This is a genomic window from Saccharopolyspora mangrovi (assembly GCF_035320975.1).
GTDB classification, from domain to species: Bacteria; Actinomycetota; Actinomycetes; order Mycobacteriales; family Pseudonocardiaceae; genus Saccharopolyspora; species Saccharopolyspora mangrovi.
Map to the genome: position 1 here is coordinate 4,109 of NZ_JAWLNX010000004.1, position 114,069 is coordinate 118,177.

A 114,069-nucleotide genomic window follows, 5' to 3' on the forward strand; every position below is an offset into this window, starting at 1 on the left:
CCCCGCCATCGGCGGGCCCTGTCAGGCCCCCCCACCCGGGCAGCGAAATTCGAAAAAGCCTGGTCAGGGGAGGATGAGGAGCTTGCCGGTGGTGCGGCGGGCTTCGAGGTCCTCGTGGGCCTTGCGGGCTTCGTCGAGCGCGTAGGTGCCGCCGATGCTGAAGGTGATCGCGCCCGCGGCGATCCAGTTGAAGACCTCGCCCGCGCGCCAGTCGAGCTCCTCGCGGGTGAGGATGTGGTGGCCCAGCGACGGCCGGGTGAGGAACAGCGAACCGGCCGAGTTCAACCGCTGCGGGTCGAACGGCGGCACCGGACCGCTGGAAGCGCCGAACAGCGCCAGCGTGCCGCGCGGGCGCAAGCTCGCCAGGCTCGCCTCGAAGGTGCTCTTGCCGACCCCGTCGTAGACCACGTCCACGCCGCGCCCGTCGGTGAGGTCGCTGACCTCGGCGGCCACGTCGGCCTCGGTGTAGCGGATGATCTCGTCCGCCCCGGCCTCGCGCGCCAGCCGCTCCTTCTCAGCGGTGGACACGGTGCCGATGACGTTCGCGCCCTTGGACTTGATCAGCTGCGTCAGCAGCAGTCCCATGCCGCCCGCCGCCGCGTGCACCAGCGCTGTCTCACCGGTGGCGACCTCGTGGGTCGAGGTGACCAGGTAGTGCGCCGTCATGCCCTGCAGCATCGCGGCCGCAGCGGTCCTGTCGTCCACGCCGTCGGGGATCTTGACCGCCACGCTCGCCGGGACCAGCGCCTTCTCCGCGTAGCTGCCGGGAGCCATCGCCCAGGCGACCCGCTCGCCGACGGCGAACCCGTCGACGTCGGCGCCCACCGCGACGATCTCACCGGCGCCCTCGGAACCCGGGGTGAACGGCAGCTGCATCGAGTACAGGCCGCTGCGCTGGTAGGTGTCGATGAAGTTGACCCCGGCGGCGGCGACGTCGACCAGCAGGTGGCCGGGACCGGGTTCGGGAACCTCGACCTCGCTGAGCTCGAGGACCTCGGGACCACCGCTGGTCGCCACCCGAATCGCGCGCATCTGTTCTCTCCTTCGCAGGGCTTGCTTCTCGGCCGTCAGGAGCAACGCGACGGCCGACGTCGATCATCCCTCCCGGCACCGCCGGTTCCCATCTTCGGGTGCCCGCCGCCCGCGCGCCCGAGATCGAGTGTCGTGCGCAACGACCGGTTCTGCGGAGGGGTGAAACCTGTTTAGGATCCCCGCATGACAGCCGAGAAGGACACCGAGCAGAGCACCGCGCCCACCCCGAAGGCCCTGTCCGCGGCCAAGGCCTTCGTCGCCGACCACGGCGGGTCGGCGCGCGCGGTGGTGGAGAACATCGGCCGTGCCGGCGCCCGGGTGGTGCTCATCGGTGAGGACGGCCGCCTCGGCGACGTCATGGTCACCAGCCCCACCGTGGGCGAGGCCCTCGTGGAGGCCGTCGAGGGCCTGACCGCCAGCGAGTGGGACGCCGACACCACCGCCGCGCTCAAGATCGGCGCCGCGCACCGCCGCAAGATGGCCGGGCCGCGCGCCCGCTGACCTGGCTCTTCCGGACACGCCGCCGATCCAGGCTGGTCGAGACGTTCGCTGTGGTTTATGTTTTCAGCGGGAACTGAACTCGATCTGGACGGAGGCGGCGTGTCCGAGGAGTACCTGCAGCGCACTGACCGGCCCGCGATGTCGGAGTGGATCGAGCAGATGGCCGCCCACTTCGAAGCCACCGAGGGCATGCCGCTGATCGCCGGTCGCATCCTGGCGTTCCTGCTGATCTGCGACCCGCCGGAGCGCACCGCCAACGAGCTCTCGCACGCGCTGGCCGCCAGCACCGGCTCGATCAGCACCAACGTCCGGCTGCTGATGCGCCTCGGCGTGATCTCCAAGACCACCCGCCAGGGCCGCGAGGCCGCGCTCTACCAGGTGGAGGAGGACCGCTGGCCCGCGCTGGTCCGCCAGCGCATGGAGCGGGTCACCGATCTCGAAGAGCTCACCGCCACCGGCCTGCGGATGTTCAGCGGCCAAGGCGAACGAGCCCGCCGCCTGCGCACCGTCAACGAGTTCTACAAGTGGCTCTCCGGCGAGATGCCGGAGCTCTGGCGCCGCTGGGAGCGCGAGGGCAAGCCCAAGCTCCGCTTCTGAGCCGTCTGTTGTCGGTGGTTGTTTTGCGTGGCGGTGCGGGTAGCGGAAACCCCCGAACGGGAAAGCGCAGCGCCTTCGTGGACTCCGTGCGCCGCTACTTGAGTATTCGACTACGCGGCGTCCCGGCGTACTCGCCACGAAGGCGCTCAGAAATCCCCCGCAGGGGAGGGCACCGCGGTGCCAGCGCCTCAGGCGGGGCACTGGGAAAGCGACTTCGTCGCTTGCCTGACGGGCCTCGGCGTCAGACCGCGACGGATTCCTGCGGTTCGGCGACCTCCGGGTGGGGGAGCGGGCCGCGGTTGCGGGACTCCGTCCACAGGCCGGCCGTCGTGATGATCACGCAGGTCGCGGCGGCCACGTGCAGCACCACCAGGACCTCGGGAACGCCGAGGTAGTACTGGACCGAGCCGATCGCGCCCTGGACCAGGACCATCGCGCACGCCGAGATGTAGGCCTTGATCAGCGCCTTCGTCGGTCGGGCCGAGCGCAGCCAGACGCCGAAGACCGCCAGCAGCAGCACGTAGGCCATCACGAGCATCCCGTGCACCTGGACCAGGGTCGCGACCGGGAAGCCCAGGCGCGGCGTGTCCGGGTCACCGGCGTGCGGGCCGGCGGCGGTGACCAGGGTGCCCGCGACGAGCACGGCGGCGGTGACCACGACCAGCGCGACCAGCAGGCGGCGCATCGGGCGGGTGACGATGCCCAGCGGCGCGCGGTCGCCCTCGGTGGTGGCCTTGACCAGGAGCGCGGCCAGCCAGATCAGGATCGCCGAGGCCATGAAGTGCACCGAGACGCTCCACCAGGCCAGGTTCACCAGCACCGTCATGCCGCCGATGATCGCCTGCGCGACCACGCCCAGCGGCATGATCAGCGCCAGGCCCACCAGGCGCTTGCGGTGCGGGCGGCAGCGCCACGCGGCCAGGAAGCAGGCCAGCGCGATGAACCCGATGACACCGGTGAGCAGCCGGTTGCCGAACTCGATCGCCTGGTGCAGGGCGGCGACCTCCGCGTGCGGCATCGGGACCATGCTGCCCGGGAAGCACTGCGGCCAGGTCGGACATCCCAGCCCGGAGCCCGTCACGCGGACGGTCACCCCGGTCACCGAGATCAACGCCTGCGTCACCAGCACGGCGATCGCGAGGATCCGCACGGTGCGCGGTGACGGGCGGGAGATCCAAGTAGGTAGCGCCACAACTGAATGGTATTCGGCGCCTCGGATCGCCCCGCCCGCAGGTCACGCCTGTGCCGCTCCGGTCACTTGAACAGGCCCTTGGGGAGGGCTCCGGCCGCCAGGAGGGCCTTGCTGAACTTGCCGCCCTTGTCGATCAGGGCGGCGGTGCGGTCCTCGCCGAGGTGCTGCCACGGGGGCATGGCCATCTCGTCGGTGCGGACCTCGACGTCCTCGCGGAGCTGCTTGCCCTCGTCGGTGGTCTCGCCGTCAGCGGTCACCAGGCCGCGCTCGCGCAGCTGCTCGGTGGCCTCGGCCCACTCCTGCTCGGACCACTCGCGCAGCGTCCGCGCGGCCTCCGGGGTGAACCCGCCGCCCGCGCCGCTGTGCAGCACCAGCGACTGGATGCCGGAGATCCCGGCCTGCTGCAGGGCGGCGATGTGGCCGTCGCCGCGGAACTCGCGCAGCAGCGTGAGCGCGTGCCACAGCTTCAGGTGCGGGGTCTCCGGCCAGTCGAGGTCGGCGTGACCGGCGTAGAGCGGCTTGCCCTCGGGGCTGCAACCTTCGGAGGCGATGCGGGCCAGCTCGGCGGCCTCGGCGACGTCGTCGGAGGCCAGCACCTCGTCGCCGAGCAGCCGGTGCAGCGCCGCGTCCACGGCGTCCAGGCGCGCGTCGAGGACCTCGGCGGGGGAGGCGATGTCCCACGCGGCGGGGATCGACTTGGCGACGGAGACCGGGTTGAAGTTGTAGAAGGTCGCGGCCACGACCCCTGCGCCCACCGGCCCCATCGCAGCGGACCGGCCCGCGTAGTAGCTCATCCGGCCGGGCTTGAGACCCAGCTTGGTGAAGCGGTCCTCCGCCTCCGGGGCGAAGTAGATCATCGCGTGGAACAGTTCTAAGGAGGCCTTGGCATGCCGAGCGATCTTCGTCATGCAGGCCACCTTAGAAGGAAGAGCGGGTCTTTCGGCAGAGAGCACCTGCGGTGCTCGTCCGGGCCGCTCAGGTCAGCCGGGTCGTCCGCACCGCGGTCGCTCCGCACACCACGCCCCAGGCCAGCAGGACCAGGACCGGTTGGGCGCCGGGCAGTGCGCTGCGCACCAGCACCGCGTCGAGGGCTTCGGCCAGCGCGCCCGAGGGCAGGAACCCGGCGATGACTCCGAGCGGCCCCGGCAGGTCGTCGGCCGGCAGGGCGAGGCCACCGGCCAGCAGCAGGATGAACCAGACCGCGTTGGCCAGGGCCAGGACGATCTCCGGGCGCAGGGCCCCGCCGACCAGCACACCGGCCGCGCCGAACACGAGCGTGCCGAGCACCAGCAGGCCGATGCCGGGCAGCAGCCCGGACAGCGCCGGTGACCAGCCCAGCAGCAGTGCCGTCACGCTCAGCACCACGGCCTGCAGCGCGACCACCAGCAAGGTCGCCAGCACCCGGCCGGAGATCAGCGTCCAACGCGGCAAAGCGGTCGCCGACAGGCGTTTGAGCACGCCGTAGCGGCGGTCGAAGCCCAGCGCGATGGCCTGCCCGGTGAACGCCGTGGACATCACCGCCAGCGCCAGGATCCGCGGCATCACCGAGTTCACCCGCGGCTCGGGCAGGTCGCCGATGTGGATGGTGCTCATGCCGATGAGCAGGGCGATCGGGATGATCAGCGTCAGCAGCGCCTGCTCGCCGTGCCGGACGATCAGCAGCGTCTCGATGCGGGTCTGCGCGGCCAGCATCCGCAGCGGGCGGCCCCGGCCGGGAGCGGGCGTGAAGGTTCCGGCGTCGAACCGGTCACCGAGCTCGGCGGTCACGATCGAAGCTCCCGTCCGGTCAGATCCAGGAAGACGTCCTCCAGGCTGCGGCGGGTCACCCGCAGCTCCTGGGCCAGCACGCTGTGCTGGGCGCACCAGGCGGTCACCGTGGAGACCACCTGCGGGTTGATCTCGCCGCGCACCACGTAGTCGCCGGGGCGCAGCTCCTCGGCCTTGTAGCCCTCGGGCAGCGCGGCCAGCAGCAGGTCCAGGTCCAGGCCGGTCTGCGAGCGGAACCGCAGCTCCTGCTTGCCGTCGGCGGGCGCGGTGAGCTCCTCGGCGGTGCCGTCGGCGACCGCGCGGCCGTGGTCGACGATCACCACCCGGTCGGCCAGCGCCTCGGCCTCGTCCATCAGGTGCGTGGTCAGCAGCACGCTCACGCCGTCCCGGCGCAGCGCGGCGACCAGCTCCCACACCAGGCGGCGGGCCTGCGGGTCGAGCCCGGCGGTGGGTTCGTCGAGGAACACCAGCTCCGGTCGGCCGATCAGCGCGCAGGCCAGCGACAGCCGCTGCTGCTGACCACCGGAGAGCCGCTTGTAGGACGTCCGGCGCACCGACTCCAGGCCGAGCACCTCGAGCAGCCAGGCCGGGTCGAGCGGGTTGGCGGTGCACGCGGCGACGAGGTGGAGCATCTCCTCGGTGCGCACGCCCGGGTACGCGCCGCCGCCCTGCGGCATCACGCCGATGCGCGGGCGCAGCTGCTCGCCCTGGGTGTGCGGGTCGAGGCCGAGGACGCGGACCTCGCCGCGGTCCGGGCGCTGGAAGCCCTCGCAGATCTCCACCGTGGTGGTCTTGCCGGCGCCGTTGGGCCCCAGCAGTGCCAGCACACCGCCGCGCGGCAGGCACAGGTCGAGCCCGGCGACCGCGGTGGTGTCCCCGAAGCGCTTCTCCAGCCCGCGCAGCAGGACGGCCGGACTCTCGTTGCTCACGGATTCACAGCCTATTGCTTGACCTGGCGCACCCGGTCGAGGGTGGGCCACAGGACGGGCATCCGGTGCCTCACCAGCGCCACCGTGATCGCGAACGCGACGAGCGCGGCGATCACGGCGAGCGGGATCTGGTACGCGCGCAGCACGAATCCGGCGCCGGTCGGCGGGATCAGCAGGGACACGATCGCGCAGATCGCGGTCGCGGTCACGCGGAACCGGGAGTTGTTGGTCGACAGCGCCAGCGGCACCACCGACCACAGCAGGTACCAGGGCCACAGCACCGGAACCGCCAGCGCCAGCGTGAGGTACGTCGCGCCCATCGCGACCAGCGGGTGGATCCGGCCCCGGAACGACAGCCACAGCATCCACAGGCACACCCCGGCCACGATCAGGTAGCCGATGTTCTTGGTGATGATCAGCATCGCGTCGGTGTGGTTGCCCAGCCCGAGCAGCGTGGAGACCCCGCCGCCGGTCATGCCGAAGGCGCTCAGCGGGGCCATGAAGGTCTTGACCCGGTTGGGCACGTCGAAGGTGTCGATCCAGCCCAGGCCCCAGCCGCTACCCACCGTGATCACCGTCATGGTGGCCAGGAACACCGCGCCGAGCAGGCCGCCGACGCGGAACAGGTCGCGCCACCGGCCGCCGCGCAGCAGCACCAGGCAGATCCCGAAGAACCCGAGCGCGATCCAGCCGGGCGGTTTGATCGCGCCCGCGATGGTCAGGAGCGCACCGGCGGCGATGGTGCCGGGGACGGTCTGGAACCGCAGGCCCAGCTCGATGGCGGACAGCATGATGCCGACCATCAGGGCCTCGTTGTGCATGCCGCTGATCACGTGGAACAGCACGATCGGGTTGGCGACGCTGAGCCACATCGCGGCGGCCGGGTGCACGCCGCAGCGGCGGGCCAGCCGCGGGATGGCCCAGATCGCCAGCGCCAGGCCGCACAGCATCACCACGCGCCAGATCAGCACGCCGAAGATCACGTTGTCGCCGATGACCCGCGAGACGAGCTGCCCGAACATCAGGAACAGCGGCCCGTACGGGGACGGGGTGTCGCGCCAGATGTTGGGCACGTTGGTGGTGAACGGGTGGTCCACGCCCAGCCCGATGAGCGGGCTGACCAGGTACGGGTTGAGCCCGCGCGCGGCGACCTCGCTCTGCGCGAGGTAGCTGTACATGTCGGTGCTGAACAGCGGTGGGCACAGCGCCAGCGGCAGCGCCCACATGGCGGCGGTGCGGGCCAGCTGGCCGACGCTGAGGATGCGCTCGCGGCCCGGCCGGCACAGCAGTCCCAGCCACAGCCAGGCGGCGACGATCATGAGCATGCCCAGCCAGCAGATCGCCATCGCCACGGTGGGCATCCGGCTGAGCAGGCCCAGCAGGCGCGCGCCGTAGAGCGGGTTGATCACCGGGTTGGCCCCGGCGCCGAACGCCCCGGCGGCCAGGATCAGGGATCCGGTGGTGCCGAAGCGGCGGATGTGGTCGAGCTGCCTCCGTTCGGCGTGGTCGAGCGGCGCGGTGCTGGTCCGTTCGGATGCCTCCGACCCGGGGAGCAACGTCGCCTGGTCCGTCGTTTCGCCTGCAGCCACGGTTTCGCAGCGTAATGGGGTGAGTCAGATCACGTACCCGCCCCGTGCCCTGGTGTGTGCGATCGAAATAGGTAACATTCGTGTTGTGAAAAAGGTCGGGACGTCGCAGCCGACCGCAGCCGCCACCGAGACGGGGCCTGCGGGCCAGCCCGGCGCGGCTGCGCAAGGCGACGGCCGGACCCGTCACACGGTTGCGCGGTTGCTGCTGGAACGGGGGCCGATCACCGCTGCTGCGGTGGCCGAAGAACTCGGGGTCAGCCCCACCGCGGTGCGCCGGCACTTGGACGTGCTGGTCGCCGAGGGCGAGGCCTACACCCGGGAGTCCTCTCCGCGCGGCCGTCGAGGTCGTGGCCGACCCGCCAAGCTCTACCTGCTCACCGAGTCGGGCAGAGCGAGGTTCGGACACGCCTACGACGACCTGGCGGTGGCGGCGCTGCGGTTCATCGCCGAACACGAAGGGGAACAGGCGGTGCGCGAGTTCGCGGAACGGAGGATGGCCGCCCTGGTGGCCAACCACCGGGAAGCGCTCGTAGCCGCTCGGACCCCGGCCGAGCGCGCGGAGGTACTCGCCGACGCGCTCACCCGGGAGGGCTACGCTGCCTCGGCGCGCAGCGTCGGAAGCGGCGAGCAGCTCTGCCAACACCACTGCCCGGTGGCGCACGTGGCTGCGGACTTCCCGCAGCTGTGCGAAGCCGAGACGGCGGCGTTCGCCGAAGTACTCGGCACCCACGTGCAGCGGCTGGCCACGATCGCGAACGGTGATGCGGCCTGCACCACGCACGTACCAACCGCGCGGTTGACGGATCCGGGCTCAGGCCCGGACGCCGAACAGACCTCTGCCGGTTCGGTCCCGAAGGACCGGCAGAACACCGCCCCGATTCCTGCTGGAGGGGAGTCCGTATGACTGCCGCTGCGGAGCAGCGCAATCCCACCACCGCATCCGATGGTCAGCTCACCCAGGAAGAAACCCTGGCGACGCTGGGCAATTACGAATACGGCTGGGCTGACAACGACGTCGCGGGCGCGACCGCCAAGCGCGGTCTGTCCGAGGACGTCGTGCGCGACATCTCGGACAAGAAGAGCGAGCCCGAGTGGATGCTCGAGACGCGCATGAAGGCCCTGAAGCTGTTCGACCGCAAGCCCATGCCGAACTGGGGCGCGGACCTGTCGGGCATCGACTTCGACAACATCAAGTACTTCGTGCGCTCGACCGAGGAGCAGGCCCAGACCTGGGAAGACCTGCCCGAGGACATCAAGAACACCTACGACAAGCTGGGCATCCCCGAGGCGGAGAAGCAGCGGCTGGTCGCGGGTGTCGCCGCGCAGTACGAGTCCGAGGTCGTCTACCACCAGATCCGCGAGGACCTGGAGGCCCAGGGCGTGCTGTTCCTGGACACCGACACGGCCCTGCGCGAGCACCCGGAGATCTTCAAGGAGTACTTCGGCTCGGTCATCCCGGCCGGTGACAACAAGTTCTCCGCGCTGAACACCGCCGTGTGGTCGGGAGGCTCGTTCATCTACGTGCCGCCGGGCGTGCACGTAGACATCCCGCTGCAGGCCTACTTCCGGATCAACACCGAGAACATGGGCCAGTTCGAGCGGACGCTGATCATCGTCGACGAGGGCGCCTACGTGCACTACGTCGAGGGCTGCACGGCACCGATCTACTCCAGCGACTCGCTGCACTCGGCCGTGGTGGAGATCATCGTGAAGAAGGGCGGCCGCTGCCGCTACACGACGATCCAGAACTGGTCGAACAACGTGTACAACCTGGTGACCAAGCGCGCCAAGGCCGAAGAGGGCGCGACCATGGAGTGGGTCGACGGCAACCTCGGCTCCAAGGTCACCATGAAGTACCCGTCGGTGTTCCTGATGGGCGAGCACGCCAAGGGCGAGGTCCTGTCCGTCGCCTTCGCGGGCGAGGGCCAGCACCAGGACGCCGGCGCGAAGATGGAGCACCTGGCGCCGCACACCTCCTCGACGATCGTCTCCAAGTCGATCGCCCGCGGTGGTGGCCGCACGTCCTACCGGGGTCTGGTCAAGGTCGCCAAGCGCGCCCACCACTCCTCGTCGAACGTCAAGTGCGACGCGCTGCTGGTCGACACCATCAGCCGCTCCGACACCTACCCCTACGTGGACGTGCGCGTCGACGACGTGACCATGGGCCACGAGGCGACGGTGTCCAAGGTCAGCGATGACCAGCTGTTCTACCTGATGCAGCGCGGTCTGACCGAGGACGAGGCGATGGCGATGATCGTCCGCGGCTTCGTCGAGCCCATCGCGCGCGAGCTGCCGATGGAGTACGCGCTGGAACTGAACCGACTGATCGAACTGCAGATGGAAGGGGCCGTCGGCTAACGATGAGCACCACCGAAACCGACGCCCAGCAGCACGGGCTGACCGAGCACTCCCACGGGGGGTCTGTGATTCCGCAGGCCTCCCGCGGGGAGCGCTTCACCTCCTACGACGTCGAGGCCTTCGAGGTCCCCGGCGGCCGCGAGGAGGACTGGCGTTTCACGCCGATGAAGCGCCTCAAGGGTCTGCACGACGGATCGGCGACCGCCACCGGCAACCTCAAGATCGAGGTCACCGGTGAGGCCACCACCGAGACCGTGGGCCGCGACGACGCGCGCATCGGCCAGGGCGGCGTGCCCGCCGACCGCGTCGCCGCGCAGGCCTGGAGCTCGTTCGCCGAGGCCACCATCGTCACGGTGCCCAAGGAGACCAAGGTCGAAGGGCCGATCACCGTCACGGTGGACGGCCCCGGGGCCGGCGAGGTCGCCTACGGCCACCTGCAGATCCACGCCGAGCAGTTCGCCGAGGCGGTCGTCGTCATCGACTACCGCGGCTCCGGCACCATCGGCGACAACGTCGAGTTCGTCGTCGCCGACGGCGCGCAGCTGCGGGTCGTGTCCATCCACGACTTCGCCGACGACGCCACGCAGGTCAGCTCCGAGCACGCCACGCTCGGCCGCGACGCGGTGTTCCGCCACTTCGCCGTCACCCTCGGCGGTGACCTGGTGCGCGTGAACACCACCGTCAACTACGCGGACAAGGGCGGCGACGCCGAGCTGCTCGGCATCTACTTCGCCGACGCCGGCCAGCACCTCGAGCACCGCATGCTGGTCGACCACAGCGTGCCCAACTGCCGCAGCAACGTCCTCTACAAGGGCGCGCTGCAGGGCGACTCGGCGCACTCGGTGTGGATCGGCGACGTGCTGATCCAGGCCGCCGCCGAGGGCACCGACACCTACGAGCTCAACCGCAACCTGGTGCTGACGGAAGGTGCGCGGGCCGACTCGGTCCCGAACCTGGAGATCGAGACCGGCGAGATCGAGGGAGCCGGCCACGCCAGCGCCACCGGCCGGTTCGACGACGAGCAGCTGTTCTACCTGCAGGCCCGCGGCATCCCGCAGGACCAGGCCCGCCGCCTGGTCGTGCGCGGCTTCTTCGGCGAACTGCTGCAGAAGATCAACGTCCCCGAGGTGCGGGAGCGCCTCGAGGCCGAGATCGAGGAAGAGCTCGCCGTCGTCGGCGCCTGAGCGCCACGACCCGATTCCCAGACCTTCGGTACCACCACACCAGGAGATTCGAGTAAGAAATGGCCACCCTGGAGATCAAGGACCTGCACGGTTCGGTCCTCACCGAGGACGGCGCGAAGCCGATCCTCAAGGGCGTCAACCTGACCGTCGACACCGGTCAGATCCACGCCATCATGGGCCCCAACGGCTCCGGCAAGTCGACCCTGGCCTACGCGCTGGCCGGTCACCCCAAGTACCAGATCGACTCGGGCACGGTGCTGCTCGACGGCGAGGACGTCCTGGAGATGTCGGTCGACGAGCGCGCCCGCGCGGGCCTGTTCCTCGCGATGCAGTACCCGGTCGAGGTGCCGGGCGTGTCGATGTCGAACTTCCTGCGCACCGCCGCCACCGCCGTCCGCGGTGAGGCCCCGCAGATCCGGCACTGGGTCAAGGAGGTCAAGCAGGCGATGTCCGCCCTGGACATCGACCCGTCCTTCTCCGAGCGCAGCGTCAACGAGGGCTTCTCCGGCGGTGAGAAGAAGCGCCACGAGATCCTGCAGCTGGACCTGCTCAACCCGAAGTTCGCGGTGCTCGACGAGACCGACTCCGGTCTGGACGTCGACGCGCTGCGCGTCGTCTCCGACGGCGTCAACCGCTTCAAGGAGAAGGGTGACAAGGGCGTTCTGCTGATCACCCACTACACCCGGATCCTCAAGCACATCACCCCGGACCGCGTGCACGTGTTCTCCGACGGCAAGGTCGTCGAGTCCGGTGGCGCCGAACTCGCCGACGAGCTCGAGACCAGCGGTTACGTGCGGTTCACCGGCAAGAAGGAGGCGGCCGCCCAGTCATGACCCCACAGCCTCTTCGCACCACTGGTGCGAGCACCCCACTGGACGTGGCGGCCATCCGTGCGGACTTCCCGATCCTCGGGCGCACGATCCGCGACGGAAAACGCATGGTCTACCTCGATTCCGGGGCGACCTCGCAGCGGCCGCGCCAGGTGCTCGACGCGGAGCGCTCCTTCCTGGAGACCTCCAACGCCGCCGTGCACCGCGGCGCGCACCAGCTGGCCGAGGAGGCCACGGACGCCTATGAAGGCGCGCGAGAACGCATCGCGAACTTCATCGGCGTCGGGGATGACGAAGTGGTGTTCACCAAGAACGCCACCGAGGGCGTGAACCTCGTCGCCTACGCCATGAGCAACTCCGCGACGGCCGGGGCGGAAGCCGAGCGCTTCCGCCTCGGCCCCGGCGACGAGGTCGTGGTGACCGAAATGGAGCACCACGCCAACCTGGTGCCGTGGCAGCAGCTGTGCGAGCGCACCGGTGCCACGCTGCGCTGGTTCGGCGTCACCGACGAAGGCCGGCTCGACACCTCCGACGTCGCCTCGGTGATCTCCGAGCGCGCCAAGGTCGTGGCCTTCACCCACCAGTCCAACGTGCTCGGCACCGTCAACACCGGCGAGGAGATCGTCGAGCGCGCCCACCAGGTCGGCGCGCTGGTCGTGCTCGACGCCTGCCAGTCCGTGCCGCACGCGCCGGTGGACTTCAAGGCGATGGGCGTGGACTTCGCGGTGTTCTCCGGGCACAAGATGCTCGGCCCGTCCGGTGTCGGCGTGCTCTACGGGCGCCGCGAGCTGCTCGACGCGATGCCGCCGTTCATCAGCGGCGGTTCGATGATCGAGCTGGTGCACATGGAGCGCTCCACGTTCGCCCCGCCGCCGCAGCGGTTCGAGGCGGGCGTGCCGATGACCTCGCAGGTCGTCGGGCTCGGCGCTGCCGTGGACTACCTCAACGCGGTGGGCATGGACCGGGTCGCCGCGCACGAGCACGAGCTCACCGAGACCGCGCTGCGCGAGCTCGGCGCGATCGAGGGCGTGCGCATCATCGGCCCCACCAGCACCGACCACCGCGGTGGCGCCGTCTCCTTCGTGATCGACGGCGTGCACCCGCACGACGCCGGCCAGGTGCTCGACGACCAGGGAGTGGAGGTCCGGGTGGGCCACCACTGCGCGTGGCCGCTGCACCGGCGGATGGGAATTCCCGCGACCGTTCGCGCGTCGTTCTACCTGTACAACGAACTGGACGAGGTCAAGGCGCTGGTGGACGCGGTGCGCGAGGCGCAGCGCTTCTTCGGCGTCGCCTGAACCGCCGAGGACTGGCGCACATGCAGCTTGAGCAGATGTACCAGGAGATCATCCTGGACCACTACCGCAACCCGCACCGGCACGGGCTGCGGGAGCCCTTCGACGCCGAGTCCTTCCAGGTCAACCCGACCTGCGGGGACGAGGTGACGCTGCGGGTCCGGTTGACCGGCGAGGACGAGAACGCCATCGTCGAGGACGTCTCCTACGCGGGACAGGGCTGCTCGATCAGCCAGGCGGCGGTGTCGGTGCTCACCGACCTGGTCGTCGGCAAGCCGCTCAAGGAAGCACTCGAAACCGAGGCCGCGTTCAGCGAGCTGATGCACGGCCGAGGCAAGGTCGAACCCGACGAGGACGTGCTCGAAGACGCCATCGCCTTCGCCGGCGTGGCCAAGTACCCGATGCGGGTCAAGTGCGCGCTACTCGGCTGGATGGCCTTCAAGGACGCGGTCGCCCGCGCGTGAGTTCGGTGCCAACAGACTTTCAGGAGGCAATGTGAGCGACGAGACCCAAGTGCAGGACGACGTGGCGCGCACTGCCGACGCCCTGCCGGAGCAGGCCGCCCCGGCCGAGCTCGCCAAGCTGGAGGACGTCGAGGAGGCCCTCCGCGACGTGGTCGACCCCGAGCTGGGCATCAACGTCGTCGACCTGGGCCTGGTCTACGACGTCCGCGTCGAGCAGGACAACTCCGCCACCGTGGACATGACGCTGACGTCGGCGGCCTGCCCGCTGACCGACGTCATCGAGGACCAGGCCCGCGCCGCCCTGACCGGCGGCCCGGGCGGCGGCATCGTCTCGGACTTCCGGATCAACTGGGTCTGGATGCCCCCGTGGGGCCCCGAGAAGATCACCGAAGAAGGCCGCGAGCAGCTCCGAGCCCTCGGCTTCACGGTCTGATCCGCCGCGGCAAGGGGCAGGCCCAACCGGAACTGCCCGCTGACGTGAGGAAGGCCCTCGGCTTCGTGCCGGGGGCCTTCTTTCGCGCTCAGTACCTGTTGTGGTGCATCTGCTCCGGGTCCTGGGTGGGGAAGCCGTGCGGCGGTGACGGCGGTGGAGCCTGGGGCGGAGGCACCGGCGGAGGCGGGGTGCTCGCCAGCGGGGGTGCCTGGGGCGGCGGTGCCGCGGCGCCCTGGCCGCGCAGGACCTCGATGCGGTCCGAGCCGGGGCGCGACATGACCCAGCTGGAGCCGGTGAGCTGCTTGGCGTAGCTCTTGAGCGGGGCGAGCTTGCTGGAGGCCTCGTCGTAGTCGGAGACCGTCTGCGTGGTGCACACCAGCGTCGCCAGCGAGAGGGTGACCTCCACCTCGCCCGCGGTGCGGTGCGGGCCCAGCACCGAGTCGGCCAGCGTCACCAGGTCGTCGAGGTCGGAGACCAGCAGGAAGTCGTCGCCGCCCACGTGCCCGACCTGCACCGAGCTCAGCGCCGCGCCGGCGTCGGTGAGGCTGCGGCCGATCGAGCGGATCAGGTCGTCGCCCGCGGAGAAGCCGGCCGTGTCGTTGACCGTCTTGAACCCGTCGATGTCCAGCCAGCTCACCGCGAAGATCTCGCCGGCGGCGATGCGGCGGGCCACGTCGCGGGCGATGGCGTCGCTGCCCGGCAGGCGGGTCAGCGGGTTGAGCGCGGCGGCCTCCTCGACCTTCATCTCCGCCATGCCGCGGATCAGGTCACCGGCCCGGACCGCGCCCAGGCAGCGGCCGGCCTCGTCGACGACGATCGCGTCGTCGTACATCCGGTACTGGTCCGAGCGGGTGATCATGCTCAGCGCTTCCATCGCCGTGGTGCCGGTGTTGACCACGCGCGGCTCGTCGGCCAGTCGCGAGGCCGGGCGCTTGGCGTGCAGCGCGTGCCCGTAGGGGCCGGTGACGGCGAGCAGGAAGCGGTTGCGGTCGATCGTGTACTGCGGCCGGTTGTGCTCGTCGACCAGCACGACACCGCTGATCTCGGTGTGGTCGGCCAGCACCTCGCGGACCTTGTCGGCGGTGGCGTCGATGGACAGCATCGTCGCGGGGGAGAGGAACTCGGTGACGCGGGGGCCGCTGGCGATGGTGTTGATCGACGGCGCGTGCGGGTCGGTGACCTCGGCGGCCACCCCGGGCACGGTGCTCGTGGTGGGAGGCCTGCGCCCGGCCGGGGCCAGCAGGTTGCCCTGCACCAGGCGGACGCCGTTGCGGCGCAGCGAGTTGAGCTGGCGGTCGCTCTCCACGCCCTCGGCGACCAGCTGGCTCTCGGTCGCCTCGCACAGGTGGCGCACCGACTCGACGACGGCGACGCGCGCCGGATCGTCGGGCAGGCCCTGCACCACGGCCCGGTCGAGCTTGATGGTGGCGGGCCCGATGTCGCCGATCAGGGTCAGCGGGATGTCGCCTTCACCGACCCCGTCGAGCGCGATCTGGAAGCCGTCGGACCGCAGCTTGCCGACGCCGTCCAGCAGCTGGCCGGGGTCGATGCGGGCGAACGGCGGCCCGATCTCCAGGGTGACCTCGTGCTCGCGCCTGCCGACCTCGCGCAGCTTCTCGCGCAGCAGCTCCAGCCGCTCGTGGTCGTGCACGAGGGTGCCGCCGAACAGGTTGAGGTGCAGCGGGAGCAACGACTCGTGCTCCGCTGCGGATTGGACCGCCTTCACCGCCAAGTCCACATCGAGCTCGGTGAGCCGTCGCAGTCGCGCCGCTTCCCGGAACAGGTCCTGGACGTGCGCGCCCGCCGGCCGAGCCAACGCCTCGATCGCGACGATGGCACCGGTCTTGATGTTGATCAATGGCTGGAACGCGAAGCGCACTTCGTCCACCAGCGCGAGCACGGAGTCGATGTTGCCTCGGCTCATGCTTGTCCAGCGACCATGTTCACGATGTGTTCACCGACATCTCAGCTCCTCCTCGTCGGCGGAGCGCCGCCATTCCCGCCGACCAACTTAGCGTGCTTGACCAGCACCTAACATCAGTCGGACGAATGCGTGTGGCACGTGGCACGTCATTGCGAGTCTGCCTGGTCACCCTGCGTCGATAGCGGCCAAAGCCTATCGGGTAAAGCCCTGCACGCTGCGTGAACGTTCCGTGAATAGGCCGACTCGAAAAACAGCGTTGTGATTTGCGCTTCCCCACAGCGCTGAAGTGGACGCAATTCTTCTGCTTTCACAGCACCGAATTGCTCTAGATCAACTTCCGCCGAGCCCGTGCTTCGCGGGCGGATGCCCCAGCGACATCCCGCCCAGCACGAGCCTGCGGCGGATGCTCCACGGTACGCGGGCGAACAACGCCGACATCGCCCGCGCCGTGCCCGCCGAGGTGCCCTCACCGGCGAGGAACTCGATCCGGTGGGGTTCGGGCAGCGCGAAGAACGCCTCGAAGAACTCCGGCACCAGCTCCGGCGGCAACGACAGCAGGGCGCGCAGCGAGCGCTGCCGCAGCACGTGCGCGGTCACCGCCTCCGGCGGCCACAGCACCTGCCAGCCCGCCCGCGCGGCCGTGGCCGGCCCGGTGGTCAGGCCACCGCTGAGCGCCGCCGCCAGCCACGGCGCCCGCAGCAGCGCCCGCGCGACGCTGAAACCGCTGGCCGGGTGAACGAAACCGGCCGCGGCGCCGAACGGCACCACCCGGCCCGGCCGGGGCAGCGGATCGTCGACGGGGAAGCGCACCCGCTCCTCGTCCAGCCGCGCCTCCGGGTCGATCCCGGCGTCGGCCAGGCGTCCGGCGAGCCTGCGCCGCAGCAGCGCCAGCGGCAGCGCCGGGCGGCGCGCGAGGGAGGTCTCCTCCAGCAGCACCCGGTCCGGTCCCAGCCGCACCGCGTAGAGGAACGTCGGCCAGCCGCCCCGGGTGCGCGGCGCCGAGCGCCAGTCCATGAACACGCCCTCGCCGGGGCCGCAGAACGGCGCAGCGGTCGCGGAGTCGACGATCCAGCCGACCGCGGTCTGCTGCGCGGGCGGGTGCGCCGGTCGGCCGCCGCACAACGTCCGGGAGGGCCCGGTGGCGTCGACGACCACCCCGGCCGCGAGCCGCCTGCCGTCCTTGAGCACCACGGTGGAGCCGGTCGGACCGTGCTCGGCGGCGACCGCGCGCCCGGTCACCTCGGTGACGTCGGGGCGCCACAGGTGCTTCCACAGCGCGGTGTTGTCCAGCACCGCGTAGCGCCGCTGCCACACGTGATCGCTCGTGCCGTGCAGGCGGACGCGGTCCATCGTGGTCGACAGCTCGGCGACCTCGGGCGGCAGCTCGTCGGCCCAGGAGCCGAAGGTGCTCGCCCAGCCGCTGCGCGGCGCCGGATCCACCAGCGCCACGGTCAGACCGGCATCGCTGCAGGCCGAAGCGGCGGCTCGGCCAGCCGGTCCGCCACCCACCACCACGACATCAGCCACCCGATCATCACATCACGCCCGCCCGGGGCCGCGCGTGGTGGCTGGCCGATAACGTGACCGCTATGGAGGAAGTGCAACCACGCGCAGCCCGCCGCAGCGACCGGACCGGGCGCACGATGCCCGGTGACCTGGCCGCGAGCCCGTTCCGCGCCGACCGCGACCGGATCTCGGCTTCGGCCTTCTTCGCGCGGCTCGGCGGCGTCACCCAGGTCGTCAGCCCCTCGGGCTCGGGCCTGCTGCTGCACAACCGGCTCACCCACAGCCTCAAGGTCTCCCAGGTCGCCCGCGCCATCGCCGAACGGCTGCTGGCCGACCCGGTGACCAGCGCACAGCTCGACGGGCTGGGCGGCTGCGACCTGGACGTCGTCGAGGCCGCCGGGCTCGGCCACGACCTCGGGCACCCGCCGTTCGGGCATCTGGGGGAGAGCGTGCTGGACCGGCTGGCGCGCGAGCGCTTCGCGCTGCCCGACGGTTTCGAGGGCAACGCCCAGACCTACCGCGTGGTCACCCGCATCGACGTGCGCGGCGTGGAGGGCAACGGCCTGGACCTGACCGCCGCCGTGCGCTCGGCGCTGCTGAAGTACCCCTGGACCAGGCACTCACCGGTCCCGCGCCAGGCCGCCGAGCTGCCGCGCGGCGCCTCCGAGCCGGCCGGGATGCCCGGCAGCGGCGCGGCGAAGTTCTCCGCCTACTCCACCGAGCTCGACGACCTGCTCGACGCGCGCGCCCCGTTCGAGAAGCTGGTGCCGGAGTGGCAGCAGACCGTCGAGGCGTCGATCATGGACACCGCCGACGACATCGCCTACGCGATCCACGACCTGGAGGACTTCCACCGCGTCGGCATCCTGCAGTTCACCACCGTGCACCACGAGCTGCAGGAATGGCTCGGCCACAGCATGGAGTTCGCCGCCGAGGAGCACGTCGCGGCAGGTGACTCCCGGCCCGGCGCCTCGCTGGAGCTGCTGCGCCGCCGCATCCACGCCAAGGACGCCTGGATCGCCGACGACGAGGCCTTCGCCGACGCGGTGAAGAAGGTCCGCACCGACCTGGCGGTCAACCTGCTGGAGATGCCCTTCGACCGCTCCCAGCAGGCCGAGCAGGCGGTGGTGCGGTTCTCCGGCGACTGGACCCGGCGGCTGGTCGAGGGCATCCGCGTCGACGAGTCGGTCCAGCCCCGCTCCGCCCACGTGGCGCTGGCGCCCGAGCAGTGGCACGAGGTGCAGGTGCTCAAGTTCGTGCACCGCCACTTCGTGCTGCAACGCCCGGACCTCGCGCTGCACCAGCGCGGCCAGGACCGGTTGATCAGCAACCTGGTGGAGGCCCTCGACGAGTGGCTGATCGACGAGGTCGAGGTGGCCCCGCACCGGCTGCGCGACCTGTTCGACCTGGCCCGCCAGGAGTTCGACGAGCTGCCGACCGAGCTGCTGCCGCCCGGCGCGAACCTGGCCACCCTGGCCCGCGGCCGAGCGGTGATCGACTTCGTCGCCTCCCTCACCGACGACCAAGCAGCAGCCCTGCTGGAGGCCGTCTCCGGCCGCACCACCCAGCTCTGGAACGACACTTTCGTCCTATGAGCAGGGTTCGCGAGCTCGCGGGTGGGGGACGCGCGGTGGAGGTGGCGCCGGCCCGGGTCGCCGGGTGGTTCGAGCGCTTCGCCAGGAACCACGAGGGTGCGGCCACCACGCTGCTGGAACCGAGGAAGGTCCTGGTCACGGCCGTGGACGGTGCCACGGCCGCGGTGCGGGTGCCCTTCGGCGAGCTCCCGCCGCCGCACGGCGAGCGGTCCGGGCTGGCGGTGTCGTCGCTGGTCGAGCACGTCTCGGCGTCCCGGCGCATCGGGCTGGTGCTGGTGCGGCTCGGCGCGCACAGCGTCGGCGTGGCGGTGGACGGCGTCGTGGAGTCCTCCAGCACCGACCGGCACCTGGTGCACGGCCGCAACAAGGCGGGCGGCTGGTCGCAGCAGCGCTTCGCGCGTCGCCGCGAGGGCCAGTCGGCCCGCTCGCTGGCCTCGGCCGCCGACGCCGTCGCCAGGACGCTGCTGCCGGTGGCCGGTGAGCTCGACGGACTCGTCCTCGGCGGCGACCGCCAGGCCCTGCAGGCGCTGCGCGAGGACAACCGGCTGACCAGGCTGTTCGACCGCGCCGAGGAACGCGTGCTCGACGTGCCCGAACCCCGCCGCGCGGTCCTCGACGAGGCCGCCGGGCGCGCCATCGCCGTGGAGATCGAGATCCGCGACCCGAGGTGAGGTTCACCGCAACCGAAATTCGCTGGATCGCGCCCGGTACAGTTGAGACGTGGTCAGCAAGCGATTCCTGGTGCGTTCGCGCGCCACGCCGCGCGTCGATTAGTTCCGCGCCCCGCACGCCCACCGGCTCATCGCAGGTGGGCGCATCCATGCCACGCAGACCACCTATTACCCGGAGTTCTCCTTGATCTCAGCCACCGGCCTGGAACTGCGCGCCGGTTCCCGCATCCTGCTCTCCGACGCCACCCTGCGCGTCCAGCCCGGCGACCGGATCGGCCTGGTCGGCCGCAACGGCGCCGGCAAGACCACCACGCTCAAGGTCCTGGCGGGGGAGGGCCAGCCGCATGCCGGTGACGTCACGCGCCGCGGCGAGCTCGGCTACCTGCCGCAGGACCCGCGCGAAGGCGACCTGACCGTCAGCGCCAAGGACCGGGTGCTGTCCGCGCGCGGCCTCGACCAGCTGCTGCGCGACATGGAGAAGGCGCAGACCGCGATGGCCGAGCTCGTCGACGACAAGGAGCGCGACAAGGCCATCAACCGCTACGGCCGCCTGGAGGAGCGCTTCGGCGCCCGCGGCGGGTACGCCGCCGAGAGCGAGGCCGGGCGGATCTGCAGCAACCTCGGCCTGCCGGACCGGGTGCTCAACCAGCCGCTGAGCACGCTCTCCGGTGGTCAGCGCCGCCGCGTCGAGCTCGCCCGCATCCTGTTCGCCGCCTCCGAAGCCGGTCCCGGCGGCCGCTCGGCCACGACGCTGCTGCTGGACGAGCCGACGAACCACCTCGACGCCGACTCCATCAACTGGCTGCGCGACTTCCTGAAGAACCACGACGGCGGCCTGGTGGTCATCAGCCACGACGTCGACCTGCTGGCGGCCGTGGTCAACAAGGTGTGGTTCCTCGACGCCATCCGCGGCGAGGCCGACGTCTACAACATGGACTGGACCCGCTACCAGGACGCCCGCGCCGCCGACGAGAAGCGCCGCCGCCGCGAGCGCGCCAACGCCGAGAAGAAGGCCTCGGCGCTGATGACGCAGGCCGACAAGATGCGCGCCAAGGCCACCAAGGCCGTCGCCGCGCAGAACATGGCCAAGCGCGCCGAGAAGCTGCTGGCCTCGGCCGAGGCCGAGCAGGCGCAGGAGAAGGTCGCCAAGATCCGCTTCCCGGACCCGGCGCCCTGTGGCAAGACGCCGATGACCGCCGACGGCCTGTCCAAGTCCTACGGCTCGCTGGAGATCTTCAGCGGCGTGGACCTGGCCATCGACCGCGGTTCGAAGGTCGTCGTGCTGGGCCTCAACGGTGCCGGCAAGACCACGCTGCTGCGGTTGCTCGGCGGCCAGGAGAAGGCCGATTCGGGTGATGTCGTCGCAGGTCACGGCCTGCGCATCGGCTACTTCGCGCAGGAGCACGAAACCCTCGACCACGACGCCACGGTCTGGGAGAACGTCCGCACCGCCGCGCCGGACGCCCCCGAGCAGCAGCTGCGCAACCTGCTCGGCACGTTCCTGTTCCAGGGCGAGCAGCTGCAGCAACCGGCCGGCACCCTCTCCGGAGGTGAGAAGACCCGGCTCGCGCTGGCCGGGCTGGTCTCCAGCCAGGCCAACGTGCTGCTGCTCGACGAACCGACGAACAACCTCGACCCCGCCAGCCGCGAGCAGGTCCTCGACGCCCTGCGCAACTTCACCGGCGCGGTCGTGCTGGTCACGCACGATCCGGGCGCCGTGGAAGCGCTCGAGCCCGAACGGGTCATCCTGTTGCCGGATGGCACCGAGGACCACTGGTCAGCCGAATACCTGGAACTGGTCCAGTTGGCGTAGCGCTCCGTGTACCTCGCCGGTGGGCTACTACGGATGGATTAGTGCATTCCGGTGATCGCCGCGCGCACATCTCGACCGATGGCCGATCTTTTTTCCATGATCGCCTGGCGTTCGGGCCTTTCCTGTTCGATCATTGCGCTGACAGGGGTCGCGAGGCCCGACCTGCTCAGAGGGAAGGCGGGGACACCGTGGCTGAGCTGAAGAAGGGCGCGCGCATTACGGGAAGCGCGCGCGACAAGCTGGCCAGTGATCTGAGGAAGAAGTACGAGAAGGGGGCGAGCATCCGCGCACTGGCGGAGTCGACCGGTCGGTCCTACGGCTTCGTGCACCGGGTTCTGAGCGAATCAGGCGTGCAGTTGCGTGGCCGCGGGGGAGCGACCCGGTCCAAGAAGAAGTGAACTAGACGGCCGGTCGTTCCAGGCCGAGCCGTCAAAACTGGAGGTCCGCTTGGCGGAGTCGGTAGTGGACGCCGGCCTGTTGGATCGTGGCGGTGTGGGGCTCACGATCCACGGGCGGCGTGCCACCATCACGCTGGACCGCCCGGACAAGCTCAACGCGCAAACCCCGCACACCTGGCAGGCGCTGCGGGAGATCGGCCGATCGCTGGGTGCGGAGATCCAGGTCGTCGTGCTGCGCGGAGCCGGCCGGGCGTTCTCGGCCGGGCTGGACCGGAGGATGTTCAGCCCCGACGGGGTTGACGGTGCTCCGGGCTTGGTGGCGCTGGCCGAGCGCCCCACCGAGCAGTCCGACGCCGAGATCGCCGGCTACCAGCAGGCGTTCAGCTGGTTGCGGGAGCCGGACCGGGTGACGATCGCCGCCGTCCAAGGGCACGCGATCGGCGCCGGGTTCCAACTGGCGCTCGCCTGCGACCTGCGGGTGCTGGCCACCGACGCGCGGCTGCGGATGGCCGAGACCGGGCTCGGGCTGGTGCCCGACCTCGGCGGCACGCTGCCGCTGGTGCGCGCGGTCGGTTACGCGCGCGCCGTGGAGATCTGCGTGACCGGGCGGGAGGTCGCCGCGGACGAAGCGCTGCGGATCGGCCTGGCCAACCAGGTCGTCGAACCGGATGCGCTGGAATCGGCGGTGGACAGCCTGGTCGAGGCGGTGTCCGCGCCACCGCAAGGCGCGGTGCGCGAGACGCTGTCGCTGCTGGCGCTGGCCGACGAGGCCGTCGACCCGGAGCAGCAGCTGGCGGCCGAGCGCGCCGCGCAGCTGCGCCGCATCACCGAGCTCGCCCAGCAGCTCGGCGTCGTGCGGTGATCATCGGCTGCTGATCACCCGCTGCTAATAACGCCCGTGCGCAACATCCCCGCGTGCCCTAGCACCACTGCCGTGGTGGCGGGGATAGGATCTTGGTCAACTCGAGCGAGATCTAGGGGATGCATGACGCAGCGAGGAAACCGTCGGGAACTGCTCGCCGACGCCGCCATCGAGGTGCTCGCACGTGACGGCGGCCGCGGGCTGACCCATCGCGCGATCGACCGCGAGGCGCGGGTCCCGGAGGGCACCACCAAGAACTACTACCCGACGCGCAACGCCCTGTTCGAGGCGATCGCGCACTACCTCGCCGAACGGCACGTCGCCGCGCTCGAAGCGCTCTGCGACCACATTCCCGACGACATCGGCCCCGACGACGTCACCGCGCTGTACGCGGCGATGCTGCGCCGCATGTCGGGCAACGCCCGCGCCCAGTTCCTCGCGCTGTTCGAACTGCACCTCGAAGCCGTCCGCAACCCGGAGGTGCGCGCCCTGCTCGGCGAGATCAGCCGCGCCGGCGTCGACACCGCCGTCCAGCTGCACGCCGCCGTCGGCCGGCGGATCAGCAGGCGCGGTGCCGGACTCCTCGACGCCGGGATGCTCGGGGTCGCGCTGTCGGCGCTGAGCCTGCCGGGTGACCTCGTCGACGACCTCGGGCTCGACGACGCCGACGGGCTCACCCGCGCCCTGCTGACCCTGGGTGCCACCCGGGACGAGCACCAGCTGGAAGTGCTCAGCGACTGGGCCGGTTGATCGAGCCGAAGATCAACCGGATGCGCTGCGAGACCGCGAGATGACGCGCGGTAGCCTCAATGGGAACGAGCTGGGCTTGGGGCGCCCGCGCTGGTGCCCGTGATCGAAGTGGATGCAGGGAAGGCATGTCGAATCCAGCACAGGACGAGCCCGACCCGCACGCACCGCTGGAAGCGCCCGCGGTGGTTTTCGCGCGATTGACCGACGTGCCGGTCGATGCCCTGGACAAGCTGATCGAAGACACCCGCGCCGTCTACGACGACCTCAACAAGGTCCTCGGCCACCCGTACTGGGGTGATCTGGTCTACCACCAGGGCGCGGCGATGAAGGCGCTGACCGAGGCCCGGACCTGCCTGGAAGGTCTCAAGGCCGAGGCGATCGGCGCCCGCAACACCGAACTCGGCGTCACCGTCACCACCGCGGTCGTCGACGGCGAACGGCACTACGCCCAGAACGAGGACGACAAGGCCGAACTCGTCGACAAGCTGCTGCGCTCCACGAGTCCCGCCGCCGGGCACATCTACGTCTGGGACCGGCCGCACGCCGACCCCGACGCGCCCGGCCCGTACGAGCAGATCCGGATCGTCACCGACGCCGAGAACGAGCTCGGGGTCCTCAACTTCACCGAGGAGGACGCCGAGGGCGAGATGACGTCCTGGCACACCTGCAACCCGCAGCCGTCGCCGGACGCGCCCGCGCTGGCCTTCGACGCGGGCAGCACCCTGAAGTTCCCGCGCAACGCGGTGCTGCCGTTCCGCGAACTTCGCGCCGCCCTCGACGAGTTCACCCGGACGGGCGCCAAGCCGAAATGCGTCCAATGGCAACCAGCCCGCTGGGGCGACCTGTAGTTCCGTGGCCCCGGGTCACGGTTTCGTGCCCTCCTGCGACGCGAGATCGCGACAACCGGTGGTTAAGCATTGACTAACAGCAGCTGAAGGTGGTTCCTTCTTTCCATTCGCGCGAGGATGAAGGGGGCCACACGTGCGTAGACGACTCGTCGCGCTGGGGGCCGCGTTGCTGGTCGGCTTCCTGCTGCCCGCACCGGTGTCGGCACAGGAGAACGGGGACCGACCCGAGGGCGCCGCGCTGCGCGTCGGACTGCAGCAGCAGATCGACTCGCTCAACCCGTTCCTGGGTTACTCGCTGGCGGCCACGGACATCTTCCGGGCCATCTACCCGACGCTGACCACCTACAACGCCAACGACTTCGGGGTCGAACCGGAGCTCGCGGAGCGGTGGGAGTCCACACCGGACAAGCTCATCTGGACCTTCCACATCCGTCCCGGGGTCACCTGGTCCGACGGTCGGCCGGTGACCGCGCGCGACGCCGCCTACACCTACAACCGGATGATGACCGATCCGGCGGCGGCCACCGCCAACGGGAACTTCGTGGAGAACTTCGAGACCGTCTCCGCGCCGGACGACTCGACGCTGGTCATCCGCACCAAGACCCCGCAGGCCACGATGCTGGCCATCGACGCGCCGATCGTGCCCGAGCACGTGTGGTCCAAGGTCACCGACGTCGCCAACTTCGCCAACGACCAGATGCCGATCGTCGGCAGCGGGCCCTACGTGCTCACCGGATACCGGCCCGAGCAGGACGTCACGCTCACCGCCAACCCCGGGTTCTGGCGCGGCGCGCCGAAGGTCGCCGAGCTGCAGTTCATCCAGTTCAAGAACAGTGACGCCGCGGTGCAGGCGCTGCGGAAGGGCGACGTCGACGTCGTCCAGAAGCTCACGCCCGCGCAGTTCGACGCGCTCGAAGGCCAGGCCGACGTCAAGCAGGTCAAGGGCCAGGGCCGCCGGTTCTACGAGGTGATCCTCAACCCCGGTGCCACCAACAGCGAGAACCAGCCGATCGGCACCGGCCACCCCGCGCTCAAGGACCTCCGCGTCCGGCAGGCCATCGACTTGGGCGTGGACCGCGAGGCGCTCGTCGACCGGGTGCTCGGCGGGTACGGCCAGGTCGGCGGGGGATACCTGCCGCCGATCTTCGACGACTACCACTGGAACCCGCCGCAGCCGCGCACCTTCGACCCGGCCGCGGCGAACCGGATGCTCGACGAGGCCGGCTACACCCGGGGCCCCGACGGCATCCGCCGCACGCCGCAGGGCGAACCGCTGAACTTCGACTTCGTGCTGCACGGCGACGAGTCGATGGACTCGCAGGTCGGCGAGTTCGTCAAGCGCTGGCTCGCCGACCTCGGCATCAACGTCGAACTGCAACCGGTGTCGGACAACCAGCTCAACGACCGCACCACCGCGGGTGATTTCGACATGGTCATCAGCGGTTGGTCGGCCAACCCCGACCCGGACTACGTGCTGCGGCTGCAGACCTGCGGCGCCCGCCCGACGCCCGACGGCAACGGCACGCCGGACACCCTGCAGTGCGACCCGGTCTACGACGACCTGTACACCAAGCAGCTCGCCGAGTTCGACCCCGCCAAGCGGATCGACCTGGTCAAGCAGCTGCAGTCGCGGTTCTACGACCAGGCCACCGGACTGGTGCTGTTCTACGCGAACTCGCTGGAGGCCCACCGCACCGACCGGTACAGCGGGTTCACCCTGCAACCGGCCACCGAGGGCGTGATCACCGGCCAGCAGGGCTACTGGGGCTACTACGGCGCCGAGCCGACCGAGCAGGCGATCAAGGGCTCCGGCGGCACGAACTACGCCACCGTCGCCTGGGGCCTCGGCGGCCTGGTCGTGGTGATCGTGCTGGTGGGCGTGGTGGTCGTCGTCCGCCGCCGGGCCACCGCCGACGAGCGGGAGTGACCGCGTGTCCGACCTGCTGACCACTGTGGACGACCAGGAACCGGCCGCCGGCAACGGCGGTCGGCTCCTGCGCTTCGTCGGGGGCAAGATCGGCGGCGGGCTGGTGAGCCTGCTGCTGGTCGCCGTGCTCGGCTTCTTCCTGTTCCGGGTGATGCCCGGCGACCCGGTGCGCACCATGACCCGGGGCGCTCCGATGACCTCGCAGCAGATCGCCGACCTGCGCGAACGGCTCGGCCTCGACCAGCCGCTGTGGAAGCAGTTCCTGGACTTCCTGGGCAACCTCCTGCGCGGCGACCTCGGCACCTCCTACACCTACAGCCGCCCGGTCGGCGAGCTGATCGTGCAGCGCATCGGCCCGACCCTGCTGCTGGTCGGCACCGCCACGGTGCTGGCCATCGTGCTGGGGCTGTGGATGGGTTCGCGCGCGGCGTGGAAGCACGGCGGCGCGTTCGACAAGACCACCAGCTCGGTGGCGCTGGCGCTGTGGTCGGTGCCGACGTTCTGGCTGGGCCTGATCGTGCTGATGGCCTTCGGCGTCGGGGTCGGCCCGATCCCGGGGCTGTTCCCGGTCGGCGGCATCTCCGACCCGGACACGCCACCGGAGCTCCTGCCGCAGGTCCTGGACGTCGCCCACCACATGGTGCTGCCGGTGCTGACGATGCTCGCGGTGATCTACGCCGAATACCTGATGGTGATGCGCTCCTCGCTGCTGGAGGAGATGGGCGAGGACTACCTGACCACCGCGCGCGCCAAGGGACTTCGCGAGGACCTGGTGCGCAGCAGGCACGCCGTGCCCAACGCGCTGCTGCCCGCGGTGACGCTGATCTTCCTGCGGCTCGGGCTGGTGGTCGCCGGTGCCATCACGGTGGAAACGGTGTTCTCCTGGCCTGGTCTGGGGCTGCTGACCTTCGAAGCCCTGCGGGTGCCCGACCTTCCGCTGCTGCAGGGCATCTTCATCGTGCTGGCGGGGAGCGTGGTGGTGATGAACGTGCTGGCGGACCTGCTCTACCGGGTCATCGACCCCCGGGTGCGTGAATCATGACCGCCCCCACCGCTTCCCAGGTCGTGCGGGCGCGGCGCAAGCAGCGCCTGGCCGAGGGCTGGCGGATCTTCCGCGCCGACCGGGCCGGGCTGGCGGGCCTGGTGCTGCTGGTCGCGATCGTGCTGCTGGCGCTGCTGGCACCGCTGCTCACCGACTCCGCCGGGCTGGACGTCACCCGCGCGACCGGGGAGGCGCTGCAGGCGCCCAGCGCCGAACACCCGCTGGGCACCGATGAATCCGGGCGATCGGTGCTGCTGATGACGTGGTGGGGCGCGCGCGTCTCGCTCGTCGTCGGGTTGTCGGCGGCGGTCCTGTCGGTGCTCATCGGCGCGCTGGTCGGGGTCCTGGCGGCCCACTTCGGCGGCTGGACCTCGCGAATCCTGCTGCGGTTCACCGACTTCTTCCTGGTGCTGCCGTCGCTGGTGCTGGCCATCGCGCTGTCGACGGTGCTCGAACGCGGGCTGTGGACGATCGTGCTGGCCATCGGCGTGACCTCCTGGCCGCACACCGCGCGGGTGGTGCGCGCGCAGACGCTGACCATCGAGGCGCGGCCCTACATCGAACGGTCCCGCGCGCTCGGGGCCGGGCACGGGCACGTGATCGTCAAGCACGTGCTGCCCGCCGTGCTGCCGTTGGTGTTCGCCAACACCACGCTGGCGGTGGCCAGCTCGATCATCGCCGAATCCACGCTGTCCTTCCTCGGTCTGGGCGATCCCAGCCGGGTTTCCTGGGGAACGATGCTGAAATCGGCGATGGACACCGGTGCGGTCACCGGCGGCGCCTGGTGGTACCTGCTGCCTCCCGGCCTGGGAATCGTGTTGGTGGTGCTCGGTTTCACGCTCTGCGGCCGGGCGCTGGAAGCGGTGTTCAACCCGAGGCTGCGGGGGCGACGGTGAGTCCGATTCTGCAACTGCGCGACCTGTCGATCACCTACGGCGGCGCGCCCGAACCCGCGGTGTCCGGGGTGAACCTGAGCCTGGAACCGGGCGAAACGCTCGGCCTGGCGGGGGAGTCGGGCTGCGGCAAGACGAGCGTGGCGATGTCGGTGCTGCGGCTGCTGCCGCGCACCGCCCGCGTCGAGGGCGAGGTGCTGCTCGACGGCGAGGACGTCCGGGAGATGAGCTTCGGCCGGTTGCGCGCGGTCCGCTGGGCCGGTGCGTCGGTGGTGTTCCAGGGCGCGATGCACGCGCTGAACCCGGTGCGCACCATCGGCGAGCAGATCGCCGAGCCGATCCGGCTGCACGGCGGCAAGGGCGACCTGAGCGAGCGGGTCGCCGAGCTGCTGGCCCAGGTGGAGCTGCCCGCCGACCGGGCGGGCGCCTACCCGCACGAGCTCTCCGGCGGTCAGAAGCAGCGCGTCATGATCGCGATGGCGCTGGCCTGCGAGCCGCGCCTGGTCATCGCCGACGAACCCACCACCGCGCTGGACGTCGTGGTGCAGGCGCAGGTGCTGGAGCTGCTCAAGCGCCTGGTCGCCGAGCGCGGCATCGCCCTGGTGATGATCAGCCACGACCTCTCGGTGCTGTCGGCGACCTGCGAGCGGCTGGCGGTGATGTACCGGGGCGAGGTCGTCGAGCACGGCCCGACCGAGCAGGTGATGGGCCGTCCGCAGCACGAGCACAGCCGGGCGCTGGCCGATGCGTTCCCGACCGTGGGTGATGCGCGGTTCCGGCTCACCGGCGGAGGTTCGGCCGGCGAGCCGCTGCTGTCGGCCGAGGGCGTGGAGGTCACCTTCCGCGCCCGGTCCGGCAAGGCGGTGCGCGCGGTGCGCGGCGTCGACCTGGCGGTGGGCGGCAACGAGATCGTCGCGCTGGTCGGCCAATCCGGTTCGGGGAAGACGACGCTCGCGCGCACGCTGCTCGGACTGCAGCGGCCGACCGGGGGTTCGGTGCGCTTCGGCGGTGCGGTGCTGCCCACCGGGGCCGCGGCGCTGCGCGATTACCGCCGCAAGGTCCAGCTGGTGCTGCAGGACCCGACGGGCGCGCTCAACCCCCGGCACACGGTGTACGAGGCGGTGGCCGAGGGGCTGCGGATCCACGGCATCACCGACGACGAACCGGGCAGGGTGGCCGCGGCCCTGGAGGCGGCGGAGCTGAGGCCGGCCGAGGAGTTCTTCTCGCGCTTCCCGCAGGAGCTCTCCGGAGGTCAGCGGCAGCGGGTGGTGATCGCGGGGGCCCTGGTGCTGGAGCCGGAGGTGCTCGTCGCCGACGAGCCGGTCGCGTCGCTGGACGCCACGGTGCGCGGCGAGATCCTCTCGCTGCTGCTGGGCCTGCGCGTGGAACGGGGCCTGTCGACGCTGGTCATCACCCACGACCTCGGCCTCGCGTGGAACATCGCCGATCGCGTGGCGGTGATGTACCAGGGCGAGATCGTCGAGCTCGGCACGGTCGAGCAGGTCCTGCTCGATCCCCAGCACGACTACACCAAGACCCTCCTCGCGGCGGTCCCGAGCACCACCCGCCGGGTGGCGTAGCCGGTTCTGGTCCACATCGACCGGGCGAAGAGGACATCGACGTCAGCCGAAGCTGTCGATGACCGCGGGGCGGTCGGCGTGGTCGACGCGGACGACGAGGTCGGCCAGCGCGGTGGGGTCGACCTCCTCGGCGTAGCGCTTGAAGGCGGGCAACGTCCAGCGCTGGTCGTCGGGGGTGTTGCGGTGCAGCGCCGCGTTCGAGAGCCACAGGTGCACGACGAGGTCGAAGTCCAGGCCCACGCCCTGCAGCAGCGGGCCGTCCACGATCGCCACGCCCCGCTCCGGCAGCGTCACGCGGTTCAGCCGGGGGGAGCGGTCCGCCTCGGGGTCCCACAGCGCCGGCAGCACCTCGCCGGTGCCGTTCCCGGCGAGCGGTGTGAGCACCTCGCGCGCGAGGCCCGTGGTGTCGAACCAGGACAGGTAGTAGGAGTCCGGGTCGTGGTGGCCGTGCTCCAGCCGCACCGACGCCGGGCGCAGGTAGTCGGCCGCCCGCACCCGCACGGCTTCGCGGCCGAGCTCCCGCAGCGGGGAGACCAGCCGGTCTGCGAGCTCACCGGTCCCCGCGGCCGGGGCGCCGTCGACGGCCACCCGCAGCCACCGCCCCTGGAGGGCGTCGATGCGCACCACCACCTCGTTCACCAGGGCATCCGGGGAGATCGGCCGCACACGCACACCCCGAAGCTATCAACCCCGCACCCGGAGGAGTTCGCGCTGCGGCTCAGCGCAGCGCGGGCTGCAGGACCGTGAGGCGCTGGGCGTCGGCGTCGAGTTCGGCTGCCACGCCCAGCGGGATCGTGCGCTGGGCTTCGCAGTGGCCGAAGCCCAGGTCCCAGAGGATCGGCACGCCGAGGTCGCCGAGCAGGTTCTCCAGCATCGCGTAGACCTCGTCCGCCGGACCGCAGTCGGTCCACGAGCCCAGCGCGATCCCGGTGGCTCCCCGGAAGAAGCCCGCGCGGATCAGCTGGATCAGGAAGCGGTCGAGGCGGTAGGGCTCTTCGGTGACGTCCTCCAGCAGCGCGATGCCGCGCTCCGGTGGACGCGCCGCCAGGCCCGCGCCCAGCGAGCCCGCGAGCAGGCTCAGGTTGCCGCCGTAGGTGACGCCCAACCCGCGCCCGCGCACCATCGTCCCGGCGCTGCGGCCGGTCAGGATCGTCACGCCGTGCGGTTCGAACAGGGTGCGCCGCAGGTGGTCGCGGGCCTTGTCGTCGTGCGCGAACGCCTTGGTCGCCACCATCGGGCCGAAGATCGTGGCCAGCCCCAGCTCGGCGGCGAACACCTCGTGCAATGCGGTGACGTCGCTGGAGCCGACGAGCACCTTCGGCTTCGCCCGGGCGAGCTCGGCGAAGTCCAGGTGGTCGATCATGCGCAGGCAGCCGTAGCCGCCGCGCGCGCAGAGCACCGCCGAGACCTCCGGGTCGCACCAGGCCTGCTGCAGGTCGGCGGCCCGGTCGGCGTCGGTGCCCGCGAGGTAGTCCAGCCGCGGGTGGCGGTCCAGGACGTGCTTGCCGACGCGCACTTCCAGTCCCCAGCCGCGCAGCTGGGCGAGCCCGGCCTCCAGCAGCTCCTCGGGCACCGGCCCGGCCGGCGCCACCAGCGCCACCACGTCACCCGGGCGCAGCCTCGGCGGGCGGGTCAGTTCGCGCGTGCTCATCGGCGTGCTCCATCCCGATCGGTTCGAACACCGCTGATCTTGCCGCGAGCGTATCGGCAGTCAGCGTGCCGCGCCGGAGTTCACCAACAGCGAACACGGCGGGAACATCACGTCGTGCGGAGTGTTCGTCCCAGGTCACCGCGTTGCACGAGAAGGTGATGTACAAAACGGGGGCCAGCCGCGCACGGCGCGCGCTCGGTGGCCTAATGTCGGAGGGGTCATGGCTCGTGTCATCCACGTCTTCCGCCAACCCGACCGATTCGTCGCCGGAACGGTCGGGGAACCCGGCGAGCGCACCTTCTACCTGCAGGCGTCCGAGGACGTCCGCACGGTGAGCGTGCAATTGGAAAAGCAACAGGTCTCGGTCCTCGCCGAGCGGATCGGCGCGCTCCTGGACGAGGTGCAGCGCCGGTTCGACGCCGACCTGCCCGGCTCCACGCCCGAGGACCTCGTCGACACGGAACCGCTGGCGGTCCCGGTCGACGAGGAGTTCCGCGTCGGCACGATGGGCCTGGGCTGGGACGCCGACTCCGAGGCCGTCGTCGTCGAACTGCTCGCGGTCACCGAGGAGGAGATCGACGAGTCGGTCGTCCTCGACGACACCGAGGAGGGGCCGGACGCGCTGCGCGTGTTCCTCAGCCCGGTGCACGCCCGGGCCTTCGCCGAACGCGCCGAGCGGGTCATCAACGCTGGTCGCAAGCCCTGCCCGCTGTGCAGCGAGCCGCTGGACCCGGCCGGGCACATCTGCCCGCGCCAGAACGGCTACCGCCGCTCGGACGAGGTCTGAGCCCGGTGGCCGTCGAGGAGCCCGCGACCCGCGAGCTGCTGAGCAACGGTCGGCTGGAGATCCAGGGCCGCCTCGTGGAGGCGTCCAACGCCACGCTGTTCTGCTCGGTCGAACTCGACGGCCTCTCCGGCGAGTGCGTCTACAAGCCGGTGCGCGGCGAGCGCCCGCTGTGGGACTTCCCGGACGGCACGCTGGCCGGCCGTGAAGTCGCCGCGCACCTGATCTCGGAGGCCACCGGCTGGGGCCTGATCCCGCCGACGCTGCTGCGCAACGGTCCGTTCGGGCCCGGCATGGTGCAGCTGTGGATCGACGAGGTCGCCGACGAGGACGAGCAGCTGGTCGACATCACGCACCCCGGCGAGGTGCGCGAGGGCTGGCGGCAGGTGCTGCGCGCGCAGGACCCCGACGGCGATCCGGTGGTGCTGGCGCACGCCGACCACGAGCAGCTGCGGCGGCTCGCGGTGCTCGACATCGTGATCAACAACGCCGACCGCAAGGGCGGGCACATCCTGCGCGCCCCCGACGGCCGGGTGCTGGGCGTCGACCACGGCGTCAGTCTCAACACCGACGACAAGCTGCGCACGGTGCTGTGGGGCTGGATCGGCGAGCCGGTCGGCGAGGAGGAGCTGGAACGGCTCGGCGAGGTCCGCGCCCTCATGGAGGGCGACCTCGCCGAACAGCTGTCCGAGCACCTCACCATCAAGGAGGTGCAGGCCGTCAGCACCCGCATCGACCGGCTGCTCGACACCGGCGTCTTCCCGGAACCCTCAGGAGACTGGCCCGCCATCCCCTGGCCCGCGTTCTGACCCGCTCACGCCCGCGACCAAACTCGAATTTCGCGCGAAATTGGAAAGCCCCCCGCAGCCGGGCATGTCCCCGCAGGTCAGAGCCTGGTTCTGCGGGGAGGTTCGAATTTCGCGCGAAGTTTGAGGCTCGAAGTTCGAGGTCGAATTTCGCGCGAAATTCGAATCGGGTCGTCCGGGTGGCTGACGGGTTTCAGTCGACCAGGGCTTGGTAGACGAGTTGGTGGAGGTAGGGCCTGATCGGGTGGGTGCTGGAGGGCATCAGCTGGGTCAGGAACAGGACCGTGAGGTCTTCTGCCGGGTCGACCCAGAAGGCCGTGCTGGCCAGGCCGCCCCAGGCGAACTCGCCCGTCGAGCTGAGCACCTTGGCCGCCAGCGGGTCGTCGATCACCGAGAATCCCAGGCCGAAGCCCTTGCCCGCGTTGGCGACCTCGGAGAACGCGCCCATCGCCAGGGTCTCCAGGTCGGCGCCGCCGGGCAGGTGGTTGCGGGTCATGAAGTCCACCGTGCGGCTGCCGAGCAGCCGGACGCCGTCGAGCTCGCCGCGGCGCAGCAGCATCTGGGTGAAGCGGTGGTAGTCGCGGGCCGAGGAGAACAGCCCGCCTCCTCCGGACGGGGCCTTCGGCGGCTCGAACGCCGTGTCGTACATCTGCTCGTGCTTAGGGTGCAGCCGCGCCTTGCCCTGCGGGTCGGCCGCGTACAGCGACGCGAGCCGGTCGGCGTCGGCGGGATCGACCTGGAAGCCGGTGTCGGTCATGCCCAGCGGTTCCAGGATCCGGGTGCGGAAGAACTCGTCGAGCGTCTGCCCGGAGGCGACCTCCACGACCCGGCCCAGCACGTCGGTGGCCACCGAGTAGTTCCAGCGCGTGCCCGGGTCGAACAGCAGCGGGATCTCCGCCCAGGCGTCGCAGCAGGCGGCCAGGTCCAGGTCGGGCGCCATGCCGAACTCGAAGCCGGCCATGCGGTGCAGCTCGTCGAGCGGGTGCAGGTAGTTGAACGCGTAGGTCAGCCCGGCGGTGTGGGTGAGCAGGTGCCAGATCCGCATCGGCTCGGTGGCCGGCCGGGTCTGCGGGTTGCGGGCCGGTCCGCCGGTGTAGACGGTCAGGTCGGCGAACGAGGGGATGAAGTCGCTGACCGGGTCGGTGAGCTCGAACGCGCCTTCCTCGTGGAGCATCATGGCCGCGACCGAGGTGATCGGCTTGGTCATCGAGTAGATCCGGAACAGCGTGTCCGTCTCAACCGGTTTGCCGCTTTCGACGTCGCGCATGCCGTGCGTGGACAGGTGCGCGATCTTGCCCTGGCGGGCGACGAGCACCAGCCAGCCCGGCAACTTGCCCGTCGTGACGTAGTCCTCGAAGTGCCGATCGATCCGCTGCAACCGAGCCGCGTCGAATCCGACCTCTACGGGATCCACCTCGATTTCCAGAGCCACCCTGGCCTCCCACTGCGTTTCGCGAAATGAAGCTACCTGGAGCTTTCTACTCCTCGCGGCCACGATTCGAAATCCTGGCCGCAGTGGCGGCGTTTACGTTGACGCGGGAGTAGCGTCGTGGGCGTGACGATCCCGACTCCACCTCCAGGGTTGCCCCGAACCGCGGGCGAGCTGCGCAGCAGCGGCCACGAACCCCGCAGCACCAAGGCCGAGATGCGCGCGAACCTGCTGACCGCGCTGCGCTCCGGGCAGGCGCTGTGGCCCGGCATCGTCGGTTTCGAACGGACCGTGCTGCCCCAGCTGGAGCGCGCGCTGATCGCCGGGCACGACGTGGTGCTGCTCGGTGAGCGCGGCCAGGGCAAGACCCGCTTGCTGCGCGGGCTGAACGCGCTGCTGGACGAGTGGACCCCGGTCATCGAGGGTTCCGAGCTCGGCGAGCACCCGCTGCAGCCGATCACGCCCGTCTCGCTGCGCCGGGCCGCCGAGCTCGGCGACGAGCTGCCGGTGACCTGGCGGCACCGCAGCGACCGCTACGTCGAGAAGCTGGCCACGCCGGACACCTCGGTCGGCGACCTGGTCGGCGACGTCGACCCGGTCAAGGTCGCCGAAGGGCGTTCGCTCGGCGACCCCGAGACCATCCACTATGGACTCGTGCCGCGCGCGCACCGCGGCATCGTGACGATCAACGAACTCCCCGACCTGGCCGAGCGGATCCAGGTGGCGCTGCTGAACGTGATGGAGGAGCGCGACATCCAGATCCGCGGTTACAGCCTGCGGCTGCCGCTGGACGTGCTGCTGGTCGCCACCGCCAACCCCGAGGACTACACCAACCGCGGCCGCATCATCACCCCGCTCAAGGACCGCTTCGGCGCCGAGATCCGCACCCACTACCCGGCGGAGATCGACGACGAGGTGTCGTTGATGCGCCAGGAGGCGGAGCTGCCCGCCGAGGTCGGCGACCACCTGCTGGAGGTGCTGGCCCGCTTCGTGGACCACCTGCGCGAATCCAGCGCCGTCGACCAGCGGTCGGGCGTGTCGGCCCGGTTCGCCATCGCCGCCGCCGAGACCGTCGCCGCCGCCGCGCTGCACCGCTCGGCGCTGACCGGCGAGGAACCCGCGGTGGCTCGCCCGATCGACCTCGCCGCGGTGCCCGCGGTGCTGCGCGGCAAGGTCGAGTTCGAGGCCGGCGAGGAAGGCCGCGAGGACGAGCTGCTGAACTACCTGCTGCGGCGGTCGGTGGCCGACACCGCGCGCGGCCTGTTCGCCGGGCTGAACCTGCAGTCGTTGGCCGACGCCGTCGTCGACGGCCACCCGGTGGCCACCGGCGAGCAGATCGCGGGCAAGGACGTGCTCACCGCACTGCCCGAGCTGCCTGTGCTGCACCAGGTCGCCGAGCGCGCCGGGGTGCGCGCCGAGGACCCGCCGGGCCGCATCGCCAGCGCCGTGGAACTGGCCCTGGAGTCGTTGTACCTGGCCAAGAAGTTGGCCAAGGACTCCGACGACGACCGCTCGGTGTACAGCTGATGAGTCCCCGCTACCGGTACTCGGCGTGGCACGGCGGGCCGGACCCGCTGCAGCCACCGGTCGACCTGCGCGAGGCGCTGGACCAGATCGGCCGGGACGTCATGGAGGGCGCCTCCCCGCGCTCGGCGCTGGAGGAGCTGCTGCGCACCGGCACCCGCGACTCGTCGGGCCTGGACGAGCTCACCCGCCGGTTGTGGCAGCGGCGCAGCGAGCTGCAGCGCAGGCACCGGCTCGACGGCACGATCTCCGAGGTCCGCAGGCTGCTGGAGCGCGCCCTGGAGCAGGAGCGGCTGGCGCTGTCGGCCGACACCGGCGAGGACGCCCGGTTCCGCGAACTGCAGCTCAGCGCCCTGCCGCCGGACGTGGCCGGGCAGGTCAACGAGCTGGCCGAGTACGACTGGCGCTCCTCCGAGGCGCGGGAGACCTTCGAGGAGATCCGGCAGATGCTGGGCACCGAGGTCCTCGAGCAGCGCTTCCAGGGCATGAAGGAGGCCATGCAGCAGGTCTCGCCGGAGGACGTCGAGCGGGTCCGCGAGATGCTCGACGACCTGTCGAACCTGCTGGCCGCGCACGCCCGCGGCGACGACGACGTCCAGCAGAAGTTCGACGAGTTCATGGCCCGGCACGGCGAGTTCTTCCCGGAGAACCCCAGCGACGTCGACGAGCTCATCGACGCGCTGGCGGCCCGCTCGGCGGCCGCGCAGCGGATGCTCAACTCGATGAGCGAGCAGCAGCGCGACGAGCTGATGTCGTTGTCCCAGCAGGCCTTCGGCGACCCGCGCATCGCCCAGGCGCTGCAGCAGATCGACCGGCAGCTGCAGGGGTTGCGCCCGGGCGAGGACTGGAACGGGCGGGCTCGCTTCCGCGGCGACCAGCCGATGGGCATGGCCGAGGCGACCGCCGCGATGGCCGAGCTCGGCGAGATGGACCAGCTCGCCGAGCAGCTGAGCCAGTCCTACCCGGGTGCGAGCTTGGAGGACATCGACCTGGAGGCCCTGGAGCGCCAGCTCGGCCCGCAGGCCGTGGTCGACGCCCAGCGGCTGTCGGAGATCGAGCGGCAGCTGCGCGATCAGGGCCTGCTGCAGCGCGCGCCGGACGGCAGCCTGCGGCTGAGCCCGCGGGCGATGCGCCGGCTCGGCGAGAACGCCCTGCAGTCGGTGATCTCCCAGCTCAAGACCCGCAGGGGGGAGCGCGACACCGACCGCGCCGGCGCGGCCGGAGAACTGACCGGCACGAGCAGGCCGTGGACCTACGGCGACGCCGAGCCGTGGGACGCCGTCCGCACGGTCCGCAACGCGGTGCTGCGCCGGGCCGCCGAGGGCCCGGGGTCGCCGGTGCTCGACATCGCCGACCTGGAGGTCTCCGAGACCGAGCAGCGCTCCCGCTCGGCGGTGGTGCTGTGCGTGGACACCTCGTGGTCGATGGTGCAGGACGGCCGCTGGGTGCCGATGAAGCGCACTGCGCTGGCGCTGCACCACCTGGTCGCGACGCGGTTCCGCTCGGACGCCCTGCAGCTGGTCACCTTCGGCCGTTACGCGTCCACTGTGGACGTCGGTGAGCTGGCGGCGCTGGAAGGCGTGTGGGAGCAGGGCACGAACCTGCACCACGCGCTGCTGCTGGCGGGCCGGCACCTGCGCAAGCACCCCGACGCGCAGCCGGTCGTGCTGGTGATCACCGACGGCGAGCCGACGGCCCACCTGGAACCCGACGGCGAAGCTGTCTTCCAGTACCCGCCGAGCCCGCACACCCTCGGCGTCACCCTGTCCGAAGTGGACGCCCTGCGGCGGCTGGGCACCACGCTGAGCGTGTTCATGCTCGGCGAGGACCCCCGCCTGGAGCAGTTCGTCGACATCGTCGCCAGACGAGGCGGAGGCCGAGTCCTCGCCCCGGACTCCGACGGCCTGGGCGCAGCCGTGGTGGGCGACTACCTCCGCACCAAGCGCCACCGCTGACCACCGATGAGCGGGGGTGCGTCCAGGTGAACGCACCCCGCTCCGCGGATCCTCCGTCAGCCGGCGAAGGAGTTGATGACCTCCGGGTTGGCGTCGGCCCACTTCTTGGCCGCGGCCTGCTCCTGGCCCTTGGCAGCGCTGTTGATCTCGTTCTCCAAGCTCGCCAGCTGCTGGTCGGTCAGCCTGAACCGCTTGACCATCTCGGTGACCTCCGGGAAGTCCTGGCTGAACCCCTTGCGGCCGATGGCGTGGATCTGCTCCGCCGCGCCCATCGCGCCCATCGGGTCCTGCAGGTCCTTGATGGGGAACCGGGCGTAGGCCCAGTGCGGGTGCCACAGGGTCACCACGATGGGCTTGCGCTCATCGGTGGCCTTCTGCAGCGCCGCGAGCATCGCGGTGGTCGACGAGGTCTGCAGCTGGTACTCGCCCTGCAGCCCGTAGGCCGGGATCGCCTTGTCCTTGGTGGTCCGGCTCAGGCCCGCGCCGGGGTCGATGCCGGTGATGACCCCGCCCAGCTCGCCGCCCTTGCCCTTGAGGTCGGCGATCGAGTTGACGTCGGTCATGTAGTTCGGCACCGCGATGTTCAGCGTGGCCTGGTCGTACCAGATGCCCAGGTCCTCCAGCTGCGGTCCGTACTGCTTCCAGTAGTCCTCGTGCGTGGACGGCAGCCAGGCGTCCAGGAACAGGTCCGGGTTGCCCTGGGCGAGACCGGCGTAGATCGGACCGGCCTCCAGCTCGGTCGCGTTGACCTTGTAGCCGCGCCGTTCCAGCAGCTCCTTGTAGAGGTAGGTGACGGCGATGTCCTCGTCCCACGCGATGTAGCCGATGTTGATCTGCTTGGCTTCCTGACCGGTCTGCGCCTCCCTCCCGCCGCAGCCCGCGGCCAGGGAGAGCGTCGCGGCGAGTGCGGCCAACAGCGCCAGGAACCGCCTGGTCCTGCTGTGCGACATGTCAAACCTGCCCTTCTGGTCAAGGCCGGGACTCAGCCGGTCTTGGCCGCCTTGCGTTCCGCCCGCGCGACCGGCGAGCGGTCCGACAGCACGGCGGTGATCCGGTCCAGGTAGACCGCGAGGATCACCACCGCCAGCCCGGCCTCGAAACCCTGCCCGAGCTGCACCCGGGTGACGGCCTCGTAGATGTTGGTGCCCAGCCCGGGAGCGCCGACCATGCCGGCGATGACCACCATCGACAGCGACAGCATGATCACCTGGTTGATGCCGGCCATGATCGACGGCATCGCCAGCGGCAGCTGGATCCCGGTGAGGATCTGGCCGGTCCGGGCCCCGAAGGCCTCCCCGGCCTCGACCACCTCGGTGTCGACCTGCCGGATGCCGAGCTCGGTGAGCCGGACACCCGGCGGCAGCGAGAAGATCACCGTGGCGACGACACCGGGCACCACGCCGATGTTGAAGAACACGATCACCGGCACCAGGTACACGAACGCCGGCAGCGTCTGCATCAGGTCCAGCACCGGCCGCACCACGTGGCTGACCTTCTGGTTGCGCGCGGCCAGGATCCCGATCGGGATGCCGATCAGCACCGCCAGCACGCTGGAGACCAGCACCAGCCCGAGCGTCTCCATCGCCGGGTCGAACTCCTCGATGCTGGCGATCACCCCGAAGCCGATCAGGCTGAACAGGGCGAACCGCCAGCTGCGCAGCCACCACGCGAGCGCGGTGAACACCAGCACCATCACCAGGTCCGGCAGCCAGGTCAGCGCCGCGGTCAGGCCGGCGACCGCCCCGCTGACCACCAGCTCGATGAAGTCGAAGACCGGGCCGATGTTGTCGTTGAGCCACTCCACGACCGCCTGGAAGGCATCCCCGATGGGCACCCGGGGGAGCTGGGTGAGCAGGACTGGATCAAGCATCGGAGGTCTCCTCGGTCTCGGCCCGGTGGCTCAGCGCCGCGAACACCGCGCGCGGCGTGACCGCCCCCAGGACCTGCTGCCGCTCGTCGACCACCGGCAGCGCCTCGGCCCGCACGCTCATCAGCGCGAACAGGTCCTTCAACGGCGTCGAGGCGGGGACCGGGGCCGCGCCGTCGGCGGGCGCGGCGCTCGGGTCGGCGATGGTGGCCGCGGTGAGCACCCGGCTGCGGTCGACGTCCTGGACGAACCGGGCCACGTAGTCGTCGGCGGGTTCGCGCAGGATCTGCTCGGAGTCACCGATCTGCACGATCCGGCCCGCCCGCATCACCGCGATCCGGTCGCCGAGCCGCATCGCCTCGTTGAGGTCGTGGGTGATGAAGATGATCGTCTTGGCCAGCTGGGCGTTGAGGTCCAGCAGCTGGTCCTGCATCTCGCGCTTGATCAGCGGGTCCAGCGCGCTGAACGCCTCATCCATGAGCAGCACGTCGGTGTGCGTGGCCAAGGCGCGGGCGAGTCCGACGCGCTGGCGCATGCCGCCGGAGAGCTGCGCCGGGTAGCGCTGCTCCCAGCCGTCCAGCCCCACCATGCTCAGCGCCTCCCGGGCCCGCTCGGCGATCTCGCCCTCGCTCGCTCCGCGGACCTTGAGCCCGTACCCGGCGTTGTCGAGCACCGTGCGGTGCGGGAACAGCGCGAAGTGCTGGAAGACCATGCTCATCTTCTGCTGGCGCACGGCGCGCAGATCGCGCGGGGACATCGCGGTGATGTCGGTGTCGTCGACGAACACCTGCCCGGAGGTGGGCGTGAGCAGCCCGTTGAGCATCCGGATCAGCGTGGACTTGCCGGAGCCGGACAGGCCCATCACCACGAACGTCTCGCCCTCGGCGACGGTGAACGACGCGTCCACGACGGCGGCGGTCGCCCCCTCGGCCGCGAGGTCCGCCGGATCGGCGCCCTGCTCCAGGCGCCGGACCTTCTCGGCCGGTTGCGGCCCGAAAATCTTGTACAGCCGTTCCACGCGTACCGAATTCACCGATCGCCTCCAGCGCTTTCCGGCTCGGCGATAATCGTCGATACCGCACGATTTTCGCGAATGTTGTTCTGGCGCTCTCCTGTTGCTGGTGTGTCCTGGTTGGCCTGGGATCCCGGCTCTTTCCCGTAGGGATGATGCCACCATTCCGGCGGGGTGCGGAGAGCTGTTACCAAAGGGATTTCAAGAATCGTTCCAGCGGATCCGACAATTCCGGAAACGGGGGAAGGAAACCGAACGCCGGTATTTTCCGCCAAGATCTGCGCACCGGGGCGTTCCAGCATGTGATACGGGCGATGGTCCACATGGCGGCACCGGGTCGACGCGGACGTTTAAGGTCGGATGCATGCAACCCTGGTCATCGGTCTCCGTCCCCAAGGTGGAAGGCACCCCACGTCCACTCCAGCTGTTCGACACCTCCGCCGGTGAGGTCAGGCCCACCGAACCCGGGCCCGAGGCGAAGATGTACGTCTGCGGCATCACCCCGTACGACGCGACCCACCTCGGCCACGCCGCGACCTACCTGGCGTTCGACCTGATCCACCGGGTCTGGCTGGACAACGGTCACCAGGTCCACTACGTGCAGAACGTCACCGACATCGACGACCCGCTGCTGGAGCGGGCCGAGCGGGACAACGAGGACTGGGTGGTCCTCGCGATGCGCGAGACGGCGCTGTTCCGCGAGGACATGGAGGCGCTGCGGGTGCTGCCGCCCGCCGACTTCATCGGCGCGGTGGAGTCCATCCCGGAGATCGTCGAGGCCGTCGGCAAGCTGCTGGCCTCCGGTGCCGCCTACCGGGCCGACGACCCCGAGTACCCCGACGTCTACTTCAGGCACCAGGCCACCGGGCGGTTCGGCTCCGAGTCGAACTACGACGAGGCCACCATGAACACCTTCTTCGCCGAGCGCGGGGGAGACCCGGACCGCGCCGGCAAGGAGCACCCGCTGGACGCGCTGCTGTGGCGGATGGCCCGGCCGGGCGAGCCGTCCTGGGAGTCCGAGCTCGGCGCCGGGCGCCCCGGCTGGCACCTGGAGTGCTCGGTGATCGCGCTGAACCGCCTCGGGCTCGGCTTCGACGTGCAGGGCGGCGGCTCGGACCTGATCTTCCCGCACCACGAGTTCAGCGCCGCGCACGCCGAGGCGCTCTCCGGCGACTTCCCGTTCGCCAAGCACTACGTGCACTCCGGCATGATTGGGCTCGACGGCGAGAAGATGTCCAAGTCGCGCGGGAACCTGGTGTTCGTCTCGCGGCTGCGCGGCGACCGGGTGGATCCGATGGCGATCCGGTTGGCGCTGCTCGACGGGTACTACCGCGAGGACCGGTCCTGGACCGCCGACGCGCTCACCGCCGGCGCCGCCCGGCTCGCGCGCTGGCGGGAGGCGGTGGCGCTGACCTCCGGCCCCTCGGCGGCGGAGGCGATCGCGGGGTTGCGCGAGGCGCTGTCGAACGACCTGGACGCTCCGCGCGCGCTGCGCGCGATCGACGCGTGGGTGGAGTCGGCGCTGATCTCCGGCGGCGACGACGCCGGCGCGCCGGGCGCGATCCGCACGGCGGTGGACGCGCTGCTGGGCGTCGAGCTCTGACGCGCTGACGCCGACGACGAGGGGTGGCCGGGATGCCCGGTCACCCCTTCTTCATGCCCGCCTTCCCCGGCGGCAACTGCAGGTGACCAGCGGAGGAACGTCACGCTCCGCTTGATCAAAACGAGTTCCGCACCGCGTGGACACGCCCGAACGGGTCTGATTTGATCATCGCATCATCACTGGGGGCGACGACGTTCCTCCGGAACGTCACCACGGTTCCTCATGTCCGAATGCGGGGGCACTCGAAAGGTGGTCGGGGAGAGATGCGGAAGGTCCTGATCGTCGGGGCCGGGCAGTCGGGGCTGCAGCTGGCGCTCACGCTGCAGGCCGAGCAGTACGACGTCACGTTGGTCTCGGCGCAGACGCCCGAGCAGATCCGCAGCGGCCGCGTCCTGTCGACGCAGTCCATGTACTACGAAACGCTGGAGATCGAGAGACGGCACGGGCTCGGCCTGTGGGACGACACCGCGCCCAGGCTCACCGGCCTGCGCGTGTCGGTGGCCAGCCCGGAGGGCGAGCGGGTCGTCGACTGGATGGCGCCGCTGAAGGACTACGCGCTGTCGATCGACCAGCGGGTGAAGATGCCCGCGTGGCTGGAGCTGTTCACCGAACGCGGTGGCAAGGTCGACTACCGCGCGCTCACGGTGTCCGAACTGGACGAGCTGGCCGGTGACCACGACCTCGTGGTCGTCGCCGCGGGAAAGGGCGAGCTCGGGTCGCTGTTCGAGCGCGACGCGCAGCGCTCGCCCTACACCGAGCCGCAGCGCGCGCTTTCGGTGGCCTACGTGCGCGGCACCAAGCCCGCCACCGACCTCGACGATTCGGCCGCGGCGCGCTTCAACGCGCTCGCCGGCATCGGCGAGGTCATCAGCTACCCCGGCCGCACGCTGGACGGCGATTGCGAGATCGTGCTGGTGGAAGGCGTTCCCGGCGGTCCGTTCGACGCCTTCGGCGACCGGCCCGAGCCGCAGCAGCAGTGGGAGCGGATGCTCGGCCTGCTGCGCGAGCACTGCCCGTGGGAGCACGAGCGCTTCGCCGACGCCGAGCTCACCGACGACGGTGCCACGCTCGCGGGCGCGGTCACGCCGACGGTCAGCAAGCCGATCGGGCAGCTGCCCTCCGGCCGGCTCGTGCTCGGCATGGGCGACAGCGTGGTGCTCAACGACCCGGTCACCGGGCAGGGCTCCAACGCCGCCTGCCAGAGCGCGCAGGTCTACCTGGAGAGCATCCTCGAACGCGGCGGCGGCGAGTTCGACTGGGACTGGATGCAGCGCACCTTCGACCGCTACTGGGACTTCGCCCAGCACGTCACCTCGTGGGCCAACGCGGCGCTGCAGCCGCCGCCCCCGCACGTGCTCACCATCTTCGGCGCGGCCACGCAACTCCCGGCGGTCGGCGAGCGCTTCGCCGACGGCTTCGCCCACCCCGACGACATGACCTCCTGGTTCCTCGACCCCGGGGCGGCGGAAGCCTTCATCGCCGAGTGCAGCGCGGCCTGAAGCACCGCAGTGGGGCGCCGCCCCCGGGGCGGGCCCCCGCGGGCCGGCGCGGGAGGACCCCCCGCCCGGGGGGCCCGGCCCCCCGCCGCCCCCCGGGCGCAGGTCTGCGGGATCACCCCGGGCCGGGGCCCAGGGGGCCCTTTCCCCCTGGGCCCCGGCGGCGGAGGTAGCGCTCGAACTCGGCTGCGATGGCGTCGCCGCTGGCTTCGGTCAGCCGGACCTCCGCGTCGCCGCGTTCTTCGAGGGCTCGGACGTAGTTGCGCACGTCCTCGTCCTCCTCGGCCATCTCGCTGACCGTTTCCTCCCACTCCTCGGCCTGGTCGGGCAGGTTGCCCAGCGGCACCTCGACGTCCAGGGCCTCCTCGACGCGGTGCAGCAGCGCCAGCGTGGCCTTCGGCGACGGCGGCTGCGAGACGTAGTGCGGCACCGCGGCCCAGAACGAGATCGCCGGGATTCCGGCCTGCACGCACGCGTCCTGGAAGATCCCCACGATGCCCGTGGGGCCCTCGTAGCGGGTGCGCTCCAGGCCGAAGGTCTCCGCCGAGTCGGCGTCGTAGGCCGTGCCGCTGACCGGCACCGGACGCGTGTGCGGAGCATCCGCCAGCAGCGCCCCCAGCGTCACCACGGTGCGCGCCCCCAGCTTCTCGAGCCGGTCGACCAGCTCAGCGGAGAAGGCCCGCCACCGCATGTTCGGCTCGATGCCGTGCACCAGGACCACGTCGTGCTCGGTCCCCGGTGGGCGGCACACCGTCAGCCGCGTGGTCGGCCACGAGACCTGGCGGGTGATGCCGTCGACCAGCTTGACCGTCGGACGGGTGACCTGGAAGTCGTAGTACGGGTCCGGGTCGATCTCGCTGAGGGATTCGGCGTCCCAGATGAGCTGCAGGTGTTCGATCGCGGAGCTCGCTGCGTCCCCGGCGTCATTCCATCCTTCGAACGCGCAGACCACGATCGGGTCCGTCAACCGCGGCAGGTCGGCGTTCGGTTCGGGCGTCTGTTCGCGATCGGTCACCGCGTAAGCCTATCGCTTGGCGGTGACCGCGTCGCTCGCCTGACACCGGGTCGGTTTGACGGGTCCGTTTCGCGGTCCGAGGCTGGGCTGACCACGCAGTTCGGGGCAGGTGCCTGTGGAGCAGAACCGGTCGGAGTCGAGCGGGGGGACTGGAATCTCCCCGCGATCTCGATTGCGGTTGTCCATTGGTCGGCATCCCGGTGACCTGGGAAAACTCGGTCTGGTCGCTGGGCTGCTGGTGCTGAGCGCGCTGCTGGTGCTGGTTCCGGCGAACCCGGTCGAGGTAGCTGTTCACCAACAGCTGATCACGCTCCCGCGCGTGGCGGACCCCTTCTGGGTGGTGTTGACGTGGATCGGCTCGTGGGCGGGCATCGCGGGCGTGGTCGTCGTGACCTCCTACCTGGGGTGGATCCGGGTCGCGCTGCTGTGCGGCGGTTCGGGGGCGCTGACCTGGCTCGTCGCGCTGCTCATGCACCAGCTGCTGGGCAGGCCCGGTGGTCATCCCTTCCCGTCGGACGAGGTGGCGGTGGTGACGGTGCTGGCCGTCGTCGCCGCGCCGTACTTCGGGCGCGTCGCGCGCTACCTGGGTTGGGCGCTGGTGCTGTTGACCGGCGTGGCCGTGGTGCACCTCGACCTGCACCTGCCGCTGGGCGCCGTCGGCGGCGCGCTGCTCGGGTGGGGCGTCGGCCTGCTGTGCCACCTGGTGTGGGGCGCGCCGGGGCGGAAGGTCTCGCAGCTGGTCGTCTTCGACGAGCTGGAGCAGGCCGGGCTCGCACCGATCTCGATCACCGCGCTGCGGCACCGGCTGCTGCAGCCGCGCGAGTTCGCCGTGGAGACGGTGGACGGGCCACCGCTGCGGGTCAAGGTCGTGCGCAGGCTCAGCCGCCGCGCGGGCGGCTGGTACAAGCTCAAGCGCCTGATGATGCTGCTCGACGTGCAGGACGAGCCGAGCCTGTCCACCCCGCACCACGAGGTCGAGCACGAGGCCTACGCCGCGCTGCTCGCCGCCCGGGCGGGCGTGCGGACCCCCGAGGTGGTGCTGGCCTGCGACGTCTCCTACGCGCCCGCGCTGCTGGTGATGCGCCAGGTGCCCGGCAGGCGGCTCACCGAACTCGCCCCCGAGGAGATCGACGACGCGCTGCTGGCCGGGGTGTGGGAGCAGGTGGCGCTGCTGGCCGAGTCCCGCATCGCCCACCACGACCTGCGCGCGAAGAACATCCTGGTCGACGAGCGCGGGCGCCCGTGGCTGCTGTCGTTCACCTTCAGCCACCCCGGTGCCGACGACGCCCGCCGCGCCCAGGACCTCGCCGAAGCGCTGGTGTCGGTGGCCTCGCTCGTCGGCGTCGAACGGGCCGTGACCAGCGCGATCGACGCGCTGCCCGTCGAGTCGCTGGCCGGTGCGCTCAACAGCTTGGTGCCGCTGGCGCTGCCCCGCCGCATCCGCGCGCAGGCCCAGCGCGGCCGGTACTTCCTGGCCGAGCTGCGGGAAACCCTCGCCGACCGGCTCGGCCTGCCCATCCCGGGTTTCCGCTCGCCCGTGCGGCCGACCACCGTGCTCGGCCTGCTGCTCATCGGGGCCGCCGTCTACCTGCTGATCCCGGAGCTGTCCAACACGCGCGACCTGATCGGGGCGCTGCGCCACGCCCACTGGGGCTGGCTGGCGGTGGCGGTGGCCACCGGCTTCGCCGCCGTGGTGCTGTCGTCGATCTCGGTGCAGGGATCCAGCCGGATCCCGCTGCCGTTCTGGCCGACCCTGCAGGTCCAGATCGCCGCCGCGTTCACCGGCCGGACCACGCCCGGCGGTGCCGGGTTCTTCGGCATCAACGTCGTCTACCTCGAACGGCTCGGGCTGCGCCGGCCGCTGGCGGTGGGGGTGACGCTGCTCAACCAGGCCGGCACCGGTGCGGTGGCGGTCGTGGTGGCCGTGATCGGCGTGTTCGCGGTCGGGCTGTCGGGCACCTTCACCAACCTGTCGCTGCCCGGCTGGCAGCTGGTCGTCGCCTCGGCAGCGGTGCTGCTGGTGGCGGTGCTGGTGCTGCTCTCGCCGCCCGGGCGGCGACGGCTGCTGCCGTCGGTGCTGGAGGTCAGCCGGGAACTGCTCGACACCCTGCGGCACCCGGTGCGGGCGCTGCAGCTGTTCGGCGGGGGGCTGGGCTACCTGGTGGTCTCCGGGCTCGGGCTGGCCGCCTCGCTGGCCGCGCTGCACCCGCACTTCTCGTGGACCGCGGTGACCATCGTGTTCGTCATCGGCAACACCCTCGGTCACCTCGTGCCCTCGCCCGGCGGCCTCGGCGCGGTCGAAGCCGTCCTGCTCGCGGGCCTCGGGGCGATGGGCATCCCACCCACCGCCGCTGTGGCCGCGGTGCTGCTGTCGCGCCTGCTCACCTACTGGCTCCCGGTGCTGCCCGGCATCCTCATGTTCCGCTACCTGCAACACCGCAATGTGATCTAGCGAGGCTTCGGACACGTTGGCTGGGAATCGGTACAGAAGGAGTGTGTACTGGCAGGTGGTCCTTTCTTCCTCTTTGAACGGAGTGTTCCGCGTGGCTCAGCCCGCCGCCGTGCTGTTCGACATGGACGGCACGCTCGTCGATTCCGAGAAGCTCTGGACCATCGCGCTCGACGACTACGCAGCGCATCGGGGCGGCAGCCTCTCGCAGGAGACGCGCGAGGACATGGTCGGCTCCAACATGACCCGCAGCATGCGCCTGCTGCTCCTCGACCTCGGCCTGCCCGACGGGAACTCCGAGATCGCCGCCGCGGCCAGCTGGGTCGCGCGCCGGATGACCGAGCTGTTCGGCGAAGGACTGCCCTGGCGCCCGGGCGCGCAGGAAGCCCTGCGCAGCGCCAAGGAGCTGGGTCTGCGGACCGCGCTGGTGACCTCCACGATCCGGCCGCTGACCGACATGGCGCTGGACACGCTGGGCCACGACTCCTTCGACGTCACCGTGTGCGGCGACGAGGTCGACGGCAAGAACAAGCCCGAACCCGAGCCCTACCTCAAGGCGGCCCGGCTGCTCGGCGTCGACCCCGCCGACTGCGTGGCCATCGAGGACTCGCCCACCGGCGTCGCCTCCGCCGAGACCGCGGGCTGCGCGGTGCTGGCGATCCCGTGCGAGGTGCCGCTGGAGCCCGGCCCCCGTCGCACGCTGCGCGACTCGCTGGTCGAGGTCGACTTCGCCGCGCTCGGCGAGCTGTTCACCCCGGCGGCGTGAGCCCGATCCCGATCGTGCTGGCCGGCTGCGGGCCGGTCGGCCGCGCCTACGCCGAGCTGGTCGCCGAACGGGGCCTCCGGCACGGCCTGGACCTGCGGGTTGTGGCCGTCCGCGGCCGGGACCGGCAGCGCGAGGCGGGGGAGTGGGGTCCGCTCACCGACCTGCCCGAGCTGCTGGAACGCACCGGTGCGCGGGTGTTCGCCCAAGCCGTGCCCTCCGACGGCGACGGCCGCGCGGCGCGGGAAGCGCTGCAGGCGCTGAGCTCGGGCGCGCACGTGGTCACCGCGACCAAGTCGCACCTGCTCACGCACTGGGACGAGCTGGAAGCCGCGGCCGGGACGGCCGGTCGGTCGGTGCGGATCTCCGGCGCCACGGGTGCCGCGATGCCCGCGGGTGACCTGGCCCGATCGGTGCTGCGCGGCTTCGACGTCGAGGAGATCGCCGGGTGCGTGAACGGCACCGCGACCTTCGTCCTCGACCGCCTCGCCGACGGCGCGGACCTGGCCGGGGCGGTCGCCGAAGCGCAACGGGCCGGCATCGCCGAGGCCGACCCGGGCAACGACCTCTCCGGCGGTGACGCGGCGACCAAGTTCCGGCTGCTCAGCGCCCTGCTGTGGGGCTGGAACCCGGCGGAGACCCGGGCCGAGACCGAACCCATCACCGGGCTGCCGGACGTTCCCGCAGGCCATCGGCTGCGCCAGGTCGCGCGTGCGGCTCGCGACGAGCCCGGCGTGGTGCGGGTGGCGTTGACGGCCGAACCGGAGACCTCTGCGCTGGGCGGGCTGCGCGGCCCGGAGAAGGCGGTCCGCTACGACTGCGGTGAAGCCGGGCAGGTCACGGTTTCGGGAGGGCGCTCCAGCCCTCGCGGCGCAGCGCTTGCGATGATCAAGGACACGCTCGGCGCGGTGCTGGAAGCCACCACCGGCTTCCGCTGATCGGCCGTGATCGAGCCCGCAAACGGGCGGGTCCGGTGTGAACCCGTCCAGGACGGATGCAAGGATCGAGAACTGTGAAGACCTTCGACGAGTTGTTCGCCGAGCTGCAGGAACGTGCCCGGACCCGCCCAGAGGGTTCCTCGACGGTGGCCGCGCTCGACGCCGGTGTGCACGCCCAGGGCAAGAAGGTCCTGGAGGAGGCCGGTGAGGTCTGGCTGGCCGCCGAGCACGAGTCCGACGAGGAACTCGCCGAGGAGATCTCGCAGCTGCTCTACCGGCTGCAGGTCGTCATGCTGGGGCGCGGACTGTCCCTAGAGGACGTCTACCGCTACCTGTAGATCACCACTCAACCACGAGGAGAACAGGTTCCATGCTGCGCGTCGCCGTGCCCAACAAGGGCACTCTGGCTGGTCCCGCGTCGGAGATGCTCGCCGAGGCCGGGTACCGGCAGCGCCATGAGCAGCGGGACCTGACCGTGATCGACAACGCCAACGAGGTCGAGTTCTTCTTCCTCCGGCCCAAGGACATCGCGATCTACGTCGGCTCCGGTGAGCTCGACCTCGGCCTGACCGGCCGCGACCTGGCGCTGGACTCCGGCGCCCCGGTCGACGAGCGGCTGGCGCTGGGCTTCGGCGGCTCCACCTTCCGCTACGCCGCGCCCGCCGGGGCCGGTGAGTGGACCGTGGCCGACCTGCAGGGCAAGCGGATCGCCACCTCCTACCCCCGGCTGGTCTCCGACGACCTGGCCCGCTACGGCGTGACCGCCGAGGTCATCCGGCTCGACGGGGCGGTGGAGATCTCCATCCAGCTCGGCGTCGCCGACGCGATCGCCGACGTCGTGGGTTCCGGCCGCACGCTGCGCCAGCACGGGCTGGTGGCCTTCGGCGACCCGATCTGCAAGTCCGAGGCCGTGGTCATCGAGCGCCGGGACTCCGACCAGGAGCAGGCCAAGAGCCAGCTGATCGCGCGGCTGCAGGGCGTCGTGTTCGCCCAGCAGTACGTGATGCTGGACTACAACTGCCCCAAGGAACTGCTCGACGACGCCACCAAGATGACGCCGGGCCTGGAGTCGCCGACGATGTCGCCGCTGGCCGACGAGCGGTGGGTGGCCGTGCGCGCGATGGTCTCCCGCAAGGCCGCCCCGGCGATCATGGACAGCCTCGCGGCCGTGGGGGCCAAGGCGATCCTGTCCTCGGACATCCGCGCCTGCCGCCTCTGAGGAGTTCTGGGAGGACCGTCCGGGCGGAACGGACGTTGAGCATGGGCGGTTTCCACCAGAACTGATCTCGGCTGCTCCATTCGGGCGGAACCGCTGTCCCGTTCGTGCTCATCTCGCCCTCGGCGGAGGAGGCTGGGCGAGGTGGGCACGAGTGGGACCGGCGGCCCCCGGCTGTCGTACCCGGGGCGTATTTTCGGGTGCGACGATCTTGGACGGCGCCGATGGGGGTGGCAGCAATGGCAGTTGTGGTTCCGGGGAAAACACCGCCGCAGTGGCAGCTCTACGCAGGCATGCCCTGCTGGATCGAGCTGATCACCACGGACCTCGACAAGGCCCGCGAGTTCTACGCGAACCTCTTCGACTGGGAGTACGAGACGCATTCCGACCCGGTCTCCGGGGAGCACGTCATCGCGCTCCGCGAAGGGTTCCCGGTGGCCAGCCTGCGCGCGGCCTCCGGTGACCAGTCCACGTGGCGGCTGTACCTGGCCACCGACGACTGCGCGGAGAAGGTCGCCGAGGCCGAGGAGCACGGCGCGGTGCAGACCGTGCCGATCAACAGCGTTCCCAAGGTCGGCCGCAAGGCCGTGCTGATGGGCCCGTCGGACGCCGAGTTCGGGCTGCTCGAACCGGAGGAGGCCTGGGAGTTCGACGTCGGCCTGCCGGGCACGCTGATGTGGGCCGAGCTGGTGACCATCAAGGCGCAGACCGCCGACAACTTCTTCCAGGAGCTGTTCGGCTACACCGCCGAGCAGTTCGGCACCGAGCACCGCTCGGACTACTCGGTCTGGTACCTCGGGGAGGAGTCGGTCCTGGCGCGGGTCAGCATGATTCGCGACTTCATCACCGAGACGACCCACCCGCACTGGCTGCTGTACCTCGGCGTCGACGCCGAGATCGGCACCGACGAGCTGGTCCGCACCGCCATCGCCAACGGCGGCCGGGTCCGGGTCGACCCCTACGACTCCAGCATCGGCCGCATGGCCGTGCTGCGGGATCCCACCGGCGCCCGCTTCGCGGTCATCGACCAGACCCAAGCAGGCGAGTACGGCACGGCCGCCAACTTCGATCCTTATGAGGACTGATTGATCCGTGGTCGTGTTGCGTGGCGGTGCGGGTAGCGGAACCTGACACGCCTTCTGGCTCCGGGATCCGCGACTTGAGTATGTCGAATACGCGGCGCTGCGGCTGTCCTCCCCAGAAGACGTGTCAGAAACCGCGGCGGTGCCAGTTGCTCAGGTGGGGCGAAGAGGAAGCACCTCCGGTGCTTGCCTGACGCTCGTTCCGCAGTACGGCCAGGGAGCTTTCAGTCCGTGCGGTCCAGGATGGACTCTTCGTTGGTGGTGGGGTCTTCGGGCCAGCCCGGGTAGGGCGGCGGGGTGCCCCCGAAGGACGGGCACAGGGCCTTGTGGTCGCAGTAGTCGCAGAGCTTGCTGGGATTCGGCCGGAAGTCCCCGGTCTTGCCCGCGCGCAGGATCGCCTGCCAGATCGCTTCGAGGGTCCGCTCGAAGCGGCGCAGCTCGTCCTCGTCGGGGGAGTAGGCGAGCTTCTGCTTGTTCGCCAAGTACATCAGCAGCAGCTGGCGCGGGATCTCACCCCGCAACCGCCACAGCGCCAAGGCGTAGAACTTCATCTGGAACATCGCCTTGGCTTCGCCGATCTCGCCGGGCGCCCTGCCGGTCTTGTAGTCCACCAAGCGGATCTCACCGGTCGGCGCGACGTCGACCCGGTCGATGAACCCGCGCAGCAGCACCCCGGACGGCAGCTCGGTCTCCACCCGCAGCTCGCACGCCTCCGGCTGGAGCCGCTGCGGGTCCTCCATCTCGAAGTAGGCGTCGAGCAGGCCGCTCGCCGAGGACAGCCACTTCTCCAGCTCCGGGTCCTCCGGACCGTCGAAGAGCTCGCCCAGCTCCGGCTGCTCGGCGAGGATCTCCTCCCACGCCGGCGTCAGCAGCTCCCCGGCCTTGGACCGGTCGCGCTGCTCGGTCGGCAGCTCGTAGAGCCGCTCCAGCACCGAGTGCACGACGGTGCCCCGCACTTGCGCGCGCGTGGGCTTCTCCGGGATCCGGTCGACCGCGCGGAAGCGGTACAGCAGCGGGCACTGCTTGAAATCCCCAGCCCGTGACGGCGAGAGCGCTGGACGCCGACGGCTCGTCTCTTCCGGCTTGACCGGTTCCTGCGCGATCTCCGTCATGAGCACCGACCCTAACGAAGCCCACCGACAGCGATCACCCCACGTCAGGTGGCGAGCGGGTGAACCCGGTGCGCGCGGGCATCACAGCTCCCTCACCTCCGACGGACTACCCTTCGGCCATGTCGCCGACCGCTTCCTCGCCCGCCCCGCCCAAGCTCAACGACGGCGGGCTGCTGCTGTGCCGCGTGGCCGGGGTCCCGGTGCTGCTGTCCACCTCGTGGTGGCTCGGCGCCGCGCTCATCGTGCTGCTCTACACGCCGCTGGTCGGCCGCATCCTGCCGGGCGCCGGGATCTGGGAGAGCGCGGTGCTGGCGGCGGTGTTCACCGTGCTGCTGGCGATCTCGGTGCTGCTGCACGAACTCGGCCACTGCATCGTCGCCCTGCGGATGGGCCTGCCGGTGCGGCGGGTGCGGTTGTTCCTGCTGGGCGGGCTCTCCGAGATCTCCCGCACGCCCCCCAAGCCGGTGCAGGAGGGCCTGATCGCCGCGGCCGGCCCCGCGGTGTCGCTGGCGCTGGCCGGGGCGACGGGCCTGGCCTGGTACGCGATGACGCCCGGCGGGGCGATCTGGCTGCTGGTCGCTCAGACCTGCGTGGCCAACCTCGCCGTCGGCGTGTTCAACCTGCTCCCGGGCCTGCCGCTGGACGGCGGCCGGATGCTGCGGGCCCTGCTGTGGCGGATCACCGGGCGCCGCGTCGCGGGCACCACCGCCGGAGTGGTGGGCGCGGGCGCGGTCGCCGTCGCGCTGCTGGTCTACGCGCTGATCGGGCTGTTCACCGGCGCCGACGACCAGTGGCTGCGGCTGGGCGTGTGCGTGCTGATGGCCTGGTTCGTCGTCGCCGGGGCCAGCGCAGAGCACCAGGCCGAGCAGCGCCGCCAGTGGCCCAGCGGCCTGGAGCTCTCCGACCTGGTGCGACCGGTCCTGCAGCTGCCCGCCGAGAGCCCCGTCGGCGATGCGCTGCTGGCTGCCGCCGGGCGCGGCGTGGTGCTGGTGCGCGCCGACGGCATCGCGGTGGGCCTGCTCGACCAGACCGCCGCCGAGCGGTTGGCCACGCACGCGCCCCACGAGCCCGCCGAGCGCGCGGCCGAACCCGTCGACCCGGACACGATCCTGCTGGACAGCGAGTCGCCGGACGCCGTGCTGGAGCGCGTCCAGTCGGTCCTCGCCTGGCAGTTCCTGGTGATCGACGAGGAGGGCCGGCCCAGCGGAGTGCTCCGCCGCGAGGACCTCCGCTCGGCACTGCGCTCCCGCCGGGGGTGAAGGCCCCGCCATCTGCGACGATGGTTCGCCGTGCATCGAGCACGTCAGGCGAGCGTGGAGAAGGTAGGCAGCAGTTGAGCAGCACCGTCAGCGGTGAGTTCCAGCCCGGCGACCGGGTCCAGTTGACCGACCCCAAGGGGCGCAAGTACACGGTCGTGCTGGAGAAGGGGGGCGAGTACCACACGCACCGCGGCGCGCTCGCGCACGACGACCTGATCGGGCAGCCGGAGGGTTCGGTGGTGACCTCCGCCGGCGGCACCTCGTTCCTGGCGCTGCGCCCGCTGCTGGCCGACTACGTGCTGTCCATGCCGCGCGGCGCCCAGGTCATCTACCCCAAGGACGCCGCCCAGATCCTCATGTGGGGCGACATCCGGCCCGGCGCGAAGGTGCTGGAGGCCGGTGCCGGGTCCGGTGCGCTGAGCTGCTCGCTGCTGCGCGCGGTCGGCCCGGGGGGCAGCGTCACCTCCTACGAGGTGCGCGAGGACCACCACGAGCACGCCGAGCGCAACGTCAAGCGCTTCTTCGGCGAGATCCCGGAGAACTGGGACCTGCGGCTGGGCGACCTGCTGGAGTACGACGGCGAGCCCGTCGACCGCATCGTGCTGGACATGCTGGCCCCGTGGGACGTCCTGGACCTGGTCAAGGAGAAGCTCAACCCCGGCGGCGTGCTGATCGTCTACGTCGCCACCACGACCCAGCTGTCCCGGGTCACCGAGGCGATCCGCGAGCAGCAGAACTGGACCGAGCCGCAGGCGTGGGAGACGCTGCTGCGCCCCTGGCACGTGGTGGGCATGGCCGTCCGCCCCGAGCACCGCATGGTCGCCCACACGGCCTTCCTGCTCACCACCCGCCGCCTCGCCGACGGAGTCACCCCACCCCGAGTCCAACGCCGCCCCAGCAAGGGCTGACCGGCCCCGGAGGGTGAAACCGCAGTCGTCGACCGCCTGATCACTGCGGTATTCGGGTTCCTGATTACCGGAGTATTCCGTCTCCCGTCGTGAGAACGGCCCGCCCCGGACGTTGCGGAGCGGGCCGTTTGCGCTGTTCAGGGCGTTAGCAGATCTTCCACTCGCCGTTCTCGACGACCATCTTGAAGTCCTCGTCGAGCGGTGTCGGCGGCATCTGGCTGAGGTCCTGACCCATGATCTGACCGGTCATCCGCATCTCACCGGTGACCTTCGCGGTGGCGGTGTTGTCGCCGTTGTCGACGACCTCACCGAGGGTCATCTGGAAGGTCATCCCGTCGATGAACTTCTGGACGTCGGCGTCGGTGAGCCCGTACTTCTTGAGCTCGGCGACGTCGCCTCCCTTGCCCTCCATCGTGTCGACGACCTCCTGCAGGCCGGCCCGCTCCTTCTTGCAGCTGACCGACTGCAGCGCCGGGAAGTCCTTCGCGTTGATGCTGTCCACCGCGTCCTGCGCCACGGGCTTGGGATCGCCGGGGCCGCCGGTGAAGACGACGACCAGCGCGATGATCACGGCGATGACGACCACGCCGCCGACGCCGCCGAGGATCCACGGCAGCGGGGACTTCTTCTTCGGCGGCTGTCCGTAGCCGCCGTAGGGGTTCGGGTGCGCCTGCTGCGGGTAGCCCGCCTGCGGCTGCTGCGGGTAGCCGGGCTGCTGGAACGGCTGTCCGCCGGTCTGCGGGTACTGGCCGCCGGGCTGCTGCGGGTACGGCTGACCGCCGCTGGGCGGGTACTGGCCGCCGGGTTGCTGCCCCCATCCGCCCTGGCCGGGCGGCTGCTGCGGTGGGTACGTCACTGGTGTGTCCCCCTGGATCTCTTCTGTTGTGCCCCTTGAACGCGACCCGGCTACTGGCCGAGGTCGCAGACCTTCCACTCGCCGTCCTCGACGACCAGGCCCATCGTCTGGTCCACCGGCTGTGACGCTCCGTCGGCCTCGTAGGTTCCGGTCAGCTTCGCCGAGGCCTTGTCGCCGTTGCGGGTCACCTCGCCGAGCCGGACGTCGAACTTCCACTGGCTGAGCTGGCCCATCGCGGTGTCCAGCTGGTTCTTGTTGGACTGGCAGAACAGCGCTCCGACGGTGCCGAAGTCGCCCGCGTTGACCTTGGCCACGACTTCCTGGGCCACCGGGTGCGGTTCGCCCGGGCCGCTGCCGAACCAGAAGTAGCCGCCGACACCGGCTCCGGCCAGCACGAGCACGGCCGCGACGATCCCGAGGACCAGCGGCAGCTTCGACTTCTGCGGGGCCGGCGGTTCGACGTCGCCGAAGCCTTCGGGCTCCTTGAGCCACGAGCCGGGCCCGAACTCGCTGCCCCACTGCGGCGGCAGTGGCTGACCGGCCTGCGGCGGCTGCATCGGCTGCGGCTGACCGGGGTGCATCTGACCGGGTTGTCCCTGCTCCTGGCCCTGCTGGCCCCATCCGGTGTGCTGGTTGCCGTACCAGTTGGGCTGCTGCTGCGGGGTGCCCGATGGCTGAGGTGGGAATCCGTTCCCCGTGGGTTGCTGCCCCCACCCGCCCTGTCCAGGCTGCTGCGGCGGATAGGTCATGGACTCCTCCCAGGAGTGTTCTTGCGGCTGTCGACGCCGGGTTGTGCGCTAGCGGCGGTAAGTAGACCAGAGTCGTTCGTCCCGTGAGTGCGGAGTAGCCGGATTACAACCTCCGTCGAATCCCGCCCGGGCGGGCCCGGAATGTCCGGGCTCCCCAAGTTGTTCCAAATGATGGGAGAAGTGACGAGCCGCAGGAGCCAAATGCCACCCGGATGCCGGAGTCGTTAACCCGATTGATCGCAGAGCGCGCACGAACCCTGTGGCGCAACGGAAAAACCCGTGGTCGGAGCCATTCCGCGGGGGAGTCGGGAGGTTGTCCGGGAGTATCGAACGGACCATGATCGACAACCCACCGTATCCGTCCCGACCAGCCACGATGCAACGCGCCGGGAACAAACGTCTTTAGACCGTGTGTATTCGGGGAATTCTGTGGCACGCTGGGCGATCCGGCGGAACCTCACGACGCCGCCGTCGTCGGTGATCGCCGGTACCGTGGTGGTACGAGCACGGGAGGAGGGTGCCGATATGCAGCACGACCGTCCCGGCAGCCGGCCTGAGGAGGGCGACGGCGAGCAGGGTGCGGGCTCTGCGGAGCTCCGCAGCCAGATCCGTCTTCTCGAAGACGAGGTCGCATTGCTTCGCCGCAGGCTCAACGAGTCTCCTCAACAGGTTCGCCTGCTGGAAAAGCGGCTGGCCGAGGCATCCGAGAGAGTGAGCCAGCTCACCGAACGGAACGCCAAACTCACCGAAACCCTGAAGGAAGCGCGGGGCCAGCTGATGGCGCTGCGCGAGGAGGTCGACCGGCTCGCCCAGCCGCCGAGCGGCTACGGCGTGTTCCTGCACGGCTATGAGGACAGCACGGTCGACGTATTCACCTCCGGTCGCAAGATGCGGGTGGCGGTGTCACCGAACGTCGAGACCGCGGACCTGAGACTGGGTCAGTCGGTGCGCCTCAACGAGGCCCTGACGGTGGTCGAGGCGGGTGCGTTCGAGCAGACCGGTGAGGTGTGCACCTTCCGGGAGATCCTGTCCTACGCCGAGGGCGAGAGCCCGCGTGCCCTGGTCATGGGGCACACGGACGAGGAACGCGTCGTGTGGCTGACCGGGCCGCTGGCCGACTCCGGGCTGAAGGCCGGCGATTCGCTGCTGGTCGACAGCAAGGCCGGCTACGCCTACGACGTGGTGCCCAAGGCCGAGGTCGAGGATCTCACGCTCGAAGAGGTCCCGGACGTCGGCTACCGCGACATCGGTGGCCTCGCCGGGCAGATCGAGCAGATCCGCGACGCCGTGGAGCTGCCGTTCCTGCACTCCGACCTCTACGTGCAGTACCAGTTGCGCCCGCCCAAGGGCGTCCTGCTCTACGGGCCACCCGGCTGCGGGAAGACGCTCATCGCCAAGGCGGTGGCGAACTCCCTGGCCAAGAAGGTGGCCGCGGCGCGGGGTGACGACGATGGTCAGGCCAAGTCCTACTTCCTGAACATCAAGGGCCCCGAGCTGCTCAACAAGTTCGTCGGTGAAACCGAACGGCACATCCGGATGATCTTCCAGCGCGCCCGGGAGAAGGCCTCCGAGGGCACACCGGTGATCGTGTTCTTCGACGAGATGGACTCGATCTTCCGGACCCGCGGCAGCGGTGTGTCCTCCGACGTGGAGACCACCATCGTCCCGCAGCTGCTGAGCGAGATCGACGGTGTGGAAGGCCTGGAGAACGTCATCGTCATCGGTGCCTCCAACCGGGAGGACATGATCGACCCGGCGATCCTGCGGCCCGGCCGGCTCGACGTGAAGATCAAGATCGAGCGTCCGGACGCCGAATCGGCCAAGGACATCTTCTCCAAGTACCTCACCACCGAACTGCCGATCCACGAGGAGGACCTCAAGGAGTTCGGCGGCGACAACGCCGCGTGCCTGGACGCGATGATCCAGGCCACGGTGGAGCGGATGTACGCCGAAACCGACGAGAACCGGTTCCTGGAGGTCACCTACGCCAACGGTGACAAGGAAGTCCTGTACTTCAAGGACTTCAACTCCGGCGCCATGATCCAGAACATCGTGGACAGGGCCAAGAAGGCGGCGATCAAGTCGGTGCTGGAGACCAACCAGCCCGGACTGCGGGTGCAGCACCTGCAGGACGCGATCATCGACGAGTTCGCCGAGAACGAGGACCTGCCCAACACCACCAACCCGGACGACTGGGCCCGCATCTCCGGCAAGAAGGGCGAGCGGATCGTCTACATCCGCACCCTGGTCAGCGGGAAGAACCAGGAATCCGGCCGAGCGATCGACACGGCGACCAACACGGGCCAGTACCTGTAAGTCGACCGATCCGGGGCCGTCATCCCTCACTCCGGGATGGCGGCCCCTAGCTCGTGCGGGCGATCCCGGGACGGGATACGTTTCCCAGCATGATCCCCGCGCAGAACCCCGTGCAGCGGCTGGGACTCGGGCTGGCCGCGCTCGGCAGGCCCGCGTACATCAACGTCGGCCGCGCCGAGGCCCTGCCGCAGCAGCGCACCGCCCAGGCCATGAAGGAGCGCACCCGCGCCGTCCTGGACGCCGCCTACGCCCACGGCATCCGCTGGGTCGACACCGCCCGCTCCTACGGCAGCGCCGAGCAGTTCCTGGCCGACTGGCTGGGGGAGCGGGGCCACGAGGACGTCACCGTCTCCAGCAAGTGGGGCTACGCCTACGTCGCGCAGTGGCGCATCGAGACCGAGGTGCACGAGGTCAAGGAGCACTCGCTGGAGCGGCTGCGCGGCCAGTGGGCCGAGACCCGCACGCTGCTCGGCGACCGCATCGACCTCTACCAGGTGCACTCGCTGACCAGCACCAGCCCGCTGTTCGACGACCTGGAGCTGCAGCACGAGCTCGCGCGCATCCGCGACGCCGGAGTGCGGCTCGGCTTCTCCACCAGCGGCGCCGCGCAGGCTGAGAGCATCGAGCGGGCCTGGGAGCTGGAAATCGGCGGCAGGCAGCTGTTCAGCGCCGTGCAATCCACCTGGAACACCAGCGAGCCCTCGGTCGGCCGCGTCCTCAACGAGGTCCACACCGGCGGTTGGCGGGTGCTGCTGAAGGAGACGATGGCCAACGGCAGGCTCGCGCTGGACCCACCGGAGGAGTTCGCCGCCATCGCCCGGCGCCACGGGGTCGGTCCGGACGCCATCGCCGTCGCCCACGCGCTGTCCCAGCCGTGGGCCGACGTGGTGCTGCTCGGCCCGGCCAGCGTCGAACAGCTGGAGACCAACCTCGCCGCGCTGCGCGTCGAGCTCAGCGACCAGGACCTGGCGACCCTGAGCTCGCTCGCCCGCGACGCGGCCACCTACTGGGGGGAACGCGCCGAACTCCCGTGGCACTGAGGCCGCTCAGGTCGTCGCGGAGCCGTCGTCCAGCCACCGCTGCGCGAAGGCGCGGCCGTCGGGGACGCAGGGCCACTGCGGGTCGCTGAGGCGCTCGCGGAGCTCGGTGAGGGGCATCCACCAGCCCTCGGCGACTTCCTCCGGCTGGTGCACCACCGGTCCGTCCCAGCGGGCCTGGAACACGAAGCCGTGGTAGCGCACGGTGCCGTGCTCGAAGACCTCGCGGAACAGGAACTCCGGTTCGGCGCGGACGCCGAGCTCCTCGGCGAGCTCCCGGCGGGCCGCGTCGAACGGGTCTTCGCCCGCGGCGACCACGCCGCCGGCGGTGCAGTCGTGCAGGCCGGGGTAGACGTCCTTGGTGTCGGTGCGGCGGTGCACGTAGATGCGCTCGCCGTCGCCGGAGAGCAGCAGGACGGCGGTCGCGGCGTGCCACAGGCCCCTCTCGCGCATCTCGCGCCTCGGTGCTCGACCCACGACACGCCCGGCCGCGTCGTACAGCGCGACCTGCTCCTCACCCGCGTTCACGTGCTCGATCGTGTCATCCGCGGGTGGTGGGCGTCGTGCCTGGCGTGCTCGTCCATTTTCTTGAGAATTCGCACCCACCCCGTACTCTGCGAGGTATGCGGCGGATCATGGGAACCGAGGTGGAGTACGGCATCGTCGTACCGGGCGACTCCAGTGCCAACCCGGTGCTGACCTCCACCCACATCGTGCTGGCGTACGCGGCGGCGGCCGAGATCCCGCGGGCCAGACGGGCCAGGTGGGACTACGAGGTCGAATCGCCCCTGCGCGATGCGCGCGGGTTCGACCTGAGCTCGGCGGCTCAGCAGTCCAGCGGCTCGGACGGCGACGACCTCGGCGCGGCCAACGTCATCCTCACCAACGGCGCGCGCCTGTACGTCGACCACGCCCACCCCGAGTACTCCGCGCCGGAGGTGACCAACCCGCGCGACGCCGTCATCTGGGACAAGGCCGGTGAGCGGGTGATGGAGGAGGCCGCCATGCGCGCGGCCAGCGTGCCCGGCACCGCGCCCATACAGCTGTACAAGAACAACGTCGACGGCAAGGGCGCCAGCTACGGCACCCACGAGAACTACCTGATGGCCCGCAACACCCCGTTCACCTCGGTGATCGGCGGGCTGACGCCGTTCTTCGCCTCCCGGCAGGTGATGTGCGGGTCCGGCCGGGTCGGCATCGGCCAGGCCGGGGAGAAGGCCGGCTTCCAGCTGTCCCAGCGCTCGGACTACATCGAGGTCGAGGTCGGCCTGGAGACCACCCTCAAGCGGGGCATCATCAACACCCGCGACGAACCGCACGCCGACGCCGACAAGTACCGGCGGCTGCACGTCATCATCGGTGACGCCAACCTCGCCGAGACCTCGACCTACCTCAAGCTCGGCACCACGGCGCTGGTGCTGGACATGATCGAGAACGGGCTGCGGTTCGACGACCTCAAGCTGGCCGACCCGGTGCAGGCGGTGCACCTGATCAGCCACGATCCCGGCCTCAAGCAGTCCGTGGAGCTCGCTGACGGCCGCCGCTTCACCGGTCTGGACCTGCAGCGCGCCTACCACGAGCGGGCCGCCGAGTTCCTCGACGCCCACGGCGCCGAGCGCGCCTCCCGGGACGTGCTCAACACCTGGGGAGAGGTGCTCGACATGCTCGGCACCGACCCGATGTCCTGCGCCGACCGGCTGGACTGGCCCGCCAAGCTGCGGCTGATGGAGAGCTACCGCAGCCGCGACAGCCTCGGCTGGGCCTCGCCCCGGCTGCACATGGTCGACCTGCAGTACTCCGACGTGCGGCTGGACAAGGGCCTGTACAACCGGCTGGTCACCCGCGGCTCGATGAAGCGCCTGGTCAGCGAGGAAGAGGTGCAGGAGGCCGTCGCGGCGCCGCCGGAGGACACCCGCGCCTACTTCCGCGGCCGCTGCCTGGAGCGCTACCCGTCGGAGGTCGCCGCCGCGTCCTGGGACTCGGTCATCTTCGACCTGGGCAGGGAATCGCTGGTGCGCATCCCGACGTTGGAACCGCTGCGCGGCACCAAGGCCCACGTCGGTGCGCTGCTGGAGGCCAGCAACAGCGCCGAAGAGCTGGTCGATTCGCTGACGAAGGGGTGACGCGCCGCCGGCGACGAGCACGTTTCGCGCACGTCAGGTAGCGGGAAAGATCGTCAAAGACGCCCGGCTGGGCGTGGGCGAACGAGTGGTCGGATAGGTAGTGTTCAAGGCAGGACTCCCCCGATTCCGGGGGCGTCCGGGACTTCAACCCACCGGGAGGCGAGATGTCTCAGGAGAAGGCTCAGCGGCAGGGCAGCGGCGACGGCGAGGAAGAGAACGGACCGGAGGCCGCCGGTCAGGAACGTCGCGAAAAGCTCGGCGAAGACGTCGACGCCATCCTGGACGAGATCGACGACGTCCTGGAGGAGAACGCCGAGGACTTCGTGCGCGCCTACGTGCAGAAGGGCGGCCAGTAGGCCCCCTGCCGCCGGTGCGCCCAGGCGGTGATCCTGCGAGAACCGGTCACCGGACCGGAGAAACACCGGCCCGGTGACTCTCGCTGCGCACTCGATCATGACTAAAGTGCACCCTGTCGCAGGAGTCCTGTGAGAACGGAGACGATGTCGCTGATGGACCAGAGCTCGGCCCAGTTCCCCGGGCAGGCGCTTCCCGCCGCCTACTTGACCCCCGGATCCTCGTCGTTCACCGACTTCCTCCAAGCCACCGCTCCGGAACTGCTGCCGGGCGGGCGCAAGGCGCCCGAGGGCACGATCCAGGCGCCGCACGGCACCACGATCGTCGCGGTGACCTTCCGCGGCGGCGTGCTGCTGGCTGGTGACCGCCGGGCGACGATGGGCAACGTCATCGCGCAGCGGGACATGGAGAAGCTCTTCGTCACCGACGCGTACTCGGCGGTGGGCATCGCCGGAACGGCCGGTGTCGCGCAGGAACTCGTCAAGCTCTACGCGGTCGAGCTGGAGCACTACGAGAAGCTCGAGGGCATCTCGCTGTCGCTGGACGGCAAGTCCAACAAGCTCGCCACGATGCTGCGCGGCAACCTCTCCGCCGCGATGCAGGGCCTGGCGGTCGTGCCGCTGTTCGCCGGCTACGACACCGACGCCGAGGACCCCGACCGCGCGGGCCGGATCGTGTCCTACGACGTGGTCGGAGGTCGCTACAACGAGGCGGGCGGCTACCACGCGGTCGGTTCGGGTTCCCAGTTCGCCAAGTCGGCGCTGAAGAAGCGCTTCGACCCCGACGCCGACCTGGACACCGCGGCTCGCTCGGCGGTCGAGGCGCTCTACGACGCGGCCGACGACGACAGCGCCACCGGTGGTCCGGACGTGTCCCGGCGGATCTACCCGTCGGTCATCTCCATCACCGGAGCCGAGGGCGCGGTGCGGCTGACCGAGGAGCGGACCTCCGAGATCGCCACCGCCGTGGTCAACGGTCGCCTGGAGAACCCGGGCGGCTGACCAGCGCCGTCCCACGATCCCGCCTGCCACAGCGAGCAGATTCAGGAGTGCAGAAGCCGTGACGATGCCGTTCTACACCTCCCCCGAGCAGTTGATGCGGGAGCGTTCCGAGCTCGCCCGCAAGGGCATCGCCCGGGGCCGCAGCGTGGTGGTGCTCAAGTACGCCGGTGGGGTGCTGTTCGTCGCCGAGAACCCGTCTCCGACCTTGCACAAGGTCTCCGAGATCTACGACCGCATCGGTTTCGCCGCGGTGGGCCGCTACAGCGAGTTCGAGGCGCTGCGGGTCGCCGGTGTGCGCATCGCCGACGTGCGCGGGTACTCCTACGACCGCCGCGACGTGACCGGGCGGTCGCTGGCCAACACCTACGCCCAGCACCTGGGCGCGATCTTCACCGAGCAGATCAAGCCGTTCGAGGTGGAGATCTGCGTGGCGGAGGTCGGTGCGACCGCCGAGGCCGACCAGCTGTACCGGCTCACCTACGACGGATCCATCGTGGACGAACCGCAGTACGTGGTGATGGGCGGCCAGGCCGACACGATCACCAGCTCGTTGAAGGATTCCTTCAGCGACGGAATGGAATTGGGCGACGCCATCCGGGTCGCCGTCAAGGGACTTTCGTCCAGTGGGGACTCCGGACGGGAACTGGGCACCAAGGCCCTGGAGGTCGCGGTCCTCGACCGCGCCCGTCCGAACCGGACGTTCCGCCGCATCAAGGGGGCCGCGCTCACGGCCCTGCTGCCGGAGTCGACTGAGGACTCCGGCAAGTCCGAGGGCGGCGAGGAAACCTCCTCCGGCAAGTGACCTCGCGCTGACCGATCGCTCCCGCACCCGCCCCGGGTGCGGGAGCGACGTCGTCCCGGGTGGAAGATCCCGTCCACATCCCGGGAAGTCGTACGGATGTACGGCGATTTCGGCTGCTCCGTGCGGGTGCGTGCGCGAGCGGGGGTGTGACGGGCTGCGACTGAAAAACGGGGAACCAGATTCGACAGTTGCCCGAACGGCGGACCGCCGCGAGGGCGGTTTTGCGCCTAGTGTGGAGACATGCAGCGGCGGATCTTCGGCATCGAAACCGAGTTCGGGGTCACCTGCACGTTCCACGGGCAGCGCAGACTGTCCCCGGACGAGGTGGCCAGGTACCTGTTCCGACGGGTCGTGTCGTGGGGAAGGTCGTCGAACGTCTTCCTGCGCAACGGGGCCCGCCTCTACCTCGACGTGGGCTCCCACCCCGAGTACGCCACGGCCGAGTGCGACGACCTCACGCAGCTGGTCACGCACGACAAGGCCGGTGAGCGGATCCTGGAGGACCTGCTCATAGATGCCGAGCGCCGGCTCGCCGACGAGGGCATCGGCGGTGACATCTTCCTGTTCAAGAACAACACCGACTCGGCGGGCAACTCCTACGGCTGCCACGAGAACTACCTGGTCGGACGGTCCGGCGAGTTCTCCCGCATCGCCGACGTGCTGCTGCCGTTCCTGGTCACGCGCCAGCTCATCTGCGGTGCGGGCAAGGTCCTGCAGACCCCGCGCGGCGCGGTGTACTGCCTGTCGCAGCGCGCCGAGCACATCTGGGAGGGCGTCTCCAGCGCCACCACGCGCTCCCGCCCCATCATCAACACCCGCGACGAGCCGCACGCCGACGCCGAGCGCTACCGGCGGCTGCACGTGATCGTCGGCGACTCCAACATGTCCGAGGTGACCACCCTGCTCAAGGTGGGGGCGGCCAACCTGGTGCTGGAGATGGTCGAGCAGGGCGTGCAGTTCCGGGACTTCAGCCTGGACAACCCCATCCGCGCCATCCGCGAGATCAGCCACGACCTCACCGGGCGCCGCACCGTGCGGCTGGCGGGCGGCCGGGAGGCGTCGGCGCTGGACATCCAGCGCGAGTACCACAGCCGGGCCGTGGACCACGTCGCGCGGCGCGGTTCGGACCCGATGTCCGAGCGGATCCTGGAGCTGTGGGGCCGCGCGCTCGACGCCGTCGAGCAGGAGGACTACTCGCTGATCGACCGGGAGATCGATTGGGCCATCAAGCTGCGGCTGCTCGAGCGCTACCGGAGCAAGCACGGGCTGGAGCTGTCCAGCCCGCGCATCGCCCAGCTCGACCTCGCCTACCACGACATCCGTCGCGGGCGCGGGCTGTTCGACATGCTGCAGCGCAAGGACCTGGTCGACCGGGCCACCGAGGACGGGGAGATCGAGGCCGCCAAGGACACGCCCCCGCAGAGCACCCGGGCGAAGCTGCGCGGCGACTTCATCGCCGCCGCGCAGGCCGCCGGGCGCGACTTCACGGTGGACTGGGTGCACCTCAAGCTCAACGACCAGGCCCAGCGGACCGTGCTGTGCAAGGACCCGTTCCGGGCCGTCGACGAGCGGGTCGAGCGGTTGATCAACTCGCTGTAGCCGGGCTCCGCGCGTCCCGCTCCTCGGGGAGCGGGACGCGCGCGCTCAGCTCTGCGGCGCCTGGCCGGTCGGGCGGATCGTCAGCTCGTTGACGTCGACCGTCTTGGGCTGGCTCAAGGCGTAGAGGATGCCCCGGGCGATGTCGTCGGCGTGGAGTTTGGGGACGTCGTTGCGGTCGGCGGTCATGTCGGTCTCGACCATGCCGGGCTGCACCAGGGTGACCCGGACGCCGGTGCCCACGCACTCGGCGCGGATGTTCTGGGCCATCCCGGTCACCGCCCACTTGGTGGCGGAGTAGAGGTTGCCCGGGCGGATGCCGCGGCCTGCGTTGGACCCGGTCAGCACGAGGTGCCCGCCGCTGCGGACCAGGGCGGGCAGGGCGGCCCTGGCGGTGATGGCCGCGCCGTAGACGTTGGTGAGGACCATGTCCCGCCACTGGTCGGGTTCGGCGCCCTCGTTGCCCAGGAACGAGGTGGGCACGCTCGTGCCCGCGTTGGCCAGGACCGTGTCGAGCGAGCCGTAGCGCTGTTCGGTGCTGGTCACGGCCTCGGTCAGGCTCGTGTAGTCGGTGACGTCGCAGGGCAGCGCGATGGCCTTGTCCGAGCCGAGCTCGTCGACCAGGCCGGACAGGGCGTCGGTGTCGCGGGCCAGCACGGCCAGTCGGTATCCCTCGGCGGCGGCGAGGCGGGCGGTTGCGGCGCCGATGCCGCGCGAGGCACCGGTGATCATCAACACGGGCATGCCCCTCAGCGTAGGCACCCGAACGCACCGTGAACGACTTCCGCACCAACGATGACTTCAGCGCCGACCGAAACCAATGGGCGAGAACCACCTGCGCGAAAACTGCGGCGCCCGCCCAGGAGGAGCGCTAGCGTGGTCGTATTCGAATGGGTGTTCTGGCGACGACACGCCGGTACCCGAACTCATGATCGAATGCCTTGGGGCTAGAGTTTCGGAGTGGCCACTGTGCGTGCTGAACGCTTGGTGAACTTGGTGCTCTGCCTGCTGTCGACCCGCCAGTACCTCACCGCAGAGCGGATCCGGCATATCGTCGCGGGCTACGCCGACGCGCCCTCGGACGAGGCGTTCTTCCGGACCTTCGAGCGCGACAAGGCCGAACTGCGAGACCTGGGGATCCCACTCGAGACCGGCCGCAACTCGGCCTTCGACAGCGCGGACGGGTACCGCATCGCCCGGCGCGACTACGAGCTCGGCGACATCGACCTGGAGCCCGACGAGGCCGCCGCCGTGGCGCTCGCGGTGCGGCTGTGGGACTCGCCGGAGTTCACCTCCGCCGCCCAGGGCGCGCTGCTCAAGCTGCGCGCCGCCGGAGTCGACGTGGACGAGCGCGCCTCGGCGGCCGTGGAGCCCAAGGTGCGCACCAGCGAACCCGCCTTCGGAGTCCTGCACTCGGCGGTGCAGGACGGGCGCGTCGTGGAGTTCGACTACCGGCGACCCAGCAGCGCCGAGGTCCGGCACCGCACCGTCGAACCCTGGGGGGTGGTGTCGTGGCGCGGGCGCTGGTACGTCGTCGGCCACGACCGCGACCGGCAGGCTCCGCGCTGCTTCCGGCTCTCCCGCATCCAGGGGCAGGTCGAGGTGGTCGGCAAGAGCGGCGTAGTGCAGCGCCCGCCGGAGGTGGACCTGCTGAGGATGGTCGCGGGCGAGCAGCGCGACCCGCCGCCACCCACCCCGTCGCGGGTGTGGGTCGCCGACGGGCGCGCGCACGGCGTGCGCCGCTTCGGCAAGAGCGTCGAGCGCATGGAGCTCGACGGCGATCCCGGCGAGGTGCTGGAGCTGGACGTGAAGTACCCGGAGTCGGCGGCGAGCTGGCTGGCCGGCTACGGACCCGACGTCGCCGTGCTGCAGCCCGACACGCTGCGCAAGGCCGTCAACGAGATCCACCTGGACGCGGCGGGGGAGGAGCAGCGATGACCAGCGCGACGCAACGCCTGCCGCGGCTGCTGGCCCTGGTGCCCTACCTGCTCAGCCGGCCCGGCATCCCCATCGCCGACGCCGCCGCCGACTTCGGCGTCACGCCGCAGCAGCTGCGCAAGGACCTGGAGCTGCTGTGGATGTGCGGGCTGCCCGGCTACGGGCCCGGCGACCTGATCGACCTGTCCTTCGACAGCGACTCGATCACCGTCACCTACGACGCCGGGATGCGCCGCCCGCTGCGGCTGACCGCCTCCGAGGCGACCTCGCTGCTGGTGGCGCTGCGGGCGCTGGCGGAGACGCCGGGCGTGCCCGACTCCGACGCGGTGCAGCGCACGCTGGCCAAGGTGGAGAACGCGGTCGGCAAGGCCCGCCCGTCGGGCGTGGTGATCGGCCTCGGCGCTGAGGAAGCGGTCGATCCCGACGTCCGCCGGTCGGTCCAATCCGCTGCGACCGGCGGCAAAGCGTTGCGGATCCGTTACTACACCGCCTCGCGCGACGAGATCAGCGAGCGCACGGTCGACCCGATGCGGTTGTTGCTGGTCGACGGCCGCAGCTACCTGGAGGCGTGGTGCCGCAGCGCGCGCGGCGTGCGGATGTTCCGGCTGGACCGCATCGACGACGCGCGGCAGCTCGACGAACCCGCGCAGCCGCCCTCGGAAGCCGAACCCACCGACGTTTCCGCAGGTCTGTTCCAGCCCGCCCCCGACCAGCGGGTGGCCGAGCTGGAGCTGGAGCCCGACGTGCGCTGGGTCGCCGAGTACTACCAGGTCGACGAGGTCACCGAGCTTCCCGGCGGACGCGCGCGGGTGCGGATGCGCTACGCCGACCACGCGTGGATGGCCAGGCTGCTGCTCGGCCTCGGCGGGCAGGCGACGGTGCTCAGCCCGGCGGAGCTGGGGAGTGACGTGCGTCAAAGAGCCAACGCCGCGTTGAGGCGGACCCGTCACCTTCCGTCAACCTGAGCCCGATACGGTGAACCACGTGCCGTTCGTCTGGACTCTCGTGCTGCTGGCTGCAGGCCTCGTCCTGCTGGTGTTCCTGCTGATCAGGGCCCTGTTGGAGGTACGCCGCTTTCAGCGCGTGCAGCGGAGCGCGGCCCACGATCTCGCCGATCGCCGCGGAATGGTCAAGGCGCGGGTGGCAGGCCTGAAGGTGGCGATCTCGCAGCGCCGCCGCGGTTGACGAGAAGGCGAAACGGCCCTATTTGCCGACCCCTGCCCCGCGTACCATTGGCGCCTAGCAGGGACATCACGAAAGGTTGTGTACGGATGGGTTTGCCAGGTGGCTGGGAGCTGATCCTCATCGTCTTGGTTCTGGTGCTGCTGTTCGGCGCCACCAAGCTCCCGCAGATGGCCCGTTCTCTGGGACAGTCCGCTCGGGTGTTCAAGGCTGAGGCGCGCGGCATGAAGGCCGACGAGGAAGCTGCGAAGAAGGCTCAGTCCGAGAAGGAGCAGAAGCCCGAGCTGACGGCGGGTGAGCCGAGTGCTCCGCCGGCGACCTCGCCCGTCGAGGACAAGCAGCAGAACGAACAGAAGAACTGACTGAGGACGGGGCTAACGAAGTGGGTGCCAGTCCACTGCGTCGCCTGAACCCGTTCCGGGATGATCGCCGTCGGTGGGGACGCAGGCACAACCCCGACGGCACCATGACGATCATCGACCACCTCTTCGAGCTGCGCTACCGGCTCGGGGTGGCCGTGACGTTCGTGATCATCGGGGCCATCCTCGGGTTCATCTGGTTTTCCAGCGCGCCGTTCGGGTGGCCGACGCTCGGTGACGTGCTGCTCGGGCCCTACTGCGCGCTGCCGGTGGAGCAGCGCCTGAGCCCGAACGGCACCTGCCAGCTGCTGCAGACCGAGCCGTTCGAGATCTTCATGCTGCGCATGAAGGTCGGCCTGTCCGTCGGTGCGATCCTCTTCAGCCCGGTGTGGCTGTACCAGCTGTGGGCGTTCATCACGCCCGGGCTCTACGCCAAGGAGCGCAAGTTCGCCCGCACCTTCGTGTTCTTCGCGACGATCCTGTTCGTCGCGGGCGCGGTGCTGGCCTACTACATCGTCCCCGAGGCGCTGAGCTTCATGGCGGGCTTCGGTGGCGAGGCGTTCTTCACCGCGCTCACCGGTGGCAAGTACATCAACTTCATGTTGCTGCTGCTGGTGATCTTCGGTGTGAGCTTCGAGCTGCCGCTGATCCTGGTGATGCTCAACCGCGCGGGCGTCGTCACCTACGAGAAGCTCCGCCAGTGGTGGCGGGGGCTGGTGTTCGCGCTGTTCGTGTTCGCCGCGATCGCCACGCCCGGTCAGGACCCGTTCTCGATGCTGGCGCTGTCGGCGGCCCTGTCGCTGCTGTTCCTGCTGGCGGCGCTGATCTGCCGCTCGCACGACCGGCGCAAGGCCAAGAAGCTGGCCGCGGAGGGGCTGACCGGTGTCGGGCTCGACGAGGCCTCGGAGATCGACCCGCTGGCATCGAAGCTGGACACGACCCCGTCGGCGCCGCCGAAGCACGACGGCATCACCTGACGATCGGCTCTGGCCAAGCGGGCTGCACGTGGGCTTAGATGCATCCTCATGCGTTGCGTCCTGGTGATCAATCCCGCGGCCGGTGGTGGTCTTTCCGCGAAGGTGGTCGGTGAGCTCACCGACCACCTTCGCGCTGTGTGCGAGGTGCGGACGGTGATCGCCACCGACCCGGCCGGCACCGAGTCCGCCGTGCGGCGCGCGGTGGAGGACCACGCCGACGTGCTGGCCGTGGTCGGCGGCGACGGCATCGCGCACCTGGCCGTGCAGGCCTGCGCGGAGTCGGCGACCGCGCTGGCGATCATCCCGGCCGGTACCGGCAACGACCTGGCCCGGAGCCTGGGGATCCCGCGCGAGCCGGTGGCCGCCGCGCTAGCCGCGGCCAAGGCCATCTCCACCGGCGCCAGGCGCCACGTCGACCTGGGCAAGGTCGCGGGCACCGGCTGGTTCGCGACGGTGCTGTGCGCGGGTTTCGACGCGAAGGTCAACGCCCGGGCCAACCGGATGCGCTGGCCGCGTGGGCAGCGCCGCTACGACATCGCGCTGGTCAGGGAGTTGATCGGGCTGCGGAGCCGGTCGGTGCGGCTGGAGACCGAGCACGGTGTGCTCGACACCGAGGCCACGCTGATCGCGGTCGGCAACACCCGCTGGTACGGCGGTGGGGTCCCGATCTGCCCGGACGCGCTCGACGACGACGGCCTGTTCGACGTGACCGTGGTCGGCCGGGTGCCGCGCCGGGAGCTGCTGCGGATCCTGCCGAGGCTGCGCACCGGGCGGCACGTGGACCACCCCGCGGTGACCACGCTGCGCGCCAAGTCGGTGCGGCTCGGGGGTGACAACGGGTGGCTGGCTTACGCCGACGGCGAACCCCAGGCCAGGTTGCCCCTGACGATCCGCTGCACGCCAGGCGCACTGAGCGTGGCCTGCACACCAACACACGGGTGAGAGCGGTTCGGCTGAGACACCGGTCGGTGGGATGTGAAAACCTTGGGGTGTGGCTGCCAGCCGTTCCAACCCGACCAAGCTCTCGCCGGCCGATGCGTACGCGGCGCACTCCCGCCGCAGCGCCCATCCGAAACTGGCCGAGTTCATCGCGGAGCTGTCCTTCGAACTAGACCCCTTCCAGCTGACCGGATGCCAGGCGCTGGAAGCCGGCAGAGGTGTGCTGGTGTGCGCGCCCACCGGTGCGGGCAAGACCGTGGTGGGCGAGTTCGCCGTGCACCTGGCGCTGTCGGAGGGGCGCCGCTGCTTCTACACGACGCCGATCAAGGCGCTGTCCAACCAGAAGTTCGCCGACCTGTGCCAGCGGTACGGCGATGACGCGGTCGGGCTGCTGACCGGCGACACCTCGATCAACGGCGACGCCCAGGTGGTCGTGATGACCACCGAGGTGCTGCGCAACATGCTCTACGCCGGTTCGCGCGGGCTCGACCACCTCGGGTACGTGGTGATGGACGAGGTCCACTACCTGGCGGACCGGTTCCGGGGCGCGGTGTGGGAGGAAGTGATCCTGCACCTGCCGGACTACGTGCAGGTCGCGAGCCTGTCGGCGACGGTCAGCAACGCCGAGGAGTTCGGCGAGTGGCTGCAGGAGGTGCGCGGCGACACCACGATCGTGGTCGACGAGCACCGGCCGGTGCCGTTGTGGCAGCACATGCAGGTCGGGCCCCGGATGTTCGACCTGTTCGGCGGTGAGACCGACGACCACGAGCTGAGCATCAACCCGCAGCTGCTGCGGCACACCCAGCAGCTGGCCCGCACCCACCTGCCCTACGGGGGCCGGCGCGGTGGGCCGCCGCAGAAGCGCAAGGGGCCGCGTCCGCCGCGGTTCGCCCCGCCGTCCCGGCTGGAGATGCTGACCAGCCTCGACGCGGCCGGGCTGCTGCCGGCGATCGTGTTCATCTTCAGCCGCAACGGCTGCGACCAGGCGGTGGCGCAGTGCGTGCGGGCCGGGCTGCGGCTGACCACCGAGTCCGAGGTCGAGGAGATCCGCGAGGTCATCGACGAGCGCACCGCCAACCTGCCTGATTCCGACCTCGGGGTGCTCGGGTTCTGGGAGTGGCGGGAGGCGCTGGAGCGGGGTCTGGCCGCGCACCACGCCGGGCTGCTGCCCGCGTTCAAGGAGACCGTCGAGGAGCTGTTCGTGCGCGGCCTGGTCAAGGCCGTGTTCGCCACCGAGACGCTGGCGCTGGGCATCAACATGCCTGCGCGCACGGTGGTGCTGGAGCGGCTGGTGAAGTTCAACGGCGAGTCGCACGTGGACCTCAGCCCCGGCGAGTACACGCAGCTCACCGGCCGCGCCGGGCGGCGCGGCATCGACATCGAGGGCCACGCGGTCGTGGTGTGGCAGCCGGGTGTGGACCCCAAGCAGGTCGCCGGTCTGGCCTCGACCCGCACCTACCCGCTGCGCTCGTCGTTCCGGCCCGGCTACAACATGGCGGTCAACCTGGTGCAGCGCGTCGGCCAGGACGCCGCGCGGGACCTGCTGGAGCAGTCCTTCGCGCAGTTCCAGGCCGACCGGTCGGTGGTGGGGCTCTCGCGCCGGGTGGAGCGCAACGCCGAGGCGCTGGCGGGCTACACCGAGGCGATGGAGTGCCACCTGGGCGACTTCGCCGAGTACTTCGACCTGCGGCGCCGCATCTCCGAGCGGGAGAAGGCGCTGGCCAGGCAGAACCGGCAGTCGCGTCGGGCGGAGGCGGCCAAGTCGCTGGAGAAGCTGCGCAAGGGCGACGTGATCGCGGTGCCCGCGGGGCGGCGGTCCGGGCTGGCGGTGGTGATCGACCCGGGCCTGGAGCCGATGGGCGAACCGCGTCCGCTGGTGGTGACCGAGGACCGCTGGTCGGGGCGCCTGTCGGTCGCCGACTTCACCTCGCCGGTGGAGGCGCTGGGCAAGATCAAGCTGCCCAAGCACGTCGACACCCGCTCGCCGAAGTCGCGCCGGGACCTGGCGTCCTCGCTGCGCAACACCGGGTTGAGCTCGTCGGGCGGGCGCGGGCGCAAGCGCTCGGACGCCAGCGACGACGCCGAGCTGGCGAGCCTGCGGCGGGCGTTGAAGGCGCACCCCTGCCACGGCTGCGACGAGCGGGAGGCGCACGCGCGCTGGGCGGAGCGCTACGAGCGGCTGCGCGGCGAGAACGAGAACCTGCGGCGCAAGGTCAGCAGCACCACGCACTCGCTGGCCCGCTCGTTCGACCGGATCGTGGCGCTGCTGACCGAGCGCGACTACCTGCCCGCGCCGGGCGGCAAGCCCGGTGACGAGGCGCCGGACGAGGCCGAGACGCAGGCCGGGCAGGTCACCGAGCACGGGCGGCGGTTGTCCCGGCTCTACAGCGAGTCCGACCTGTTGGCCGCCGAGTGCCTGCGGGTGGGGACCTGGAAGGGCCTCGGTGCGGCTGAGCTCGCGGCGGTGGTGTCCTCGCTGGTCTACGAGTCGCGCCGGGAAGGTCCGGCGCCGCAGGTGCCAGCCGGGCCGATCACCGAGGCGCTGACCTCCACCTGGCAGTTGTGGGCGGAGCTGGAGGACGACGAGCGGCGGCACAAGCTCAACCGCACCCGCGAGCCCGATGCCGGGTTCGCCTGGCCGGTGTTCCGGTGGGCGCGCGGCGAGTCGCTGGAGAAGGTGCTGACCGCGGCCGAGTCCGCGGGCAACGAGCTCTCGGCCGGTGATTTCGTGCGCTGGTGCCGTCAGGTGATCGACCTGCTGGACCAGATCCGGGACGTGATGGGCACCAAGGACCAGGTCGGGTCGGCGGCGGCGAAGGCCGTCACCGCGATCCGCCGCGGTGTGGTGGCCGCCGGTGGGGTGTGACCCGGTTGTGGTTGGATCACTGAAAGTCGGCCGCGCCAGCTGAATTCATCCGGAGGTGTAGATGTCGTCCCCCTACGGCCCGCCAGGGGGTTACCCCCAGTGGGGGCAGCAGCCCCAGGGGCCGGGGTATCCGCAGCCGGGTGGTCACCAGCAGCCGCTCGCCCCGCAGCAGATCCCGCCGCAGCCGATCCGGCAGCCGGTGCAGCAGCAGCCGATCCAGCAGCCCCAGTACGGCCAGCAGCCCTCCGGCTACGGCCAGCCGCAGCCGTACTACCCGTCGCCGGGCGGTTTCGGGTTCCCGGCGGCTCCGCAGCGGCGGACCCGTTCGAAGCTGCCGTGGATCCTCGCCGGCTCGGGCGTGCTGGTGGTGCTCGCCGTGGTGCTGGTGCTCGGTTTCGCGGCCCCAGGGTTCTTCGTGCGCCCGGTGTTCGACGCCGCCAGCGTCGAGAAGGGCGTCGCGCAAACGCTCAAGGGCTCCTACAACATCGCCGGTGTCGGCCCGGTGACCTGCCCGGACGGGCAGCCGGTCGAGGTCCGGCACCGCTTCGACTGCCAGGTGCAGATCAACGGCGCGAGCAAGGTCGTCACCGTCACGGTCAAGAACGACGAGGGCGTCTACGAGGTCGGCCACCCGAAGTGACCTCGTGGACCGGGCGCTCCGACGCCGGGCAACCGCCCGCTGCGGAGGGGTGGGCCCGGCTCTCGCCTCGGCAGGACTCGTGGTCCTAGCCCGTGAGGGCGGTGATGAGGCGGTCGATGCTGGCGCCGAGGCCCCACCGGGACTGCAGGTCGCGCAGCCGGTCGAGGTCGGGTTCGGCGGGCAGGGCGTCGGATTCGCGGTCCATGACCACCGGGGCGTCCCGGACGACGTTGACCACCGACGGGGCCGCCGCCAGGTACTCGGCGGACTCGGCGAGCTTGGTGCGGATCCGCGAGGTCAGGCGGGCATCGCCGTCGGCGGCGGCGCGCAGCAGCGCCTCCAGCGAGCCGAACTGGGTGATCAGCTTGGCCGCGGTCTTCTCGCCGATGCCGGCCACGCCGGGCAGCCCGTCGGACGGGTCGCCGCGCAGCACCGCCATCTCCGCGTAGTCGGCGCCCGCCCGCTGCGGGCTCAGCGCGTACTTCTCCGCCAGCTCCTCCGGGCCGCAGTCCTGCGCCTTGGCCAGGCCCGCGCCGATGTAGATCACCCGCACCTGCGGCTCGGCGCGCACCAGCTGGAACAGGTCGCGGTCGCCGGTGACGACCTCCACCGGGTCGGTGCGCTCGCGGTCGGCCAGCGCGCCGATGACGTCGTCGGCCTCGAACCCCTCGGCCTCGGCGGTGGTGATCCTGGCGGCGTTGAGCACCTCGAGGATCACCGGGATCTGCGGTGACAGCGTGTCGGGCACGTCCTCGGCGTCCGGGTCCGCTGGGTCCGCGGCCTCGACGGCGACGCGGTGCGTCTTGTAGGACGGCAGGGCGTCCACCCGGAACTGCGGGCGCCAGTCGTTGTCCAAGCACGCCACCAGTCGCGACGGCCGACGATCGGTGATCAGCTTCGCGAGCATGTCGCAGAAGCCGCGCACCGAGTTCACCGGCGTGCCATCAGGAGCGGTCAGCGAGTCGGGCAGCGCGTAGAACGAGCGAAACCACAACCCGGCCGAATCGACGAGCATCAGAGGTCCGGTCACGGGTCCAGCTTGACACGTCCTGATCGGACCACGCGCCCGACCTGCCGATCCGATCAACCGTCCAGGGCGGCTCGGGCGCGGTCGCGGGCCTGCGCGGCGCCGGGGGCGGTCACGGCCTGCTGGGCGGCCCGCTGCCAGTCGGCCAGCGAGTGCTCGGCCAGCGCCGCACCGACGGCGGGCAGCGCCGCCGAGGTCATCGACAGGCTGCTCACGCCCAGACCGACGAGGACTCCGGCCAGCAGCGGGTCGGCGGCGGCCTCACCGCACACGCCCACCGGCTTGCCCAGCGTGCCGGACGCTTCGCCCAGCAGCGCGATCAGCCGGAGCAGCGCGGGTTGCCACGGGTCGTTGAGGGCGGCCAGCGCACCGGTCATCCGGTCGGCGGCGCAGGTGTACTGCGCCAGGTCGTTGGTGCCGATGCTGGCGAAGTCCACTTCGGCCAGCAGCTGCTCGGCGCACAGCGCGGCGGCGGGGGTTTCGACCATGACCCCGACGCGGTCAGCTCCGGCGGCGCGGGCGCGCTCGGCGAACCACGCGGCCTCGGCCGGGGTCGCGACCATCGGGGCCATCACCGACACCTCGGCTCCGGTGTCCCCGGCCGCCGCGACGATGGCGGCCAGCTGCCGGTCCAGCAGCTCCGGCCGGTCGAAGGCGACCCGGAGGCCGCGCACGCCCAGCGCGGGGTTGGGTTCGGCGGAGATGTCCAGGAACGGCAGCGGTTTGTCCGCTCCGGCGTCGAGAGTGCGCACCACGACGGGCTTTCCGGCGAAGGGGCGCAGCACCGCGGCGTAGGACTCGCGCTGCTGGGCTTCGGAGGGTTCGGTCGTGGCGTCCAGAAAGCAGAACTCGGTGCGGAACAACCCCGAGCCCTGGGCTCCCGCTTCGAGGGCCTTCGCGGCGTCGGTGGCGGAGCCGACGTTGGCGAGCAGCTTCACCGCGTGCCCGTCCGCGGTCGTCCCGGTGCCGTGCCAGCGGTTCTCGGCGTGAGCTGCCGCAGCGGGCTCGATGCTCTCCGCGAGGAGTTCGACCGTGCCCGTCGAGCCGTCGACCCGGGCTCCGGCCGCCCCGGCGGCCAGCGCGCCGCGCGCGGCGACCACGGCGGGGATGCCCAGGGCCCTGGCCAGGATCGCGGTGTGGCTGGTCGGGCCGCCCTCCTCGGTGACCAGCGCGAGCACCATCTCGGGGTCGAGGTCGGCGGTGTCGGCCGGTGCCAGGTCGCGGGAGATCAGCACGCTCGGCGTGGTCGTGGTGGGAACGCCGACGGCTGCGAGGCCGGAGAGCTCGGCGATGATCCGGTCGCGCACGTCCTCGACGTCGCGGACGCGTTCGGCCAGGTAGCCGCCCGCTGCGGCCAGCGCGTCGGCGAACTGGGCGGCGGACTCGAACACCGCGCGGGCAGCGGGCAGCCGCCGGTCGACGACGGCCTTCTCGGCCGCCGAGAGCAGAGCCGGATCGGTGGCCATCGCTGCGGTGACCTCGAGGACGGCCCGGGCCTCGCCGCTCGCGTTCGCGGCGCGGTCGCGCAGGTGCCGGGCGACCTCCTGCGCGGCCGGGTGGATCCGCGCGGACTCGGCCACCGGGTCGGCGGGCTCGGGCTCGCGAGCGGGCTCGGGCAACCGGTCATGAACCAACATGACCGGGCCGGCCGCTCGGCCAGGACTGACACCGACTCCTCGTAGCGTTGACATGCACCGCTCCCTACCGCGCCGAACTTCTTCCTCGTGTTGCCGAGGCCTTGACAATATGACAACAAGGGGCACAATCAGGCAACACCAAACAGCAACCGGAGGAAAACGGGCATGTACGGGGCGGAGCGCCAGCAGCTGCTGGCGCAGCGGGCACGGCAGGACGGGCGCATCGACGTCACCGCCGCCGCGGCCGAGTTCGAGGTGGCACCCGAGACGATCCGCCGCGACCTCGCCGCGCTGGAACGGCAAGGGCTGCTGCGACGCGTCTACGGGGGAGCCATCGCCGTGGAGCGGCACGACTTCGAGCCCGGCGTCCCGCTGCGCGACCAGACCAACGCCGAGGAGAAGGAACGCATCGCCAAGGCCGCGTTGGACCAGGTCCCGGCCCGGGGCACCGTGCTGCTCGACGGCGGGACCACCACCGCCAAGCTCGCCGCGCTGCTGCCCACCGACCGGGAACTGACCGTGGTCACCAACTCGCTGCCCGCGGCGAACCAGCTGGCCGCCCGCAACAACGCCAACGTGCACCTGCTCGGTGGCCGGGTGCGCGGCACGACGCTGGCCACCGTCGACTCCTGGGCGCTGGACGTGCTGCGGCTGCTGACCGTGGACGTCGGGTTCTTCGGCACCAACGGCTTCTCCGCCGCGCGCGGCTGCACCACGCCCGATCCCGCCGAGTCGGCGGTGAAGTCGGCGATGATCGCCGCGTGCCGCAAGCGCGTGCTGCTGGCCGACCACAGCAAGTACGGCGACGACCAGTTCAGCCGGTTCGCCGAGCTGTCCGAGATCGACCAGGTGATCACCGACGACGGCCTCGACCAGGCCGCGGTCGACGAGCTCGAGCGGATCGAGGCGGAGGTGGTGCTGGCGTGATCGTGACCGTGACGCCCAACCCCAGCCTGGACCGCACCGTCCAGGTCGACCAGGTCAGCCCCGGCGAGGTGCACCGGGCCAAGCGGGTCCAGCTCGATCCGGGCGGCAAGGGCGTGAACGTCGCCCGTGCGTTGGCAGCAGCGGGCGTGCCCACCTTGGCCGTGCTGCCCTCCGGAGGCGCCGAAGGCGCGCGGCTGGCCGAACTGCTGGCCCCCGAAGCGGTCCCGGTGGTCGAGGTCCCGGTGCACGCCCCGACCCGCAGCAACATCGCGGTCGTGGAGTCCGACGGCACCACCAGCAAGTTCAACGAACCCGGGCCGCGGCTCAGCGAGGCCGAGGTGGCCGCGCTGGAGACCGCGGTGATCGAGCTCGCCGGGCGCGCCAAATGGCTGGTGACCTGCGGCAGCCTGCCCGACGGGTGCCCGCCGGACCTGCACGCCCGGCTCGTCGGCGCGGCCCGCGCCGCGGGCACCCGGGTCGCGGTGGACGCCTCCGGCCAGCCGCTGGCGCTGGCGTGCCGGGCGGCACCCGACCTGATCAAACCGAACCTCGCCGAACTCGCCGAACTGGCGGGCGGCCCGCTGCGCGACCTCGGGGACGTGCTCGACGTCGCCCACGGGCTGCGGGCAGGAGGTGTGGGCACCGTGCTGGTCAGCCTCGGCAGGCTGGGCGCGGTGCTGGTGAGCGCGACCGGTGAGCGCTTCGCGACGAGCACCGCCACCGAGGTGCGCAGCACCGTCGGAGCCGGTGACGCGATGCTCGCCGGATTCCTGCGCGAAAGCGCGGCCGAGGAGGCGGCGTTGCGCAGCGCCGTCGCGTACGGAACGGCCGCGGTCGGGCTCGCGGGAAGCCGCATGCCCGGCCTGAGCGACGTCCACCCGCAGCGAGTTCGGGTGGACGCAGTGGACAGAACAGTGAGCCTCAGCGGAGTGGCTGCATGACTACCGAACTGATCACCCGGGACCTCGTCGAGCTGGACCTGCCCGGAACCGACCGCACCACTGCGGTCCGCGCGCTGGCGACACGGCTCGTGGACGCCGGGCGCGTCACCGACCTGGAGACCTTCCTGGCCGACGTCGACGCCCGCGAAGCCCAGATGCCCACCGGCCTGGAGGGCGGGATCGGCATCCCGCACTGCCGCTCCACCGCGGTGACCGCGCCGTCGCTGGCCTTCGGCCGCAGCAGCGCGGGCGTCGACTTCGGAGCCGAGGACGGCCCCGCCAAGCTGATCTTCCTGATCGCCGCGCCGGAAGGCGGCGGCGAGGAGCACATGACCGTGCTGGCCGCCCTCGCACGCCGACTGGTGCGCGCGGAGTTCAAGAAGACCCTGGCCGAGACCACCGACCCGGCGGCGCTGGCCGCCTACATCAGCGAGGAGGTCGCGTCGTGAAGTACGTGGCCATTACCGCCTGCCCGACCGGCATCGCGCACACCTACATGGCCGCCGAAGCCCTGGAGCAGGCGGCCCAGGACGCCGGCGAGGAGCTGAAGGTCGAAACCCAGGGCTCGGCCGGCTCGACCCCGCTGTCCGATGAGGACATCCGCAGCGCCGACGCGGTGATCTTCGCCGTCGACGTCGGCGTGCGGGACCGGGAGCGCTTCGCGGGCAAGCCGATCGTCGAAGCGCCCGTCAAGCAGGCCATCAACGACGCCGCCGGGCTCCTCCAGCGCGCGGCCGAGGCCGCCCGGCAGCCCGTCGCGGACGCCGGTGACGCAGCGGCGGAGACCGCGGAACCCGCGCTGGCCAGCAAGGTCACCGCAGGTGCCGGGTTCGGCAATCGGCTGCGGCAGTGGCTGATGACCGGCGTGAGCTACATGATCCCGTTCGTCGCGGCGGGCGGTCTGCTGATCGCGCTGAGCTTCGCGCTCGGCGGGTACCAGATCACCGACGCGCCACCGGTCACCGAGCAGTTCGACGCGGCCAGCCTGGTCTCCTGGGCGGCGCTGGCCAACCAGATCGGATCGGCGGCCTTCGAGTTCCTGGTGCCGGTGCTGGCCGGGTTCATCGCGTTCGCCATCGCCGACCGGCCCGCGATCGCACCCGGGTTCGTCGGCGGGGCCATCGCCGTGACCGTCGGTGCGGGCTTCCTCGGCGGACTCGTCGCGGGCCTGCTGGCCGGTGCGGTCATCGCCGGGCTCAAGACGGTCAAGGTCCCGCGCGGCATCGCCGGGATCATGCCGGTGGTGGTGCTGCCGCTGCTGGGCACGCTCGTGGTCGGGGCGTTGATGTTCGTGGTCGTCGGCAAGCCGATCGCGCTGGCCATGACCGCGCTCACCGACTGGCTGACCGGGCTCTCCGGTGCCAACGCGGCCCTGCTCGGCGCGCTGCTGGGCGCGATGATCGCCTTCGACATGGGCGGGCCGATCAACAAGGTCGCCTACACCTTCGCCGTCGGCGGCCTGAGCATCGGCAGCACGACCTCGCTGGAGATCATGGCCGCGGTGATGGCCGCGGGCATGGTGCCGCCGCTGGCGCTGGCCCTGGCCTCCGCCGTGCGCGGCAGGCTGTTCACCCCGGCCGAGCGGGCCAACGGCCGCACCGCGTGGCTGCTCGGCGCCTCGTTCATCACCGAGGGCGCCATCCCGTTCGCCGCCGCCGATCCGCTGCGGATCATCCCGTCCACGGTGATCGGCGCGGCCACCACGGGTGCGCTGTCGATGAGCTTCGGCGCCACGCTGCGCGCCCCGCACGGCGGCATCTTCGTGACCCCGCTGGTGGGCAACCCGCTGCCGTACCTGGCGGCGATCGTGATCGGCGTCGTCGTGTCCGCCGCCGCGGTGCTGGTGGCCAAGCAGATCGGCCGGCCCGCGGGCGAACCCGCCGCCGAGCAGACCGCCGAGCGCACCGCCGCCGTCGCCGCCTGATCCCGCGAGAACCACCGCACCACAACGACTCCCGAGAGGAACCCGCATGCAACGCCGCGTCCGCATCGCCGCCTCCGTCGGCCTGCACGCCCGCCCCGCCGCCCTGTTCGCCCAGGCCGCGGCCGCCAAGCCCGAGCCCGTCACGATCGCGAAGGTCGTCGACGGAGTGGCGGGTGAACCGGTCGACGCGGCCAGCGTCCTCGGCGTGATGGGCCTCGGCGCGCACCACGACGAGGAGGTCGAGCTGACCTGCACCGACCAGGCCGCGCTCGACGAACTGGCGGCACTGCTGGAGCAGGACCTGGACAAGACCCCGGCCTGACCGGAACCGGGCGCGCACCAACGACTTCCGCCACCGCGCCAACGACGTCGGGGTGGCGGAAGCTGCCTGCCGGCAGCACTCGAAGGCAACGGAAACTGGAGCGAAGGAGCACCAGTGCGATCACGAACCGACCTTCCCGACCTGCCACGACGCCGATTCCTCATCAGCACCGGAGCCCTGCTCGGCCTGGGCGCGCTCGGTGGCCTGACCACGCCCGGCCGGGCCATCGCGGGCGAAACACCGCACTGGCGTCCGGCCGTGCGCTTCGCCCCCGAGCGCAACTGGATCAACGACCCCAACGGCCTGGTCTTCTTCGACGGCGAGTACCACCTGTTCTGCCAGCACAACCCGTCCGGTGACCAGTGGGGCAACATGTCCTGGCTGCACGCGGTGAGCACCGACCTCGTGCGCTGGCAGGAACTCCCGGTCGCGCTGGAACCCGACGAGCTCGGCGCGATCTTCTCCGGCAGCGCCGTCGTCGACCACCACGACACCAGCGGGTTCTTCGGCGGGAAGCCCGGGCTGGTGGCGCTCTACACCAGCGCGGGCGACAGCCAGCAGCAGAGCCTCGCCCACAGCAGCGACCGCGGCCGCACCTGGACCAAGTACGACGGCAACCCGGTGATCCCGAACCCCGGGATCGCGGACTTCCGCGACCCCAAGGTCTTCTGGCACGAGCCGACCGGCCGCTGGGTGCTGCTCCTCGCCGCGGGCGACCGCATCCAGATCTACGGTTCGCCGAACCTGCGGGACTGGGAGCAGCTCAGCGAGTTCGGCGCCGAACGCGGCGCGCACGGCGGCGTGTGGGAATGCCCCGACCTGTTCGAACTGCCCGTTGACGGTGATCCCGCCCGCACGCGGTGGGTGATGATCGTGAGCATCAACCCGGGCGGTCCTGCGGGCGGTTCCGCGACCCAGTACTTCATCGGTGACTTCGACGGCACGACCTTCACCGCCGAGGGGCCCGCCGACGAGGTCCGGTGGGCCGACCGGGGTGCCGACTTCTACGCCCCGCAGTCGTTCTCCGACGTGCCCGACGGCCGACGGCTGTGGCTGGGGTGGACCAGCAACTGGGACTACGCCGCGGCGATCCCCACCTCGCCGTGGCGGGGCATGATGAGCACACCGCGCGAGCTGGGCCTCACCGACGCCGCGGGTGGGGTGCAACTCGTGCAACGGCCGGTGGCGGAGCTGTCTGATGTCCGGGCCAACCGGCGGGCCTGGGGCGGGGTGCTCACCGACGGCTCCGACGTGGAGTTCCGGGGTAGCGCCGTCGACGTGGTCGCCACCTTCCGGCTCGGCACCGCCCCGGTGGTCGGGGTGGACGTGTTCGCCGGGCCCGGTGGGCGGACCCGCGTCGGCTACGACGTCGCGGCGGGGGAACTGTTCGTCGATCGCACCGACTCCGGTGAGGCCCAGGTCAGCCAGCAGTTCCCGGCCCGCCACGGCACCCCGCTGGCCGTCGACGGCGGTGTGCTCGCCCTGCGCGTGGTCGCCGACCGCAGCTGCGTCGAGGTGTTCGCCCAGGACGGGCGCGCGGTCCTGACCGACCTGGTGTTCCCGGACTCCGGCAGCGACCGGATCGCACCGTTCGCCGCAGGTGGGCGCGCGGAGGCCGAGCTGGAGGTCTTCGATCTCACCCCGTGAGCGGACCCGGAGGAGCCGGCGGGCAGCGCTCGGCGGCTCCTCCGGCGCGCCGCGCCCGGACCGCGCGATCGGCGTGGAACCCGGGCGGGATTAGGCTTGGACCATGGCCACTGTCTCGTTGAAGCAGGACCCCGCCGTGCTCGCCGCGCGCCTGACCCGTGCCGCGGAAACCGCTGCCGCCTCCGACCTGGACGCGCTGCTGATCACGCCCGGCTCCGACCTTCGCTACCTGCTGGGCGCCGGTGGTGAGTCCCACGAGCGGCTCACCTGCCTGGTGCTGCCCGCCGACGGCCGGCCCGCGCTGGTGGTGCCGAAGCTGGAGGCGCCCGGATACGCCGACGTGCCGCTGGCCGAGCTCGGCATCGAGGTCGTGACCTGGGTCGACGGGCAGGACTCGCACGGGATGGTGGCCGACCTGCTGGGCAAGCCCTCGCGGATCGCGCTCGCCGACGCGATGCCCGCGCTGCACACCCTCCCGCTGCGCGGCAAGCTGCCCGGCGCCGAGCAGGTCCTGGCCTCGCCGGTGCTGCGCGAGCTGCGGATGCGCAAGGACGCCACCGAACTGCAGGCGCTGCGCGACGCCGGTGCTGCGATCGACCGGGTGCACGCGCGGATGGCCGAGTTCCTCAAGCCCGGTCGCACCGAAGCCGAGGTGGGCGCCGACATCGGTGAGGCGATCATCGCCGAGGGCCACACCGAGGCCGCGTTCATCATCGTCGGTTCCGGCCCGAACGGCGCCAGCCCGCACCACTCGGTGTCCGACCGGGTCATCGAGCGCGGCGACGTCGTGGTCATCGACATCGGCGGCCCGATCGCCAGCGGCTACAACTCCGACTGCACCCGCACCTACGCCATCGGCGAGCCCGCCCAGGCCGACGTGCGCGAGACCTACGCGGTGCTGCAAGCCGCCCAGCGCGCCGCCGTCGACGCCGTCCGGCCCGGGGCCACCGCGGAGTCCATCGACGCCGCCGCCCGCGAACCGATCGCCGCCGCCGGGTTCGGCGAGAACTTCGTGCACCGCACCGGTCACGGCATCGGCCTCGACGTGCACGAGGAGCCCTACATCGTCGGCGGCAACGAGCTCGTGCTCGAAGCCGGCATGGCCTTCAGCGTCGAGCCCGGCATCTACCAGCAGGGCCACTGGGGCGCGCGGATCGAGGACATCGTGATCGTCACCGACGACGGCGTGGAGAGCGTGAACAACCAGCCGCACGAGCTGGTGGTGCTGCCGGCGTGAGCGAACGGACCACCGGCCCGGGCGCTCTGGAAGCCACCGACCGGGCGATCCTGCGCGAACTCGCGCGTGACGGCAGATGCAGCTTCACCGAACTGGCCGAGCGCGTCGGTCTCAGCGTGTCCGCCGTGCACCAGCGCGTCCGGCGGCTGGAGCAGCGCGGCGCGCTGCAGGGTTACACGGCCAAAGTGGACGGTGAGCAGATCGGTCTGCCGCTGACCGCGTTCATCTCGCTGACGCCGATCGACCCGGCGGCCCCGGACGACTACCCGCAGCGGCTGCAGCACCTGCCGGAGATCGAGTCCTGCTACTCGGTGGCCGGCGACGAGTCCTACATCCTCCAGGTGCGGGTCGCCTCGCCGCTCGGGCTGGAGGAGCTGCTCCGCCAGATCCGCGAGGCGGCCAAGGTCTCCACCCGAACCACGGTCGTGCTCTCCACCCCGTTCGAGAACCGCCCGCCCGCGATCTGAGCCGTCAGCGGTGGGCGTCGGAGAGCGGGACCGCGGTGAGGTTCCCGCGCTCGTCCGGTAGGCAGGCCGCGCCCGGTTCGGCGGCGGCCATGAACTCGCCGAGGCAGCGGGCCAGCTGGGCGTGCCCGGTGGCGTTGGCGTGGAAGGACTCCTGCATCGCGTGCGGGGCGCGCTGCTCGTCCTTCAGCGCCTCCCAGTCCACTGTGAGCCGTGTGAACCACTCGCCGTTGGCCGTCTTCGGGTCCCCGGTGCAGGCCTCGTGGCCGGTGCCCGCGCGGGACAGGTCCAGGAACCGCGCGTCCGCGTCGCGGGCGACCTCGCGCAACCCGTCGGAGAGCTGCGGCACGCCGACGTCGCGGAGCCACGCCAGGTCGCTGGTGAGGAACGGGCAGCCGGACAAGCCCTGCAGCTCCGGGCGCACCTCCGGGCCCACCGGGGACGCGTAGGACTGCATGATCAGCTGGTAGCTGCTGGGCGTGTACCCGGCGCTGTCCATCGCCTCGCGGATGTCGCGCACCGCCGCCAGCGCCTTGGGCTGCATCTGGTCGATGCGCTCCTGCCACCGGCCTTCCAGCTGCGCCGAGCAGCCCACCGGGGCCCGGCGAGCCCACGCCTCCACGCACTGGTTGACCACTGCGAGGAAGCCGGGATCGTCGTTGGCGCCGATCTGCACCACCACGTCGGTGATCCGGTAGCGCTGGGCCAGTTCGGCCAGCTGCGCCGCCTGCGACTTCTCGGCGCCGACGTACTCCTGGTCGGTGCGCAGCGACTCGGTGCGGGCTCCCGAGCAGGCCAGGTTGATGCGCGTCACCTCAGGGGGCAGGCGCAGCTGGTTGACCGGTGCGGCGGGGGAGCGGTGGCACCAGTTGTCGCCCTCGCCGTTGGTGCCCGCCACGTAGTTGCCGCCGCCTTCACCGGACAGCGTCGAGTCACCGACCGTCACCACGGCGGCCGGCAGTTGCTTGGGCTGCAGCGGCAGACCCGGCAGGTACTGATCGCTGATCAAGACCGCGAGCGCCAGCAGGCTGCCCGCGAGCAGGAGGATGAGCGATTTCGACTTGTGCGCCCGCATCACAGGGGAGTCTACGAAGTGGTCGCCGAACTCGGCGGTGCAGGTAGCGGAACGTGGTGCACCGCCTGGACGCGGTGTGCCACATCTCATGCTCGGAGCCCTGGTGCGAGGTTCGTCGCAATCGCCGCGGTCGGTTTGGGAGAATTCCGGGTCTCCCGTTCGTTGTGCGGGTGGAAGGCTTCACAACTGGAGGTCCTGGGTGCCGATCCTCGTGCTGCTCCTCATCGCCGGGGTCGCCGAACTCGCCGTGCTGGTCGCGCTGGGTCAGGCGATCGGGCTGCTGCCCACCATCGGCCTGCTGGTGCTGGCCGCAGTCCTGGGCAGCTGGCTGCTGCGTCGGGAAGGCCGCCGCACCCTCGGCGAGTTCCGCGAGGCCGCGCGGCTGCGCAGGCCCGCCGACCGGGAGATCTCCGACGGAATGCTCATCGCCGCCGGCGGTCTGCTGATCGTGCTGCCCGGCTTCCTCAGCGACATCGCCGGTCTCCTGCTGCTCCTGCCGCCGACCAGGGCGCTGGTGCGCAAGCGCATGATGCGCGCCGCCGAGAAGCGGGCCAAGCAGATGCAGGACCAGGTGTGGCTGCACCAGCAGCGGTTCAACCGCGCAGGTGGGCGCCCGGGTGACTTCATCGACGGCGAGGTCGTCGACGAGACCGACGACGCCCCGAACTCGGGCAGCACGCCGATCATCCTGCCGCCGCAGTCGGTGCGCGCCGAACGCCTCGACGAGCCGCCGCAGCGCTGACGAGGCCGAACCGCTCGGCCGGTGGAGGTGCGCCCGAGCTTCGCGTTCGCGGTAGAGACCACAGGTTCAAGCCTGTGCGCTCAGTGCGGGTAAGCTCGTCAGAACGATCGTTGCCGGGGCGGATCGGGGGCTGAGTTCGATCACGGATCGGGCGCCTTGAGCCGCCCGGCGAGAGCGAACTGCGCAGTTGAACCCCGGAACGCGGAAAGCACGAAGGACATGCCCGAGACCACGTTGTTGCTCGGCGGCCGAATCCACTCGCCCGCCGACGCCGGCGCCACCGCGATGGCCGTCACCGACGGCGTCATCTCGTGGCTCGGCGCCGACGAGGTCGGCCGTGCGCTGAACCCCGAAGCCGAGGTCATCGACCTCGAAGGCGCGTTCGTCGCACCCGCCTTCGTCGACGCCCACGTGCACGCCACCTCCACCGGGCTGCTGCTGCGCGGCCTCGACCTGACCGGCTGCGCCTCGCTGACGGAGTTCCTGCACGCGCTGCGCGATCACGTGGCCGAATACCCGGGCGCGCTGGTGTGGGGTCACGGCTGGGACGAGACCTGGTGGCCCGAGCGCAGGCCTCCCACGCGCGAGGAGATCGACACCGCCTCCGGTGGTGCACCGGTGTACCTCTCGCGCATCGACGTGCACTCCGCGCTCGTGTCGACCGAGCTGGTGAACCTCGCCCCGCTGGCGCGCAGCGCCGAGGGCTGGAGCGAGGACGGTCCGCTGACCCGCGTCGCCCACCACCACGTGCGCCGGGCGGCCCGCGACGCCCTGGGCTCGGGACAGCGCAAGGAAGCGCAGCTGGCGTTCCTGCAGCAGGCCGCCGCCCGGGGCGTGGCCTGCGTCCACGAGTGCGCCGGCCCGGACATCTCCGGTGCCGAAGACCTGGTCGAGCTGCTGGCGCTGTCCGAGCAGGGCGGGGTGCCGGAGGTCGTCGGGTACTGGGGCGAGCTCGGTGCCCTCGAGCGCGCCCGCGAGCTCGGTGCGCGGGGGCTGGCCGGTGATCTGTTCGTCGACGGTGCCGTGGGGTCCCGGACCGCCGCGCTGCGCGAGCCCTACACCGACGACCCGAGCACGGCCGGGGTCCTCTACCTCGACGCCGATGCGGTCGCCGAACACCTGGTGGCCTGCACGCGAGCAGGCCTGCAGGCCGGGTTCCACGTCATAGGGGACGCCGGGGTGGCCGAGGTGTGCGCCGGGTTCCGCAAGGCCGCCGAGGTGGTCGGCACACCGGCTCTGGCCAGCATGCGGCACCGCCTGGAACACCTGGAGATGATCGACGAGGAGCAGGCCGCCGAGCTGGGCTCCTTCGGCGTGGTCGCCTCCGTGCAGCCTGGTTTCGACGCCTCCTGGGGCGGCACCGACGACATGTACGCCCGCAGGCTCGGACTGCCCCGCGGCGCCCGGCTGAACCCGTTCTCCCAGCTGGCCGCCAACGGCGTGCTGCTGGCGCTGGGTTCCGACGCGCCGGTGACACCGGTCGACCCGTGGCGCTCGGTGCAGGCCGCGGTCAACCACCGCACCGACGGCTTCGGCATCTCGCCGCGGGCCGCGTTCACCGCCCACACCCGCGGCGGCTGGCGGGCCGCCGGAGTCGACGACGGCGTGACCGGAACCCTGGTCCCCGGGGCGCCTGCCACCTACGCGGTGTGGGACGCCGGTGAACTCGTGGTGGCCGGTAGCGATTCGCGGGTGCAGCGCTGGTCGACCGACCCGCGCTCGGGCGTCCCGCCGCTGCCGGACCTCTCCCCGCAGGCACCGATGCCGCGCTGCCTGCGCACCGTCCTGCGCGGCCAGACGATCTTCAAGCACAACCCCGAAGACGACGAACTCGTCTGATCTCCGGGCCCGCGCATGGAGTTCCCCGATCTCCCGGTACGGCCGGTGCTGGGCGAGGTCACCTCGGCGCTGACCGGGCACGGCACCGCCGTTCTCGTCGCCCCGCCCGGAACCGGCAAGACCACGCTGGTGCCCTTGGCGCTGGCCGAGGCCGGGTTGCGGGTGGTGGTCGCCGAACCGCGCAGGCTGGCAACCCGTGCCGCAGCGGCTCGGATGGCCGAGCTGCTGGGTGAGCGGGTGGGGAAGCGGGTCGGCTACTCGGTGCGCGGCGAGCGCGAGCGCGGCCGGGACACCGTGGTCGAGGTGGTGACCTCGGGCCTGCTGGTGCGCCGGTTGCAGGCGGACCCGGAGCTGTCCGGTGTGGACGTCGTGGTGCTCGACGAGTGCCACGAGCGTCACCTGGACGCCGACCTGCTGCTCGCGCTGCTGCTGGACGCCCGCGAGGGGCTGCGCCCGGACCTGAAGGTGCTGGCCACCTCGGCGACCGTGGCCGCCGAGCGCATCGCCGACCTGCTGGACGGTGCCTCGGTGCTGCACGCCCACGCGCGCACGCACCCGGTCCGCGTTGAGCACCTGGCACCGCAGCGCGGTGAGCGCACCGAGTCGGCGGTGGCCCGCGCGACCCGCACCGCGCTGTCCGAACAGGATGGTGATGTGCTCGTCTTCCTGCCGGGCGCGGGTGAGATCCGGCGCGTTTCCGAGCACCTGGCCGATCTGGCCGATGTGGACGTCCTGCCGCTGCACGGCAGGCTCGCCCACGCCCAGCAGGACAGCGCGTTGCGGCAGGGCGACCGGCGGCGGGTCGTGCTCGCCACCGCCGTCGCGGAGTCCAGCCTGACCGTGCCCGGCGTGCGGGCCGTGGTCGATTCCGGGCTCGCCAGGGTCTCGCGGGTGGACACCCGGCGCGGCTTGGCGGGGCTGGCCACGGTGCGCGTGTCCGCCGCCGTCGCCGAGCAGCGCGCCGGCCGCGCGGGCAGGCAGGGCCCCGGCGTGGTGTACCGGTGCTGGCCCGAGCACGAGCACTCGACGTTGCCGGCCTACCCCGAACCGGAGATCCGCACGGCCGAGCTCACCCGGCTGGCGCTGGAGCTGGCCTGCTGGGGCACTCCCGACGGCTCGGCGCTGTCGTGGTGGGACGTGCCGCCGAGCGGGGCCCTGGCCGCCGGGCGCGAGGTGCTGCGCGGTCTCGGCGCTCTCGACGACTCCGGCGGCGTCACCGAACGGGGCCGCAGGATGGCCGGCTTCGGCCTGCACCCGCGACTGGCGCGAGCCCTGCTCGACGGTGCTGACAGCGCGGGTGCCGAGCTCGCGGCCGAGGTGGTCGCGCTGCTCGACAACGACAACCTCACCAGCGAGGTGGACGTGACCAGCGCGCTGTCCCGGCTCCGCGCCGGTGGTCCCGGTGCGAAGCGGTGGCGGGAGGAAGCGCGCAGGCTCGCCTCGCAGGTGCCCGGCGCACCTCGCGGGGACGGGGACGAGGCGCTCGTGGTGGCGCTGGCACAACCGGAGCGCCTGGCCCGGCGGCGCGGCGAGGACTCGGCCACCTACCTGATGGCCTCGGGCACGGCCGTGGAACTGCAGGCCGGTTCGGGGCTGCGCGGCTCGGAGTGGCTGGCCGTGGCCATCGCCGACCGCGCGCCCGGGCGCTCCGCGGGCGTCGTCCGGCTGGCCGCACCCGCCGACGAGGAGCTCGCCCGCCGCGCCGCACCCGCGTTGCTGAGCAGCGAGGACGAGATCGCCTGGGTGGACGGGGACGTGCGCGCCGTCCGCGTGGAACGGCTCGGCGCGATCGCGCTGGCCACCCGCCTGCTGCGCGATCCCGATCCGCTGCGCGTCCGCCAGGCCCTGCTCGACGGGCTGCGCGCCGAGTCGCTGGAACTGCTGCGGTGGAACGACGACGCCCGCCGGTTGCGGCAGCGCCTCGCCTTCCTGCACCGGGTGCTCGGCGAGCCCTGGCCCGCCACCGATGACGAGTCGCTGCTCGCAGCCGCCGACCAGTGGCTGGAACCCGAGCTGTCGCAGGCCCGTCGCCGAGCGGACCTGCGGGTGCCCGCTGGCGAGCTGCTGCGGCGGCTGGTCCCGTGGTCGCAGGCGGGGCGCCTGGACGAACTGGCTCCTGACCGCATCGAAGTGCCCACCGGGTCGCAGATCCGAGTGGACTACGGCGCCGACCAACCCGCGTTGCCGGTGAAGCTGCAGGAGGTGTTCGGTTGGCGGAGCGTCCCGCGCATCGCCGACGGGCAGGTGCCGGTGGTGCTGCACCTGCTGTCGCCCGCGGGACGCCCCGCCGCCGTCACCGGCGACCTCGAATCGTTCTGGCGCAACGGGTATCAGCAGGTCCGCGCGGAGCTCCGGGGCCGCTACCCGAAGCACCCGTGGCCCGAAGACCCCGCCGACGCCACGCCGACCCGAGGCACCCACCGCCGCCGGTGATCCCGGCGCGAGCGGCGGTTCCTCGGCGTTTGAGTTGTCAAGGAGCAGGTTCATGTCGAACTGGTGTGCCCATTGTGCCCCAAGTCGGATGTCGGCGGCGACCGGAAACCACCGCACGATCCGGTGATCTCAGTCGTGACTCGGTGAAACCGCCCGGAGGACAACACCATCAAGTGACCACGGTGGATGAATCCACAGCTCGCGCGCACCTTCGCGTCCGGTTTGCCGGAAACCCCGACAGTCACCCGAAATTCCGAACCAGAGCAGCCCGTAGATCGTTAGCATGAGAATCGAGCCCGGCTCAGTGAATCGCACGCTGTGGGAAGCCCGTCGGCACACCGATCCTGGAGAGCTCGATGGAGAGCACCGCGACACCGGCACGTCCCCGGCGCACCGCGCTCCTCGCCGGAATGGCTTCCTTCCTCGATTCCAGCGCCCTGGTGTCGGCCGGAATCGTCGTGGGCACCCTCTACGCCGAGCCGATGGGCTTGTCGGATGCCCACATCGGGCTGGTCCTGGGCTCGCAGACGAGCGGCCACCGCTGCTGATGGGCGTGCTGGCCACGGCGCTGTACTACGCGATGTGGAACGTCGGGGCGAACACGATGGGCCAGTTCGGTTCCTTCCTCTACGTCAACGTCGGCGGCGGCGAAGTGGCGACGTACTCGCTGGTGAGCACCATCGGACTCGGTGCCGGACTGCTCGCCGGGTTGGTGTTCATGCGGTTCGTCGACACCCGGGCGCGACGTCACCTGTTCGCCGCGGGATCGCTGGTCATCGTGCTGGCCTGGGTGTGGCCGCTGGTGGTGGGCTTCGGCGAGTTCTCGCTGCTGGCGACCCTGCTGCTGTCCGGGTTGGGCAGCTCCTTCGCCGGCGAGACCATCTACAAGGTGTGGTCGCAGGAGCTGTTCCCGACGCTGCTGCGCGGAACCGCGCAGGGTGCCACGATCGCCTTCGGCCGCGTGGTGGCCGCGCTGATCGTTTCGCCACTCCGGCGCCGGTCTCACCTTCACCGGTGTCGCGGTGCTGGCGGTCCTCGCCGGTGGCATCGGCCTGTTCTGGATACCGAGGCTTCCGGGTGCGCGGCAGCTCGCGGCGGCCGACGAGAGCGCATGGTGAAAGGATGTCGTGGAATCGCAAGCCCTCGACGGAATCGACCGGTCCGCGTCCTGGATCGGCAGGTGGACGGACCCGGCCCACCGCGTCCTGCGCTCGATCGACTCCGATGAGATCGCCTGGATCGGCCCGGGGGAGGCGCTGGGCCAGGCCTTCACCGCGCCGGGGAGGTTCACCGCGGTGTGCGTGGACCTGGTCTGCGAGGGCGAGCCGCTCGGCAGGCTGGAGCTGCGTGATCCCACCGGTGTCGTGGCCAGCACCGTCATCGAGGTCGGCGGGTTCCGGTGGGACCGGTTCGCGCACTACCTCGAGCTCGCCGAGCCGGCCGGGCCGGGGGAGTACCAGGTCGAGCTGAGCCTCGACAGCGGGCGCGTCGGCTGGCGCACCCGCACGGCACCGGCGAGCCCTGCCGTCGACGACGGGGTGTCCCCTCGCCCGATCGACGGCGTCGCCTCGCGCGACGGGGTGGCCGAACCGGGAACGCGCGCCATCGGCGTGGAGACGGTGCCCGCGCCGAACCCGGTGTTCCGCAAGGACTTCGAGGTGATCGGGGGTGTGCGTGAGGCCAGGCTGACCGCGGTGGGGCTGGGCTACGGCGTGTTCCGGATCAACGGGCGCGAGGTGACCGAGGACGTCCTCGAACCCGCCCAAACCGCCTACGACCGCACGATCCTGCACCGCAGCTACGACGTCACGCCGCTGCTGGAAACCGGGCGTAACACCATCACCGCCGAACTGGGCCGGGGCTTCTACGCTGCTCGCGGGGCCAACACGTGGGGCTGGAACCTGGCGCCGTGGCACCGGGAACCGGTGATGCTCGCGCACCTGGAGCACCTCGACGACGCGGGCGTCCGGCACGTGGTCGCCTCCGGGCCGGACTGGCAGGCCGCGGCCGGGCCGACCACCGAAGACCTGCTCTACACCGGCGAAACCGCGGACGCGAGAACCGAAAAGCGCTGGGAGCAGGCCATCGTCGTCCCGCCACCCGGCGGGGTCTTGCGGGAGGCCACCGCTCCGCCCGTCCGGCGCACCGAAGTCCTGGCCGCGCAGCGGGAAACGGTCGTCGGGGACACCACCGTCCACGACTTCGGCACGATCCTGGCCGGTCGCGTGCGCTGCACCATCAGCGGCGAGCCCGGCGCCGAGGTGGTCGTGCGCCACGCCGAGCAGTTCGCCGAGGACGGCACCGTTCGCTGCGACAACGCCCTCGCCGCAGGGGAGTCCCAGGTGGACCGCTTCGTGCTGGGACCAGAGCCGGTCACCTGGGAACCGCAGTTCTCCTACAAGGGCTTCCGCTACGCGAGCGTGCAGGTCCGCGGGCGGGCCGAGGTGAGCGAGGTGCGGGCGGTGCGGCTGGCCACCACCGTCGCGGAGGCCGGGTCCTTCGTCTGCGAGGACGAGACGCTGAGCTGGATCGACGCGGCCACCGCGCGCACCTTCCTGAACAACCTGCACGGCGTGCCGACCGACACCCCGGTGTACGAGAAGAACGGCTGGACCGCCGACGCCCACCTGGGCACCGACGCCGCGCTGCACCACTTCGACCTGCGGGAATCGCTGGTCAAGTGGCTCGACGACCACGTCGACGCGCGGGACGCGACCGGGATGGTGCCGATGATCGTGCCGACCCCGGGCTGGGGTCGTGAGCCCGACCCGGCGTGGAGCGCCTCGATGGTGCTCATCCCGTGGAACCTGTACTGGGAGTACGGCGATCGCGCCCTGCTGGAGCGCTACGCCGACCCGGTCCGCGGCTACACCGACCGGCTGCTGGAACTGGCCGACGGCGGGCTGTGGCGCGGGGACAGCTGGGGCGACTGGCTCTCGCCGGGGCACTGGCACGCGCCCGAAGGACCGGAACCGACCGCGACGATGATGCTCTACCGGGTCACCGCGCGCACCGCCGAGATCTGCCAGGTCCTCGGCATGGGCGGAGAGGCCGAGCGCTACCGCGATGCCGGGCGCACCATCGCCGCCGCCTACCACGCGAAGTACTTCGACGAACGCAGCGCCACCTACCGCTCGCCCGAAGCCGGCTACCGGCAGTCGATGAACGTGCTGCCGCTGGCCTTCGGCGCCGTGCCGACCTACGTCGCGGGGGCCGTGGGAGCCGGTCTCGTCGACGACGTCGAAGAACGCGCCAAGGGACACCTCGACTGCGGGGCGGTGGCGGCCAAGCACCTGCTGCCGGTTCTGGCCGACGTGGGCCGCGCCGACCTCGCCGTCACCGTGGCGACCCGCCCCGACCGGCCGGGGTGGGGCATCTGGCGGCGGCTGGGGATGGAAACGCTGATGGAGTCCTGGGACGACACCGCCCGCTCGCACAACCACTACTTCCTGGGCGCCGCCTCGGCGTGGATCCAGCAGCGCATCGGCGGGTTGCGCGCGACGAGCCCCGGCTGGCGGACCTTCGACATCGCCCCCGTGCACGACGATCGCGTCACCTGGGCCGACGTCCGCCACACCACCCCCGAGGGGCACGCCGGGGTGGCCTGGCGGCGGCGCGACGACACCTGGGAGTTCGAGGTCGAGGTGCCCGAGGGCAGCGTGGCGACGGTGCGGTTGCCGGGGCAGCCCCCGGCCCGGCTTCCCGGCGGCAGGCACGGTCTCAGCCGGCCGGCCACACCCGGGGCGGGTCAGTAGGCGGGCAGGCGTGCGCCTGGGTGACGGCGTCGGTGCGCCCGGCGCGCCGGAACACCTTGCGCAGCAACGACACCAGCGAGTAGAGCGTCAGGTCCCGGGTCCGGCAGGCCACCCACGGCACGCCCTTGATCAGCAGCCAGCGGACGTGGTCGAGCCGCGTCACCGGAACACCGCCCGAGCAGGTCAGCGACACCTCCGACGGCACGGCCAGGCCTTGACCGGCCAGACCGGCCGCGAACGCCGCCGCCAGCATCCGGTGGCCCAGCTCGGAGGGGTGCAGCCGGTCCACGCTCCAGGCCGCGCGGTGGTAGGCACCTGGCAGCCGGTCGAGGTCCACGACCGCCGCGCCGTGGGCGTCGGCCACCGAGGTGAGGACGCGGTTGAGCGCGTCGATGCGCCGGTTCAGCAACCGCCGCAGCGGTCCCGGCAGCCGGAACACCCGGGCGTGGTCGTGGTACTGGACGGTCACCACGGCCGCGCCCGCACCGACCAGCGAGCACACCACGTGGTCGAGCTGCTGCCGCAGCAGCCGGGTGTCGAAGTCCGAGCGCATCGTGTCGTTCATGCCGACCATCACCACGGCCGCGTCCGGTTCGACGCGCAGCGCGGCGGGCAGCTGGTCGTGCCGGACCTCGGTGACCCGCGCGCCGCTGGTCGCCAGGTTCGTGAAGTGGGCAGGACGGACCGCGTCGGCGAGCAGCGGCGCGAAACCGCGCCACCGGCCGCCGGGCACGGGGTCGCCCATGCCGGCGGCGACGGAGTCACCGAGGACCGCGAGGCTGCGTACTCTTCGCGAGCCGGGAAGCCCGGCTGTCATCGCGTCTTGCACCTGATCATCGTGAGCCCGGAAGCTCCAGGCGGGGTGAGGCGAGGGTGAAGCCGGAACGACTCTTCGGCGAAACTCCGGTGCGCGCTTCGTGATCAGCGGTTTCGCGCCGCCTCGGCCAGGCCGAGGACGAGGCGTTCGAGGATGGGGCGCGGCGTGGCGAAGTTGAGCCGCGCGTGGCCGCGGCCCTCCTCACCGCACGCGGGCCCGTCGGTGAGCACGATGCCGGCGCGGTCGCGGAAGAACTCGCCGGGGTGGTCGCCGAGGTCGAGCGCGCGGAAGTCGAGCCACGCGAGGTAGGTGCCCTCGGGTTGCCGGTAGCCGACCTCCGGCAGGTGCTCGGCCAGCAGCGACGTCAGTGCGCGCCGGTTGCCGTCGAGGTAGTCCAGCACCTCGTCGAGCCACGGCTGCCCGGAGGTGTAGGCGGCGGTGTTGGCGATGATGCCGAGGTTGGACGCGCCTTCGGTGACGTGCTCGCCCAGCGCGCGCAGGGCGTCCGCGTCGGCGTCGTTGGAGAGGATCAGCTGCGCGCACTTGAGGCCGGGCAGGTTCCAGGCCTTCGACGCCGAGGTCGCGGTGATCGTGTGACCGGCGGCGGTGTCCGACAGCGACGCGTAGGGAACGTGCCGGTGTCCTGGGTGGACCAGCGGAGCGTGGATCTCGTCGGAGAACACCCGGCCGCCGTTGCGGTCGACGACCTCGCAGACCGCTGCCAGTTCGTCCGGGGTGAACACGCGGCCCAGCGGGTTGTACGGGTTGCACAGGACCAGCAGGCCGCCGCCGGCCTTGAACGCCGCGTCGATGCCGTCCAGGTCGAAGGCGGACCGGGAGCCGTCGTCGGCCATCGGAACCGTGATCAGCTCGCGGCCCATCCCGCCCGGGACCTTCAGGAACGGCATGTAGGCGGGCGTGGGCAGGACGACCTTGCTGCCGGGCTCGCTGAAGTGCTCGATGGTGAGCTTCAGCGCCCGGATGACGTCGGGGATCGGCACGACGCGCTCCGGCGCGACCGGCCAGTCGTGCTTGGCCTGGAAGTCGGCGCAGGCCTGGGACATCTCGGTGACCAGGCGGGGCGGCACGTAGCCGAAGTTCAGCGAGTCGACCCCGGTGTGCAGGGCCTCCAGCACGGCCGGTGCGGTGCCGAAGTCCATCTCCGCGACGAAGGCGCCGATCGCGTCCCCGTGCAGCGTCCACTTGAGACCCCCGCGCGCACGCAGGTCCTCGACGGTCACGGCGTCGAAAGCGTTGCCCACCGCTCATCCTCTCCGCAAGGTCTTCTCGAACCAGTGTGAAGCGTACGGAGCGGTGTTGTAAGCCGGGATTTCGACGTAACCGCGCTTGGCGTACAGCCCACGAGCTTCCACCAGATCGGACCGGGTGTCGAGCCGGATCGCGTGATATCCGAGGGCGGTGACGTGCTCCTCGACCTCCTCGAGGAGCACACCACCCAGCCCGCGTCCCCGGGCGCCGGGCCGGACGTACATCCGCTTCAGCTCGGCGATCCCGGGTCCCAGCTCGCGCACGCCCGCGCACCCGACCGCATCGGGTCCGTCGCGAGCGACCAGGAAGCCCCCCGCCGGCGGGTGCAACCCGTCGTTGGGGTCTTCGGCGATCGCCTCGTCCACCTCGGCCCGGGTGGCCGGGCGGCCGTAGTACCGGCTCGCCATCTCGTCGGTGTACTCGCGCAGCAGAGCGAGGGCGAGCGGGGCGTCGACCGCCTCGGGGACGACCTTCCATCCGGTGTGCACGCGACGATTGTCACCGCCACGTCCAGCGATTTCTCAACGTTGCGGAACTGAGCGCGAGCGGCGCAGCTGCGAGACGTGTGGGCCACGTTCGCAGCTGGCACCGCCGCGGGTTCTGAGACGTAGTCCGGGGAAGACGCCGCGACGCCGTGCATTGGCATGCATCAGGAGTGGCGTCCGGACCCAGGCGGCGTCTCAGGTTCCGCTACCTGCACCGCCACGCAAGATGAGCTCGGAGATCCGCAAGCTCAGCCGAACTCGATTCCGAAGACGTTGAGCAGGCTGTAGATGCCGAGCAGGGTGATGGCGATGCTGCTGACCAGGAGCACGACGTTGAACCAGCGCCCGCCGTGCAGTTCCGGGTCGACCTGGGTCTTGCGCAGGTACAAGGTCGCGATGACCACCGCGGGCAGGAAGATGCCGGTCGCGACACCGCCGATCTGCACCATCACCACCGGCGAGGAGATCGACAGGTACGTCGCGCCCCACAGGATCGGGAGCACCACGATGCACCCGCGGATCCACTTCTCCCGGACCGCCGCGTTGTTCCAGTCCAGCACGCCGAGCGTGGCCAGCACGTTGGTGTACATCCGCGACCAGCTCGGGATGGAGGCCCACAGCGTGGAACCGAGCACCGCGATCGCGCCGATCAGGAAGCCGATGGCCGCCCACTCGCCGATCACGTCGGTGTACATCTGCGACAGCGTGGTGATCATCTCGTTGCCCTCGAGCACCAGGCCCTGCGGGTTGAGCACCGCCGCACCCATGATGAAGAACGCCAGCGTGCCGACCGTGTAGATGATCCAGGAGACGAAGACGTCCTTGTACATCACGCGGATCCAGCCCTGCGCGCGCGCCTTCCACTCCGGGCTGCCGTCGTTGGGGCCGACCCAGCGGGCGTAGCCCTTCTCCACGCACCAGTAGGTGTAGAAGGTGATCTCGTCGGCGCCCACACCGGTGATGCCGAACATCGCCACCGCCGCGCCGATGGCACCGGCCGGGATGGTGAAGGTCAGGCCGCTGAGCACGTCACCGGCGCCGTAGCTGAACGGCGTGAACGGCAGGCCCAGCGCGATCACCACCGTCGCGATGGAGAACACCACGACCAGCGCGAACGCGCCGCGTTCGATCAGGTTGTAGCTGTTGGAGTACAGCAGCGCGATGCTGCCGGCGACGACGATGACCGTCCACACGCCCAGCGAGGTGGCGCTGAGCGGTTCACCGCCCACCGGGATGAGCACGCTCAGGGCTGAGGCGGTGCCGCCGACGATGCCGCCGATCTGCAGGAACTTCGACAGCGCCATCAGGATCCACAGCACGTTGATCCAGCCGATGCGGCCGATCTTGGGCGGTACCTCGTTGAAGCCGGTCAGGGCGGGTTTGCCGGTGAGGATCGTCCAGCGGGCCAGTTCGGCCTGCACGGCGACCTTCACGGCGGTGGACAGGATGACCATCCACAGCAGGACGAAACCCACCTTCGCGCCCAGGGCGGTGGTGGCGATGAGTTCGCCGGAGCCGACGATCGAGGCGCTGACGATCAGGCCGGGGCCGAGGTAGCGCAGGCTGCCTGCCCAGCCGGTGGGTGGTTCCTTGATGCCGTCTGCGGTGAGGAGGTAGGGATCCGCGTTGGCGGTCGCGACCTTGGTTCCCATCGGGCACTCCCTTGTGCCTAGAGGTTGTGCGGGAGACGTGCGAGTTTCACGGTTGTGAAAGTTTCGTACGGTCGTGAAAAGCTACCCACGCGAACAGGGGCGGTCAATCGATCTGGGGAGCCGGGGAATTTTCCTGCCGCGAATCGGGTTGATCACCTGTCGCAACGCGTGTTTCGACCGCTGCCGGTGTCGGTCCGGACGGATAGGGTTTTTCGCATGGTGGGTTCACTTCTGGGGACTGAAGTTCAGCGGGTTGAAGATCCCGACCTGCTCCGGGGCAGGGGCACCTACATCGGCAACCTCGCCGTCGAGGGCATGCTGCACATCGGGTTCGTGCGCTCCCACGTGGCGCACGCCGAGATCGCCGGGATCGACACCTCCGCCGCCGCGCACGCGCCCGGCATCGTCGGCGCCTACACCGCCGCCGACCTGGACCTGCCGGTGCCGGCGCCGTTCGTCGAGGTCAACCCCGAGGTCATCCGACCGCCGCTGGCCACCGACCGGGTGCGCTTCGTCGGCGAACCCGTCGCGGTCGTCGTCGGCGAGTCCGCAGCGGCCGTCACCGACGCCGTCGAGCTCGTCGACGTCGACTACCGCGAACTGCCGGCCGTCACCGACCCCGAGCGGGCGCTCGACGACGACGCCGAACGGCAGTTCCCGGAGCTCGGCTCGAACATCGCCGCCGGATACCGCGACCGCGCAGGCGATTCCGCGCTCGAGGGCGCGGACGTGGTGGTGCGGGCCCGCATCGAGAACCAGCGCGTCGCGGTCGTCCCGCTGGAGGGCAACGCCGTCGCGGTCGAGCCGGGCGGGCCGGACCAGGACCACGACATCACCGTGCACGTCTCGACCCAGATGCCGCACGGCGTGCGCGCGGGCCTGGCCGGGGCGTTCGGTTTCGACAGCGACCGGGTGCGGGTGATCTCGCCGCACGTCGGCGGTGGTTTCGGCGGCAAGGCCGGGGCGATCTCCGAGCACGTGGTGGCGGTCGGGCTCGCGCTGGAGCTGGGCCGCCCGGTGCGCTGGGTCGAGGGGCGCTCGGAGAACATGCAGGGCATGCCGCACGGTCGCGGCCAGGTGCAGTACGCCGAGCTGGGGCTGCGCCGCGACGGCAAGATCGTCGGGATGCGCTGCCGGGTCATCGGCGACTGCGGTGCCTACGCCGGGTTCGGCGGATCGCTGGCGCTGGGCCCGACCCGGACGATGGCGCAGGCCGTCTACGACATCCCGAAGATCAGCTACGACGGCATCGCCGCGCTGACCAACACCACGCCCGTCGGCGCCTTCCGCGGCGCGGGACGTCCCGAGGCGGCGGCGATGGTGGAGCGGATGATGGACCTCGCCGCCGCCGAGCTGGGCGTGGACCCGGTCGCGTTGCGGCGCGAGAACTTCCTGGTCCCGGAGAGCTTCCCGCACAAGACGCTGACCGGCGCCACCTACGACAGCGGCGAGTACGCGGTGCCGTTCGACGAGGCGCTGCGGCTGGCCGGCTACGAGGAGCTGCGCGCCGAGCAGGCCCGCCGCATCGAGGCCGGTGAGCACAAGCTGCTGGGCATCGGGGTCAGCGCCTACGTCGAGATCACCGGCGGTGGCGCGGGCGAGTACGCCGAGGTCGAGGTGCACTCCGAGGGCGCCCGCATCCGGGTCGGGACCTCCGCGCACGGCCAGGGGCACGCCACCGCGTTCGCGATGATCGTCAACGACGCGCTCGGCATCCCGGTGGAGGCGATCGAGTTCGTCCAGTCCGACACCGCCGAGGTGCCGCGCGGCGGCGGCACCGGTGGTTCCCGCTCGCTGCAGATCGGCGGCAGCGCCGTGCGCGAGGCGGGGGAGAAGGTGTTGCAGCGCGCCAAGGAGATCGCGGCGTCCCGGCTGGAGGCCAACGTCGACGACATCGAGGTCACCGACGGCGGTGAACTGGGCGTGGCCGGTGTTCCGAGCGCGACCGTGGCCTGGGCCGACCTGGTCGAGGTCGCGGCGGGGCGGGGCGAGCGGCTGGCGGCCGACGTCGACTTCGCGCCCGGTGGCGCGACCTTCCCGTTCGGCGCGCACGTCTCGGTCGTGGAGGTCGACGTCGAGACCGGCTACGTCGAGCCGTTGCGGCACATCGCGGTCGACGACTGCGGCCGGGTGCTCAACCCGATGCTGGTGCGCGGCCAGCAGCACGGCGGCGCCGCGCAGGGCATCGCCCAAGCGCTGTGGGAGCAGGTCACCTTCGACGCCGACGGCAACCCGGAGACCGCGACCCTGGCCGACTACACGATCCCGTCGGCCGCCGACCTGCCGTCCTTCGAGGTGTCCAACACCGAGACGCCGACGCCGCTGAACCCGTTGGGCGCCAAGGGGATCGGCGAGTCGGCGACGGTCGGCTCCACGCCTGCGGTGCAGAACGCGGTCGTGGACGCGCTCAAGCACCTGGGCGTGCGCCACATCGACATGCCCACCACGCCGGAACGCGTCTGGCAGGCCGCCCGCGACGGAGCCTCGGCGACCTGCTGGCAGGAGCCCCCGGCCGCCTTCGCGACCCTCCCGGCCCGCGCCGAGGACACCCCGGACGAGGAGGAAGCGGTGGTCTGACGGCCTCTCCTCGACCGGGATTCGAACTTCGCGCGAAATTCGAGTGGGAACTTCGGCGCTCGAATTTCGCGCGAAATTCGAATCCGCGGGCCGCGAGGGCGAGTTCGCACGCACCACGGAGGTTGGCATGGAGTGGGAGTTGGCCGAGGTCTACGAGTCCCCGCACGGGAAGGTGCGGTGGGACAGCTTCGGGGAGGGGGAGGCCGTCGTCCTGAACCACGGGACGCCGTTCTCCTCCTTCGTGTGGCGGGACGTGGCGAACGCGCTGAGCGCCCGCTACCGGGTCTACCTGTGGGACATGCCCGGCTACGGCACCTCGGAGAAGTTCGAGGGGCAGGACGTGTCGCTGGCCGCGCAGCAGGAGGTGTTCACCGGGTGGCTGCGGCACTGCGGGCTCAACGAGCCCTCGGTGGTCGCCCACGACTTCGGCGGTGCGGTGTCGCTGCGCAGCGCCCTGCTGGACGGGGTGAAGTACCGGCGGCTCGCGCTGCTGGACGCGGTCAGCATCCGGCCCTGGGGCTCGGAGTTCTTCAACCTCGTCAACGTCCACGCCGAGGTCTTCGCCGCGTTGCCACCGGCGCTGCACGAGTCGCTGGTGCGCGGCTACCTGGCCACCGCCGCGCACCGCGAGATCCGGTCCGACGTGCTGGACCGGCTGGTGGCGCCGTGGCTCGGCGAGGAAGGGCGGCCCGCGTTCTACCGCCAGATCGCCCAGGCCGACGAGCGCTACACGCGCGAGGTCGAGGACCGCTACGGCGACCTGGACTGCCCGGTGCTCATCGGCTGGGGCGAGGAGGACACGTGGATCCCGCCGGACCGGGGGCGGGAGTTGGCCCACCGCATCCCGCACGCCCGGCTGGAGTGGATCCCACGGGCCGGACATCTCGTCCAGGAGGACAACCCGGCGCGGGTGACCGCGCTGATCACGGAGTTCCTCACCTCCTGAGAGTCCAGCATGCGGGAACCCCGTCTCGGGACGTGGTCGCCGACGGTTTAGAGTGTCGTTCGTCCGTTCGTGTGAATCAGGAGGTTCGGCGCTATGGCTGTCGGCCACACCTCGACACCGGAGGTGCGAGGTTCCGGGGAATCGGGGTCCCAAGCCCCACGCAACTCGACCCGACAGGTCGTGCTCGCCAGCCTCGTAGGAACCTCGATCGAGTTCTACGACTTCTACGTCTACGCCACGGCCGCCGTGCTGATCTTCCCGAAGCTGTTCTTCCCGGCGGGGGACGAGACGGCGGCGACGCTGAACTCGCTGGCGACCTTCGGCATCGCCTTCGTCGCCCGGCCGGTCGGCTCGGCGCTGTTCGGCCACTTCGGTGACCGCATCGGCCGCAAGGCCACGCTGGTGGCATCGCTGCTGACGATGGGCATCTCGACGGTGGTCATCGGCCTGCTGCCGGGCTACGCGCAGATCGGCATCGTCGCTCCGCTGCTGCTGGCGCTGTGCCGGTTCGGGCAGGGCCTGGGCCTGGGTGGCGAGTGGGGCGGTGCCGCGCTGCTGGCCACCGAGAACGCCCCGCCGCGCAAGCGGGCGCTGTTCGGCACGTTCCCGCAGCTGGGTGCGCCGATCGGGTTCTTCTTCGCCAACGGCCTGTTCCTGATCCTCTCCGGCGTCATGTCCGACGCCGCGTTCGCGTCGTGGGGCTGGCGGATCCCGTTCCTGGTGTCGGCGGTGCTGGTGGTCGTCGGCCTGTGGGTGCGGCTGAGCCTGAACGAGACCCCGGCGTTCGCGAAGGTGCTGGAGAACAACGAGCGGGCGAAGGTGCCGTTCGTGCAGGTCTTCCGCACCGACTTCAAGGCGCTGGTGCTGGGCACGTTCATCATGCTGGCGACCTACGTGCTGTTCTACCTGATGACGGTGTTCTCGCTGTCCTACGGCACGGCCCAGTCCGGGCTGGGCTACGAGCGCTCGACGTTCCTGGTGATGCTGCTGGTCGGCGTGGTCTTCTTCGGCCTGACCGTGCCGGTCGCGGGCCTGCTCGCCGACCGCTACGGCCGTCGTCCCACGCTGGTGGTCACCACCATCGCGATCATCGTGTTCGGCCTGCTCATGGGCCCGTGGTTCGGTGCTCACTCGACCGTGGCGACCGTGCTGTTCCTGGTGGTCGGCCTGGGCCTGATGGGCATGACCTTCGGCCCGATGGGCGCGCTGCTGCCCGAGCTGTTCCCGACCGCAGTGCGCTACACCGGCGCTTCGGTGTCCTACAACCTGGCCAGTCTGCTGGGTGCCTCGGTCGCGCCCTACATCGCCACCTGGTTGGCCGGTTCCTACGGACTGGGCTGGGTCGGCGTCTACCTGGCGGTCGCCGGCGCGATCACCCTGCTGGCGCTCCTCGCCAGCCGGGAGACGCGGGAGACGTCGCTGGACGGGTGAGTTTCGGCTCGTGGGCCCCGTCCGGATCTTCCGGGCGGGGCCCTGGTCCTTTGAGAACGGTCCCGGAAACCGGACACGGATTACCGCCGTAATCGGGGGGCGGATTACCGGAGTAATCCGGGTTTCGCGGCGGGGCCAGCGGGGTTGCCGGGGGTGAAGGTGGAATGTCGCGACTCGGGGTCATGGGGTGTCGAGGACGCGGGCAACCGAATTCAGCGCAACAGCTCAACAAGCCGGTCGACGAAGGGGATCTGGGCCGGGTTGAGCTTCTGGCGAGCCGTGGTGGGGTCGCACCAGAGGGCTCGGTCGACCTCCGGGAAGGTCTGGCGGCGGCCGGAGCGGGGTGGCCATTCGAGGTCGAAGGTGTTGCTGCGCAAGGACTCCACGTCGAAGTCGCCCTCGGCCGCCCACGCCTTGATGACCTTGCCGCTGCGCAGCTTGACCTCGCCCAGGGCGACCAGGTCGTGGTCGGGCAGGGCCATGCCCGTCTCCTCGGTGAACTCGCGCAGGGCCGCGGCCTTCGGGTCCTCGTCGGGCTCGTACTCGCCCTTGGGCAGCGTCCAGGCGCCGGCGTCCTTGTTCTTGAAGAACGGGCCGCCCGGGTGCACCACCAGGACCTGCGGTCCGTCGGGCCGGTACAGCAGGATCCCGGCGCTTCGCTTGCTCACCCCGGCATTGTGGCGCATCGGCGCGGGACCTGGCGGAAGCGGGCGTTTCCGACGATGCTGACCGCGTGGAACGGGTGGTGCTGCACATCGATCTCGACCAGTTCATCGTCGCCGTGGAGCTGCTGCGGCATCCCGACCTGGTCGGCAAGCCCGTGCTGGTCGGCGGATCGGGCGATCCGACCGAGCGCGGCGTGGTCGCCGGTGCCTCCTACGAGGCCCGCGCTCAGGGCGTGAAGTCGGGGACGCCGCTGCGAACAGCGGCGGCGCGCTGCCCGGACGCGGTGTTCCTGCCCGCCGACCGCGAGACCTACCTGGCCGCCTCCGCCGACGTGATGAACGCGCTCGGCTCGCTCGGCGGGATCCTGGAGGTCATCGGCTGGGACGAGGCGTTCATGCTGGTCGACACCGACGACGCGGTGGAGACCTCCCGCTTCATCCAGCGCCACGTGCGCGAGCGCACCGCGCTCAACTGCTCGATCGGCATCGGCGACAACAAGCTGCGCGCGAAACTGGCCTCCGGCATGGGAAAACCCGCAGGCGTGTTCCGGCTGGACGTGTCCAACTGGGTCGAGGTGATGGCCGACAAGCCCACCGACGCGCTGCAGGGCGTGGGCACCAAGACCGCCAAGAAGCTCGCCGCCCGGGGCATCGCCACCGTCGCCGAGCTGGCCCGGACGCCGATGGCGGACCTGGCGGGCGAGTTCGGCCCCAACATCGGGCCTTGGCTGGTGGCGCTCGCGCACGGCTACGACTCCAGCCCGGTCAGCGACGAGCCGTTCCGGGCCCGCTCCCACGGCCGCGAGGTCACCTTTCAGCGCGACCTGCGCGAGGTCGAGCCGATGCGCGCCGAGATCACCCGCCTGTCCCGTCAGGTCTCCGAGGACCTCGCCGCCGACGACACGCTGGCCCGCCGGGTGGTGGTCAAGCTCCGCGACTCCCGCTTCGCCACGCACACCCACGGCGTCACCCTCGCCGAACCCACCCGGGCCTTCGAACCCATCGAAACCGCTGCTCAGCAGGCCCTCGGCAGGTTCCCGCTGGACCGCCCGGTGCGCCTACTGGGAGTCCGAGCCGAGCTTGTCCGCGAGTAGCGGCGTCAGCCGGAACTCCACCAGGGTGCGCATGGCGAGGGAGAAGTTGGTGCGTTCCACGCCCGGCGTGTCGAGGATGCGGCCGGCGATGCGGTAGAGCTGGTCGGCGTCGGTGGCGACCACGCGCACAAGCAGGTCGGAGTCGCCGGTGAGCCCGAAAACCTCGACCACCTCCGGGATCTCGGCCAGCTCGCCGGCCAGCTGATCGAGGTGCTGCTGGGTGACCTGCACGGTGATGAACGCGGTCAGCGGGTAGCCGAGCGTCGCCGGATCGATGCGGCGCTCGAACGAACCGAGCTTCGGTTCCAGCTTCGCCAGGCGGGCCTGAACCGTGTTGCGGGACAACCCGACTCGCTCGGCCAGCGCGACCACGGTCGCTCGCGGGTCCTCGCGCAGCGCCAGCAGCAGCCGGACGTCGATGTCGTCGAGCGTCTCGGTGGTGGGCAATCTGTTCACCTCGTCGGTCGTTCCGGCCCGTCGCGCTGAGCAGATTGCTCGTTCCCGCAGCCGGGTCTTGTGCAGTGATTGTTGTCTTGGTGTTCTGCTGAGCGCAATGTGGCAACGCGAGGAGGCGTGATGACGAGCGTGGTACCGGCGCGCACCGAGACGGCGGACCTGCGCGAGGTCGAGCAGCGGGTGCTGTGGCTGGCGACCGCGATGATCGACCACGCCAACCGGGTTCGGCCGAACAACTCCGGTCTCAAGGTCGGCGGTCACCAGGCGTCCTGCGCCTCGATGGTCTCGATCATGACCGCCCTGCACTTCGAGCACCTCACCGCCGCCGACCGCGTGTCGGTCAAGCCGCACGCCTCGCCGGTGCTGCACGCGATCAACTACCTGCTCGGCTCGCTCGACGAGGAGCACCTGACCACGCTGCGCGAGTTCGGCGGTGTGCAGAGCTACCCGAGCCGCACCAAGGACCCCGACCCGGCCGACTACTCGACCGGCTCGGTCGGCATCGGCGCCACCGCGCCGATCTGGGGTGCCGTGGCCCGCCGCTACGTCGACACCCACGGTGGAGGGGCGGGCACCGGACGCCAGTACTCGCTGCTCGGCGACGCCGAACTCGACGAAGGCGCCTGCTGGGAGGCGATCCTGGACCCGACCGTCGCCGATCTCGGCGAGGTCGTGTGGATCGTCGACCTCAACCGGCAGTCGCTGGACCGCGTCGTGCCCAACATCGCGGCCAACCGGCTGCAGGGCATGTTCACCGCCGCCGGCTGGCAGGTGATCACCCTCAAGTACGGCCAGGTGCTGGAGGAGCTGTTCGCCCGGCCCGGTGGCGCTGCGATGCGCGAGCGCATCGACGGCATGAGCAACCCCGAGTACCAGCGCCTGCTGCGCTGCACCCCGCAGCAGCTGCGGGAGCGAATCCCCGCCGGTGACAGCGCGATCGAGCAGCTTCTGTCCGATGTGGACGACGAGACGCTGGCGGCGGCGATCCGCAACCTGGGCGGCCACGACCTGGACGCGCTGGACTCGGCGTTCAAGGCCATCGACGACACCCGGCCCACCGTCATCTTCGCCTACACCATCAAGGGCTACGGCCTGGCCACCGAAGGACACCCGCAGAACCACGGCTCGCTGCTGGGCGAGGAGCAGATGCGGCAGCTGGCCGGTCAGGTCGGTGCCGACCTCGACGACCCGTGGCACCGCTTCCCGGCGGGCAGCCCGCCCGGGGAGCTGTGCGCGGCGGCGGCCTCCCGGCTGCGCCGCCGCGAACGCGCCCGGGTCAAGCCGCCGCAGCTGCCCACCGACATCGGGCGCACGCCTAGCGGCACCACCACGACCCAGGCCGCGCTGGGGCGCACGCTGCTGGACCTGACCCGCGAATCCCCCGAGGCCGCCGAGCGGATCGTGACGCTGGCACCCGACGTCAGCTCCACCACCAACCTCGGCGGCTGGCTGAACAAGGTCGGCGTGTGGTCGCCGTCCGAGCGCGTCGACTGGTTCGCCGACGACGCCGAAACCATCCTGCACTGGCGTGAACGCCCGGCCGGCCAGCACATCGAGCTGGGCATCGCCGAGACGAACCTGGTCGGCCTGCTCGGCGAGCTCGGCTCCACCTGGAGCCGCTGGGGCCAGCCGCTGCTGCCGATCGGCGTGGTCTACGACTGCTTCCTGGGGCGCGCGCTCGAACCCTGGTCGTTCGGCGTCTACGCCGGTGGTCAGTCGATCCTGGTCGGCACGCCCTCCGGGGTGAGCCTGGCGCCGGAGGGCGGGGCGCACCAGTCGGTCGGCACGCCCTCGATCGGGCTCGAGCAGCCGGGCGTGACCAGTTACGAACCCGCGTTCGCCGTGGACACCGAGTGGTGCCTGCTCGCGGCCATGTCCCAGCTCGGCAAGCCCGGCGGTGCCTCGTCGTACCTGCGGTTGTCGACCCGCCCGGTGGACCAGTCGCTGGCCTCGGTGCCCACCGACCCGGCGGTCCGAGAGCGGCGCCGCAGGCAGGTCGTCGGGGGCGCCTACGCGCTGCGCCGCGACGCCGACCCGCAGGTGACGCTGGTCGGCATGGGCGCGCTCATGACCGAGGTGCTGGCCGCCGCCGACCGGCTGGCGGAGCAGGGCATCGGCGCGGACGTCGTGTGCGTGACGAGCGCGGACCTGCTGTTCCGGGCGCACCGGGGCGATGCGGACCGCAGCGTGCTGGACCAGGTCTTCCCGGCCGGGCGGGCGCGTCCGGTGGTCACCGTCCTGGATGGACACCCGCACGCGCTGGCGTTCCTGGCGGGCGTGAACCGGACTCCCGCAATCCACTTGGGCGTCACCGGTTTCGGGCAGTCCGGGTCCCTCGAGGACGTCTACCGCCACCACGGGCTCGACACCGACGCCATCGTCGGAGCCGCCCTCGACGCCACCCACCGCTGACCGCCGGGGGCGAGAACTGCGGACCCGGGGAAACCGGGGTTTTCGCCCCGGGGCGTGGGGTTGCTCACTTGGCTGAGGCCGTTCCTCCTGGTTGGGTGTGGGGAGTTCCAGGGGTGGAGGGCAGTGGTGGTGGGTTGTTTCGAGGTTCGGGCCGAAGTGGGTTCAGTCGTGGACGTGTTCAGCCGGGACGTCGCGCCCGCGCTGACGGTGGACGCCGGTGATGTGGTGACCGTGGAGTCGTTGGACTGCAGCGGGCACCTGGAGCGGCAGCGGGTTCCGGGGGAGCAGCGCCCGCTGATGTTCACCGAGCGGCGGGGGCACTGCCTGACCGGGCCGATCGCCGTGCGCGGGGCGAAGCCCGGGATGGTGCTGGCGGTGCACTTCGAGGAGCTCACGCCCGCCGAGTGGGGGTGGACGGCGACCGCGGGCAAGGACAACTGGCTGCTGCGCAGGCTGCGGGTCGCCGATGCCGGGCGATCCTGGCTGCTGTGGGAGCTCGACGGCGGCACCGGCACGAACCAGCACGGCCACACAGTGCCGCTGGCGCCGTTCCTGGGCGTGGTCGGCATGCCGCCGGAGGAACCGGGGGAGCACTCGACGATCCCGCCACGTCCCGAGGGTGGCGGCAACATCGACTGCCGCGAGCTCGTCGCCGGATCGACGCTGTACCTGCCGGTCACCGTGCCCGACGCGATGCTGCTGCTCGGCGACGGGCACGCCCGCCAGGGCGACGGCGAGGTCGGCGGCACCGCCATCGAGTGCGGCATGACCAGCCGCGTTCGGCTGGACCTGATCGTGGATCGCCCGGTTCCCGGCATCCACGCCGAGACCCCGGCCGGTCTGGTGACCTTCGGCTTCGACGCCGACCTCAACGAGGCGACCGCCACGGCGCTGAGCGCGATGGTCGACTGGCTGCAGATCGAGCAGGCCCTGGAACGAGGCCCGGCGCTGGCCCTGGCCAGCGCGACGGTCGACATGCGCATCACCCAGATCGCCAACGAGACCTGGGGCGTGCACGCCGTGCTGCCGACGGGCGTGCTCGGCTGAGCCGTTCGGACGCCGTTCCCCCGGTTTTCACCTGAACTGGGGTGTTCCGGATCCGCTAAACGTGAAAGGTTTTCTGATCAGTTCCGGGTTGATCAGAGGACTGGCACATGGCGGATGTGAGCAGGCGCGGCTTCATGCTGGCCGCAGGCATGACGGGCATGGCGCTCGGTTTCGCGGGGACCGCGTCGGCGAGCCCCCGACCAGCGCGAACGACCCTGGAGGTGGCCGCGCAGCCCGCCTCCGGCGAAGGTTACCGGCGGCTGACCGCCGGGCCCGGCTGGCCGCAGGTGGTGCGCACCGAACTCGCCGTCGCCGACCCCGGCCGGGTCGACCGGCGCGTGCCGGTCACCGCGTTCACGCAGTTCACCGACCTGCACATCACCGACGTGCAGAGTCCCGCGCGCTTCGAGTACCTGCACCCGCTGGCCGGCGGTGCGTTCCGGCCGCAGGAGACGTTGGGCGCGCTGGCCGCGGCCCACCTGGTGCAGCGGGTCAACGAGCTGCGCACCGGCCCGGTGACCGGGCTGCCGATGGACTTCATGATCACCACCGGCGACAGCACCGACAACCACGAGTTCGCCGAGCTCGACTGGTACTTCGCCGTCCTCAACGGCGGGCCGCTCGCGCAGAACACCGGCGCGGCCCACTACGAAGGGGTCCAGGACTCCGGCGACCCGCTGTACTGGCACCCCGAAGGGGGCGTGCGGGACCGCTTCCGCGAGCTGGGGTTCCCGGTGCTGCCCGGTCTGCTGACCGACGCGCTGCGGCCCTTCCGCAGCCCGGGGCTCACCGTCCCCTGGTACGCGGTGTTCGGCAACCACGACAACAGCGTCATGGGCACGCTCGCCGACCAGGTCATCCCGCGCGTCGGCGACTGGTACACCGGCGACCGCAAGATCATCGGGCGGGACGAGCGCGAGGCGGCCGCCGTCGCCGAGATGCTGCGCGGCAGCCGCGAGGTCTCCGGGCAGGCGGTGCTCGACGGCAACACCGTCGTGCGCACCGTGACGCCTGACGAGCGGCGGCACCCGTTCACCACCGAGGAGTTCATCGCCGCCCACCTCGACGAGGCCAACACCGGTCCCGGGCCGGTCGGGCACGGTTTCGACGCCGCCGATCCCAAGCCGCACTACACCTTCCGGATCGCGCCGGGCGTCACCGGGATCGCGCTGGACAGCACCAACACCGCAGGCCTGGCCGAGGGCTCGCTCGGGCTCGAGCAGTACCGGTGGCTCGAGGAGGTGCTCACCAGCGGCAGCTCCACCTACTACGACCAGGTGGGGCGCAAGCCGACCCAGCACGTCACCGACGAGCTGTTCGTGCTGTTCAGCCACCACACCTCGGAGACGATGACCGCGCTGTGGCCCGACTTCCGCTCACCCGGCGAGCCCCGCATCGGCGGTGACGGAGTGGTCCGGCTGCTGCAGCGGTTCCCCAATGTGCTGGCCTGGATCAACGGCCACACCCACCGCAACACCATCACCCCGCACGCCGCCGACGAGCCCGAACGCGGTTTCTGGGAGATCAACACCGCCTCGCACGTCGACTTCCCGCAACTGGCGCGGGTCATCGAGATCGCCGACAACCGCGACGGCACGTTGTCGCTGTTCACGACCCTGATCGAGGCCGACAGCCCGTACCAGGCCGACTACGACGACCACTCGCCCGCCGCGCTCGCGGCGCTGTACCGGGAGCTGTCGTTCAACGACCCGCACACCGACCTGGGCCAGCTCGGCGCCCACGCCGACCGCAACACCGAACTGCTCGTCCCGGGACGCCTGCCGCACTGATCCGGAAGGCGCGCCGTGCCCCGGTCGAGCACCCTGGGAGGGGTCGACCGGGGAGGCCGAGATGAACGTCGTGGTGGGAGTCGACGGATCGGCGGTCGCGCGCAACGCGGCCGCGTGGGCGGCGCGCGAAGCGGTGCGGCGGGGCTGCGAGCTGCGGATCGTCTACGCGGACCCGACCGCGCATCCGGGCGAGGACCACGTGCGGGCTCAGGTCACCCGCTGGCTCGCCGATGCCGCCGGGCACGCCCAGATGCAGCAGCCCGACGCCAAGGTGACCACCGCGGCCGTCCCAGGTTCACCCGAGCGGGTGCTCGTGGCCGAGTCGGCCGCCGCGGAGCTGCTCGTGGTCGGCGACCGGGGCTTCGGCGGGTTCACCGGGCTGCTGGCCGGTGCGGTCGCGGTCAAGGTCGCCGCGCACGCGCTCGGATCCGTCGTGGTCGTGCCGGACGTGGGAGATCCGCCCACGTTCCCCACCGTCGGGCCGATCGTGGCCGGGGTCGACGACGTCGAATCGGCCGCGCCCGTGCTCGCCCAGGGCTTCCGGCTCGCCGACTCGCTCGGCGAACCGCTGCACGTGGTGCACACCTGGGAGGTCGTCGGCATCGACCTGAAGTGGCTGCGCAGCAGGCTGCCCGCGGAGGAGGTCGCCGAGAAGGAGCAGCTGTTCCTCGCCGAGGTCATGGCCGGTTGGCAGGAGCGGTTCCCCGGGGTCGAGGTCCAGCGGATCGTCGGCCGGGGTTCCCCGGTGGCCGCCCTGATCAACCACTCGGCCGAGGCGCAGCTGGTCGTCGTAGGCGCGCACGGACGAGGTGGTGTCGCGGGTGCGCACCTGGGGTCGACCAGCCACAAGCTCATCCACCACGCCCCCGCACCGCTGCTGATCGTTCGTTCGCGGCCTTGACGCCGTTGTGACCGAGTTCTCATTCTCAGATGCGCATGTTCTTCCGCACTCGACGAGGAGTGGTTATGAAGACGAAGGCCGCGATCCTGCACGAGCCGGGCAAGGACTGGGAAGTCGAAGAGATCGAACTGGGCGATCCGATCGAGGGCGAAGTGCAGGTGAGGCTCGCGGCCTCGGGCCTGTGCCACTCGGACGAGCACCTGCGCACCGGTGCCACCCCGATGGCGATCTACCCCGCTGTCGGCGGTCACGAAGGTGCCGGTGTGGTCACCAAGGTGGGTCCCGGGGTGACCGGGATCAGCGAGGGCGACCACGTGGTGCTGACCTTCATCCCCGGGTGCGGCAGGTGCCGGGCCTGCGCCCAGGGCATGCAGAACCTCTGCGACGCCGGCGCGGGTCTGCTCTCGGGCGAGGCCATCTCCGGCGGTTACCGCATCAACTACCAGGGCAAACCGGTGGCGCCGATGTGCCTGCTGGGCACCTTCGCGCCGTACGTGACGGTCAACCAGGCCTCGGTGCAGACCATCGAGAAGGACATCCCGCTGGACAAGGCGGCGCTGCTGGGCTGCGGCGTGTCGACCGGCTGGGGCACCGCCACCGAGATCGGCGGGACCCGCACCGGCGACACCGTGGTCGTCATGGGCTGCGGGGGTGTCGGCATCAACGCCGTGCAGGGCGCGGCCGCGGCGGGCGCGCGCTACGTCGTGGCGGTCGACCCGGTGGAGTTCAAGCGGTCCAAGGCCGAGGAGCTCGGCGCCACCCACACCTTCGCCACGATGGAGGAGGCGCACGCGGCGGTCGGGGAGCTGACCTGGGGTCAGCTGGCCGACAACGTGCTGATCTGCATCGGCGAGACCACCGGCGAGCACCTGCAGCCCGCGCTGTCGATGACCAAGAAGGGCGGCCAGGTCGTGGTCACCGGCATGGGCCGGGCCGACCAGATCGACGCGCAGGTCAGCCTGTTCGAACTCACCTTGCTGCAGAAGCGGCTGCAGGGCGCGATCTTCGGCGGCGTCAGCCCCCGCACCCAGATCCCGCGCCTGCTCGAGCACTACCGCAACGGCACGCTCAAGCTCGACGAACTGGTCACCACCGAGTACTCGCTGGAGGACATCAACACCGGCTACGCCGACATGATGGCGGGCAAGAACCTGCGCGGCATCATCCGCTACACCGAGGCCGACTACTGATCGGCGTGCGCCCGCGCGAGCTCGCGCATCGCCGTGTCCAACAGGTCCGAGAGCGCGAGCTCCGGATGATCCAGCCAGTGCTGGTACGCCGACAGCGCCACGCCGAGCGCGGCGTGCGCGATGGTCTGCGGGGTCAGTGCGGTTGACGGCTCGCCGAGGCGGTGGCCGGCGAACTCGGCCACCACCTCGCGCCAGGACTCGAAGCGCAACGTCGAATGCGCTTGCAGTGCGGGCACTCCCAGGATCAGCCGCATCCGCCTGCGGTGCTCCGGGACCTGCTCCTCGGGCACCCGGTTGAACTCGACCAGGCAGTGCCGCACCGCGTCCATCAGCGGGAGGTCCTCCGGCAGCGCGCGGAACTCGGCGCGCATCCGCTCCAGGCCGGAGTCGAAGTCTCCCCACGGGATGTCGTTCTTCGACGGGAAGTAGTGGAAGAACGTGCGCCGCGCGATGCCCGCCGCGGCCGCGATGTCGGTGACCGTGGTGCGTTCGAAGCCCTGTTCGTCGAACAGGTCGAAGGCGACCTTCTCCAATTCGGCTGCGGTGGTGACCTTTCGGCGCCCACCGGGTCGCTGCACTGCTCCAGATGTGTCAGGCCGCAAGGAATTCCGCTCCACGTCTTGTGAAAATGCACCCGGTGCAAATACCGTGTCGATGGTAGCTCGACACTGTGAGGAGCATCGCATGTCTGACCAGCAGATCGAACAGAGCACCGGCAACGAGCCCGTCGTCGAGGAAGAGCTCCTGGTCGAGGAGGTCTCCATCGACGGGATGTGCGGGGTC

The 114,069-nt window shown here is 71.0% G+C and carries 104 protein-coding genes (1 of these 104 running past the window's edge); 73 read left to right on the forward strand and 31 right to left on the reverse strand.

Annotated features, from left to right (window positions below):
- Positions 1–63 precede the first annotated feature (63 nt).
- The gene (locus R4I43_RS06735) at positions 64–1,032 is read right to left on the reverse strand and encodes a quinone oxidoreductase family protein (RefSeq protein ID WP_324264660.1); all 969 of its coding nucleotides are present in this window, start codon (positions 1,030–1,032) and stop codon (positions 64–66) included.
- Positions 1,033–1,215: 183 nt separating this feature from the next.
- Here R4I43_RS06735 and R4I43_RS06740 point away from each other — a divergent pair, with 183 nt between their 5' ends.
- Together R4I43_RS06740 and R4I43_RS06745 are read left to right on the forward strand one after the other, a co-directional pair.
- Positions 1,216–1,533, forward strand: a complete 318-nt coding sequence (locus R4I43_RS06740) for a hypothetical protein (RefSeq protein WP_324264661.1) — start codon at positions 1,216–1,218, stop codon at positions 1,531–1,533.
- Positions 1,534–1,632: 99 nt separating this feature from the next.
- Positions 1,633–2,130 carry a GbsR/MarR family transcriptional regulator gene (locus R4I43_RS06745; RefSeq protein WP_324264662.1) on the forward strand — a complete coding sequence of 166 codons (498 nt, stop codon included), beginning with the start codon at positions 1,633–1,635 and terminating at the stop codon, positions 2,128–2,130.
- Between the two features lie 241 nt (positions 2,131–2,371).
- On the opposite strand, the gene R4I43_RS06750 is transcribed toward R4I43_RS06745, so the two are convergent.
- The 5 genes from R4I43_RS06750 to mptB form a co-directional block, all read right to left on the reverse strand.
- The gene (locus R4I43_RS06750; RefSeq protein WP_324264663.1) at positions 2,372–3,322 is read right to left on the reverse strand and encodes a COX15/CtaA family protein; all 951 of its coding nucleotides are present in this window, start codon (positions 3,320–3,322) and stop codon (positions 2,372–2,374) included.
- 62 nt (positions 3,323–3,384) lie between these two features.
- Complete coding sequence (locus tag R4I43_RS06755; RefSeq protein ID WP_324264664.1) at positions 3,385–4,230, reverse strand: SCO6745 family protein; 846 nt, start codon at positions 4,228–4,230, stop codon at positions 3,385–3,387.
- A 67-nt stretch (positions 4,231–4,297) separates the two neighbouring features.
- Positions 4,298–5,089 carry an ABC transporter permease gene (locus R4I43_RS06760; protein WP_407691210.1) on the reverse strand — a complete coding sequence of 264 codons (792 nt, stop codon included), beginning with the start codon at positions 5,087–5,089 and terminating at the stop codon, positions 4,298–4,300.
- Positions 5,086–6,018 carry an ABC transporter ATP-binding protein gene (locus tag R4I43_RS06765; protein WP_324264665.1) on the reverse strand — a complete coding sequence of 311 codons (933 nt, stop codon included), beginning with the start codon at positions 6,016–6,018 and terminating at the stop codon, positions 5,086–5,088. The genes R4I43_RS06760 and R4I43_RS06765 overlap by 4 nt, the downstream gene beginning before the upstream one ends.
- 11 nt (positions 6,019–6,029) lie before the next feature.
- Entirely contained in the window at positions 6,030–7,607 is a 1,578-nt protein-coding gene (mptB, locus tag R4I43_RS06770; RefSeq protein ID WP_324264666.1) for a polyprenol phosphomannose-dependent alpha 1,6 mannosyltransferase MptB, read from the reverse strand.
- An 85-nt stretch (positions 7,608–7,692) separates the two neighbouring features.
- Here mptB and R4I43_RS06775 point away from each other — a divergent pair, with 85 nt between their 5' ends.
- The 7 genes from R4I43_RS06775 to R4I43_RS06805 are packed head-to-tail and all read left to right on the forward strand — an operon-like array spanning position 7,693 to position 14,171.
- Positions 7,693–8,511: a helix-turn-helix transcriptional regulator gene (locus R4I43_RS06775; RefSeq protein ID WP_324264667.1), complete on the forward strand. Its 819-nt coding sequence runs from the start codon at positions 7,693–7,695 to the stop codon at positions 8,509–8,511.
- Positions 8,508–9,965: a Fe-S cluster assembly protein SufB gene (sufB, locus tag R4I43_RS06780; protein ID WP_324264668.1), complete on the forward strand. Its 1,458-nt coding sequence runs from the start codon at positions 8,508–8,510 to the stop codon at positions 9,963–9,965. The genes R4I43_RS06775 and sufB overlap by 4 nt, the downstream gene beginning before the upstream one ends.
- Positions 9,966–9,967: 2 nt before the next feature.
- Complete coding sequence (sufD, locus tag R4I43_RS06785; protein ID WP_324264669.1) at positions 9,968–11,149, forward strand: Fe-S cluster assembly protein SufD; 1,182 nt, start codon at positions 9,968–9,970, stop codon at positions 11,147–11,149.
- Positions 11,150–11,208: 59 nt separating this feature from the next.
- The gene (sufC, locus tag R4I43_RS06790; RefSeq protein WP_324264670.1) at positions 11,209–11,982 is read left to right on the forward strand and encodes a Fe-S cluster assembly ATPase SufC; all 774 of its coding nucleotides are present in this window, start codon (positions 11,209–11,211) and stop codon (positions 11,980–11,982) included.
- Complete coding sequence (locus tag R4I43_RS06795) at positions 11,979–13,277, forward strand: cysteine desulfurase (protein WP_324264671.1); 1,299 nt, start codon at positions 11,979–11,981, stop codon at positions 13,275–13,277. Before sufC ends, R4I43_RS06795 begins: the two co-directional genes overlap by 4 nt.
- A 20-nt stretch (positions 13,278–13,297) precedes the next feature.
- The gene (sufU, locus tag R4I43_RS06800; protein WP_324264672.1) at positions 13,298–13,738 is read left to right on the forward strand and encodes a Fe-S cluster assembly sulfur transfer protein SufU; all 441 of its coding nucleotides are present in this window, start codon (positions 13,298–13,300) and stop codon (positions 13,736–13,738) included.
- 31 nt (positions 13,739–13,769) lie between these two features.
- Positions 13,770–14,171: a metal-sulfur cluster assembly factor gene (locus R4I43_RS06805; protein ID WP_324264673.1), complete on the forward strand. Its 402-nt coding sequence runs from the start codon at positions 13,770–13,772 to the stop codon at positions 14,169–14,171.
- An 88-nt stretch (positions 14,172–14,259) separates the two neighbouring features.
- Here R4I43_RS06805 and R4I43_RS06810 read toward each other — a convergent pair whose 3' ends face one another.
- Both R4I43_RS06810 and R4I43_RS06815 read right to left on the reverse strand, forming a co-directional pair.
- Complete coding sequence (locus R4I43_RS06810) at positions 14,260–16,095, reverse strand: GGDEF domain-containing protein (protein ID WP_324264674.1); 1,836 nt, start codon at positions 16,093–16,095, stop codon at positions 14,260–14,262.
- A gap of 330 nt (positions 16,096–16,425) precedes the next feature.
- A complete protein-coding gene (locus R4I43_RS06815; RefSeq protein ID WP_324264675.1) occupies positions 16,426–17,622 on the reverse strand; it encodes a lycopene cyclase family protein in 1,197 nt (398 codons plus the stop codon).
- A 62-nt stretch (positions 17,623–17,684) separates the two neighbouring features.
- Between R4I43_RS06815 and R4I43_RS06820 the strand changes: the two genes are divergently transcribed.
- The 11 genes from R4I43_RS06820 to nikE all read left to right on the forward strand — a co-directional run bounded on the left by R4I43_RS06820 (position 17,685) and on the right by nikE (position 29,980).
- On the forward strand, positions 17,685–19,196 hold the full coding sequence (locus R4I43_RS06820; RefSeq protein WP_324264676.1) for a deoxyguanosinetriphosphate triphosphohydrolase family protein: 1,512 nt from the start codon (positions 17,685–17,687) through the stop codon (positions 19,194–19,196).
- Positions 19,193–19,867, forward strand: a complete 675-nt coding sequence (locus R4I43_RS06825; RefSeq protein WP_324264677.1) for an acVLRF1 family peptidyl-tRNA hydrolase — start codon at positions 19,193–19,195, stop codon at positions 19,865–19,867. The genes R4I43_RS06820 and R4I43_RS06825 overlap by 4 nt, the downstream gene beginning before the upstream one ends.
- Positions 19,868–20,051: 184 nt before the next feature.
- Positions 20,052–21,680 carry an ABC-F family ATP-binding cassette domain-containing protein gene (locus tag R4I43_RS06830; protein ID WP_324264678.1) on the forward strand — a complete coding sequence of 543 codons (1,629 nt, stop codon included), beginning with the start codon at positions 20,052–20,054 and terminating at the stop codon, positions 21,678–21,680.
- A gap of 188 nt (positions 21,681–21,868) precedes the next feature.
- Positions 21,869–22,078 (forward strand): helix-turn-helix domain-containing protein, encoded by a 210-nt coding sequence (locus R4I43_RS06835; protein WP_093260265.1) that lies wholly within the window; start codon positions 21,869–21,871, stop codon positions 22,076–22,078.
- Positions 22,079–22,127: 49 nt separating this feature from the next.
- The gene (locus R4I43_RS06840; protein ID WP_324264679.1) at positions 22,128–22,940 is read left to right on the forward strand and encodes an enoyl-CoA hydratase/isomerase family protein; all 813 of its coding nucleotides are present in this window, start codon (positions 22,128–22,130) and stop codon (positions 22,938–22,940) included.
- Between the two features lie 123 nt (positions 22,941–23,063).
- Positions 23,064–23,690 carry a TetR/AcrR family transcriptional regulator gene (locus R4I43_RS06845; protein ID WP_324264680.1) on the forward strand — a complete coding sequence of 209 codons (627 nt, stop codon included), beginning with the start codon at positions 23,064–23,066 and terminating at the stop codon, positions 23,688–23,690.
- A gap of 125 nt (positions 23,691–23,815) precedes the next feature.
- A complete protein-coding gene (locus tag R4I43_RS06850; RefSeq protein ID WP_324264681.1) occupies positions 23,816–24,538 on the forward strand; it encodes an Imm1 family immunity protein in 723 nt (240 codons plus the stop codon).
- A gap of 133 nt (positions 24,539–24,671) precedes the next feature.
- A complete protein-coding gene (locus R4I43_RS06855; protein WP_324264682.1) occupies positions 24,672–26,465 on the forward strand; it encodes an ABC transporter substrate-binding protein in 1,794 nt (597 codons plus the stop codon).
- Positions 26,466–26,469: 4 nt separating this feature from the next.
- Complete coding sequence (locus tag R4I43_RS06860) at positions 26,470–27,507, forward strand: ABC transporter permease (protein WP_407691211.1); 1,038 nt, start codon at positions 26,470–26,472, stop codon at positions 27,505–27,507.
- Positions 27,504–28,403, forward strand: a complete 900-nt coding sequence (locus tag R4I43_RS06865; protein WP_324264683.1) for an ABC transporter permease — start codon at positions 27,504–27,506, stop codon at positions 28,401–28,403. The genes R4I43_RS06860 and R4I43_RS06865 overlap by 4 nt, the downstream gene beginning before the upstream one ends.
- Complete coding sequence (gene nikE / locus R4I43_RS06870; protein ID WP_324264684.1) at positions 28,400–29,980, forward strand: ABC transporter ATP-binding protein; 1,581 nt, start codon at positions 28,400–28,402, stop codon at positions 29,978–29,980. The genes R4I43_RS06865 and nikE overlap by 4 nt, the downstream gene beginning before the upstream one ends.
- Positions 29,981–30,022: 42 nt before the next feature.
- Here the strand turns inward: nikE and R4I43_RS06875 are convergent, their stop codons facing one another.
- Together R4I43_RS06875 and R4I43_RS06880 are read right to left on the reverse strand one after the other, a co-directional pair.
- Positions 30,023–30,652, reverse strand: coding sequence for a nucleoside/nucleotide kinase family protein (locus R4I43_RS06875; protein ID WP_324264685.1), 630 nt, complete (start codon positions 30,650–30,652; stop codon positions 30,023–30,025).
- A 46-nt stretch (positions 30,653–30,698) separates the two neighbouring features.
- Positions 30,699–31,631 carry a S66 peptidase family protein gene (locus tag R4I43_RS06880; RefSeq protein ID WP_324264686.1) on the reverse strand — a complete coding sequence of 311 codons (933 nt, stop codon included), beginning with the start codon at positions 31,629–31,631 and terminating at the stop codon, positions 30,699–30,701.
- A 220-nt stretch (positions 31,632–31,851) separates the two neighbouring features.
- Here R4I43_RS06880 and R4I43_RS06885 point away from each other — a divergent pair, with 220 nt between their 5' ends.
- Both R4I43_RS06885 and R4I43_RS06890 read left to right on the forward strand, forming a co-directional pair.
- Positions 31,852–32,418, forward strand: coding sequence for a DUF3090 domain-containing protein (locus tag R4I43_RS06885; RefSeq protein WP_324264687.1), 567 nt, complete (start codon positions 31,852–31,854; stop codon positions 32,416–32,418).
- A 5-nt stretch (positions 32,419–32,423) separates the two neighbouring features.
- The gene (locus R4I43_RS06890; protein ID WP_324264688.1) at positions 32,424–33,224 is read left to right on the forward strand and encodes an SCO1664 family protein; all 801 of its coding nucleotides are present in this window, start codon (positions 32,424–32,426) and stop codon (positions 33,222–33,224) included.
- Between the two features lie 190 nt (positions 33,225–33,414).
- Here R4I43_RS06890 and R4I43_RS06895 read toward each other — a convergent pair whose 3' ends face one another.
- A complete protein-coding gene (locus tag R4I43_RS06895) occupies positions 33,415–34,653 on the reverse strand; it encodes a serine hydrolase domain-containing protein (protein ID WP_324264689.1) in 1,239 nt (412 codons plus the stop codon).
- A gap of 123 nt (positions 34,654–34,776) precedes the next feature.
- Between R4I43_RS06895 and R4I43_RS06900 the strand changes: the two genes are divergently transcribed.
- Positions 34,777–36,177 carry an ATP-binding protein gene (locus R4I43_RS06900; protein WP_324264690.1) on the forward strand — a complete coding sequence of 467 codons (1,401 nt, stop codon included), beginning with the start codon at positions 34,777–34,779 and terminating at the stop codon, positions 36,175–36,177.
- Positions 36,177–38,129: a VWA domain-containing protein gene (locus R4I43_RS06905; RefSeq protein ID WP_324264691.1), complete on the forward strand. Its 1,953-nt coding sequence runs from the start codon at positions 36,177–36,179 to the stop codon at positions 38,127–38,129. The genes R4I43_RS06900 and R4I43_RS06905 overlap by 1 nt, the downstream gene beginning before the upstream one ends.
- Positions 38,130–38,185: 56 nt before the next feature.
- Here the strand turns inward: R4I43_RS06905 and R4I43_RS06910 are convergent, their stop codons facing one another.
- From R4I43_RS06910 to R4I43_RS06925, 4 genes are read right to left on the reverse strand one after another with little or no spacing between them, the layout of a single operon-like run.
- Positions 38,186–39,079 carry a glycine betaine ABC transporter substrate-binding protein gene (locus R4I43_RS06910; protein ID WP_324264692.1) on the reverse strand — a complete coding sequence of 298 codons (894 nt, stop codon included), beginning with the start codon at positions 39,077–39,079 and terminating at the stop codon, positions 38,186–38,188.
- 32 nt (positions 39,080–39,111) lie between these two features.
- Positions 39,112–39,999: an ABC transporter permease gene (locus R4I43_RS06915; protein WP_324264693.1), complete on the reverse strand. Its 888-nt coding sequence runs from the start codon at positions 39,997–39,999 to the stop codon at positions 39,112–39,114.
- Positions 39,992–41,029: a quaternary amine ABC transporter ATP-binding protein gene (locus R4I43_RS06920; protein WP_324264694.1), complete on the reverse strand. Its 1,038-nt coding sequence runs from the start codon at positions 41,027–41,029 to the stop codon at positions 39,992–39,994. Before R4I43_RS06920 ends, R4I43_RS06915 begins: the two co-directional genes overlap by 8 nt.
- Positions 41,026–41,310, reverse strand: a complete 285-nt coding sequence (locus R4I43_RS06925; protein ID WP_324264695.1) for a hypothetical protein — start codon at positions 41,308–41,310, stop codon at positions 41,026–41,028. The genes R4I43_RS06920 and R4I43_RS06925 overlap by 4 nt, the downstream gene beginning before the upstream one ends.
- Positions 41,311–41,372: 62 nt before the next feature.
- Between R4I43_RS06925 and mshC the strand changes: the two genes are divergently transcribed.
- Together mshC and R4I43_RS06935 are read left to right on the forward strand one after the other, a co-directional pair.
- Positions 41,373–42,611: a cysteine--1-D-myo-inosityl 2-amino-2-deoxy-alpha-D-glucopyranoside ligase gene (gene mshC, locus R4I43_RS06930; protein WP_324264696.1), complete on the forward strand. Its 1,239-nt coding sequence runs from the start codon at positions 41,373–41,375 to the stop codon at positions 42,609–42,611.
- A 263-nt stretch (positions 42,612–42,874) separates the two neighbouring features.
- A complete protein-coding gene (locus tag R4I43_RS06935) occupies positions 42,875–44,110 on the forward strand; it encodes a styrene monooxygenase/indole monooxygenase family protein (RefSeq protein WP_324264697.1) in 1,236 nt (411 codons plus the stop codon).
- 112 nt (positions 44,111–44,222) lie between these two features.
- On the opposite strand, the gene R4I43_RS06940 is transcribed toward R4I43_RS06935, so the two are convergent.
- Positions 44,223–45,122, reverse strand: a complete 900-nt coding sequence (locus tag R4I43_RS06940; RefSeq protein ID WP_324264698.1) for a PAC2 family protein — start codon at positions 45,120–45,122, stop codon at positions 44,223–44,225.
- A 178-nt stretch (positions 45,123–45,300) separates the two neighbouring features.
- Between R4I43_RS06940 and R4I43_RS06945 the strand changes: the two genes are divergently transcribed.
- The 6 genes from R4I43_RS06945 (at position 45,301) to R4I43_RS06970 (ending at position 51,573) form a co-directional block, all read left to right on the forward strand.
- The gene (locus R4I43_RS06945) at positions 45,301–47,574 is read left to right on the forward strand and encodes a lysylphosphatidylglycerol synthase transmembrane domain-containing protein (RefSeq protein WP_324264699.1); all 2,274 of its coding nucleotides are present in this window, start codon (positions 45,301–45,303) and stop codon (positions 47,572–47,574) included.
- A gap of 91 nt (positions 47,575–47,665) precedes the next feature.
- On the forward strand, positions 47,666–48,337 hold the full coding sequence (locus tag R4I43_RS06950) for an HAD family hydrolase (protein ID WP_324264700.1): 672 nt from the start codon (positions 47,666–47,668) through the stop codon (positions 48,335–48,337).
- A complete protein-coding gene (locus R4I43_RS06955) occupies positions 48,334–49,272 on the forward strand; it encodes a homoserine dehydrogenase (RefSeq protein WP_324264701.1) in 939 nt (312 codons plus the stop codon). The genes R4I43_RS06950 and R4I43_RS06955 overlap by 4 nt, the downstream gene beginning before the upstream one ends.
- Positions 49,273–49,346: 74 nt before the next feature.
- Positions 49,347–49,610: a phosphoribosyl-ATP diphosphatase gene (locus R4I43_RS06960; protein ID WP_324264702.1), complete on the forward strand. Its 264-nt coding sequence runs from the start codon at positions 49,347–49,349 to the stop codon at positions 49,608–49,610.
- A gap of 32 nt (positions 49,611–49,642) precedes the next feature.
- On the forward strand, positions 49,643–50,491 hold the full coding sequence (gene hisG / locus R4I43_RS06965) for an ATP phosphoribosyltransferase (RefSeq protein ID WP_324264703.1): 849 nt from the start codon (positions 49,643–49,645) through the stop codon (positions 50,489–50,491).
- Between the two features lie 236 nt (positions 50,492–50,727).
- Positions 50,728–51,573, forward strand: coding sequence for a VOC family protein (locus tag R4I43_RS06970; RefSeq protein WP_324264704.1), 846 nt, complete (start codon positions 50,728–50,730; stop codon positions 51,571–51,573).
- 221 nt (positions 51,574–51,794) lie between these two features.
- Here the strand turns inward: R4I43_RS06970 and R4I43_RS06975 are convergent, their stop codons facing one another.
- Positions 51,795–52,682: a RecB family exonuclease gene (locus R4I43_RS06975; RefSeq protein WP_324264705.1), complete on the reverse strand. Its 888-nt coding sequence runs from the start codon at positions 52,680–52,682 to the stop codon at positions 51,795–51,797.
- 119 nt (positions 52,683–52,801) lie between these two features.
- On the opposite strand from R4I43_RS06975, the gene R4I43_RS06980 reads away from it, so the two are divergent.
- Together R4I43_RS06980 and R4I43_RS06985 are read left to right on the forward strand one after the other, a co-directional pair.
- The gene (locus tag R4I43_RS06980; protein ID WP_324264706.1) at positions 52,802–53,941 is read left to right on the forward strand and encodes a site-2 protease family protein; all 1,140 of its coding nucleotides are present in this window, start codon (positions 52,802–52,804) and stop codon (positions 53,939–53,941) included.
- A 20-nt stretch (positions 53,942–53,961) separates the two neighbouring features.
- Positions 53,962–54,849 carry a tRNA (adenine-N1)-methyltransferase gene (locus tag R4I43_RS06985; RefSeq protein WP_324264707.1) on the forward strand — a complete coding sequence of 296 codons (888 nt, stop codon included), beginning with the start codon at positions 53,962–53,964 and terminating at the stop codon, positions 54,847–54,849.
- Positions 54,850–54,994: 145 nt separating this feature from the next.
- On the opposite strand, the gene R4I43_RS06990 is transcribed toward R4I43_RS06985, so the two are convergent.
- Entirely contained in the window at positions 54,995–55,705 is a 711-nt protein-coding gene (locus tag R4I43_RS06990; protein WP_324264708.1) for an Rv0361 family membrane protein, read from the reverse strand.
- Positions 55,706–55,755: 50 nt separating this feature from the next.
- Entirely contained in the window at positions 55,756–56,454 is a 699-nt protein-coding gene (locus R4I43_RS06995; RefSeq protein WP_324264709.1) for an Rv0361 family membrane protein, read from the reverse strand.
- A 525-nt stretch (positions 56,455–56,979) separates the two neighbouring features.
- Between R4I43_RS06995 and arc the strand changes: the two genes are divergently transcribed.
- Positions 56,980–58,770: a proteasome ATPase gene (arc, locus tag R4I43_RS07000; RefSeq protein WP_324264710.1), complete on the forward strand. Its 1,791-nt coding sequence runs from the start codon at positions 56,980–56,982 to the stop codon at positions 58,768–58,770.
- An 89-nt stretch (positions 58,771–58,859) separates the two neighbouring features.
- Entirely contained in the window at positions 58,860–59,810 is a 951-nt protein-coding gene (locus R4I43_RS07005) for an aldo/keto reductase (protein ID WP_324264711.1), read from the forward strand.
- 6 nt (positions 59,811–59,816) lie between these two features.
- Here R4I43_RS07005 and R4I43_RS07010 read toward each other — a convergent pair whose 3' ends face one another.
- Entirely contained in the window at positions 59,817–60,335 is a 519-nt protein-coding gene (locus tag R4I43_RS07010; protein WP_324264712.1) for an NUDIX hydrolase, read from the reverse strand.
- 95 nt (positions 60,336–60,430) lie between these two features.
- Here R4I43_RS07010 and dop point away from each other — a divergent pair, with 95 nt between their 5' ends.
- The 5 genes from dop to pafA all read left to right on the forward strand — a co-directional run bounded on the left by dop (position 60,431) and on the right by pafA (position 65,686).
- Positions 60,431–61,930, forward strand: coding sequence for a depupylase/deamidase Dop (gene dop / locus R4I43_RS07015; protein WP_324264713.1), 1,500 nt, complete (start codon positions 60,431–60,433; stop codon positions 61,928–61,930).
- A 164-nt stretch (positions 61,931–62,094) separates the two neighbouring features.
- Positions 62,095–62,286 (forward strand): ubiquitin-like protein Pup, encoded by a 192-nt coding sequence (locus tag R4I43_RS07020; RefSeq protein ID WP_324264714.1) that lies wholly within the window; start codon positions 62,095–62,097, stop codon positions 62,284–62,286.
- 153 nt (positions 62,287–62,439) lie between these two features.
- Entirely contained in the window at positions 62,440–63,285 is an 846-nt protein-coding gene (gene prcB / locus R4I43_RS07025) for a proteasome subunit beta (protein ID WP_324265025.1), read from the forward strand.
- Positions 63,286–63,343: 58 nt separating this feature from the next.
- A complete protein-coding gene (prcA, locus tag R4I43_RS07030) occupies positions 63,344–64,087 on the forward strand; it encodes a proteasome subunit alpha (protein WP_324264715.1) in 744 nt (247 codons plus the stop codon).
- Between the two features lie 240 nt (positions 64,088–64,327).
- Positions 64,328–65,686 carry a Pup--protein ligase gene (gene pafA / locus R4I43_RS07035; protein WP_324264716.1) on the forward strand — a complete coding sequence of 453 codons (1,359 nt, stop codon included), beginning with the start codon at positions 64,328–64,330 and terminating at the stop codon, positions 65,684–65,686.
- 45 nt (positions 65,687–65,731) lie between these two features.
- On the opposite strand, the gene R4I43_RS07040 is transcribed toward pafA, so the two are convergent.
- The gene (locus R4I43_RS07040; protein ID WP_324264717.1) at positions 65,732–66,427 is read right to left on the reverse strand and encodes an SDR family oxidoreductase; all 696 of its coding nucleotides are present in this window, start codon (positions 66,425–66,427) and stop codon (positions 65,732–65,734) included.
- 216 nt (positions 66,428–66,643) lie between these two features.
- Between R4I43_RS07040 and R4I43_RS07045 the strand changes: the two genes are divergently transcribed.
- The 8 genes from R4I43_RS07045 to R4I43_RS07080 all read left to right on the forward strand — a co-directional run bounded on the left by R4I43_RS07045 (position 66,644) and on the right by R4I43_RS07080 (position 74,584).
- Positions 66,644–67,621 (forward strand): helix-turn-helix transcriptional regulator, encoded by a 978-nt coding sequence (locus tag R4I43_RS07045; protein WP_324264718.1) that lies wholly within the window; start codon positions 66,644–66,646, stop codon positions 67,619–67,621.
- Positions 67,618–68,586 carry a helix-turn-helix transcriptional regulator gene (locus tag R4I43_RS07050; protein ID WP_324264719.1) on the forward strand — a complete coding sequence of 323 codons (969 nt, stop codon included), beginning with the start codon at positions 67,618–67,620 and terminating at the stop codon, positions 68,584–68,586. The genes R4I43_RS07045 and R4I43_RS07050 overlap by 4 nt, the downstream gene beginning before the upstream one ends.
- A gap of 19 nt (positions 68,587–68,605) precedes the next feature.
- On the forward strand, positions 68,606–68,806 hold the full coding sequence (locus R4I43_RS07055) for a bacteriophage holin (protein ID WP_324264720.1): 201 nt from the start codon (positions 68,606–68,608) through the stop codon (positions 68,804–68,806).
- Between the two features lie 86 nt (positions 68,807–68,892).
- Positions 68,893–69,165 (forward strand): Sec-independent protein translocase subunit TatA, encoded by a 273-nt coding sequence (tatA, locus tag R4I43_RS07060; protein ID WP_324264721.1) that lies wholly within the window; start codon positions 68,893–68,895, stop codon positions 69,163–69,165.
- A gap of 104 nt (positions 69,166–69,269) precedes the next feature.
- Entirely contained in the window at positions 69,270–70,139 is an 870-nt protein-coding gene (tatC, locus tag R4I43_RS07065) for a twin-arginine translocase subunit TatC (protein ID WP_324264722.1), read from the forward strand.
- Positions 70,140–70,187: 48 nt separating this feature from the next.
- A complete protein-coding gene (locus tag R4I43_RS07070; protein WP_324264723.1) occupies positions 70,188–71,081 on the forward strand; it encodes a diacylglycerol/lipid kinase family protein in 894 nt (297 codons plus the stop codon).
- A 49-nt stretch (positions 71,082–71,130) separates the two neighbouring features.
- Complete coding sequence (locus R4I43_RS07075; RefSeq protein ID WP_324264724.1) at positions 71,131–73,944, forward strand: DEAD/DEAH box helicase; 2,814 nt, start codon at positions 71,131–71,133, stop codon at positions 73,942–73,944.
- A gap of 61 nt (positions 73,945–74,005) precedes the next feature.
- A complete protein-coding gene (locus R4I43_RS07080) occupies positions 74,006–74,584 on the forward strand; it encodes a DUF4333 domain-containing protein (protein WP_324264725.1) in 579 nt (192 codons plus the stop codon).
- 85 nt (positions 74,585–74,669) lie between these two features.
- On the opposite strand, the gene R4I43_RS07085 is transcribed toward R4I43_RS07080, so the two are convergent.
- Both R4I43_RS07085 and R4I43_RS07090 read right to left on the reverse strand, forming a co-directional pair.
- Positions 74,670–75,599 carry a 5'-3' exonuclease gene (locus tag R4I43_RS07085; protein WP_324265026.1) on the reverse strand — a complete coding sequence of 310 codons (930 nt, stop codon included), beginning with the start codon at positions 75,597–75,599 and terminating at the stop codon, positions 74,670–74,672.
- A gap of 68 nt (positions 75,600–75,667) precedes the next feature.
- Positions 75,668–77,302, reverse strand: coding sequence for a phosphoenolpyruvate--protein phosphotransferase (locus R4I43_RS07090; protein WP_324264726.1), 1,635 nt, complete (start codon positions 77,300–77,302; stop codon positions 75,668–75,670).
- Between the two features lie 111 nt (positions 77,303–77,413).
- Here R4I43_RS07090 and R4I43_RS07095 point away from each other — a divergent pair, with 111 nt between their 5' ends.
- The 8 genes from R4I43_RS07095 (at position 77,414) to R4I43_RS07130 (ending at position 84,713) form a co-directional block, all read left to right on the forward strand.
- Positions 77,414–78,175, forward strand: a complete 762-nt coding sequence (locus tag R4I43_RS07095) for a DeoR/GlpR family DNA-binding transcription regulator (RefSeq protein ID WP_324264727.1) — start codon at positions 77,414–77,416, stop codon at positions 78,173–78,175.
- Positions 78,172–79,116: a 1-phosphofructokinase gene (gene pfkB, locus R4I43_RS07100; RefSeq protein ID WP_324264728.1), complete on the forward strand. Its 945-nt coding sequence runs from the start codon at positions 78,172–78,174 to the stop codon at positions 79,114–79,116. The genes R4I43_RS07095 and pfkB overlap by 4 nt, the downstream gene beginning before the upstream one ends.
- Complete coding sequence (locus R4I43_RS07105) at positions 79,113–79,565, forward strand: PTS sugar transporter subunit IIA (RefSeq protein WP_324264729.1); 453 nt, start codon at positions 79,113–79,115, stop codon at positions 79,563–79,565. Before pfkB ends, R4I43_RS07105 begins: the two co-directional genes overlap by 4 nt.
- Positions 79,562–81,040, forward strand: coding sequence for a PTS fructose transporter subunit IIC (locus tag R4I43_RS07110; protein WP_324264730.1), 1,479 nt, complete (start codon positions 79,562–79,564; stop codon positions 81,038–81,040). Before R4I43_RS07105 ends, R4I43_RS07110 begins: the two co-directional genes overlap by 4 nt.
- 46 nt (positions 81,041–81,086) lie before the next feature.
- Positions 81,087–81,362 carry an HPr family phosphocarrier protein gene (locus tag R4I43_RS07115; RefSeq protein ID WP_324264731.1) on the forward strand — a complete coding sequence of 92 codons (276 nt, stop codon included), beginning with the start codon at positions 81,087–81,089 and terminating at the stop codon, positions 81,360–81,362.
- Positions 81,363–81,476: 114 nt separating this feature from the next.
- The gene (locus R4I43_RS07120) at positions 81,477–83,009 is read left to right on the forward strand and encodes a glycoside hydrolase family 32 protein (protein ID WP_324264732.1); all 1,533 of its coding nucleotides are present in this window, start codon (positions 81,477–81,479) and stop codon (positions 83,007–83,009) included.
- Between the two features lie 103 nt (positions 83,010–83,112).
- On the forward strand, positions 83,113–84,246 hold the full coding sequence (locus tag R4I43_RS07125; protein WP_324264733.1) for a M24 family metallopeptidase: 1,134 nt from the start codon (positions 83,113–83,115) through the stop codon (positions 84,244–84,246).
- Positions 84,243–84,713, forward strand: coding sequence for an Lrp/AsnC family transcriptional regulator (locus R4I43_RS07130; protein WP_407691212.1), 471 nt, complete (start codon positions 84,243–84,245; stop codon positions 84,711–84,713). The genes R4I43_RS07125 and R4I43_RS07130 overlap by 4 nt, the downstream gene beginning before the upstream one ends.
- Positions 84,714–84,717: 4 nt before the next feature.
- On the opposite strand, the gene R4I43_RS07135 is transcribed toward R4I43_RS07130, so the two are convergent.
- Positions 84,718–85,785 carry a GDSL-type esterase/lipase family protein gene (locus R4I43_RS07135; RefSeq protein WP_324264734.1) on the reverse strand — a complete coding sequence of 356 codons (1,068 nt, stop codon included), beginning with the start codon at positions 85,783–85,785 and terminating at the stop codon, positions 84,718–84,720.
- A 199-nt stretch (positions 85,786–85,984) separates the two neighbouring features.
- Here R4I43_RS07135 and R4I43_RS07140 point away from each other — a divergent pair, with 199 nt between their 5' ends.
- The 6 genes from R4I43_RS07140 (at position 85,985) to R4I43_RS07165 (ending at position 94,554) form a co-directional block, all read left to right on the forward strand.
- Complete coding sequence (locus tag R4I43_RS07140; RefSeq protein ID WP_324264735.1) at positions 85,985–86,527, forward strand: FxsA family protein; 543 nt, start codon at positions 85,985–85,987, stop codon at positions 86,525–86,527.
- Between the two features lie 219 nt (positions 86,528–86,746).
- Complete coding sequence (locus R4I43_RS07145; RefSeq protein ID WP_324264736.1) at positions 86,747–88,366, forward strand: amidohydrolase; 1,620 nt, start codon at positions 86,747–86,749, stop codon at positions 88,364–88,366.
- A gap of 15 nt (positions 88,367–88,381) precedes the next feature.
- Positions 88,382–90,799 (forward strand): ATP-dependent helicase HrpB, encoded by a 2,418-nt coding sequence (gene hrpB / locus R4I43_RS07150; protein WP_324264737.1) that lies wholly within the window; start codon positions 88,382–88,384, stop codon positions 90,797–90,799.
- Positions 90,800–91,155: 356 nt separating this feature from the next.
- On the forward strand, positions 91,156–91,347 hold the full coding sequence (locus R4I43_RS07155) for a hypothetical protein (protein WP_324264738.1): 192 nt from the start codon (positions 91,156–91,158) through the stop codon (positions 91,345–91,347).
- Positions 91,347–92,027, forward strand: a complete 681-nt coding sequence (locus R4I43_RS07160; RefSeq protein WP_324264739.1) for a hypothetical protein — start codon at positions 91,347–91,349, stop codon at positions 92,025–92,027. Before R4I43_RS07155 ends, R4I43_RS07160 begins: the two co-directional genes overlap by 1 nt.
- Positions 91,927–94,554, forward strand: coding sequence for a family 78 glycoside hydrolase catalytic domain (locus tag R4I43_RS07165; RefSeq protein ID WP_324264740.1), 2,628 nt, complete (start codon positions 91,927–91,929; stop codon positions 94,552–94,554). The genes R4I43_RS07160 and R4I43_RS07165 overlap by 101 nt, the downstream gene beginning before the upstream one ends.
- Here the strand turns inward: R4I43_RS07165 and R4I43_RS07170 are convergent.
- The 4 genes from R4I43_RS07170 to R4I43_RS07185 form a co-directional block, all read right to left on the reverse strand.
- The gene (locus tag R4I43_RS07170; RefSeq protein WP_324264741.1) at positions 94,520–95,383 is read right to left on the reverse strand and encodes an SGNH/GDSL hydrolase family protein; all 864 of its coding nucleotides are present in this window, start codon (positions 95,381–95,383) and stop codon (positions 94,520–94,522) included. The genes R4I43_RS07165 and R4I43_RS07170 overlap by 35 nt on opposite strands.
- A gap of 92 nt (positions 95,384–95,475) precedes the next feature.
- Positions 95,476–96,633, reverse strand: a complete 1,158-nt coding sequence (locus R4I43_RS07175; protein WP_324264742.1) for a MalY/PatB family protein — start codon at positions 96,631–96,633, stop codon at positions 95,476–95,478.
- Between the two features lie 3 nt (positions 96,634–96,636).
- Positions 96,637–97,128 carry a GNAT family N-acetyltransferase gene (locus R4I43_RS07180; protein ID WP_324264743.1) on the reverse strand — a complete coding sequence of 164 codons (492 nt, stop codon included), beginning with the start codon at positions 97,126–97,128 and terminating at the stop codon, positions 96,637–96,639.
- 245 nt (positions 97,129–97,373) lie between these two features.
- Complete coding sequence (locus R4I43_RS07185; protein ID WP_324264744.1) at positions 97,374–98,777, reverse strand: Nramp family divalent metal transporter; 1,404 nt, start codon at positions 98,775–98,777, stop codon at positions 97,374–97,376.
- Between the two features lie 216 nt (positions 98,778–98,993).
- On the opposite strand from R4I43_RS07185, the gene R4I43_RS07190 reads away from it, so the two are divergent.
- From R4I43_RS07190 to R4I43_RS07200, 3 genes are all read left to right on the forward strand, one after another.
- On the forward strand, positions 98,994–101,354 hold the full coding sequence (locus R4I43_RS07190) for a xanthine dehydrogenase family protein molybdopterin-binding subunit (RefSeq protein ID WP_324264745.1): 2,361 nt from the start codon (positions 98,994–98,996) through the stop codon (positions 101,352–101,354).
- A gap of 127 nt (positions 101,355–101,481) precedes the next feature.
- Complete coding sequence (locus R4I43_RS07195) at positions 101,482–102,300, forward strand: alpha/beta fold hydrolase (protein WP_324264746.1); 819 nt, start codon at positions 101,482–101,484, stop codon at positions 102,298–102,300.
- A 93-nt stretch (positions 102,301–102,393) separates the two neighbouring features.
- Positions 102,394–103,731 (forward strand): MFS transporter, encoded by a 1,338-nt coding sequence (locus R4I43_RS07200; protein ID WP_324264747.1) that lies wholly within the window; start codon positions 102,394–102,396, stop codon positions 103,729–103,731.
- A gap of 212 nt (positions 103,732–103,943) precedes the next feature.
- Here R4I43_RS07200 and R4I43_RS07205 read toward each other — a convergent pair whose 3' ends face one another.
- A complete protein-coding gene (locus R4I43_RS07205) occupies positions 103,944–104,417 on the reverse strand; it encodes an NUDIX domain-containing protein (RefSeq protein WP_324264748.1) in 474 nt (157 codons plus the stop codon).
- A 47-nt stretch (positions 104,418–104,464) separates the two neighbouring features.
- Between R4I43_RS07205 and R4I43_RS07210 the strand changes: the two genes are divergently transcribed.
- On the forward strand, positions 104,465–105,490 hold the full coding sequence (locus R4I43_RS07210; protein ID WP_324264749.1) for a DNA polymerase IV: 1,026 nt from the start codon (positions 104,465–104,467) through the stop codon (positions 105,488–105,490).
- Here R4I43_RS07210 and R4I43_RS07215 read toward each other — a convergent pair.
- Positions 105,455–105,937 carry an Lrp/AsnC family transcriptional regulator gene (locus R4I43_RS07215; RefSeq protein ID WP_324264750.1) on the reverse strand — a complete coding sequence of 161 codons (483 nt, stop codon included), beginning with the start codon at positions 105,935–105,937 and terminating at the stop codon, positions 105,455–105,457. The two genes, R4I43_RS07210 and R4I43_RS07215, sit on opposite strands and share 36 nt — an antisense overlap.
- A gap of 129 nt (positions 105,938–106,066) precedes the next feature.
- Here R4I43_RS07215 and R4I43_RS07220 point away from each other — a divergent pair, with 129 nt between their 5' ends.
- From R4I43_RS07220 to R4I43_RS07240, 5 genes are all read left to right on the forward strand, one after another.
- Positions 106,067–108,358, forward strand: a complete 2,292-nt coding sequence (locus R4I43_RS07220; protein ID WP_324264751.1) for a transketolase-like TK C-terminal-containing protein — start codon at positions 106,067–106,069, stop codon at positions 108,356–108,358.
- Between the two features lie 156 nt (positions 108,359–108,514).
- Complete coding sequence (locus R4I43_RS07225) at positions 108,515–109,405, forward strand: acetamidase/formamidase family protein (protein ID WP_324264752.1); 891 nt, start codon at positions 108,515–108,517, stop codon at positions 109,403–109,405.
- 107 nt (positions 109,406–109,512) lie between these two features.
- Positions 109,513–111,195, forward strand: a complete 1,683-nt coding sequence (locus R4I43_RS07230) for a TIGR03767 family metallophosphoesterase (protein WP_324264753.1) — start codon at positions 109,513–109,515, stop codon at positions 111,193–111,195.
- A 61-nt stretch (positions 111,196–111,256) separates the two neighbouring features.
- Complete coding sequence (locus tag R4I43_RS07235; protein WP_324264754.1) at positions 111,257–112,096, forward strand: universal stress protein; 840 nt, start codon at positions 111,257–111,259, stop codon at positions 112,094–112,096.
- 65 nt (positions 112,097–112,161) lie between these two features.
- Positions 112,162–113,286 carry an NDMA-dependent alcohol dehydrogenase gene (locus tag R4I43_RS07240; protein WP_324264755.1) on the forward strand — a complete coding sequence of 375 codons (1,125 nt, stop codon included), beginning with the start codon at positions 112,162–112,164 and terminating at the stop codon, positions 113,284–113,286.
- On the opposite strand, the gene mftR is transcribed toward R4I43_RS07240, so the two are convergent.
- Complete coding sequence (gene mftR, locus R4I43_RS07245; RefSeq protein ID WP_324264756.1) at positions 113,280–113,864, reverse strand: mycofactocin system transcriptional regulator; 585 nt, start codon at positions 113,862–113,864, stop codon at positions 113,280–113,282. The two genes, R4I43_RS07240 and mftR, sit on opposite strands and share 7 nt — an antisense overlap.
- Before the next feature lie 106 nt (positions 113,865–113,970).
- Here mftR and mftA point away from each other — a divergent pair, with 106 nt between their 5' ends.
- Positions 113,971–114,069 carry the 5' portion of a mycofactocin precursor MftA gene (mftA, locus tag R4I43_RS07250; RefSeq protein WP_324264757.1) on the forward strand. It continues 6 nt past the right edge of the window, so 99 of the gene's 105 nt are visible here — the first part of the coding sequence; it begins with the start codon at positions 113,971–113,973; its stop codon lies off the right edge, out of view.

What these genes read in the sequence shown, in the direction of transcription:
- R4I43_RS06735 (WP_324264660.1), bottom strand. Translation starts at nt 1,032, where the DNA reads ATGCGCGCGATTCGGGTGGCGACCAGCGGTGGTCCCGAGGTCCTCGAG.
- R4I43_RS06740 (WP_324264661.1), top strand. Translation starts at nt 1,216, where the DNA reads ATGACAGCCGAGAAGGACACCGAGCAGAGCACCGCGCCCACCCCGAAG.
- R4I43_RS06755 (WP_324264664.1), bottom strand. Translation starts at nt 4,230, where the DNA reads ATGACGAAGATCGCTCGGCATGCCAAGGCCTCCTTAGAACTGTTCCAC.
- sufB (WP_324264668.1), top strand. Translation starts at nt 8,508, where the DNA reads ATGACTGCCGCTGCGGAGCAGCGCAATCCCACCACCGCATCCGATGGT.
- sufD (WP_324264669.1), top strand. Translation starts at nt 9,968, where the DNA reads ATGAGCACCACCGAAACCGACGCCCAGCAGCACGGGCTGACCGAGCAC.
- sufC (WP_324264670.1), top strand. Translation starts at nt 11,209, where the DNA reads ATGGCCACCCTGGAGATCAAGGACCTGCACGGTTCGGTCCTCACCGAG.
- R4I43_RS06795 (WP_324264671.1), top strand. Translation starts at nt 11,979, where the DNA reads ATGACCCCACAGCCTCTTCGCACCACTGGTGCGAGCACCCCACTGGAC.
- sufU (WP_324264672.1), top strand. Translation starts at nt 13,298, where the DNA reads ATGCAGCTTGAGCAGATGTACCAGGAGATCATCCTGGACCACTACCGC.
- R4I43_RS06810 (WP_324264674.1), bottom strand. Translation starts at nt 16,095, where the DNA reads ATGAGCCGAGGCAACATCGACTCCGTGCTCGCGCTGGTGGACGAAGTG.
- R4I43_RS06820 (WP_324264676.1), top strand. Translation starts at nt 17,685, where the DNA reads ATGGAGGAAGTGCAACCACGCGCAGCCCGCCGCAGCGACCGGACCGGG.
- R4I43_RS06825 (WP_324264677.1), top strand. Translation starts at nt 19,193, where the DNA reads ATGAGCAGGGTTCGCGAGCTCGCGGGTGGGGGACGCGCGGTGGAGGTG.
- R4I43_RS06845 (WP_324264680.1), top strand. Translation starts at nt 23,064, where the DNA reads ATGACGCAGCGAGGAAACCGTCGGGAACTGCTCGCCGACGCCGCCATC.
- R4I43_RS06850 (WP_324264681.1), top strand. Translation starts at nt 23,816, where the DNA reads ATGTCGAATCCAGCACAGGACGAGCCCGACCCGCACGCACCGCTGGAA.
- R4I43_RS06865 (WP_324264683.1), top strand. Translation starts at nt 27,504, where the DNA reads ATGACCGCCCCCACCGCTTCCCAGGTCGTGCGGGCGCGGCGCAAGCAG.
- R4I43_RS06880 (WP_324264686.1), bottom strand. Translation starts at nt 31,631, where the DNA reads ATGAGCACGCGCGAACTGACCCGCCCGCCGAGGCTGCGCCCGGGTGAC.
- R4I43_RS06885 (WP_324264687.1), top strand. Translation starts at nt 31,852, where the DNA reads ATGGCTCGTGTCATCCACGTCTTCCGCCAACCCGACCGATTCGTCGCC.
- R4I43_RS06905 (WP_324264691.1), top strand. Translation starts at nt 36,177, where the DNA reads ATGAGTCCCCGCTACCGGTACTCGGCGTGGCACGGCGGGCCGGACCCG.
- R4I43_RS06910 (WP_324264692.1), bottom strand. Translation starts at nt 39,079, where the DNA reads ATGTCGCACAGCAGGACCAGGCGGTTCCTGGCGCTGTTGGCCGCACTC.
- R4I43_RS06915 (WP_324264693.1), bottom strand. Translation starts at nt 39,999, where the DNA reads ATGCTTGATCCAGTCCTGCTCACCCAGCTCCCCCGGGTGCCCATCGGG.
- R4I43_RS06925 (WP_324264695.1), bottom strand. Translation starts at nt 41,310, where the DNA reads ATGCTGGAACGCCCCGGTGCGCAGATCTTGGCGGAAAATACCGGCGTT.
- mshC (WP_324264696.1), top strand. Translation starts at nt 41,373, where the DNA reads ATGCAACCCTGGTCATCGGTCTCCGTCCCCAAGGTGGAAGGCACCCCA.
- R4I43_RS06935 (WP_324264697.1), top strand. Translation starts at nt 42,875, where the DNA reads ATGCGGAAGGTCCTGATCGTCGGGGCCGGGCAGTCGGGGCTGCAGCTG.
- hisG (WP_324264703.1), top strand. Translation starts at nt 49,643, where the DNA reads ATGCTGCGCGTCGCCGTGCCCAACAAGGGCACTCTGGCTGGTCCCGCG.
- R4I43_RS06970 (WP_324264704.1), top strand. Translation starts at nt 50,728, where the DNA reads ATGGCAGTTGTGGTTCCGGGGAAAACACCGCCGCAGTGGCAGCTCTAC.
- R4I43_RS06975 (WP_324264705.1), bottom strand. Translation starts at nt 52,682, where the DNA reads ATGACGGAGATCGCGCAGGAACCGGTCAAGCCGGAAGAGACGAGCCGT.
- R4I43_RS06980 (WP_324264706.1), top strand. Translation starts at nt 52,802, where the DNA reads ATGTCGCCGACCGCTTCCTCGCCCGCCCCGCCCAAGCTCAACGACGGC.
- R4I43_RS06985 (WP_324264707.1), top strand. Translation starts at nt 53,962, where the DNA reads ATGGTTCGCCGTGCATCGAGCACGTCAGGCGAGCGTGGAGAAGGTAGG.
- R4I43_RS06995 (WP_324264709.1), bottom strand. Translation starts at nt 56,454, where the DNA reads ATGACCTATCCGCCGCAGCAGCCTGGACAGGGCGGGTGGGGGCAGCAA.
- arc (WP_324264710.1), top strand. Translation starts at nt 56,980, where the DNA reads ATGCAGCACGACCGTCCCGGCAGCCGGCCTGAGGAGGGCGACGGCGAG.
- R4I43_RS07005 (WP_324264711.1), top strand. Translation starts at nt 58,860, where the DNA reads ATGATCCCCGCGCAGAACCCCGTGCAGCGGCTGGGACTCGGGCTGGCC.
- dop (WP_324264713.1), top strand. Translation starts at nt 60,431, where the DNA reads ATGCGGCGGATCATGGGAACCGAGGTGGAGTACGGCATCGTCGTACCG.
- R4I43_RS07020 (WP_324264714.1), top strand. Translation starts at nt 62,095, where the DNA reads ATGTCTCAGGAGAAGGCTCAGCGGCAGGGCAGCGGCGACGGCGAGGAA.
- prcB (WP_324265025.1), top strand. Translation starts at nt 62,440, where the DNA reads ATGGACCAGAGCTCGGCCCAGTTCCCCGGGCAGGCGCTTCCCGCCGCC.
- pafA (WP_324264716.1), top strand. Translation starts at nt 64,328, where the DNA reads ATGCAGCGGCGGATCTTCGGCATCGAAACCGAGTTCGGGGTCACCTGC.
- R4I43_RS07040 (WP_324264717.1), bottom strand. Translation starts at nt 66,427, where the DNA reads ATGCCCGTGTTGATGATCACCGGTGCCTCGCGCGGCATCGGCGCCGCA.
- R4I43_RS07050 (WP_324264719.1), top strand. Translation starts at nt 67,618, where the DNA reads ATGACCAGCGCGACGCAACGCCTGCCGCGGCTGCTGGCCCTGGTGCCC.
- tatA (WP_324264721.1), top strand. Translation starts at nt 68,893, where the DNA reads ATGGGTTTGCCAGGTGGCTGGGAGCTGATCCTCATCGTCTTGGTTCTG.
- tatC (WP_324264722.1), top strand. Translation starts at nt 69,270, where the DNA reads ATGACGATCATCGACCACCTCTTCGAGCTGCGCTACCGGCTCGGGGTG.
- R4I43_RS07070 (WP_324264723.1), top strand. Translation starts at nt 70,188, where the DNA reads ATGCGTTGCGTCCTGGTGATCAATCCCGCGGCCGGTGGTGGTCTTTCC.
- R4I43_RS07080 (WP_324264725.1), top strand. Translation starts at nt 74,006, where the DNA reads ATGTCGTCCCCCTACGGCCCGCCAGGGGGTTACCCCCAGTGGGGGCAG.
- R4I43_RS07085 (WP_324265026.1), bottom strand. Translation starts at nt 75,599, where the DNA reads ATGCTCGTCGATTCGGCCGGGTTGTGGTTTCGCTCGTTCTACGCGCTG.
- R4I43_RS07090 (WP_324264726.1), bottom strand. Translation starts at nt 77,302, where the DNA reads ATGTCAACGCTACGAGGAGTCGGTGTCAGTCCTGGCCGAGCGGCCGGC.
- R4I43_RS07095 (WP_324264727.1), top strand. Translation starts at nt 77,414, where the DNA reads ATGTACGGGGCGGAGCGCCAGCAGCTGCTGGCGCAGCGGGCACGGCAG.
- R4I43_RS07105 (WP_324264729.1), top strand. Translation starts at nt 79,113, where the DNA reads ATGACTACCGAACTGATCACCCGGGACCTCGTCGAGCTGGACCTGCCC.
- R4I43_RS07115 (WP_324264731.1), top strand. Translation starts at nt 81,087, where the DNA reads ATGCAACGCCGCGTCCGCATCGCCGCCTCCGTCGGCCTGCACGCCCGC.
- R4I43_RS07125 (WP_324264733.1), top strand. Translation starts at nt 83,113, where the DNA reads ATGGCCACTGTCTCGTTGAAGCAGGACCCCGCCGTGCTCGCCGCGCGC.
- R4I43_RS07135 (WP_324264734.1), bottom strand. Translation starts at nt 85,785, where the DNA reads ATGCGGGCGCACAAGTCGAAATCGCTCATCCTCCTGCTCGCGGGCAGC.
- R4I43_RS07145 (WP_324264736.1), top strand. Translation starts at nt 86,747, where the DNA reads ATGCCCGAGACCACGTTGTTGCTCGGCGGCCGAATCCACTCGCCCGCC.
- hrpB (WP_324264737.1), top strand. Translation starts at nt 88,382, where the DNA reads ATGGAGTTCCCCGATCTCCCGGTACGGCCGGTGCTGGGCGAGGTCACC.
- R4I43_RS07155 (WP_324264738.1), top strand. Translation starts at nt 91,156, where the DNA reads ATGGAGAGCACCGCGACACCGGCACGTCCCCGGCGCACCGCGCTCCTC.
- R4I43_RS07160 (WP_324264739.1), top strand. Translation starts at nt 91,347, where the DNA reads ATGGGCGTGCTGGCCACGGCGCTGTACTACGCGATGTGGAACGTCGGG.
- R4I43_RS07185 (WP_324264744.1), bottom strand. Translation starts at nt 98,777, where the DNA reads ATGGGAACCAAGGTCGCGACCGCCAACGCGGATCCCTACCTCCTCACC.
- R4I43_RS07190 (WP_324264745.1), top strand. Translation starts at nt 98,994, where the DNA reads ATGGTGGGTTCACTTCTGGGGACTGAAGTTCAGCGGGTTGAAGATCCC.
- R4I43_RS07195 (WP_324264746.1), top strand. Translation starts at nt 101,482, where the DNA reads ATGGAGTGGGAGTTGGCCGAGGTCTACGAGTCCCCGCACGGGAAGGTG.
- R4I43_RS07200 (WP_324264747.1), top strand. Translation starts at nt 102,394, where the DNA reads ATGGCTGTCGGCCACACCTCGACACCGGAGGTGCGAGGTTCCGGGGAA.
- R4I43_RS07205 (WP_324264748.1), bottom strand. Translation starts at nt 104,417, where the DNA reads ATGCGCCACAATGCCGGGGTGAGCAAGCGAAGCGCCGGGATCCTGCTG.
- R4I43_RS07220 (WP_324264751.1), top strand. Translation starts at nt 106,067, where the DNA reads ATGACGAGCGTGGTACCGGCGCGCACCGAGACGGCGGACCTGCGCGAG.
- R4I43_RS07230 (WP_324264753.1), top strand. Translation starts at nt 109,513, where the DNA reads ATGGCGGATGTGAGCAGGCGCGGCTTCATGCTGGCCGCAGGCATGACG.
- R4I43_RS07235 (WP_324264754.1), top strand. Translation starts at nt 111,257, where the DNA reads ATGAACGTCGTGGTGGGAGTCGACGGATCGGCGGTCGCGCGCAACGCG.
- R4I43_RS07240 (WP_324264755.1), top strand. Translation starts at nt 112,162, where the DNA reads ATGAAGACGAAGGCCGCGATCCTGCACGAGCCGGGCAAGGACTGGGAA.